This is a genomic window from Clavibacter michiganensis (assembly GCF_021216655.1).
Taxonomy (GTDB): Bacteria; Actinomycetota; Actinomycetes; order Actinomycetales; family Microbacteriaceae; genus Clavibacter; species Clavibacter michiganensis.
In genome coordinates this window covers 903,155-1,018,239 of record NZ_CP080437.1, presented here as the reverse complement: position 1 = coordinate 1,018,239, position 115,085 = coordinate 903,155, and the positions used below count along the sequence as shown (strand labels likewise).

General features: G+C 72.2%; 102 protein-coding genes, 2 tRNA genes and 1 pseudogene (2 of these 105 running past the window's edge). 75 read left to right on the top strand and 30 right to left on the bottom strand.

The features are described 5' to 3' along the window. The 25 genes from carB to pyk all read left to right on the top strand — a co-directional run. Positions 1-3,115 carry the 3' portion of a carbamoyl-phosphate synthase large subunit gene (carB, locus tag K0V08_RS04695; RefSeq protein WP_079533332.1) on the top strand. It extends 176 nt beyond the left edge of the window, so only the last 3,115 of its 3,291 coding nucleotides appear in the window; the start codon falls outside the window, past its left edge; its stop codon occupies positions 3,113-3,115. Then, on the top strand, positions 3,112-4,005 hold the full coding sequence (gene pyrF, locus K0V08_RS04690) for an orotidine-5'-phosphate decarboxylase (RefSeq protein ID WP_172403979.1): 894 nt from the start codon (positions 3,112-3,114) through the stop codon (positions 4,003-4,005). Before carB ends, pyrF begins: the two co-directional genes overlap by 4 nt. After that, entirely contained in the window at positions 4,002-4,910 is a 909-nt protein-coding gene (gene gmk, locus K0V08_RS04685) for a guanylate kinase (RefSeq protein ID WP_079533330.1), read from the top strand. Before pyrF ends, gmk begins: the two co-directional genes overlap by 4 nt. Positions 4,911-4,958: 48 nt before the next feature. After that, entirely contained in the window at positions 4,959-5,228 is a 270-nt protein-coding gene (gene rpoZ, locus K0V08_RS04680) for a DNA-directed RNA polymerase subunit omega (RefSeq protein WP_012038467.1), read from the top strand. An 81-nt stretch (positions 5,229-5,309) separates the two neighbouring features. Further along, positions 5,310-6,524, top strand: a complete 1,215-nt coding sequence (gene coaBC, locus K0V08_RS04675; RefSeq protein ID WP_128516985.1) for a bifunctional phosphopantothenoylcysteine decarboxylase/phosphopantothenate--cysteine ligase CoaBC — start codon at positions 5,310-5,312, stop codon at positions 6,522-6,524. A 39-nt stretch (positions 6,525-6,563) separates the two neighbouring features. Beyond that, positions 6,564-7,775 (top strand): methionine adenosyltransferase, encoded by a 1,212-nt coding sequence (gene metK, locus K0V08_RS04670; protein WP_012038465.1) that lies wholly within the window; start codon positions 6,564-6,566, stop codon positions 7,773-7,775. A gap of 96 nt (positions 7,776-7,871) precedes the next feature. After that, complete coding sequence (locus tag K0V08_RS04665) at positions 7,872-9,920, top strand: primosomal protein N' (RefSeq protein WP_174240232.1); 2,049 nt, start codon at positions 7,872-7,874, stop codon at positions 9,918-9,920. 91 nt (positions 9,921-10,011) lie between these two features. After that, complete coding sequence (gene fmt / locus K0V08_RS04660) at positions 10,012-10,929, top strand: methionyl-tRNA formyltransferase (RefSeq protein ID WP_079533324.1); 918 nt, start codon at positions 10,012-10,014, stop codon at positions 10,927-10,929. Further along, positions 10,926-12,425, top strand: coding sequence for an RsmB/NOP family class I SAM-dependent RNA methyltransferase (locus K0V08_RS04655; RefSeq protein ID WP_079533321.1), 1,500 nt, complete (start codon positions 10,926-10,928; stop codon positions 12,423-12,425). The genes fmt and K0V08_RS04655 overlap by 4 nt, the downstream gene beginning before the upstream one ends. 10 nt (positions 12,426-12,435) lie before the next feature. After that, complete coding sequence (rpe, locus tag K0V08_RS04650) at positions 12,436-13,104, top strand: ribulose-phosphate 3-epimerase (RefSeq protein WP_012038461.1); 669 nt, start codon at positions 12,436-12,438, stop codon at positions 13,102-13,104. Between the two features lie 34 nt (positions 13,105-13,138). Further along, positions 13,139-13,507, top strand: coding sequence for an FKBP-type peptidyl-prolyl cis-trans isomerase (locus tag K0V08_RS04645; protein WP_012038460.1), 369 nt, complete (start codon positions 13,139-13,141; stop codon positions 13,505-13,507). Between the two features lie 99 nt (positions 13,508-13,606). After that, positions 13,607-13,870 (top strand): phosphoribosyl-ATP diphosphatase, encoded by a 264-nt coding sequence (locus K0V08_RS04640; RefSeq protein WP_012038459.1) that lies wholly within the window; start codon positions 13,607-13,609, stop codon positions 13,868-13,870. A 48-nt stretch (positions 13,871-13,918) separates the two neighbouring features. Further along, complete coding sequence (gene hisG, locus K0V08_RS04635) at positions 13,919-14,758, top strand: ATP phosphoribosyltransferase (RefSeq protein ID WP_079533769.1); 840 nt, start codon at positions 13,919-13,921, stop codon at positions 14,756-14,758. Between the two features lie 2 nt (positions 14,759-14,760). Then, on the top strand, positions 14,761-15,552 hold the full coding sequence (hisF, locus tag K0V08_RS04630; RefSeq protein ID WP_079533318.1) for an imidazole glycerol phosphate synthase subunit HisF: 792 nt from the start codon (positions 14,761-14,763) through the stop codon (positions 15,550-15,552). Further along, positions 15,549-15,947 (top strand): phosphoribosyl-AMP cyclohydrolase, encoded by a 399-nt coding sequence (gene hisI, locus K0V08_RS04625; protein ID WP_012038456.1) that lies wholly within the window; start codon positions 15,549-15,551, stop codon positions 15,945-15,947. Before hisF ends, hisI begins: the two co-directional genes overlap by 4 nt. Beyond that, entirely contained in the window at positions 15,944-17,503 is a 1,560-nt protein-coding gene (locus K0V08_RS04620) for an anthranilate synthase component I (RefSeq protein ID WP_079533316.1), read from the top strand. The genes hisI and K0V08_RS04620 overlap by 4 nt, the downstream gene beginning before the upstream one ends. After that, the gene (locus K0V08_RS04615) at positions 17,503-18,141 is read left to right on the top strand and encodes a Trp biosynthesis-associated membrane protein (RefSeq protein WP_079533313.1); all 639 of its coding nucleotides are present in this window, start codon (positions 17,503-17,505) and stop codon (positions 18,139-18,141) included. Before K0V08_RS04620 ends, K0V08_RS04615 begins: the two co-directional genes overlap by 1 nt. 104 nt (positions 18,142-18,245) lie before the next feature. Beyond that, positions 18,246-18,488, top strand: coding sequence for a DUF6704 family protein (locus tag K0V08_RS04610; RefSeq protein WP_079533310.1), 243 nt, complete (start codon positions 18,246-18,248; stop codon positions 18,486-18,488). Then, entirely contained in the window at positions 18,488-19,264 is a 777-nt protein-coding gene (trpC, locus tag K0V08_RS04605; RefSeq protein ID WP_079533308.1) for an indole-3-glycerol phosphate synthase TrpC, read from the top strand. The genes K0V08_RS04610 and trpC overlap by 1 nt, the downstream gene beginning before the upstream one ends. Further along, positions 19,261-20,475, top strand: a complete 1,215-nt coding sequence (gene trpB, locus K0V08_RS04600) for a tryptophan synthase subunit beta (RefSeq protein WP_012038451.1) — start codon at positions 19,261-19,263, stop codon at positions 20,473-20,475. The genes trpC and trpB overlap by 4 nt, the downstream gene beginning before the upstream one ends. Further along, complete coding sequence (trpA, locus tag K0V08_RS04595) at positions 20,472-21,284, top strand: tryptophan synthase subunit alpha (protein WP_079533305.1); 813 nt, start codon at positions 20,472-20,474, stop codon at positions 21,282-21,284. The genes trpB and trpA overlap by 4 nt, the downstream gene beginning before the upstream one ends. A gap of 71 nt (positions 21,285-21,355) precedes the next feature. Next, a complete protein-coding gene (gene lgt / locus K0V08_RS04590) occupies positions 21,356-22,378 on the top strand; it encodes a prolipoprotein diacylglyceryl transferase (protein ID WP_012038449.1) in 1,023 nt (340 codons plus the stop codon). Between the two features lie 107 nt (positions 22,379-22,485). Next, a complete protein-coding gene (gene gltB, locus K0V08_RS04585; RefSeq protein WP_079533302.1) occupies positions 22,486-27,057 on the top strand; it encodes a glutamate synthase large subunit in 4,572 nt (1,523 codons plus the stop codon). After that, positions 27,050-28,507 (top strand): glutamate synthase subunit beta, encoded by a 1,458-nt coding sequence (locus tag K0V08_RS04580; RefSeq protein ID WP_012038447.1) that lies wholly within the window; start codon positions 27,050-27,052, stop codon positions 28,505-28,507. Before gltB ends, K0V08_RS04580 begins: the two co-directional genes overlap by 8 nt. A gap of 86 nt (positions 28,508-28,593) precedes the next feature. Continuing rightward, complete coding sequence (pyk, locus tag K0V08_RS04575) at positions 28,594-30,039, top strand: pyruvate kinase (protein ID WP_012038446.1); 1,446 nt, start codon at positions 28,594-28,596, stop codon at positions 30,037-30,039. Between the two features lie 96 nt (positions 30,040-30,135). On the opposite strand, the gene K0V08_RS04570 is transcribed toward pyk, so the two are convergent. Next, positions 30,136-30,218, bottom strand: a tRNA-Leu gene (locus tag K0V08_RS04570). Between the two features lie 84 nt (positions 30,219-30,302). On the opposite strand from K0V08_RS04570, the gene K0V08_RS04565 reads away from it, so the two are divergent. Next, positions 30,303-30,911, top strand: coding sequence for an ANTAR domain-containing response regulator (locus tag K0V08_RS04565; RefSeq protein WP_012299329.1), 609 nt, complete (start codon positions 30,303-30,305; stop codon positions 30,909-30,911). 39 nt (positions 30,912-30,950) lie between these two features. On the opposite strand, the gene K0V08_RS04560 is transcribed toward K0V08_RS04565, so the two are convergent. Then, positions 30,951-31,385, bottom strand: a complete 435-nt coding sequence (locus K0V08_RS04560) for a PaaI family thioesterase (RefSeq protein ID WP_079533300.1) — start codon at positions 31,383-31,385, stop codon at positions 30,951-30,953. 53 nt (positions 31,386-31,438) lie between these two features. Here K0V08_RS04560 and polA point away from each other — a divergent pair, with 53 nt between their 5' ends. From polA to K0V08_RS04480, 16 genes are all read left to right on the top strand, one after another. Then, a complete protein-coding gene (gene polA, locus K0V08_RS04555; protein ID WP_012038443.1) occupies positions 31,439-34,123 on the top strand; it encodes a DNA polymerase I in 2,685 nt (894 codons plus the stop codon). A 42-nt stretch (positions 34,124-34,165) separates the two neighbouring features. Next, on the top strand, positions 34,166-34,624 hold the full coding sequence (locus K0V08_RS04550) for a PTS mannitol transporter subunit IIA (RefSeq protein ID WP_012038442.1): 459 nt from the start codon (positions 34,166-34,168) through the stop codon (positions 34,622-34,624). Continuing rightward, positions 34,621-36,300, top strand: a complete 1,680-nt coding sequence (locus K0V08_RS04545) for a DUF885 domain-containing protein (RefSeq protein WP_079533297.1) — start codon at positions 34,621-34,623, stop codon at positions 36,298-36,300. Before K0V08_RS04550 ends, K0V08_RS04545 begins: the two co-directional genes overlap by 4 nt. A gap of 186 nt (positions 36,301-36,486) precedes the next feature. Further along, a complete protein-coding gene (gene rpsA / locus K0V08_RS04540; protein ID WP_012038440.1) occupies positions 36,487-37,941 on the top strand; it encodes a 30S ribosomal protein S1 in 1,455 nt (484 codons plus the stop codon). Between the two features lie 86 nt (positions 37,942-38,027). Then, complete coding sequence (coaE, locus tag K0V08_RS04535; RefSeq protein WP_079533294.1) at positions 38,028-38,642, top strand: dephospho-CoA kinase; 615 nt, start codon at positions 38,028-38,030, stop codon at positions 38,640-38,642. 9 nt (positions 38,643-38,651) lie between these two features. Continuing rightward, positions 38,652-40,718: an excinuclease ABC subunit UvrB gene (gene uvrB / locus K0V08_RS04530; protein WP_079533292.1), complete on the top strand. Its 2,067-nt coding sequence runs from the start codon at positions 38,652-38,654 to the stop codon at positions 40,716-40,718. An 82-nt stretch (positions 40,719-40,800) separates the two neighbouring features. Continuing rightward, on the top strand, positions 40,801-43,722 hold the full coding sequence (gene uvrA / locus K0V08_RS04525; protein WP_012038437.1) for an excinuclease ABC subunit UvrA: 2,922 nt from the start codon (positions 40,801-40,803) through the stop codon (positions 43,720-43,722). Further along, positions 43,722-45,650, top strand: a complete 1,929-nt coding sequence (gene uvrC / locus K0V08_RS04520) for an excinuclease ABC subunit UvrC (protein ID WP_079533291.1) — start codon at positions 43,722-43,724, stop codon at positions 45,648-45,650. The genes uvrA and uvrC overlap by 1 nt, the downstream gene beginning before the upstream one ends. A gap of 75 nt (positions 45,651-45,725) precedes the next feature. Then, entirely contained in the window at positions 45,726-46,601 is an 876-nt protein-coding gene (gene rapZ, locus K0V08_RS04515; protein ID WP_012038435.1) for an RNase adapter RapZ, read from the top strand. A gap of 29 nt (positions 46,602-46,630) precedes the next feature. Then, complete coding sequence (gene whiA / locus K0V08_RS04510) at positions 46,631-47,611, top strand: DNA-binding protein WhiA (RefSeq protein WP_012038434.1); 981 nt, start codon at positions 46,631-46,633, stop codon at positions 47,609-47,611. A gap of 168 nt (positions 47,612-47,779) precedes the next feature. Continuing rightward, positions 47,780-48,406, top strand: a complete 627-nt coding sequence (locus tag K0V08_RS04505; protein WP_012038433.1) for a superoxide dismutase — start codon at positions 47,780-47,782, stop codon at positions 48,404-48,406. A gap of 127 nt (positions 48,407-48,533) precedes the next feature. After that, positions 48,534-49,541 carry a type I glyceraldehyde-3-phosphate dehydrogenase gene (gap, locus tag K0V08_RS04500; RefSeq protein ID WP_012038432.1) on the top strand — a complete coding sequence of 336 codons (1,008 nt, stop codon included), beginning with the start codon at positions 48,534-48,536 and terminating at the stop codon, positions 49,539-49,541. A gap of 6 nt (positions 49,542-49,547) precedes the next feature. Next, positions 49,548-50,762 (top strand): phosphoglycerate kinase, encoded by a 1,215-nt coding sequence (locus K0V08_RS04495; RefSeq protein ID WP_079533288.1) that lies wholly within the window; start codon positions 49,548-49,550, stop codon positions 50,760-50,762. After that, positions 50,753-51,556: a triose-phosphate isomerase gene (gene tpiA, locus K0V08_RS04490; RefSeq protein ID WP_079533286.1), complete on the top strand. Its 804-nt coding sequence runs from the start codon at positions 50,753-50,755 to the stop codon at positions 51,554-51,556. The genes K0V08_RS04495 and tpiA overlap by 10 nt, the downstream gene beginning before the upstream one ends. A 142-nt stretch (positions 51,557-51,698) precedes the next feature. Next, positions 51,699-51,950, top strand: coding sequence for a preprotein translocase subunit SecG (secG, locus tag K0V08_RS04485; RefSeq protein ID WP_012038429.1), 252 nt, complete (start codon positions 51,699-51,701; stop codon positions 51,948-51,950). 11 nt (positions 51,951-51,961) lie between these two features. Next, the gene (locus tag K0V08_RS04480) at positions 51,962-52,330 is read left to right on the top strand and encodes an RNA polymerase-binding protein RbpA (protein ID WP_012038428.1); all 369 of its coding nucleotides are present in this window, start codon (positions 51,962-51,964) and stop codon (positions 52,328-52,330) included. A gap of 193 nt (positions 52,331-52,523) precedes the next feature. Here the strand turns inward: K0V08_RS04480 and pgl are convergent, their stop codons facing one another. The 6 genes from pgl to tkt form a co-directional block, all read right to left on the bottom strand. Continuing rightward, positions 52,524-53,294, bottom strand: a complete 771-nt coding sequence (gene pgl / locus K0V08_RS04475) for a 6-phosphogluconolactonase (RefSeq protein WP_079533283.1) — start codon at positions 53,292-53,294, stop codon at positions 52,524-52,526. After that, complete coding sequence (locus K0V08_RS04470; RefSeq protein ID WP_012038426.1) at positions 53,291-54,289, bottom strand: glucose-6-phosphate dehydrogenase assembly protein OpcA; 999 nt, start codon at positions 54,287-54,289, stop codon at positions 53,291-53,293. The genes pgl and K0V08_RS04470 overlap by 4 nt, the downstream gene beginning before the upstream one ends. Further along, positions 54,286-55,827 carry a glucose-6-phosphate dehydrogenase gene (zwf, locus tag K0V08_RS04465; protein ID WP_012038425.1) on the bottom strand — a complete coding sequence of 514 codons (1,542 nt, stop codon included), beginning with the start codon at positions 55,825-55,827 and terminating at the stop codon, positions 54,286-54,288. Before zwf ends, K0V08_RS04470 begins: the two co-directional genes overlap by 4 nt. Before the next feature lie 38 nt (positions 55,828-55,865). After that, positions 55,866-57,461, bottom strand: coding sequence for a glucose-6-phosphate isomerase (locus K0V08_RS04460; protein WP_079533281.1), 1,596 nt, complete (start codon positions 57,459-57,461; stop codon positions 55,866-55,868). Continuing rightward, on the bottom strand, positions 57,458-58,573 hold the full coding sequence (gene tal / locus K0V08_RS04455) for a transaldolase (RefSeq protein WP_012038423.1): 1,116 nt from the start codon (positions 58,571-58,573) through the stop codon (positions 57,458-57,460). The genes K0V08_RS04460 and tal overlap by 4 nt, the downstream gene beginning before the upstream one ends. A 154-nt stretch (positions 58,574-58,727) precedes the next feature. Further along, positions 58,728-60,818, bottom strand: coding sequence for a transketolase (gene tkt / locus K0V08_RS04450; protein WP_079533278.1), 2,091 nt, complete (start codon positions 60,816-60,818; stop codon positions 58,728-58,730). 173 nt (positions 60,819-60,991) lie between these two features. Between tkt and K0V08_RS04445 the strand changes: the two genes are divergently transcribed. After that, entirely contained in the window at positions 60,992-61,912 is a 921-nt protein-coding gene (locus K0V08_RS04445; protein WP_012038421.1) for a heme o synthase, read from the top strand. 219 nt (positions 61,913-62,131) lie between these two features. On the opposite strand, the gene K0V08_RS04440 is transcribed toward K0V08_RS04445, so the two are convergent. Further along, complete coding sequence (locus K0V08_RS04440) at positions 62,132-63,142, bottom strand: COX15/CtaA family protein (protein ID WP_012038420.1); 1,011 nt, start codon at positions 63,140-63,142, stop codon at positions 62,132-62,134. A gap of 266 nt (positions 63,143-63,408) precedes the next feature. Here K0V08_RS04440 and sufB point away from each other — a divergent pair, with 266 nt between their 5' ends. The 6 genes from sufB (at position 63,409) to K0V08_RS04410 (ending at position 69,319) form a co-directional block, all read left to right on the top strand. Continuing rightward, complete coding sequence (gene sufB / locus K0V08_RS04435; protein ID WP_012038419.1) at positions 63,409-64,827, top strand: Fe-S cluster assembly protein SufB; 1,419 nt, start codon at positions 63,409-63,411, stop codon at positions 64,825-64,827. Continuing rightward, the gene (gene sufD, locus K0V08_RS04430) at positions 64,828-66,063 is read left to right on the top strand and encodes a Fe-S cluster assembly protein SufD (protein WP_079533275.1); all 1,236 of its coding nucleotides are present in this window, start codon (positions 64,828-64,830) and stop codon (positions 66,061-66,063) included. Beyond that, positions 66,060-66,380: a non-heme iron oxygenase ferredoxin subunit gene (locus tag K0V08_RS04425; protein WP_012038417.1), complete on the top strand. Its 321-nt coding sequence runs from the start codon at positions 66,060-66,062 to the stop codon at positions 66,378-66,380. Before sufD ends, K0V08_RS04425 begins: the two co-directional genes overlap by 4 nt. A gap of 13 nt (positions 66,381-66,393) precedes the next feature. Beyond that, positions 66,394-67,164, top strand: coding sequence for a Fe-S cluster assembly ATPase SufC (sufC, locus tag K0V08_RS04420; protein WP_012038416.1), 771 nt, complete (start codon positions 66,394-66,396; stop codon positions 67,162-67,164). Positions 67,165-67,226: 62 nt separating this feature from the next. Further along, entirely contained in the window at positions 67,227-67,496 is a 270-nt protein-coding gene (locus K0V08_RS04415) for a metal-sulfur cluster assembly factor (protein ID WP_050976368.1), read from the top strand. A gap of 224 nt (positions 67,497-67,720) precedes the next feature. Next, entirely contained in the window at positions 67,721-69,319 is a 1,599-nt protein-coding gene (locus K0V08_RS04410; protein WP_079533273.1) for an ABC-F family ATP-binding cassette domain-containing protein, read from the top strand. Between the two features lie 5 nt (positions 69,320-69,324). On the opposite strand, the gene K0V08_RS04405 is transcribed toward K0V08_RS04410, so the two are convergent. From K0V08_RS04405 to K0V08_RS04395, 3 genes are read right to left on the bottom strand one after another with little or no spacing between them, the layout of a single operon-like run. Next, a complete protein-coding gene (locus tag K0V08_RS04405; protein ID WP_012038413.1) occupies positions 69,325-70,170 on the bottom strand; it encodes an SURF1 family cytochrome oxidase biogenesis protein in 846 nt (281 codons plus the stop codon). Then, complete coding sequence (locus K0V08_RS04400; protein ID WP_012038412.1) at positions 70,167-70,424, bottom strand: hypothetical protein; 258 nt, start codon at positions 70,422-70,424, stop codon at positions 70,167-70,169. Before K0V08_RS04400 ends, K0V08_RS04405 begins: the two co-directional genes overlap by 4 nt. Next, complete coding sequence (locus tag K0V08_RS04395; protein WP_079533270.1) at positions 70,421-70,876, bottom strand: DUF3099 domain-containing protein; 456 nt, start codon at positions 70,874-70,876, stop codon at positions 70,421-70,423. The genes K0V08_RS04400 and K0V08_RS04395 overlap by 4 nt, the downstream gene beginning before the upstream one ends. 119 nt (positions 70,877-70,995) lie before the next feature. On the opposite strand from K0V08_RS04395, the gene fabG reads away from it, so the two are divergent. Together fabG and K0V08_RS04385 are read left to right on the top strand one after the other, a co-directional pair. Then, positions 70,996-71,706: a 3-oxoacyl-ACP reductase FabG gene (gene fabG, locus K0V08_RS04390; RefSeq protein ID WP_079533267.1), complete on the top strand. Its 711-nt coding sequence runs from the start codon at positions 70,996-70,998 to the stop codon at positions 71,704-71,706. Between the two features lie 23 nt (positions 71,707-71,729). Further along, a complete protein-coding gene (locus tag K0V08_RS04385) occupies positions 71,730-72,686 on the top strand; it encodes a phosphotransferase enzyme family protein (RefSeq protein ID WP_079533264.1) in 957 nt (318 codons plus the stop codon). A 20-nt stretch (positions 72,687-72,706) separates the two neighbouring features. On the opposite strand, the gene serB is transcribed toward K0V08_RS04385, so the two are convergent. Both serB and K0V08_RS04375 read right to left on the bottom strand, forming a co-directional pair. Further along, positions 72,707-73,405 (bottom strand): phosphoserine phosphatase SerB, encoded by a 699-nt coding sequence (serB, locus tag K0V08_RS04380; protein WP_172401730.1) that lies wholly within the window; start codon positions 73,403-73,405, stop codon positions 72,707-72,709. Next, positions 73,402-74,643 (bottom strand): glucose-1-phosphate adenylyltransferase, encoded by a 1,242-nt coding sequence (locus K0V08_RS04375; protein ID WP_012038407.1) that lies wholly within the window; start codon positions 74,641-74,643, stop codon positions 73,402-73,404. Before K0V08_RS04375 ends, serB begins: the two co-directional genes overlap by 4 nt. A 46-nt stretch (positions 74,644-74,689) precedes the next feature. On the opposite strand from K0V08_RS04375, the gene glgA reads away from it, so the two are divergent. From glgA to K0V08_RS04360, 3 genes are all read left to right on the top strand, one after another. Then, positions 74,690-75,874 carry a glycogen synthase gene (glgA, locus tag K0V08_RS04370; RefSeq protein WP_012038406.1) on the top strand — a complete coding sequence of 395 codons (1,185 nt, stop codon included), beginning with the start codon at positions 74,690-74,692 and terminating at the stop codon, positions 75,872-75,874. Positions 75,875-75,961: 87 nt separating this feature from the next. Then, positions 75,962-76,750 (top strand): ABC transporter ATP-binding protein, encoded by a 789-nt coding sequence (locus K0V08_RS04365; RefSeq protein ID WP_079533767.1) that lies wholly within the window; start codon positions 75,962-75,964, stop codon positions 76,748-76,750. A gap of 131 nt (positions 76,751-76,881) precedes the next feature. After that, entirely contained in the window at positions 76,882-77,139 is a 258-nt protein-coding gene (locus K0V08_RS04360; RefSeq protein ID WP_012038404.1) for a type B 50S ribosomal protein L31, read from the top strand. A gap of 76 nt (positions 77,140-77,215) precedes the next feature. Here the strand turns inward: K0V08_RS04360 and K0V08_RS04355 are convergent, their stop codons facing one another. Both K0V08_RS04355 and treS read right to left on the bottom strand, forming a co-directional pair. Beyond that, entirely contained in the window at positions 77,216-77,917 is a 702-nt protein-coding gene (locus tag K0V08_RS04355) for a 3'-5' exonuclease (RefSeq protein WP_079533260.1), read from the bottom strand. 10 nt (positions 77,918-77,927) lie between these two features. Next, positions 77,928-79,661 carry a maltose alpha-D-glucosyltransferase gene (treS, locus tag K0V08_RS04350; RefSeq protein ID WP_174239530.1) on the bottom strand — a complete coding sequence of 578 codons (1,734 nt, stop codon included), beginning with the start codon at positions 79,659-79,661 and terminating at the stop codon, positions 77,928-77,930. Positions 79,662-79,786: 125 nt separating this feature from the next. Here treS and K0V08_RS04345 point away from each other — a divergent pair, with 125 nt between their 5' ends. Continuing rightward, on the top strand, positions 79,787-80,683 hold the full coding sequence (locus K0V08_RS04345; RefSeq protein ID WP_012038401.1) for an alpha/beta fold hydrolase: 897 nt from the start codon (positions 79,787-79,789) through the stop codon (positions 80,681-80,683). Further along, a complete protein-coding gene (locus K0V08_RS04340) occupies positions 80,680-81,774 on the top strand; it encodes a glycosyltransferase family 4 protein (RefSeq protein WP_079533258.1) in 1,095 nt (364 codons plus the stop codon). Before K0V08_RS04345 ends, K0V08_RS04340 begins: the two co-directional genes overlap by 4 nt. A gap of 53 nt (positions 81,775-81,827) precedes the next feature. Here the strand turns inward: K0V08_RS04340 and K0V08_RS04335 are convergent, their stop codons facing one another. Continuing rightward, on the bottom strand, positions 81,828-82,463 hold the full coding sequence (locus K0V08_RS04335) for a histidine phosphatase family protein (protein ID WP_079533255.1): 636 nt from the start codon (positions 82,461-82,463) through the stop codon (positions 81,828-81,830). Continuing rightward, a complete protein-coding gene (locus K0V08_RS04330; RefSeq protein WP_012038398.1) occupies positions 82,460-83,314 on the bottom strand; it encodes a Sir2 family NAD-dependent protein deacetylase in 855 nt (284 codons plus the stop codon). The genes K0V08_RS04335 and K0V08_RS04330 overlap by 4 nt, the downstream gene beginning before the upstream one ends. 156 nt (positions 83,315-83,470) lie before the next feature. Here K0V08_RS04330 and K0V08_RS04325 point away from each other — a divergent pair, with 156 nt between their 5' ends. Then, entirely contained in the window at positions 83,471-84,280 is an 810-nt protein-coding gene (locus K0V08_RS04325) for a TrmH family RNA methyltransferase (RefSeq protein ID WP_079533252.1), read from the top strand. Then, on the top strand, positions 84,277-85,491 hold the full coding sequence (locus tag K0V08_RS04320) for a D-alanyl-D-alanine carboxypeptidase family protein (protein WP_079533250.1): 1,215 nt from the start codon (positions 84,277-84,279) through the stop codon (positions 85,489-85,491). The genes K0V08_RS04325 and K0V08_RS04320 overlap by 4 nt, the downstream gene beginning before the upstream one ends. A gap of 15 nt (positions 85,492-85,506) precedes the next feature. On the opposite strand, the gene K0V08_RS04315 is transcribed toward K0V08_RS04320, so the two are convergent. After that, positions 85,507-86,298, bottom strand: coding sequence for an SGNH/GDSL hydrolase family protein (locus K0V08_RS04315; RefSeq protein ID WP_079533247.1), 792 nt, complete (start codon positions 86,296-86,298; stop codon positions 85,507-85,509). Positions 86,299-86,423: 125 nt separating this feature from the next. Here K0V08_RS04315 and K0V08_RS04310 point away from each other — a divergent pair, with 125 nt between their 5' ends. The 3 genes from K0V08_RS04310 (at position 86,424) to K0V08_RS04300 (ending at position 90,526) form a co-directional block, all read left to right on the top strand. Next, on the top strand, positions 86,424-87,275 hold the full coding sequence (locus tag K0V08_RS04310) for a VOC family protein (protein ID WP_012038394.1): 852 nt from the start codon (positions 86,424-86,426) through the stop codon (positions 87,273-87,275). Between the two features lie 51 nt (positions 87,276-87,326). Continuing rightward, positions 87,327-88,517, top strand: coding sequence for an acyl-CoA dehydrogenase family protein (locus K0V08_RS04305; RefSeq protein ID WP_079533245.1), 1,191 nt, complete (start codon positions 87,327-87,329; stop codon positions 88,515-88,517). Between the two features lie 200 nt (positions 88,518-88,717). Then, the gene (locus tag K0V08_RS04300) at positions 88,718-90,526 is read left to right on the top strand and encodes a DEAD/DEAH box helicase (RefSeq protein WP_079533240.1); all 1,809 of its coding nucleotides are present in this window, start codon (positions 88,718-88,720) and stop codon (positions 90,524-90,526) included. A 148-nt stretch (positions 90,527-90,674) separates the two neighbouring features. On the opposite strand, the gene K0V08_RS04295 is transcribed toward K0V08_RS04300, so the two are convergent. From K0V08_RS04295 to K0V08_RS04280, 4 genes are read right to left on the bottom strand one after another with little or no spacing between them, the layout of a single operon-like run. Then, the gene (locus tag K0V08_RS04295; RefSeq protein WP_079533237.1) at positions 90,675-91,682 is read right to left on the bottom strand and encodes a glycine betaine ABC transporter substrate-binding protein; all 1,008 of its coding nucleotides are present in this window, start codon (positions 91,680-91,682) and stop codon (positions 90,675-90,677) included. Positions 91,683-91,684: 2 nt separating this feature from the next. After that, positions 91,685-92,452 carry an ABC transporter permease gene (locus tag K0V08_RS04290; protein ID WP_079533234.1) on the bottom strand — a complete coding sequence of 256 codons (768 nt, stop codon included), beginning with the start codon at positions 92,450-92,452 and terminating at the stop codon, positions 91,685-91,687. Then, positions 92,449-93,738, bottom strand: coding sequence for an ABC transporter ATP-binding protein (locus tag K0V08_RS04285; RefSeq protein WP_079533232.1), 1,290 nt, complete (start codon positions 93,736-93,738; stop codon positions 92,449-92,451). The genes K0V08_RS04290 and K0V08_RS04285 overlap by 4 nt, the downstream gene beginning before the upstream one ends. Next, on the bottom strand, positions 93,731-94,372 hold the full coding sequence (locus tag K0V08_RS04280; protein ID WP_079533231.1) for an ABC transporter permease: 642 nt from the start codon (positions 94,370-94,372) through the stop codon (positions 93,731-93,733). The genes K0V08_RS04285 and K0V08_RS04280 overlap by 8 nt, the downstream gene beginning before the upstream one ends. 250 nt (positions 94,373-94,622) lie before the next feature. On the opposite strand from K0V08_RS04280, the gene K0V08_RS04275 reads away from it, so the two are divergent. Beyond that, positions 94,623-95,963 carry a J domain-containing protein gene (locus tag K0V08_RS04275; RefSeq protein ID WP_012038387.1) on the top strand — a complete coding sequence of 447 codons (1,341 nt, stop codon included), beginning with the start codon at positions 94,623-94,625 and terminating at the stop codon, positions 95,961-95,963. A gap of 8 nt (positions 95,964-95,971) precedes the next feature. Here K0V08_RS04275 and K0V08_RS04270 read toward each other — a convergent pair whose 3' ends face one another. From K0V08_RS04270 to K0V08_RS04260, 3 genes are all read right to left on the bottom strand, one after another. Beyond that, positions 95,972-96,937 carry an NAD-dependent epimerase/dehydratase family protein gene (locus tag K0V08_RS04270; RefSeq protein ID WP_012038386.1) on the bottom strand — a complete coding sequence of 322 codons (966 nt, stop codon included), beginning with the start codon at positions 96,935-96,937 and terminating at the stop codon, positions 95,972-95,974. A gap of 44 nt (positions 96,938-96,981) precedes the next feature. Then, positions 96,982-97,998, bottom strand: coding sequence for a magnesium and cobalt transport protein CorA (locus K0V08_RS04265; protein ID WP_012038385.1), 1,017 nt, complete (start codon positions 97,996-97,998; stop codon positions 96,982-96,984). A 136-nt stretch (positions 97,999-98,134) separates the two neighbouring features. After that, positions 98,135-98,220: transfer RNA gene (locus K0V08_RS04260), tRNA-Leu, on the bottom strand. A gap of 114 nt (positions 98,221-98,334) precedes the next feature. Here K0V08_RS04260 and K0V08_RS04255 point away from each other — a divergent pair. Genes K0V08_RS04255 through mshC form a run of 3 tightly spaced genes read left to right on the top strand, consistent with a single transcriptional unit; the run spans position 98,335 to position 101,791 of the window. Then, the gene (locus tag K0V08_RS04255; RefSeq protein WP_079533230.1) at positions 98,335-99,645 is read left to right on the top strand and encodes a M20/M25/M40 family metallo-hydrolase; all 1,311 of its coding nucleotides are present in this window, start codon (positions 98,335-98,337) and stop codon (positions 99,643-99,645) included. Between the two features lie 42 nt (positions 99,646-99,687). Then, positions 99,688-100,506, top strand: a complete 819-nt coding sequence (locus K0V08_RS04250; protein ID WP_012038383.1) for an undecaprenyl-diphosphate phosphatase — start codon at positions 99,688-99,690, stop codon at positions 100,504-100,506. Positions 100,507-100,510: 4 nt separating this feature from the next. Further along, positions 100,511-101,791 carry a cysteine--1-D-myo-inosityl 2-amino-2-deoxy-alpha-D-glucopyranoside ligase gene (gene mshC, locus K0V08_RS04245; protein WP_079533229.1) on the top strand — a complete coding sequence of 427 codons (1,281 nt, stop codon included), beginning with the start codon at positions 100,511-100,513 and terminating at the stop codon, positions 101,789-101,791. 15 nt (positions 101,792-101,806) lie between these two features. Here the strand turns inward: mshC and K0V08_RS04240 are convergent, their stop codons facing one another. Then, the gene (locus K0V08_RS04240; RefSeq protein ID WP_012038381.1) at positions 101,807-102,766 is read right to left on the bottom strand and encodes a PAC2 family protein; all 960 of its coding nucleotides are present in this window, start codon (positions 102,764-102,766) and stop codon (positions 101,807-101,809) included. Positions 102,767-102,858: 92 nt separating this feature from the next. On the opposite strand from K0V08_RS04240, the gene K0V08_RS04235 reads away from it, so the two are divergent. From K0V08_RS04235 to lnt, 9 genes are all read left to right on the top strand, one after another. Beyond that, positions 102,859-103,554, top strand: coding sequence for an HAD family hydrolase (locus K0V08_RS04235; RefSeq protein WP_079533228.1), 696 nt, complete (start codon positions 102,859-102,861; stop codon positions 103,552-103,554). After that, positions 103,551-104,615, top strand: coding sequence for a tRNA (adenine-N1)-methyltransferase (locus K0V08_RS04230; RefSeq protein WP_079533227.1), 1,065 nt, complete (start codon positions 103,551-103,553; stop codon positions 104,613-104,615). Before K0V08_RS04235 ends, K0V08_RS04230 begins: the two co-directional genes overlap by 4 nt. Before the next feature lie 61 nt (positions 104,616-104,676). Next, positions 104,677-105,720, top strand: a complete 1,044-nt coding sequence (locus K0V08_RS04225) for an FKBP-type peptidyl-prolyl cis-trans isomerase (protein WP_012038378.1) — start codon at positions 104,677-104,679, stop codon at positions 105,718-105,720. A 48-nt stretch (positions 105,721-105,768) separates the two neighbouring features. Beyond that, positions 105,769-106,776 (top strand): helix-turn-helix transcriptional regulator, encoded by a 1,008-nt coding sequence (locus tag K0V08_RS04220; RefSeq protein ID WP_012038377.1) that lies wholly within the window; start codon positions 105,769-105,771, stop codon positions 106,774-106,776. Further along, entirely contained in the window at positions 106,773-107,762 is a 990-nt protein-coding gene (locus K0V08_RS04215) for a helix-turn-helix transcriptional regulator (protein WP_012038376.1), read from the top strand. Before K0V08_RS04220 ends, K0V08_RS04215 begins: the two co-directional genes overlap by 4 nt. Positions 107,763-107,960: 198 nt before the next feature. Next, the gene (tatA, locus tag K0V08_RS04210; protein ID WP_012038375.1) at positions 107,961-108,305 is read left to right on the top strand and encodes a Sec-independent protein translocase subunit TatA; all 345 of its coding nucleotides are present in this window, start codon (positions 107,961-107,963) and stop codon (positions 108,303-108,305) included. A 54-nt stretch (positions 108,306-108,359) separates the two neighbouring features. Further along, on the top strand, positions 108,360-109,112 hold the full coding sequence (tatC, locus tag K0V08_RS04205; RefSeq protein ID WP_012038374.1) for a twin-arginine translocase subunit TatC: 753 nt from the start codon (positions 108,360-108,362) through the stop codon (positions 109,110-109,112). A gap of 94 nt (positions 109,113-109,206) precedes the next feature. Further along, positions 109,207-111,678 (top strand): DEAD/DEAH box helicase, encoded by a 2,472-nt coding sequence (locus tag K0V08_RS04200; RefSeq protein ID WP_079533226.1) that lies wholly within the window; start codon positions 109,207-109,209, stop codon positions 111,676-111,678. A gap of 41 nt (positions 111,679-111,719) precedes the next feature. Further along, the gene (gene lnt, locus K0V08_RS04195; RefSeq protein ID WP_079533765.1) at positions 111,720-113,261 is read left to right on the top strand and encodes an apolipoprotein N-acyltransferase; all 1,542 of its coding nucleotides are present in this window, start codon (positions 111,720-111,722) and stop codon (positions 113,259-113,261) included. Between the two features lie 87 nt (positions 113,262-113,348). On the opposite strand, the gene K0V08_RS04190 is transcribed toward lnt, so the two are convergent. From K0V08_RS04190 to K0V08_RS04180, 3 genes and pseudogenes are all read right to left on the bottom strand, one after another. Beyond that, positions 113,349-113,714 (bottom strand): RNA polymerase-binding protein RbpA, encoded by a 366-nt coding sequence (locus K0V08_RS04190; protein WP_012038371.1) that lies wholly within the window; start codon positions 113,712-113,714, stop codon positions 113,349-113,351. Between the two features lie 235 nt (positions 113,715-113,949). After that, positions 113,950-114,489, bottom strand: a pseudogene (locus tag K0V08_RS04185) (glycerophosphodiester phosphodiesterase family protein); the annotation flags it as partial. Between the two features lie 71 nt (positions 114,490-114,560). After that, entirely contained in the window at positions 114,561-114,878 is a 318-nt protein-coding gene (locus tag K0V08_RS04180; RefSeq protein WP_012038369.1) for a hypothetical protein, read from the bottom strand. A gap of 178 nt (positions 114,879-115,056) precedes the next feature. On the opposite strand from K0V08_RS04180, the gene K0V08_RS04175 reads away from it, so the two are divergent. Then, on the top strand, positions 115,057-115,085 hold the beginning of the coding sequence (locus tag K0V08_RS04175; protein WP_079533223.1) for an SDR family oxidoreductase. 751 nt of this gene lie beyond the right edge of the window; 29 of the gene's 780 nt are visible here — the first part of the coding sequence; it begins with the start codon at positions 115,057-115,059; its stop codon lies beyond the right edge, outside the window.

The window sequence follows — 115,085 nt, the reverse complement described above, 5'->3', positions numbered from 1 at the left end:
CTTCGCCGACGCGACCTACATCGAGCCGATCACGAGCGAGGTGCTGGAGAAGATCATCATCAAGGAGCGTCCCGACGCGGTGCTCCCGACCCTCGGCGGCCAGACCGCGCTCAACGCGGCGATCCGCCTCGACGAGCTCGGCATCCTCGCCAAGCACGGGGTGGAGCTCATCGGCGCGAAGGTCGAGGCCATCCAGAAGGGCGAGGACCGCCAGCTCTTCAAGGACCTCGTCATCGAGTCCGGCGCCGACGTCGCCCGCTCGCACGTCGCGAAGACGCTCGAGCAGGCCGTCGAGTTCGCCGAGGACCTCGGCTACCCGCTCGTGATCCGCCCCTCCTTCACCATGGGCGGCCTCGGCTCCGGCTTCGCGCACACGCGCCAGGAGCTCGAGCGCATGGTCGCCGACGGCCTGCAGTCGAGCCCCACCACCGAGGTGCTCCTCGAGGAGTCGATCCTCGGCTGGAAGGAGTACGAGCTGGAGCTCATGCGCGACACGGCCGACAACACGGTCGTCGTCTGCTCCATCGAGAACGTCGACCCGGTCGGCGTGCACACGGGCGACTCGATCACGGTCGCGCCGGCGCTCACGCTGACCGACCGCGAGTACCAGCACATGCGCGACATCGGCATCGACATCATCCGCCGCGTGGGCGTCGACACGGGCGGCTGCAACATCCAGTTCGCGGTGGACCCCGCCGACGGCCGCCTCATCGTCATCGAGATGAACCCGCGCGTCTCCCGCTCGAGCGCCCTCGCGTCGAAGGCGACGGGCTTCCCGATCGCGAAGATCGCCGCGAAGCTCGCCATCGGCTACCGCCTCGACGAGATCCCCAACGACATCACGAAGGTCACGCCCGCGAGCTTCGAGCCCACGCTCGACTACGTGGTCGTGAAGGTGCCGCGCTTCGCGTTCGAGAAGTTCCCGGCCGCGGACGCCGAGCTCACCACGACCATGAAGTCGGTCGGCGAGGCAATGGCCATCGGCCGCAACTACTCCACCGCGCTGCAGAAGGCGCTGCGCTCGCTCGAGAAGCGCGGATCCTCCTTCCACTGGGGTCCCGAGAGCCGCTCGGTCGACGAGCTGCTCGAGACGAGCCGCACGCCCACCGACGGCCGCATCGTCACGGTGCAGCAGGCGCTCCGCGCGGGCGCGACGGCGGAGCAGGTCTTCGACGCCACCAAGATCGACCCGTGGTTCATCGACCAGATCGTGCTCATCAACGAGGTCGCCGACGCCGTGCGCGACGCCGACGAGCTCGACGCGGAGACGCTGCGCGAGGCGAAGGACCACGGCTTCTCGGACGCGCAGATCGCCGAGATCCGCGGCCTCGTCGAGCAGGAGGTGCGCGACGCGCGCCACGCGGCCGACATCCGCCCCGTCTACAAGACGGTCGACACGTGCGCGGGGGAGTTCCCGGCGCTCACGCCGTACCACTACTCCAGCTACGACTCCGAGACGGAGATCGTGCCGTCCGACCGTCGCAAGGTGATCATCCTGGGCTCGGGCCCGAACCGCATCGGCCAGGGCATCGAGTTCGACTACTCGTGCGTGCACGCGTCCTTCGCGTTGGCCGACGCCGGGTACGAGACCATCATGATCAACTGCAACCCGGAGACGGTCTCGACCGACTACGACACGAGCGACCGGCTCTACTTCGAGCCGCTCACGCTCGAGGACGTGCTCGAGATCGTGCACGTCGAGCAGCAGGCGGGCGAGCTCGTCGGCGTCGTCGTGCAGCTCGGCGGCCAGACCGCGCTCGGGCTCGCCAGGGGCCTCGAGGCCGCGGGCGTCCCGATCCTCGGCACGAGCCCGTCGGCCATCGACCTCGCGGAGGAACGGGGCCTGTTCTCCGGGATCCTCGACACCGCGGGCCTCGTGGCGCCGCGCAACGGCACGGCCGTCGCGATCGACGAGGCCGTGGTCGTCGCGGAGGGCATCGGCTACCCCGTGCTCGTCCGCCCGAGCTACGTGCTCGGCGGCCGGGGCATGGAGATCGTGTTCGACACCGCGACGCTGCACGACTACTTCCTGCGCATGGCCGACCACGGCATCATCGGCGAGGGGAAGCCCCTCCTCATCGACCGGTTCCTCGACGACGCGATCGAGATCGACATCGACGCGATCTACGACGGCACCGAGCTGTACGTGGGCGGCGTGATGGAGCACATCGAGGAGGCCGGGATCCACTCGGGCGACTCGAGCTGCACGCTCCCGCCCGTGACCCTCGGCCGCGGCCAGATCCAGCAGGTGGTCGACGCCACGCGCGCCATCGCCGAGGGCGTGGGCGTGCGCGGCCTCCTCAACGTGCAGTTCGCGATCGGTGCGGGCGTGCTCTACGTCCTCGAGGCGAACCCGCGCGCGAGCCGCACGGTGCCCTTCGTCTCGAAGGCGCTCGGCATCCCGCTCGCGAAGGCCGCGTCGCTCGTCATGGTGGGCACGTCGATCGCGGAGCTGAAGTCGTCCGGGCTCCTGCCCGAGCGCGACGGTTCCGACGTGCCGATGGACTCGCCCGTCGCCGTGAAGGAGGCCGTGCTGCCCTTCAAGCGGTTCCGCACGAAGGACGGCCTCATCGTCGACTCCGTGCTCGGCCCGGAGATGCGCTCCACGGGCGAGGTCATGGGCATCGACCGCGACTTCCCGCGCGCGTTCGCGAAGAGCCAGGAGGCGGCGTTCGGCGGCCTCCCGCTCTCGGGCACGGTGTTCGTCTCGGTCGCCGACCGCGACAAGCGCTCGATCGTGCTGCCGGTGCTCCGCCTCCAGCAGCTCGGCTTCGAGGTGCTCGCGACCGCGGGCACGGCGGAGATCCTCAGCCGCAACGGGATCCAGGCGCGCGTCGTGCGCAAGTACAGCGAGGAGCCCGCCGCGGGCGACTCGCCGTCGATCGTCGACCTGATCAACCGCGACGAGGTGGACGTCGTCATCAACACCCCGTCGGGCCGCACGGCGCGCGCGGACGGCTACGAGATCCGCGCGGCGGCCGTCGCGGCCGACAAGGCGCTGTTCACGACCATCGCGCAGCTCACGGCCGCGGTCGCGTCCTTCGACGCCATCCGCGCGGGCTTCGACGTGACGAGCCTGCAGGACTACGCGATCGCCCGCGAGGCCCGCAGGTGACGTCGGCGGACGGCGGGGCGGTTCCCGACGCCCCGTCGTTCGGCGCGCGGCTGGCCCGCACGTTCCGCGCGCACGGGCACCTCTGCGTGGGCATCGACCCGCACCGCTCGCTGCTCGACGCCTGGGGCCTCGCCGACGACGCGCGCGGCCTCGAGGAGTTCGGCCTCCGCGTCGTCGAGGCGACCGCGGGGCGAGCCGGCATCGTCAAGCCGCAGGTCGCGTTCTTCGAGCGCCACGGATCCGCGGGGTACGCCGCCCTCGAGCGCGTGCTCGCCGCGGCGCGCGACGCCGGCCTCCTCGTGATCGCGGACGCCAAGCGCGGCGACATCGGCTCCACGGTCGACGCGTACGGCGCCGCCTGGCTCGCACCCGACAGCCCGCTGCGCGCCGACGCCGTCACGCTCACGGCGTACACGGGCGTCGGATCCCTCGACGGCGTCCGCGCCGCGGCCGACGCGTGGGGAGCGGGCGTGTTCGTGCTCGCCGCGACCTCCAACCCGGAGGCGCGCGACCTCCAGCGCGCCGTGCTGCCGACCGCCGCCGGGTCCGCCGCCCGCACGGTCGCGCGCGGGATCCAGGACGCGGCCGTCGCCGCGAACGGCCCGCTCGACGACCCGACGGCCGATCCCGGGTCCTTCGGGCTCGTGGTCGGCGCGACCGTCGACGCCGCCGACGCCGGCCTCGACCTCGCGCGGCTCGTCCGCACCCCGATCCTCGCGCCCGGCTTCGGCCACCAGGGCGCGCTGCTCGGCGATGTCCGGAAGCTGTTCGGCCCGGCCGCCGGCGTTGTCATCGCGGCCGCGTCGCGGAGTATCCTCACGGCAGGGCCACGGCGTGTCGCGGAGGCCGTCACCGACCACGCCGGACGACTCGAAGAGGTGCTGCCATGAGGCCCGAACCACCCGAGGTCGACCGGGTCGCCGCATCCCAGGCCGCCGTCGCCGCGCGCCGCGCCCGGGCGCAGGTGAAGCACGACATCGTCACGGGGGAGCGCACGCCGCTCGGCGTCCTCGACGCGTCGGCGGACCCCGCCCACCGCGCCGAGGCCACGCTCCGGGTCACCGAGTTCCTCACGAGCATCCCGAACATCGGCCCCACCAAGCTCGAGCGGATCCTCGGCGACCTCGGCATCTCCACCGCCAAGCGCCTCGGCGGCCTCGGCGTGCACCAGCGCGTGCGCCTCACCCGGTTCCTCGAGGAGTGGCAGGCCGCGAAGCAGATCGTCGAGCCCAGCCGGCTCGTCGTCCTCGCGGGTCCCACCGCGGTGGGCAAGGGCACGGTCTCCACCTTCATCCGCGAGAACGAGCCCGACGTGCTGCTCTCCGTCTCCGCCACCACGCGCGCCCCGCGTCCCGGCGAGGTCGAGGGCGTCAACTACTACTTCGTCTCCGACGCCGAGTTCGACCGCATGGTCGACGAGCGCGAGCTCCTCGAGTGGGCCACGGTGCACAACGCGCACCGCTACGGCACGCCGCGCGCGCCCATCGACGCCGCGCTGGCCGAGGGCCGGAGCGTGCTGCTGGAGATCGACATCCAGGGCGCGCGCCAGGTGAAGGCCGCGATGCCCGAGGCGCGGCTCGTGTTCCTGCTGCCGCCCACCTGGGAGGAGCTCGTGCGCCGCCTGGTCGGTCGCGGCACCGAAGGGCCCGAGGAGCAGCAGCGCCGGCTCGACACCGCGAAGGTCGAGCTGGCCGCCCAGGACGAGTTCGACCATCTCGTCGTCAACCGCGATGTCGCGGAGGCGGCGCGCGAGGTCGTAGACTTGATGAGATCCAGGAAGGCCGTCGGTCCATGACGCGGACCAGTGCGGCCTTCTTCCATGCAATGAGGGAGCGGCACATCCATGGTTGACAAGACCCAGGGCATCATCGACCCGCCCATCGACGAGCTCCTCTCGAAGGTCGACTCGAAGTACGCGCTCGTGATCTTCGCCTCCAAGCGGGCCCGCCAGATCAACGACTACTACGCCGACCTGCACGAGGGCAGCCTGTTCGACAACGTCGGACCGCTCGTCGACAGCACCATCGACGACAAGCCCCTCTCGGTCGCCATGCACGAGATCAACGAGGACAAGCTCGTCGCCACGCCCATCGTGGAGCCCGCGGCCTCCTAGCCGCCCGCCGTCCCGGATGCCCCGCGCCGATCGCACGCCGCACGCCCTCCCCGCCCTCGGGCACCGGAGCGCCGCCTGGTGATGGTCGTCGTGGGGATCACGGGGGGCATCGCGGCCTACAAGGCCGTCGGCGTGGTCCGGGGGCTCGTGCTCCTCGGCCACGACGTGCACGTCGTGCCCACCGAGGCCGCGCTCCGCTTCGTCGGGAAGCCCACGCTCGAGGCCGTCAGCCGCAACCCGGTGACGAGCGATCTCTACGACGGGGTGTCCGAGGTCCGCCACGTGGCTCTCGGCCAGAAGGCCGACCTCATCGTCGTCGCCCCCGCCACGGCGCACACGCTCGCCACGATGGCCCTCGGCCTGTCGGACGACCTGCTCGGCACCACGATCCTCGCCAGCCGCGCGCCCCTCGTCGTCGCCCCCGCGATGCACACCGAGATGTGGCAGCACCCGGCGACCCAGGCCAACGCGGCCCTCCTGCGCTCCCGCGGCGCCACCCTCGTCGGCCCCACGTCGGGCCGGCTCACCGGCACGGACTCCGGGCCCGGCCGCATGGCCGAGGTGGAGGACGTGATCGCCGCCGCCCTCGCCGCCGTCCGCCCCGGCGGGCGCGACCTCGCGGGCCGGCGCGTCGTCGTCTCCGCGGGCGGGACGCGCGAGCCGCTGGATCCCGTGCGCTTCCTCGGCAACCGCTCCTCCGGCCGGCAGGGCGTGGCCCTCGCCGTCGCCGCGCGCGACCGCGGCGCCGACGTCGTGCTCGTCGCCGCGCACCTCGAGGTGCCCTCGCCCGCCGGCGTCCGCGTGGTCCCGGTCTCGACCGCGCTCGAGATGTCCGACGCGATGGCCAGCGAGGCGGACGACGCCGACGTGGTGATCATGGCGGCGGCCGTCGCCGACTACCGGCCCGTCGCCGTGTCCGCGGGCAAGATCAAGAAGGAGGAGGCGGGCGACGCGCTCTCCGTCGAGCTCGTGCGCAACCCCGACATCCTGCAGCGGCTCGCGTCCGACGCGGCCGTTCCGCGCGCGGACGGCACCCGCCGCCTGGTCGTGGGCTTCGCGGCGGAGACCGAGGAGGACCCGGCCGAGCTGCTGCGGATCGGCCGGGCGAAGCTCGCGCGGAAGGGCTGCGACCTGCTCGTCCTCAACAGGGTGGGGTGGGCCGAGGGCTTCGCCACGGAGGGCAACACGATCACGGTGCTCGGGAGGTCCGGCGATACACTTGCCGAGGCCTCCGGCTCCAAGGAGCAGGTCGCCCATCGAATTCTCGACGTAGTGGGCGCGCCGACGCCGCAGTAGCGAACGGCGCGCGACCACGCGATCCCCCTGGAGCGACCCGTGACCGACCTGCGCCTGTTCACCTCCGAGTCCGTCACCGAGGGCCACCCCGACAAGATCTGCGACCAGATCTCGGACAGCATCCTCGACGCGCTCCTCACGCAGGACCCGACGAGCCGCGCGGCCGTCGAGACGCTCGTGACCACGGGCCTCGTGCACGTCGCCGGCGAGGTCACCACGAGCGGCTACGTCGACATCCCGCAGATCGTGCGCGACCGCATCCGGGACATCGGCTACGACTCCTCCGAGGTCGGCTTCGACGGCAGCAACTGCGGCGTCACGGTGTCCATCGGCGCGCAGTCGCCCGACATCGCGCAGGGCGTCGACCGCTCGTACGAGTCGCGCTCGGGATCCGCGTCCACCGACGCGCACGACCTCCAGGGTGCCGGCGACCAGGGCCTCATGTTCGGCTACGCGTCGCGCGACACCCCCGTCTTCATGCCCCTGCCCATCTACCTCGCGCACCGCCTCGCCGAGCGCCTCGCGGCCGTCCGCCACTCGGGCGAGCTCGCGTACCTGCGGCCCGACGGCAAGACGCAGGTCACCATCGGCTACGAGGGGCTCGTGCCGCGCACGGTCGACACGGTCGTGCTCTCGACGCAGCACGGCCCGCAGGTCTCCCAGGAGGACCTCCGCCGCGAGGTCGAGGAGCACGTGATCCGCCCGGTGCTCGCCGCCGCGGCCGAGATCGGCATCGAGCTCGACTCGCGCGACGCGACGCTCCTCATCAACCCCACCGGCAAGTTCGAGATCGGCGGGCCGAAGGGCGACGCGGGGCTCACCGGACGCAAGATCATCGTCGACACGTACGGCGGGTTCAGCCGGCACGGCGGCGGCGCGTTCAGCGGCAAGGACCCGTCGAAGGTCGACCGCAGCGCCGCGTACGCCATGCGCTGGGTCGCCAAGAACGCGGTCGCCGCGGGCCTCGCCGACCGCCTCGAGGTGCAGGTCGCCTACGCCATCGGCAAGGCCGCGCCCGTGGGCCTCTACGTCGAGACCTTCGGCACGGCGCACGTGCCCGAGGAGCGCATCGTGCGCGCCATCCGCGAGACCTTCGACCTGCGTCCCGCCGCCATCGTCGAGCGGCTCGACCTGCTCCGTCCCATCTACGCGCAGACCGCCGCCTACGGCCACTTCGGTCGCGAGCTGCCGGACTTCACCTGGGAGGCGCTCGACCGTGTCGCCGACCTGCAGAGCGCCGCGGGCCTCTGACGCGCGCCGCCGCCCGGGTACCTGCATGACCGGGAGGGTCGGGTGACCGCGGGGGAGGCCGAGCGCGGATCCACGACGCCCGAAGCCGACGCGGGCATGCGCCCGCCCGTCGTGCGGGTGATGGTCGACTCGCCGCTGCCGCAGCTCGACCGGCTCTTCGACTACGCCGTGCCCGAGGCGCTCCGCGCGACGTGCGTGCCCGGCGTGCGCGTGCGCGTCCCGCTGCGCTCGGCGGGACGGGTCGCCGACGGCTACGTCGTCGAGATGGGTGACGGCCAGGGCTACGACGGCGCCCTCAGCGAGGTGGAGCAGGTCGTGTCGCCGCTGCCCGTGCTGCGCCCGGAGATCTGGGCGCTCGCGCGCGAGGTCGCCGACCGGCAGGCCGGGACCGCGTCCGACGTGATCCGCCTGGCCGTGCCGCCGCGCCAGGTGCGCGTGGAGAAGGCGCATCTCGCGGCCCTCGCGGACGCGGCGGCGGAGCCGGCATCGGAGGACGCGGATGGGGCGGCGCCGGTCGCGGACGCTGCCGCTGCCGTCGTCGTCGATCCCGCGGCTCCCGTCGTCGATGCCGCCGCGCTCCCGCCCATCGACGGCTACGCGCCCGACGGCCTCGCCGCGGCGGTCGACGGCGCAGGTCGGGTGGCCGTCGACGCGATCCCCGAGGTCGTCGAGCTGCCGGGCGGCGTCTGGGCCGGTCGCTGGGCCGTGACGCTCGCGCAGGCCGCCGCCCGCGTCCTCGCATCCGGCCGCAGCAGCGTCCTCGTCGTCCCCGACTACCGCGACCAGGACCAGCTGGAGGCCGCCCTCGCCGCCCACGCGCCCGCCGGTTCCGTGCTGCGCACCGACGCGCGCCAGTCCGGCCCCGACCGCTACCGCTCGTTCCTCGCGGGCCTCGGCGACGTGCCCCGCATCGTCGTCGGCAACCGCTCGGCCGTGTACGCGCCCGCGCCCCGCCTCGGCCTCGTCGCCATGTGGGACGAGGGGGACCCGCTGCACGCCGAGCCGCTCAGCCCCTATGCCCACGCGCGCGACGTCGCCCTCCTCCGCAGCCGTCAGCAGGGGACGGCGCTCGTGCTGCTCGCGCACTCGCGGAGCACCGAGGTCGAGCGGCTCGTCGCGATCGGCTACCTGGCGAGCGTCTCGCCCGCCGCCACCCGCACCCCGCGGGTCATCCCGACCACGTCGCAGACGGGCGACGAGGGCTTCGCCCGGCAGGCGCGGATCCCGTCGGGCGCCTGGCGCGCCGCCAAGGACGCCGTCGAGCACGGGCCGGTCCTCATCCAGGTCGCGCGCCCCGGATACGCGCCGCTCGTCGCGTGCCGCGCCTGCCGCCAGGCCGCCCGCTGCACCGTCTGCACGGGCCCGCTCGGCATGTCGACCGCCACGAGCACGCCCACGTGCGGTTGGTGCGGGCACCTCGCGGGCGACTGGCGCTGCGCCAACTGCGGATCCGACGAGCTGCGCCTCGTCACCATCGGCGCGGGCCGCACCGCGGCGGAGCTCGGCCGCGCGTTCCCCGGCGTGCAGGTGGTGCTGGCCGACGGCGAGCGCCACGTGCAGGAGGTCGACGCGGAGTCGCGGCTCGTCGTCGCCACGCGCGGGGCCGAGCCCGTCGCGGCCGGCGGCTACCGCGCGATCCTGCTGCTCGACGGCGAGCGGATGCTCGCCCGCGAGAGCCTCCGCGTGGGGGAGGACGTGCTCCGCCAGTGGTCGAACGCCGCCGCCCTCGCGGCTCCGCGCGCGCCCGTGATGCTCGTGGGCGTCGGCGGCCAGGTCGCGCGCGCGCTCGCCACCTGGCAGCAGCCGCGGTACGCCCGCGAGGAGCTGCTCGAGCGCCGCGCCCTGCGCTTCCCGCCCGCCGTGCGCGCCGCGAGCGTCGAGGGGCTGCCGGACGCGGTCGGCCAGGCGGTCGAGCGGCTCGACGGGATCGAGGGGGTCGACGTGCTCGGCCCGGTGCCCACCGAGCAGGGCCGGGTGCGCGCCATCGTCCGGCTCGACTACGCGAGCGGCCCGGACGCGGCGCGCGAGCTCCGTGCCGCCGTCGTGCGCAACGCCTCGAGCCGCCGCAAGCCCGTCGCGGGCCGCACCGGGTTCCGGCCCACCGTCCCGCTCCGTGTACGGTTCGACGACACGGGGCTGTTCTGATGCGCGTCCGTCGAGCCGGCCGCGCATCCGGCCCGACAGCTCGTCCCGCATCCACCGTTCGCCCCGCACGCCGTCCCCGGGAGGGAACCGCATGAGACTCGTCTTCGCCGGCACGCCCCGAGCGGCCGTGCCGTCGCTCGTCCGCCTCCACGCCTCGGGCCACGAGGTGGCGCTCGTCGTCACGCGGGCCGACGCGCCCACCGGCCGCAAGCGACAGCTGACGCCGTCGCCCGTCGCCCGGGAGGCCGAGGGGCTCGGCATCCCCACGCTCCGCACCAACCGGCTGGACGAGGAGGCGACCGCCCGCATCGCCGCGGTCGGGGCCGACCTCGGGGTGATCGTCGCCTACGGCGGCCTCGTGCGGGAGCCGCTGCTGTCCACGCCCGCGCGTGGCTGGATCAACCTGCACTTCTCGCTCCTGCCCCGGTGGCGGGGAGCGGCGCCCGTGCAGCGCTCGATCATGGCGGGCGAGACCGTCACGGGCGCCAGCGTCTTCCGACTGGAGCGGGGCATGGACACCGGTCCGGTGTTCGCCGTGGAGGAGCGGCCCACGGGCGCGCACGAGACCGCGGGGGACGTGCTCCACGCGCTCGCGATGCAGGGCGCCGACCTCCTCGTCCGCACGGTCGACGGGATCGCCGCGGGCAGCGCCGTCGCGCGTCCCCAGGAGGGCGAGCCCACGCTCGCGCCCAAGACGTCCATCGCCGACGGTCGCATCGACTGGGCGCGCCCGGCGGATGCCGTGCTCGCGCAGATCCGGGGCGTGACGCCGGAGCCCGGCGCGTTCACCTCCGTGGACGACGTGCGCGTCAAGGTCCACCGCGCCGCCGAGCTGCGCGACGCCGCCCCGCTCGACCCCGGGCGCATCGAGTCCGTCGGCGGTGCCGTGATGGTCGGCACCACCAGCCATCCCGTCGAGCTCATCCAGGTGCAGCCCGCGGGGAAGAAGCCCATGCCCGCCGCCGACTGGTGGCGCGGCGTCACGACGAGGGACATCACCGCACGATGAGCGACAGCACCGGATCCCCCGCCCGTCGACCGGAAGGCCGCCGCACGGGTGGCGCGCGCCGCCCCGCCGACCGCGGGTCCCGCCCCGCCGACGACCGGTCGGCGGTCGGCGGCCCGTCGTCCGTCAGCCCGGCCCGCCGCGTCGCCTACGAGGTCGTGAGCGCGGTCCGCGAGTCGGACGCGTACGCGAACCTGCTGCTGCCGGTCAGGATCCGCCGCGCCGCCCTCAGCGCGCAGGACGCCGCCCTCGCCACCGAGCTCGCGTACGGCACCCTGCGCATGTCCGGCTACTACGACCGCGTGATCGAGCTGGCGGCCGGCCGTCCCGTCACGGCGATCGACGCGCCGATCCTCGACGTCCTGCGCCTCTCGGTGCACCAGCTCCTCAGCATGCGCGTCGCGACGCACGCGGCCGTCAACGAGGGCGTCGACATGGCGCGCGCGGTCGGATCCCGCTCGGCCACGGGCTTCGTCAACGGAGTCCTCCGCACCATCACCCGCTCGGAGCCCGCCGAGTGGCGGCAGCGCGTGCTCGACAGCGCCGCGAGCGACGACGAGCGGCTCGCGCTCGAGCACTCCCACCCGCTGTGGGTGCTGCGCGCGCTCCGCCAGGCGCTCGCGCGCGAGGGCCGCGCCGACGAGCTCGAGGACCTCCTCCGGGCCGACAACGCGGCCCCCGCCGTCAGCCTCGTCGCGCTCCCGGGCCTCGCGACCGTCGAGGAGACGCAGGAGCAGCCGGCCGCCTTCTCGCCCGTCGGCGCCTACCTCGAGGGCGGTGACCCGATGGACGCGCCCGGCGTCGCCGAGGGCCGCGTCCGCGTGCAGGACGAGGGCTCCCAGCTCGCCGCGCTCGCGCTCAGCCGCGCCCGCGCCGTCACCCCGGGCGAGCGCTGGCTCGACCTCTGCGCGGGTCCCGGCGGCAAGGCCGCGCTGCTCGCCGCCGAGGCGGGCCGCTCCGGCGCCCTGCTCACCGCCAACGAGCTCGTCCCCGCGCGCGCCGGGCTCGTGCGCGACGCCCTCCGCGCCGTAGCCGGCGACACCGAGGTGTGGGAGCTCGACGGCACGACCGTGGGGGAGAGCCACCCGGGCGCGTTCGACCGGATCCTGCTCGACGCGCCCTGCAGCGGCCTCGGCGCCCTCCGCCGCCGGCCCGAGGCGCGCTGGCGGAAGACGCCGCGCGACGTCGCGGGCCTCGGCGCCCTGCAGACGGGGCTCATCGACTCGGCGATCGGCGCGCTCGCGCCCGGCGGGATCCTCGCCTACGTCACGTGCTCGCCGCACCTCGCCGAGACGCGCGCCATCGTGCAGGCCGCGCTCCAGCGCCACCCGGACGTGACCGCGCTCGACACGCGCGCGGTGCTGCAGGAGGTGGCCGACGGCGACCTCGAGCTGCCGGACGCCGACCCCGACGCTGGAGCACGCGGATCCAGCGTGCAGCTCTGGCCGCACCGGCACGGCACCGACGCCATGTTCATCGCCCTGCTGACCCGCCGGTAGGGTCGGGAGCATGCCCGTCCGCATCGAACCGAGCATCCTGTCCGCCGACTTCGCGAACCTGGAGCGCGAGATCCAGCGCCTCGCCACCGCCGACCTCGTGCACGTCGACATCATGGACAACCACTTCGTGCCGAACCTCACGTTCGGCCTCCCGATGGTGGAGCGCCTCCAGCAGGTGACCCCGGTCCCGCTCGACATCCACCTGATGATCGACGACGTCGACCGCTGGGCGCCGGGCTACGCGGAGGCGGGCGCCGCGAGCGTCACCTTCCATGCCGAGGCCACGCGCGAGCCCGTCGCGCTCGCCCGCCGGCTCCGGGAGATCGGCGCGCGCGCCGGCATCGCGCTGAAGCCCGGCACGCCCGTCGACGACTACCTCGAGCTCCTCCACGAGTTCGACCAGGTGCTCGTGATGACGGTCGAGCCCGGCTTCGGCGGCCAGTCCTTCATGCCCGAGACGATGCCCAAGCTCCGGGCCCTCCGCTCCCGCCTCCGCGAGTCCGGCCACGACGTGTGGCTCCAGGTCGACGGCGGCATCGACGTCGAGACCATCGGCCGCGCGGCCGAGGCCGGCGCGGACACGTTCGTCTCCGGATCCGGCGTCTTCCGTGGCGGCGACCCCGAGTCGGCCATCTCCGAGCTGCGCCGGGCCGCCGAGGCGCACATGCACGCGCACTGACGGAAGGCGCACGCGGATCTGCTTGACTGGATCCATGACCGACACCACCAAGCCCGAGGTCGAGCCCGTCGACGGCCCGGCCCCCGCAGAGCTGACCATCTCCGACATCACCGTGGGCGACGGCCCCGAGGCCCAGCCCGGCGACACGGTCGACGTGCACTACCTCGGCGTCGACTTCGAGTCCGGCGAGGAGTTCGACTCCTCCTGGAGCCGCGGCCAGTCCGTGCGCTTCCCCCTCCGCAGCCTCATCGCCGGCTGGCAGCAGGGCATCCCCGGCATGAAGGTCGGCGGACGCCGCCAGCTCGTCGTGCCGCCGGAGCTCGCCTACGGACCCGCGGGCGGCGGCCACCGCCTCTCCGGCCGCACGCTGATCTTCGTGATCGACCTGCAGGGCGTCGGCTAGCAGCACGACCAGCACCACCACCGGGAGGCCGGGAGCGCGTCGCTCCCGGCCTCCCGTCGTCGTGCCGGGGCCCCTCCGTGCGGCTGTACCCTGGAGCACGTGAAGACCTTCGATGACCTGTTCGGCGAGCTGACCCGCATCGCCGCCGAGCGGCCCGAGGGGTCCGGCACCGTCCGCGAGCTCGACGGCGGCGTGCACGCGATCGGCAAGAAGGTCGTCGAGGAGGCCGCCGAGGTCTGGATGGCGGCCGAGCACGAGTCCGACGACCGCGCCGCCGAGGAGATCTCGCAGCTGCTGTACCACGTGCAGGTCATGATGATCGCGCGCGGCCTCACCCTGGAGGACGTCGGCCGACATCTGTGACGTGTCCCGTCACCCGTGTCGTCCCCTCCATCGGAAGAAGTGATCCCCATGCTCCGTGTCGCCGTGCCCAACAAGGGCTCGCTCTCAGAGACCGCCGCCCAGATGCTCGCCGAGGCCGGGTACGCCGGCCGTCGTGACCCCAAGGAGCTCTACGTCCTCGACGCGCGCAACGACGTCGAGTTCTTCTACCTCCGCCCGCGCGACATCGCGACCTACGTCGGGTCCGGCGCGCTCGACGTCGGCATCACCGGCCGCGACCTCCTCATCGACTCCGCCTCGGACGCCTCCGAGACCGCGGAGCTGGGCTTCGCGGGATCCACGTTCCGCTTCGCCGGCCCCGTCGGCCGCTTCGCCGACCTGGCCGACCTCGCCGGGGTCCGCATCGCCACCAGCTACCCCGTGCTCGTCGGCGGCTTCCTCCGCGAGCACGGCGTCGAGGCGCAGCTCATCCGCCTCGACGGCGCCGTCGAGTCCGCCATCCAGCTGGGCGTCGCCGACGCCATCGCCGACGTGGTCGAGACCGGCACCACGCTGCGGAAGGCGGGGCTCGAGATCTTCGGCCCCGTGATCCTCCGCTCGACGGCCGTGCTCATCTCGGGCGCCGAGGAGAAGCCGGGCGCCGCCACGCTGCTCCGCCGCCTCGAGGGCGTGCTCGTCGCGCGCCGCTACGTGCTCATGGACTACGACGTGCCGCTGTCGCTCCTGGACGCCGCCACGGCCATCACGCCGGGCATCGAGTCGCCCACCATCTCGCCGCTGCAGGATCCCGCGTGGGTCGCCGTGCGCTCGATGGTGCCGCGCGACGACACGAACCAGATCATGGACCGCCTGCACGAGGTCGGCGCCCGCGCCATCCTGGTCAGCCCGATCCACGCAGCACGGATCTGACCGTGGCCGCATCCGCCGCGTCCGGCCCGTCCGCGCAGCTCGCCGTCCGCGTCATCCCCTGCCTCGACGTGGCCGCGGGTCGCGTCGTCAAGGGCGTCAACTTCCTCGACCTGCAGGACGCGGGCGATCCCGTCGAGCTCGCGCGCCTCTACTACGAGCAGGGCGCCGACGAGCTCACGTTCCTCGACGTCACCGCCACGGTCGAGGACCGGTCGACGATGTACGACGTCGTGAGCGCCACCGCCGAGCAGGTCTTCATCCCGCTGACGGTCGGCGGGGGAGTGCGCAGCGCCGACGACGTGGCGCGCCTCCTCGCGAGCGGCGCCGACAAGATCGGCGTCAACAGCGCGGCCATCGCACGCCCCGACCTCGTGGGCGAGATCGCCGACCGCTTCGGCGCGCAGGTGTGCGTGCTCTCGCTCGACATCACGCGCGGCGACACGGAGTCCGGCTTCGTCGTCACGACGCACGGCGGCCGCACGCGCACGACGATCGACGCCGTCGCCTGGGCCCGCGAGGCCGTCGAGCGCGGCGCGGGCGAGCTGCTCGTGAACTCCATCAACGCCGACGGCACGCGCGACGGCTTCGACCTCGAGCTCGTGGCCGCCATGCGCGCCGCGAGCCGCGTGCCCGTCATCGCCTCCGGCGGCGCGGGCGAGCTCGACCACTTCGCGCCCGCGATCGAGGCCGGCGCCGACGCCGTGCTCGCCGCGAGCGTCTTCCACTCCCGCCGGTTCACGATCGGCGACGTCAAGGGCGCCCTCGCGGACGCCGGTCAGGTGGTCCGACGATGAGCGCACCCGCGCCTGTCCCCGACGTGGACGGCGTCCTCGCGCGCGCGTCCTTCGCCGACGACGGGCTGCTGCCCGCGGTGATCCAGCAGCACGACACGCGCGAGGTGCTCATGCTCGGCTACATGGACCGCGAGGCCCTCCGCCGCACGCTCACCACCGGCCGCGTCACCTTCTGGTCCCGGTCCCGCCGCGAGTACTGGCGGAAGGGCGACACCTCCGGGCACGGCCAGTACGTGCGCGACGCGGCCCTCGACTGCGACGGCGACACGGTCCTCATCCAGGTCGACCAGGTAGGAGTGGCCTGCCACACCGGCACGCGCACCTGCTTCGACGCCGACCACCTCCACCCCGTCACGGGCGCGCGCCCCGCCGCCGACGAAGGGCCCACCCCATGAGCGAGTCCCCGCGCCCCGCCGCGCCGTCCGTCCCCGCACCCGGCACCACCACGAGGGAGGCATTCCGCGCCCTCGCGGCCGACCACCGCGTGATCCCCGTGCTCCGCGAGGTCTTCGCCGACGGCGAGACGCCCGTGGGCGTGCACCGCAAGCTCACGGCGGGTCGCCCGGGCAGCTTCCTGCTCGAGTCGGCCGGCCAGGGCGGCATCTGGACCCGCTTCTCGTTCGTCGGCGTCTCGTCCTTCGGCGTGCTGACCCAGCAGGGCGACGAGGCCCGCTGGCTCGACTACGGCATGGACGCGCGCCGCGCCCTCGGCGACGACGCGCCCGACGGCCCGCTCGCCGCCCTCGCCGCGCTCTACGCCCGCTGGGAGACGCCGCGGATCCCGGGCCTGCCGCCCCTCACCGGCGGCCTCGTCGGCTTCATCGGCTGGGAGGCCGTGCGCCAGATCGAGCGACTGCCCGACCGCCCGCCGGCCGAGGTGCCCGTGCCGGGCCAGGCGCTCAGCTTCGTCTCGGAGCTCGCGGTGCTCGACCATCGCCGCGGCACCGTCACGCTCGTCGCGACCGCGCTCAACGACGGCGTCGACGACGAGGACGCCATGTGGACCGACGCGCAGGCGCGCCTCGACCGCTTGCAGGCCGACCTCGCGCGCCCGTCGGAGACGTTCCTCGCCGAGGTCGACCTCCAGGCCCGGCCGTCGGCGACGCTCCGGACCGAGCCCGCCGACTTCCACGCGGCGATCGCGCGCAGCAAGCACCACATCCACGAGGGCGACGTCTTCCAGGTCGTCATCTCGCAGCGCTTCGACCAGCCGACCACGGCCGACCCGATCGACGTCTACCGCATCCTGCGCGTGCTCAACCCGAGCCCGTACATGTACCTCCTCACGCTCGAGGACGCGGACGGGAAGCCGTACTCGATCGTCGGGTCCTCGCCCGAGGCGCTCGTCACGGTCACCGACGACCACGTCTACATGCACCCCATCGCGGGATCCCGCCCGCGCGGCGCGACCGTGGAGGAGGACGTCGCCCACGAGGAGTCGCTGCTCGCCGACCCGAAGGAGCGCGCCGAGCACCTCATGCTGGTGGACCTCGCGCGCAACGACATGCTGAAGGCGTGCGCCCCGGGATCCGTCGAGGTCACCGAGTTCATGCGCGTCGAGCGGTTCAGCCACATCATGCACCTGGTCAGCTCGGTCGAGGGCACGCTCCGGCCCGGCGTCTCGAGCATCGACGTCTTCCGCGCCACGTTCCCGGCCGGCACGCTCTCGGGCGCGCCCAAGCCGCGCGCGCTGCAGATCATCGACGAGCTGGAGCCCGCCCAGCGCGGCGTGTACGGGGGAGTGGTGGGCTACTTCGACTTCGCGGGCGACGCCGACCTCGCCATCGCGATCCGCACCGCCACCATCGTCGACGGCATCGCGCACGTCCAGGCCGGCGGCGGCATGGTCGCCGACTCCGACCCGGACGCGGAGTACCTCGAGTCGCAGAACAAGGCCGCGGCTCCGCTGCGCGCCGTGGCCGTCGCCGAAGCCATGCGGCGCGTGCGCTGATGCGCGTCACCCGCCGCACGAAGTCCCTCGCCCTCCTGCTCGTCCTCGCCACGAGCGCCGCCACGTTCCTCGGCTGGTCGCAGGACTGGTCGACGCTCCGCATCGGCGGCCAGGCGCCGACGCTCGTGCCCGTCGCGGGCAGCGTCGCCGCCCCCGCGCTCAGCGCCCTCGCGCTGTCCAGCCTCGCCCTCGCCGGCGCGCTCGCCATCGCGGGCCGCGTGCTCCGCGTGGTGCTCGGGATCCTGCAGGCGCTCATCGGCGCGACGGTGGCGCTCACGGCGTTCGCCGCGACCGCGGGGCCCGTCCAGGCGGGCGAGGCCGCGGTGACGACCGTCACCGGCGTCGCGGGCTCATCGGCCGTGGCGGAGCTCGTCGACGGGTGGACCACGACCCCCTGGGGTCCGGTCACGCTGGTCGCGGGCATCGCGTCGGCGCTGACGGGCCTCTTCGTCGCGGTCACCGGACCGCGCTGGCCCACCCGCCGGTCCCGGTACGACGCGCCCGACCAGTCGCCCGCCCGGCGGATCGTCCCGCGCGAGGATCCCGTGGCCGCGTGGGACAGCCTGAGCGGCGGCGCGGATCCCACCCGCCGCGAGTCCGGCGACCCCGACGACGCCCCGACCGACGGAACCTCGTGAGGGTCGGCTGACGGCCCCGTCCGACCCTCCCCAAGCCGACGGCCGCCCGGACGCCGCCGGGTAGACTCGATCCGTCCCCATCGCACGATCCCCGAGGAGCACGCATGTCCACAGAGTCCGCAGAACCCGGCCACGGCAACTCGCCGGCGGCCTGGACGGCCGTCGTCATCATGCTCGTCGCGTTCACCGTCGGCACCATCGCCTTCTGGTTCGCCATCGAGCCCGTCGTGTGGGCCTCGGCCGTCCTCGCGATCCTCGGCTGGATCACCGGCGGCGTCATGAAGAAGCTGGGCTTCGGCGTCGACGGGCACCGCACGGTCTCCACCCACTCGAAGGCGCACTCGTAGTGCTGGGCGACCTCCTCGCCGGTGCCCTCGAGGACGCGGCCGCCCGCCGCGAGACCCGTCCGCTCGCCCAGGTCGAGGCCGAGGCGCTCGCGCGTCCCGCCGCCCTCGACGCGGTCGGCGCCCTCGCGCCCGCCGACCGCGTGAAGATCATCGCCGAGGTCAAGCGCTCGAGCCCCTCGCGCGGCGCCCTCGCCGAGATCCCGGATCCCGCGCTCCTCGCGTCCCGTTACGAGACCGGCGGCGCCAGCGCCATCAGCGTCCTCACCGAGGGCCGCAAGTTCCGCGGATCCCTCCAGGACCTCGAGCAGGTGCGCGACACCGTCTCCATCCCGGTGCTCCGCAAGGACTTCATCGGCGAGCCGTACCAGGTGCTCGAGGCCCGCGCGTCCGGCGCCGACCTCGTCCTCCTCATCGTCGCCGCGCTCGACCAGAAGACGCTCGTCGAGCTGCACGCGCTGGTGGGCGAGCTCGGCATGACCGCGCTCGTCGAGACCCACTCCGCGGAGGAGGTGTCCCGCGCGCTCGACCTCGGCGCGCAGGTCGTCGGCGTCAACGCGCGCAACCTGACCACGTTCGAGCTCGACCGCGACCTGTTCGGCCGCCTGGCCGACTCCATCCCCGCGGGCGTCGTCCGCATCGCCGAGTCCGCGGTGAAGACCACGGACGACGTGGCGCACTACCGCCGCTCGGGCGCCGACGTCGTGCTGGTGGGCGAGGCGCTCGTCACGGGCGATCCCGTCCGCACGCTCTCCGAGTTCCTGGACATCCGGGCATGACGGACCTGCGCAGCGCGACCGGCCCGTACTTCGGCGACTTCGGCGGGCGCTACGTCCCCGAGTCCCTCGTCGCCGCCCTCGACGAGCTGGCGGAGGCGTGGGAGGAGCTCAAGGTCGATCCCGCGTTCATCGAGGAGCTGAAGGAGCTGCACCGCAGCTACACCGGACGCCCGTCGCTCATCACGGAGGTGCCGCGGTTCGCCGAGCACGCCGGCGGGGCCCGCATCATCCTCAAGCGCGAGGACCTGAACCACACCGGCTCGCACAAGATCAACAACGTGCTGGGCCAGGCGCTGCTCACGAAGAAGATCGGCAAGAAGCGCATCATCGCGGAGACGGGAGCGGGCCAGCACGGCGTCGCGACCGCCACCGCGGCCGCGCTCTTCGGCCTCGACTGCGTCATCTACATGGGCGAGGTCGACACCGAGCGCCAGGCGCTGAACGTGGCGCGGATGCGCCTGCTCGGCGCCGAGGTCATCCCGGTCCGCTCGGGCTCGCGCACCCTCAAGGACGCCATCAACGACGCCATGCGCGACTGGGTGACCAACGTCGAGACCACGAACTACGTCTTCGGCACGGTCGCGGGCCCGCACCCGTTCCCGGCGATGGTCCGCGACCTGCAGAAGGTCATCGGCGAGGAGGCCCGCGAGCAGGTCCTCGCGCTCACCGGCCGGCTGCCCGACGCGGTCGCCGCGTGCGTGGGCGGCGGATCCAACGCCATCGGCATCTTCCACGCCTTCCTCGACGACGCCGACGTGGCGCTCTACGGCTTCGAGGCCGGCGGCGACGGGGCGGACACCCCGCGCACGGCCGCCACCATCACCAAGGGCCGCCCCGGCATGCTGCACGGCGCGCGCAGCTACCTCCTGCAGGACGAGGACGGCCAGACCATCGACTCGCACTCGATCTCCGCGGGCCTCGACTACCCGGGCGTCGGCCCGGAGCACTCCTGGCTGTCGGACCTCGGCCGCGCGTCCTACCGACCCGTCACGGACGACCAGGCCATGAGCGCGCTGCGCCTGCTCAGCCGCACCGAGGGCATCATCCCCGCCATCGAGTCCGCGCACGCCCTCGCAGGCGCGCTCGAGCTCGGCAAGGAGCTCGGCCCGGACTCGATCATCCTGATCAACCTCAGCGGCCGCGGCGACAAGGACATGGAGACCGCGGGCAAGTACTTCGACCTCATCGACGCAGGGGCGGAGCAGTCGTGACCGCTCACGCCGCACCGCCCGCCGTCAGTCCCGTCGAGCGGGCCATCGCGGTCCGCCGCGAGCAGGGATCGGGCGCCCTCGTCGGGTACCTCCCCGTCGGCTTCCCCGACCTCGCCACGAGCATCGAGGCCGCCGTCGCGCTCGTCGAGAACGGCGTCGACGTCATCGAGCTCGGCCTGCCGTACAGCGACCCCGTGATGGACGGCCCGGTCATCCAGCGCGCGACCCAGACGGCGCTCGCGCAGGGCTTCCGCCTCCGCGACGGCTTCGACGCGCTGCACGCGATCACCCAGCGCGTCGACGCGCCCGTGCTCCTCATGACCTACTGGAACCCCGTCGTGCAGTACGGCGTCGAGCGCTTCGCGGACGACATCGTCGCCGCGGGCGGCGCCGGCCTCATCACGCCCGACCTCATCCCGGACGAGGGCGCCGACTGGCTGGCCGCGTCCGAGCGCACGGGCCTCGACCGCGTGTTCCTCGCGGCCCCGTCGTCCAGCGAGGCGCGCCTGCGCCAGGCGGTCGAGCGCAGCCGCGGGTTCGTCTACGCGGTCTCGACCATGGGCATAACGGGCGCGCGCCAGGACGTCGACCAGGCCGCCCGCGGACTCGTCTCGCGCCTGCGCGACGCCGGCTCCACGAGCGCGTGCGTCGGCATCGGCATCTCCACCGGCGACCAGGTGCGCGAGGTGCTCGACTACGCCGACGGCGCCATCGTCGGATCCGCCCTCGTCGCGGCCCTCGCCGACGGCGGCGTGCCCGGCGTCGCCCGCGCCGCGGCCGATCTCGCGCGGGGAACCGCGCTACAGTAGCCCCCGGCCCGCGGTCCCGCCGCGCCCGCCGACCCCCCTGCGAAAGTGAGCGCCATCCGTTGTTCGACCCGATGAGCATCCCCAGCCCGGATCCGTCCGACACCCGGTTCGACGTCACGGCGTGGCTCCAGGGCTTCGGCATCGACCTGCCGCTCACCTTCGTCATCCACGCGTACGCCGTGTGCATCCTCGTCGGCATCCTCATCGCCGCGTTCCTCACCAACCGCCGCCTCGTGGCGCGGGGCGTGGAGTCGGGCACGGTCATCGACTTCACCCTGTGCGCGCTCGTCCTCGGCATCGTCGGCGCCCGCGCGTTCCACGTGCTCACCCACCCCGGCGACTACTTCTACGACGGTGCGGACCTGTGGCGCGTGCTCTACGTGTGGGAGGGCGGCATCGCCATCTTCGGCGCCCTCATCGGCGGTGCCGTGGGCGTGTGGCTCGGCTCCAAGTGGACGGGCGTCCGCTTCTGGACCTTCGCCGACGCGCTCGCCCCCGGCCTCCTCCTCGCGCAGGCGGCGGGCCGCATGGGCAACTACTTCAACCAGGAGCTGTTCGGCACGCCGACCACGCTGCCGTGGGGCCTCCAGGTCGACCCGACCAACGCCGCGTTCCCGGCCGGGCTGCCCGCGGGCACGCTCTTCCACCCCACGTTCCTCTACGAGATCGTGTGGAACGTCGCCGGCGCCCTCGTCATCATGGCGCTGGGTCGCGCCGTCCGCCTGCAGTGGGGTCGCGGGCTCGCCGTCTACCTCATGTGGTACGGCCTCGGGCGCATGGTCTTCGAGTCGATCCGCATCGACCCCAGCGAGATCTTCTTCGGCATCCGCACCAACGTCTGGGCTGCCTTCTTCGCGGTGGCCCTCGGCCTCGTGCTCTTCATCGTGCAGACCCGTCGTCACGTCGGCAGCGAGCCGAGCCCGTACCTGCCGGGCCGCACCCCGGAGGACGTAAGCGCCCGCGCGAAGGCGGGGCGCGACGGCGAGGTAGCATCGGTGTACACGGATTCGGATTTCGCCGACGTCGACGACGATCGGGCATCCACCGGTTCGGACTCCCACGCTCTCCCCGCCACAAGCGGACGCGGCGCCTAGTCCCCAGCGCGGGCACCCCCGCGGTCACCGCCTCCTCTCCCTCCCGCGAGGCGGTCCCCACCACAGGGCCAGCGACGTCCCTCCGCAGTGCATCTAGGACGGTTCCCATGGCGTTCTCCTCCACCTCCCCTCCCGGCGGCTCCTTCCCCGCGAAGCAGGGCCTCTACGACCCGGCGTTCGAGAAGGACGCGTGCGGCCTGGCCATGGTGGCCACCCTGCGCGGCACCCCCGGTCACGACATCATCGTCAACGCGTTGGACGCGCTCCGGAACCTGGAGCACCGCGGCGCGATCGGATCCGACGCGGGCACCGGCGACGGCGCCGGGATCATGACGCAGATCCCGGACGCGTTCCTCCGCGGCGTCGTCGGCTTCGACCTCCCGCCCATGGGGGAGTACGCGGTCGGCATGGCCTTCCTGCCCACCGACGACGCCGAGCGCGAGGAGCTGCAGTCCGGCATCGAGCGCATCGCCGGCGACGAGCGACTGCGCGTCCTCGGCTGGCGCGAGGTCCCGGTCGACGCGACGCACCTCGGCAACCTGGCGCGCAAGGCCATGCCCGCGTTCCGCCACCTGTTCCTGACCTCCGACGCCGCGCGGCCGGAGGACCGACCGTCGGGGCTCGCCCTCGACCGCCTCGCCTTCCGCCTGCGCAAGCGCGCGGAGCGGGAGTTCGGCGCCTACTTCATCTCGCTGTCCTCGCGCACCCTCGTCTACAAGGGCATGGTCACCACGCTCCAGCTGGAGCCGTTCTACCCCGACCTCTCCGACGAGCGCTTCGCATCCAAGCTCGCCATCGTGCACTCGCGCTACTCCACCAACACGTTCCCGTCGTGGCCCCTCGCGCAGCCGCTGCGCATGATGGCGCACAACGGCGAGATCAACACGGTCGCCGGCAACCGCAACTGGATGCGCGCCCGCCAGTCCCAGCTCGAGTCGGAGCTGCTCGGCGACCTGTCGCCGCTCATGCCGATCGTCACGCCCGGCGCGAGCGACTCCGCGTCGTTCGACGAGGTGCTCGAGCTCCTGAGCCTCAGCGGCCGCAGCCTGCCGCACGCGATGATGATGATGGTCCCGGAGGCGTGGGAGAAGCAGACCGACATCGATCCCGTCCGCCGCGACTTCTACGAGTACCACTCCATGGTCATGGAACCGTGGGACGGCCCGGCCGCGCTCACCTTCACCGACGGCACGCTCGTCGGCGCGACGCTCGACCGCAACGGCCTGCGCCCCGGCCGCTACCTCGTCACGCACGACGGTCTCGTGGTGCTGGGCAGCGAGATCGGCGTGCTCGAGATCGACCCCGCGCGCATCATGCGGAAGGGCCGCCTGCGCCCCGGCAAGATGTTCCTCGTCGACACCGAGGCCGGCCGCATCATCGAGGACGACGAGATCAAGTCCGAGCTGGCGGCCAGCGCGCCGTGGGGCGAGTGGCTCCGGAACCGGATCCACCTCGCCGACCTGCCGGAGCGCGAGCACGTCGTGCACACGCCCGCGTCCGTCGTCCGGCGCCAGCGCACCTTCGGCTACACGGAGGAGGAGGTGCGGATGCTCCTCATGCCCATGGCGAAGGTCGGCGCGGAGCCCCTCGGCGCCATGGGCTCGGACACGCCCATCGCCGTCCTCTCGCAGCGCCCGCGCCTGCTGTTCGACTACTTCACGCAACAGTTCGCGCAGGTCACCAACCCGCCGCTCGACTCCATCCGCGAGGAGGTCGTCACCAGCCTCCGCCTCGGCCTCGGGCCGCAGCGCAACCTCCTCGACGCCGGCCCCGAGCACACGAAGCAGGTCGTGCTCGACTTCCCGGTCATCGACAACGACGAGCTCGCCAAGGTCATCCACATCGACCACCGCCCGGGCAGCCGCACGACGACCATCGTGAGCGGCCTCTACCGCGTCGACGACGGGCCGCTCGCCATGCAGAGGCGCATCGACGCCATGTGCGACGAGGTCGACCGCGCTATCGCGCACGGCGCGCAGTTCATCGTGCTGTCGGACCGCGACTCCAACCGCGACCTCGCGCCCATCCCGTCGCTCCTCATGATCGCGGCCGTGCACCACCACCTCATCCGCAAGCAGACCCGCATGAAGGTCGGCATCGTCGTCGAGGCCGGCGACGTGCGCGAGGTGCACCACATCGCGCTGCTCATCGGCTACGGCGCCTCGGCGGTCAACCCGTACCTGGCGATGGAGTCCTGCGAGGACCTCGTCCGCAGCGGCATGCTCACGGGCGTGACGCCGGAGAAGGCCACGCGGAACCTCATCAAGGGCCTCGGCAAGGGCGTGCTGAAGATCATGTCCAAGATGGGCATCTCCACGGTGTCCTCGTACGCGGGCGCGCAGTGCTTCGAGGCCGTCGGCCTCTCGCAGGGGCTGGTGGACCAGTACTTCTCGGGCACCACCACGCGCCTCGGTGGCGTCGGGATCGACGTCATAGCGGCCGAGAACGCCGCGCGCCACCGCAGCGCCTACCCGACGGACGGCGCCGTGCTCTCGCACGAGCGCCTGCAGACGGGCGGCGAGTACCAGTGGCGCCGCGACGGGTCCCCGCACCTGTTCAACCCGGACACGATCTTCCGGCTGCAGCACGCGACGCGCACGCGGCGGTACGACATCTTCCGCGAGTACACGTCCATGGTCGACGCGCAGTCGAAGGACCTGATGACGCTGCGCGGCATGTTCCAGCTGCGCACGGGCACGCGACCGCCGGTGCCGCTCGACGAGGTCGAGCCCATCAGCGACATCGTGAAGCGCTTCTCCACGGGCGCGATGAGCTACGGATCGATCTCCGAGGAGGCGCACGAGACGCTCGCCATCGCGATGAACCGCCTCGGAGCCAAGTCGAACACCGGCGAGGGCGGCGAGAACGTCGAGCGCCTGCTCGACCCCGAGCGCCGCAGCTCCATCAAGCAGGTCGCGTCCGGGCGCTTCGGCGTCACGAGCATGTACCTCACGCACGCCGACGACATCCAGATCAAGCTCGCGCAGGGTGCCAAGCCCGGCGAGGGCGGGCAGCTGCCGCCCGGCAAGGTCTACCCGTGGGTGGCGCGCACGCGGCACGCGACCGCGGGCGTCGGCCTGATCTCCCCGCCGCCGCACCACGACATCTACTCGATCGAGGACCTCAAGCAGCTGATCTTCGACCTCAAGCGCGCGAACCCGAGCGCCCGGATCCACACGAAGCTCGTCAGCCAGTCGGGCATCGGCGCAGTGGCAGCCGGCGTCGCGAAGGCGCTGAGCGACGTGATCCTCGTCTCGGGCCACGACGGCGGCACGGGAGCGAGCCCGGTCAACTCCCTCAAGCACGCCGGCACGCCGTGGGAGCTCGGCCTCGCCGAGACGCAGCAGACCCTCCGCCTCAACGGCATGCGCGACCGCGTGGTCGTGCAGGTCGACGGGCAGATGAAGTCCGGCCGCGACGTCATCGTCGGCGCGCTGCTCGGGGCCGAGGAGTTCGGCTTCGCCACCGCGCCGCTCGTCGTCTCCGGCTGCATCATGATGCGCGTCTGCCACCTCGACACCTGCCCCGTGGGCGTCGCCACGCAGAACCCGGAGCTGCGCAAGCGCTTCCCGGGCAAGGCGGAGCACGTCGTCAACTTCTTCGAGTTCATCGCGCAGGAGGTGCGCGAGCACCTGGCCGCCCTCGGCTACCGCTCGCTCGACGAGATCGTGGGTCGCAACGACCTGCTCGGCGTCGAGGACGCGGTCGACCACTGGAAGGCGTCCGGCCTCGACCTCACGCCGATCCTGGTCGGCCCGACCTTCGCCGAGGACGAGCCGATGAAGCACGGCCGGTCGCAGGACCACGAGCTCGAGGCCCACTTCGACAACGAGCTCATCCGCCTCAGCCGGGACGTGCTCGACCACGGCGGCCGGGTCGAGATCGACCTGCCCGTGCGGAACACGGCGCGCGCGGTGGGCACGATGCTCGGCCACCTCGTCACGAAGGCGCACGGCGAGGACGGGCTGCCGACGGGGTCCATCGACGTCACCCTCCGCGGGTCCGCCGGACAGTCGTTCGGGGCGTTCATGCCGTCGGGCATCACGCTGCGCCTCGTCGGCGACAGCAACGACTACCTCGGCAAGGGCCTCTCGGGCGGCGACATCGTCGTGCGGCCCGACGCGCGTGCCGGCTTCCCCGCGGAGGAGAACGTCATCGCGGGCAACGTCATCGGCTACGGCGCGACGCAGGGCACCATGTTCATCCGCGGCATGGTGGGGGAGCGGTTCCTCGTCCGCAACTCCGGCGCCAGCGCGGTCGTCGAGGCGGTGGGCGACCACGCGCTCGAGTACATGACCGGCGGGCTCGCGCTCGTCCTCGGCGGCACCGGCCGGAACATCGGCGCCGGCATGTCGGGCGGCACCGCGTACGTGATCGACCTCGACCGCGACCGCATCAACACCGACGCCCTCGCGTCGGGCGAGCTCGAGCTGCACCCGCTCGGGAGCGCCGACGTCGAGATCGTGCTCGACCTCCTCCGCCGGCACCTCGCCGAGACCGGATCCACCGTGGCCGAGCGCCTGCTCGCCGAGCCGGAGACCTCCATGGAACGCTTCACCAAGATCCTGCCGCGGGACTACGCGGCCGTCCTCGCCACCCGCCAGACCGCGGTGGACGAGGGTCTCGACCCCGACGGCGACGTCGCCTGGAAGCGCATCCTGGAGGTGACCGGTGGCTGACCCCAAGGGCTTCCTCAAGGTGACGGAGCGTGAGCTCCCCAAGCGCCGACCCGTCTCGGTGCGGCTCATGGACTGGAAGGAGGTCTACGAGCAGCAGGAGCGCGGCGAGCTCGTGCGCCAGGCCGGCCGGTGCATGGACTGCGGCATCCCGTTCTGCCACCAGGGCTGCCCGCTCGGCAACCTCATCCCGGAGTGGAACGACCTCACGTGGCGGGGCGAGGGCCGCCAGGCCATCGAGCGCCTGCACGCGACGAACAACTTCCCCGAGTTCACGGGCCGGCTGTGCCCGGCGCCCTGCGAGAGCTCGTGCGTGCTCGGCATCAACCAGCCGCCCGTGACCATCAAGCAGGTCGAGGTGTCGATCATCGACGACGCCTTCCAGAACGGCTGGGTCGAGCCGCATCCGCCCGAGCGCCTCACGGGCAAGACCGTGGCGGTCGTGGGATCCGGTCCCGCCGGCCTCGCCGCCGCGCAGCAGCTCACGCGCGCCGGCCACACGGTCGCGGTGTTCGAGCGCGACGACCGCATCGGCGGCCTGCTGCGCTACGGGATCCCCGACTTCAAGATGGAGAAGCGCCACCTCGAGGCGCGCCTCGCGCAGATGACCGCCGAGGGCACCCGCTTCCGCGCGGGCGTCGACATCGGGAAGGACATCACCTGGTCCGACCTGCGCCTGCGCTACGACGCGGTCGTGGTCTGCACGGGCGCGCTCGTGCCCCGCGACCTCGACATCCCCGGTCGCGACGTCGACGGCGTGCACTTCGCCATGGACTACCTGCGCCAGTCGAACCACGCGACGGCCGGCGACCAGGTGCCCGAGCAGATCCACGCGGAGGGCAAGCACGTCGTCGTCCTCGGCGGCGGGGACACGGGCGCGGACTGCATCGGCACGGCGCACCGCCAGAAGGCCGCGTCGGTGACCAACCTCGCCATCGGCCAGCAGCCCCCGTCGGAGCGCCGCCCCGACCAGCCGTGGCCGACGTACCCGACCCTCTTCGAGGTGTCGAGCGCCCACGAGGAGGGCGGCGAGCGCCAGTACCTCGCCACCACGGTCGAGTTCCTGGAGGACGACGACGGTCACGTCCGCGCCGTCCGCGTCGCGGAGACCGAGTTCCGCGACGGCCGCCGCGTGCCGAAGTCGGGCACCGAGCGCGAGATCCCCGCCGACCTGGTGCTCCTCGCGCTCGGCTTCACCGGCCCCGAGAAGGCCGCCCTCGAGAGCCAGCTGGAGGTCCCCTTCGACGAGCGCGGCAACGTCGCGCGCGGCGAGGACTACCAGACGGACCAGGCCGGCGTCTTCGTCGCGGGCGACGCGGGCCGCGGCCAGTCGCTCATCGTGTGGGCCATCGCGGAGGGACGTTCAGCGGCCTCCGCCGTCGACCGGTACCTTGAGGGGGACACGGAGCTCCCGTTCCCGGTCCGTCCCACGGACCGCGCTCTCTCCATCTGACCCGGTCGTCGCGCCATGTGCGCGGGCCGCGACCACTCACCCGAACCGCGTCCGTGTGCGACGCAGAAACGCGAGACAGACAGAGCATGACCAGACGAGCGAAGATCGTCGCGACCCTCGGGCCCGCGACCAGCTCCTATGAGAGCATCCGCGCCATCATCGACGCCGGCGTGGACGTGGCCCGCATGAACCTGAGCCACGGCACCTACGACGTCCACGAGGGCATCTACTCCACGATCCGGAAGGCCGCCGACGACGCGGGCCGCGCGGTCGCGGTCCTCGTCGACCTGCAGGGCCCGAAGATCCGGCTCGGCAAGTTCTCGGACGGCCCGCACGACCTGGCCTTCGGCGACACCTTCGTCATCACGGTCGAGGACATCCTCGGCACGAAGGACATCTGCTCCACCACGTACAAGGGCCTCCCCGGCGACGTGAAGCCGGGCGACCCGTTGCTCATCGACGACGGCAAGGTCACGCTCCGCGTGGTCTCCACCGACGGCACGCGCGTCACGACCACGGTCGAGGTGGGCGGCGCCGTCAGCAACAACAAGGGCATCAACCTCCCGGGCGTCGCGGTCAACGTCCCCGCGCTCTCCGGCAAGGACGAGGCGGACCTCCGCTGGGGCCTCCGCCTGGGCGCCGATCTCATCGCGCTGAGCTTCGTCCGAGACGCCTCGGACATCGTCCGCGTGCACGAGATCATGGACGAGGAGGGACGTCGCGTCCCCGTCGTCGCCAAGGTCGAGAAGCCGCAGGCCGTCGACGCGCTCGAGGAGATCGTCGACGCGTTCGACGCGATCATGGTCGCCCGCGGCGACCTGGGCGTCGAGCTCCCGCTGGAGGCCGTGCCCATCGTGCAGAAGCGCGCGGTCGAGCTCGCCCGCCGCAAGGCCAAGCCCGTCATCGTGGCCACGCAGATGCTCGAGTCCATGATCACGAGTCCCCGGCCCACTCGCGCCGAGGCCTCCGACTGCGCCAACGCGGTGCTCGACGGCGCGGACGCGCTCATGCTGAGCGGCGAGACGAGCGTGGGCGAGTTCCCCGTCGTCACGGTCAAGACCATGGCCCGCATCATCGAGTCGACCGAGGAGCACGGGCTGGAGCGCATCCCCAAGCTCGGCACGCGCCCCTTCACGCAGGGCGGCGCCATCACGCTCGCGGCCGCCGAGGTCGCCGAGTTCGTCGAGGCGAAGTTCCTCTGCGTCTTCACCGAGTCGGGCGACTCCGTGCGTCGCATGACGCGCCTGCGCAACGGGATCCCGATCCTGGCCTTCACGCCGAACGAGGGCATCCGCCGTCGCCTCGCGCTGTCGTGGGGCGTGCAGACCTACCTCGTGGATCCGGTCACGCACACCGACCAGATGTTCCACCAGGTCGACGAGGTGCTGCTCGCGGAGGGCCTGGCGGAGGTCGGCCAGAAGGTCGTCGTCATCGCCGGATCCCCTCCCGGGATCGCGGGCTCGACCAACGAGCTGCGCGTCCACGTGGTCGGCGACGCCGTGAACGAGGCCGCTCCCGCGTACGAGAAGTAGCGCGCGGACGCGGGGGCCCCTGCCCCCGCGGAGACGCGAGAGGGCGGGCGACCTGCGTGGTCGCCCGCCCTCTCGCGTCTCCCTCGCGGGCTGCGGTGCCGGATGTGGGACTCGAACCCACACGCCCTCACGGACAGAGCATTTTGAGTGCTCCGCGTCTGCCATTCCGCCAATCCGGCGCACCCCGGCGGACCCGGGATCTGGCGGGCACCCGCCGTCCCGGCGCGCACCGGCCCGCCCGACGATACCGTAGGCTCCTATCCGTGAGTGACCAGGAAGCAACCCCCGCAGCCCCCCGCCGTGTCGTCGTCGCCGAGGACGAGTCGCTCATCCGCCTCGACATCGTGGAGACCCTCCGCGACAACGGCTTCGAGGTCGTGGGCGAGGCTGGTGACGGCGAGACCGCCGTCGCGCTCGCCACGGAGCTGCGTCCCGACCTCGTCATCATGGACGTCAAGATGCCCCAGCTCGACGGCATCTCCGCGGCCGAGCGGCTGAACCGCAACCACATCGCGCCCGTCGTCCTCCTGACGGCCTTCAGCCAGAAGGAGCTCGTGGAGCGCGCGGGCGAGGCCGGCGCGCTGGCCTACGTCGTCAAGCCGTTCACGCCGAACGACCTGCTCCCCGCGATCGAGATCGCGCTGGCGCGCTACGCGCAGATCATCACGCTCGAGGCCGAGGTCTCCGACCTCGTCGAGCGCTTCGAGACCCGCAAGCTCGTCGACCGGGCCAAGGGCCTGCTGAACGAGAAGATGGGCCTCACGGAGCCCGAGGCGTTCCGCTGGATCCAGAAGGCGTCCATGGACCGCCGCCTCACCATGCACGACGTGGCGCAGGCCATCATCGAGCAGCTGAGCGCCAAGAAGGCGTAGCCGCCGCCGCGCATGTCGCGCGGATCGGCGCCGCCGCGATCAGCGCCCCGAGCGCTCGCGGATGATGTTCGTGATGCGCACGGTCGAGAGCCGTCGTCCCTCGTCGTCCGTCATGACGATCTCGTGCGTCGTGAGCGTGCCGCCGAGGTGGATCGCCGTGCACGTGCCGGTGATGGTGCCCGACGACGCGGAGCGGGTGTGGCTCGCGTTGAGCTCGATGCCGAAGGCGACGCGGTCGGGGCCGGCGTGCACGTTCGCGGACATGGATCCGAGCGACTCGGCGAGCACGACGTACGCGCCGCCGTGCACCACGCCGTATGGCTGGGTGTTCCCCTCCGCGGGCATGGTGGCGACGGATCTCTGGGGGCTCAGCTCCTGGAAGACGATGCCCATCTTCTCGGCGAGCGCGCCCACGTCCTGGGGCTGGCGGAGGAGCCGCGCGGTGGCGGACGGCTCGGGTGCGGGCTGGGTCATGGGGGATCCTCCAGGGCCGGTCGGACGTCGGGAGCCCTCTATAGGCTGGACCCGTGCCGAACACGGAAAAGCCTACCCTCCTCGTCATCGACGGCCATTCCCTGGCGTTCCGGGCCTTCTACGCCCTGCCTGCGGAGAGCTTCCAGAACCGCGAGGGGCAGCACACGAACGCCGTGCACGGCTTCATCGCGATGCTCATCAACCTCCTGCAGAAGGAGAAGCCCACGCACGTGGGCGTCGCGTTCGACATCTCGCGCTTCTCGTTCCGCACGCGCGAGTACCCGGAGTACAAGGGCACGCGCGGCGAGACGCCCGTGGAGTTCACCGGGCAGGTGCCGCTGCTCGAGCGGGCGCTGAAGACCATGAACATCCCCACCCTCACCAAGGAGGACCACGAGGCGGACGACATCCTCGCGACCCTCGCCACGCAGGGTCGCGAGCAGGGCTTCCGCGTGCTCGTCGTCTCGGGCGACCGCGACGCCATCCAGCTCGTCAACGACGACGTCACGCTGCTCTACCCGTCCACCCAGGGCGTCTCCCAGCTCACGCGCTACGACGCGGAGAAGGTGTTCGAGAAGTACGGCGTGCAGCCCGAGATGTACCCGGACATCGCGGCGCTCGTGGGGGAGACGAGCGACAACCTCATCGGCGTCGACAAGGTCGGCCCGAAGACCGCGGTCAAGTGGCTCAACCAGTACGGCTCCCTCGACGCGGTCCTCGAGCACCGGGACGAGATCTCGGGCAAGGTCGGCGACAACCTCCGCGCCCAGTACGAGAACGTCATCCGCAACCGCCGCCTCAACCGGCTGCTCACCGACGTCGAGCTGCCGCTCGGGCCCAAGGACCTCGAGCGGAAGCCCATCGACGAGCCCGCGCTCCGCGAGGTGTTCCAGGTGCTGGAGTTCAAGCAGCTGCTGGATCGGGTGCTGAAGCTCGAGGGATCCGGCGCCTCCGCGTCGAGCGAGGGCACGCCCGTCGGCGCGGTCGAGCAGGAGCCCTCCACGGCTCCCGCCGCCCCGCGGCCGCAGCAGCTGCTCGACGAGGAGCTCGCGAAGTGGATCGAGAGGCAGGGCGCCGCGTCGCCCCATGGCCTCGGTCTCACCGTCGAGACGCAGGACGGGAGGCCCGTGGGCTTCGGCCTCGCGAGCGCGACCGAGGCCGTGACCCTGCCGTGGCAGGAGGGCCGCGCCGACTACGCGCCGTTCGAGCGGTGGCTGGCGAGCGACGCGCCGAAGATCATGTCGGACGCCAAGCTGCAGGTGAAGGCCATGCGCCGCGCCGGCCTCGAGGTCCAGGGGCTCGCGTTCGACGTGCTCGTCGCGGGCTGGCTGCTTCGTCCCGGGTTCACCGACAAGACGCTCGCCGCGCTCGTGAGCCGCTACCTCATGGAGGACCTGCCCGAGCCCGACGCCAACCAGCTCGTGCCCGAGACCGAGGCGCTCACGGCGCCGGTCGAGGCCTGGTACACGCTCCGGGTCGAGCACGCGCTGCGCGAGGTGCTCGACGAGCGCACGCTCGGCGTCATGGTCGACATCGAGATGCCGACGCTCCTCGTGCTGGTCGAGATGGAGCTCCGCGGCGTCGCGACCGACCGCGCCGGCCTCGCCGAGCTGTCGGCGCAGCTGCAGGAGCGCATCACCGACCTCGCGCAGCGCGCGTTCGCGGAGATCGGCAAGGAGATCAACCTCGGCTCGCCGAAGCAGCTGCAGGAGGTCCTCTTCGACCAGCTCGGCATGCCGAAGACGCGCGCCAACAAGACCGGCTTCTCGACCGACGCCGGCGCGCTGGCCGACCTGCAGGCGTCGAACCCGCACCCGTTCCTCGACCTGCTCCTCGAGCACCGCGACGCGAGCAAGCTGCGGCAGATCATCCAGACGCTCGAGCGCGGCATCGGCGACGACGAGCGGATCCACACCACCTACGTGCAGACCGGCACCACGACCGGCCGCATCTCCTCGAACGACCCGAACCTGCAGAACATCCCGGTGCGCACGGAGGAGGGCCGCCGCATCCGCAGCGCCATCCGCGTCGGCGAGGGCTACGAGACCCTGCTCACCGCCGACTACTCGCAGATCGAGATGCGGATCATGGCGCACCTCTCCGGCGACGCGGGCCTCATCGAGGCCTTCGCGGCGGGGGAGGACCTGCACCGCTTCGTCGGATCCCGCATCTTCGGGGTGGAGCCGGCTGACGTCAGCGCCGAGATGCGCACCAAGGTCAAGGCCATGAGCTACGGCCTCGCCTACGGGTTGAGCGCGTTCGGGCTGTCCAAGCAGCTGCGCATCCCGTCGTCCGAGGCGAAGCAGCTCATGACCGACTACTTCGCGCGGTTCGGGGCCGTGCGCGACTACCTCCGCCAGGTCGTGGAGGAGGCGCGCGCCGCCGGGTACACGGAGACGATCTTCGGCCGACGCCGCCCGTTCCCCGACCTCAACAGCCCGAACCGCGTACTCCGGGACAACGCCGAGCGGGCTGCCCTCAACGCGCCCATCCAGGGGTCGGCGGCCGACATCATGAAGATCGCGATGATCCGCATCGAGGCCGACATGCGCGAGCGCGACATGGCGTCGCGCATGCTGCTGCAGGTGCACGACGAGCTCATCCTCGAGGTCGCAGCGGGGGAGTGGGACGCGCTCGAGGCCATCGTCACCGACCGCATGGCGCACGCGGCGGACCTCCGGGTGCCGCTCGAGGTGCAGGTGGGCCGCGGCGACTCGTGGGCCGCTGCCGCGCACTGACCGCGGATCCCCTCCATCCACCCAGCACGAGGAGCACAGCGCATGACGACAGCACGACTCTCCGACCTCCTCGCGGACGGCGCGATCCGCCTCGACGCGCACGCCGACGACCGCGAGTCCGCCATCCGCCAGGCGGGCGACGCGCTCGTCGCGGCAGGTGCTGTCGAGCCCGGCTACGTCGAGGCCATGGTCGAGCGCGAGCGCTCCGTGTCCACCTTCGTGGGCGAGGGCGTCGCGGTGCCGCACGGCACGCTCGCCGCGGGCCGCGACCTCGTGCGGGCCGACGCGATCAGCCTCCTCCGCCTGCCCGACGGCGTCGACTGGGACGGCCACGACGTCCGCATCGTCATCGGCATCGCGGCGACCGGAGGCGGGCACATCGCCCTGCTGTCGCGCCTCGCGGAGATCCTGCTCGACCCCGTGCGCGCGGAGCAGCTGCGCGGCGCGACGGATCCGGCGACCGTCCGGTCCCTGCTGGGAGCCGCTACGGTCGAGGGATGACGACGACGCCGAAGGCCCCCCGACCGCAGACGGACATCGACCGGATCGCCGAGGGGTGGATCGACGCCTCGCTCGACCTGCACCCCGAGGAGCGCGTCTACCTCGGCCGCCCCGGACGCGAGGGCGAGTACGGCGACACGTCGCCCGCGGGCCACGCGGCTCACGCCGACGCGGCTCGCGCGGTCGTCCGGCAGCTCGCGCAGGCCACGCCCGTCGACGCGATCGACGAGGTCACCCGCATGGACCTCACCCGGGAGCTGGAGCTCGACGTCGAGATGCACGACGCCGGCGTGCACCTCTCCGACCTCAACGTGATCGCGTCGCCCGCGCAGGGCATCCGCGAGGTGTTCGACATCTCGCCCACCGCCACCGCGGACGACTGGGAGCGCATCGCGACGCGGCTCGGCAACGTCGCCGGCGCGGTCGACGGCTACGTCGAGACCCTGCGGGAGGGCGTCCGCCGCGGGCAGGTGCCGGCGAAGCGACAGATCCGCGAGGTGCTCGGCCAGGTCGAGCGCCAGGCAGCGCCCGACGGGTTCTTCCGATCCTTCGCCGAGGACGCGCGACCGGACTCCGGCGAGCTGCCCGCGTCCCTCCGCCAGGACCTCGGGGCGCGCGCCGAGGAGGCCCGGTCCGCGTACGAGCGCCTGGCGTCGTTCCTCGGCTCCGAGCTCGAGCCCGCGGGCCGCGACGCCGACGCCGTGGGCCGCGAGCAGTACGCGCTGCGGTCGCGCTCGTTCCTCGGCGCCGAGGTCGACCTCGACGAGACCTACGAGTGGGGCGTGGGCGAGCTCGCCCGCATGGTGGAGGAGCAGGAGGCCATCGCCCGCGAGATCCTCCCCGGCGCGAGCGTGCTCGAGGCCATCGCGCACCTCGACGGCGACGCGTCGCGCAAGCTCCACGGCACGGACGCCCTCCGCGCGTGGATGCAGGAGACGAGCGACCGCGCGGTGGAGGAGCTCGGCCGCACGCACTTCGACATCCCCCAGGAGATCCGCGCGCTCGAGTGCATGATCGCCCCCACGCAGGAGGGCGGCATCTACTACTCCGGCCCCGCCGACGACTTCAGCCGCCCCGGCCGCATGTGGTGGTCGGTGCCCGAGGGCGTCACGGAGTTCGACACCTGGCGCGAGCTGACGACCGTCTACCACGAGGGCGTCCCCGGCCACCACCTGCAGATCGCGCAGGCCACCTACAACAAGACGGAGCTCAACACCTGGCGGCGCTTCGCCGGCACGTCGGGCCACGCGGAGGGCTGGGCCCTCTACGCCGAGCGCCTGATGCAGGAGCTGGGCTACCTCGACGACCCGGCCGACCGGCTCGGGATGCTCGACGGCCAGCGGATGCGCGCCGCCCGCGTGGTGCTCGACATCGGCGTCCACCTCGGCAAGACGCGCCCCGACGGCGAGGGCGTCTGGGACGCCGACTTCGCGTTCGACTTCATGGGCCGGAACGTCAACATGGATCCGTCCTTCGTGCGCTTCGAGGTCAACCGCTACCTCGGCTGGCCCGGCCAGGCCCCCTCCTACAAGGTCGGCCAGCGCATCTGGGAGGACCTCCGCGACGAGACCCGCAGGCGCGAGGGCGACGCGTTCGACATCCGCGCGTTCCACCGCCGCGCGCTCGACGTGGGCGGCGTCGGCCTCGACACGCTGCGGGCTGCCGTCCTCCGCTGACCGCGCGCGGGGCGGTCGACCGGCGCAGGGCCGCCGTCCCGCGCGGCGCGGTTGTCCCGCCTCCGCGGCCGGGTCTAAGATCGACTGTCGCACTTCTGCGACGACCCATCCGTCCGCCGCTCGACCGGTACCCGCGCGGGTCCGCGCCAGCGGCCTTATTCATGCCCATCCTGGAGCACTAACTACATGACAATCGCAACGACCGACAAGGCGCCCAAGCAGGTCGCGATCAACGACATCGGATCTGCTGAGGACTTCCTCGCCGCGGTCGAGAAGACACTGAAGTTCTTCAACGACGGAGACCTCATCGAGGGCACCGTCGTGAAGATCGATCGGGACGAGGTCCTGATCGACGTCGGCTACAAGACCGAGGGCGTCATCCCCTCGCGTGAGCTGTCGATCAAGCACGACGTCGACCCCACGGAGGTCGTCAAGGTCGGCGACACCGTCGAGGCCCTCGTCCTCCAGAAGGAGGACAAGGAGGGCCGTCTGATCCTGTCCAAGAAGCGCGCGCAGTACGAGCGTGCGTGGGGCGACGTGGAGAAGATCAAGGAGTCCGACGGCGTCGTCACCGGCACCGTCATCGAGGTCGTCAAGGGCGGCCTCATCGTGGACATCGGCCTCCGCGGCTTCCTCCCGGCCTCGCTCATCGAGCTGCGCCGCGTCCGCGACCTCACGCCGTACCTCGGCCAGGAGATCGAGGCGAAGATCCTCGAGCTCGACAAGAACCGCAACAACGTGGTCCTGTCGCGCCGTGCGCTCCTCGAGCAGACGCAGTCCGAGAGCCGCAGCACGTTCCTCAACAACCTCCAGAAGGGCCAGGTCCGCAAGGGCGTGGTCTCCTCGATCGTCAACTTCGGTGCGTTCGTGGACCTGGGCGGCGTCGACGGCCTCGTGCACGTCTCCGAGCTCAGCTGGAAGCACATCGAGCACGCCAGCGAGGTCGTCGAGGTGGGCCAGGAGGTGACCGTCGAGATCCTCGAGGTCGACCTGGACCGCGAGCGCGTCTCGCTGTCGCTCAAGGCGACGCAGGAGGACCCGTGGCAGGTCTTCGCCCGCACGCACGCCATCGGCCAGGTCGCGCCCGGCAAGGTCACCAAGCTGGTGCCGTTCGGTGCGTTCGTCCGCGTGGCCGAGGGCATCGAGGGCCTCGTGCACATCTCGGAGCTCTCCGGCAAGCACGTCGAGCTCGCCGAGCAGGTCGTGTCCGTCGGCGACGAGGTGTTCGTCAAGGTCATCGACATCGACCTCGAGCGTCGCCGCATCTCGCTGAGCCTCAAGCAGGCCAACGACGGCGTCGACCCCGAGGGCACCGAGTTCGACCCCGCCCTTTACGGCATGCTCACCGAGTACGACGACCAGGGGAACTACAAGTACCCCGAGGGCTTCGACCCGGAGACCAACGAGTGGAAGGAAGGCTTCGAGTCGCAGCGCGAGACCTGGGAGCAGCAGTACGCCGCAGCCCAGGCCCGCTGGGAGGCCCACAAGAAGCAGGTCGCGGCAGCAGCCGAGGCCGAGGCGGCCGACACGGGCATCACGTCCGCCGGCCCCGGCTTCACGAGCGACTCGACGGGCGCCGGCACGCTGGCGGACGACGAGAGCCTCGCCGCCCTGCGCGAGAAGCTGTCCAGCTCGAAGTAGCACCACCGCACGATCACGAGGCCGCTCTCCCTCCGGGGAGGGCGGCCTCCGTCGTCCGCGGCGGACCGCGCGCCTAGGCTGGATCCATGCAGGTGATCGGACTGACGGGCGGCATCGCCGCGGGCAAGACGGTGGTGGCCGACCGACTGGCGGAGCTCGGGGCCGTGCGCATCGACGCCGACCGGCTCGCCCGCGAGGTCGTGGAACCCGGCACGCCGGCCCTCGCGGAGATCGCCCGGCGCTTCGGCCCCGGCGTGATCTCCGCTGACGGCTCCCTCGACCGGCCCGCGCTCGGCGCGGTCGTGTTCCAGGACCCGGACGCGCGACGCGACCTCGAGGCCATCACGCACCCCGCGGTGCGCGCGCTGTCCGCCGCGCGCATGGCCGCGGCGGCGGAGGCGGACGCCGACGCGGTCGTCGTCTACGACATCCCGCTCCTCGTGGAGTCCGGCCGCGTCGACGAGTTCGACCGGATCGTCGTGGTCCACGCGCCGCGCGAGGAGCGGATCCGCCGCCTCGTCGAGCTCCGCGGGATGTCGGTCGAGGAGGCCGAGCGACGCATCGCGTCGCAGGCCACCGACGAGGAGCGCCTCGCCGTCGCCGACGAGGTCATCGACTCCGGCATCTCGCTGGCGTCGACGCTCGCGAAGACGGATCGGCTCTGGGCGAACCTGTCCGACGGTGTCGGTGGCCGCTCGTAGGCTGATCACATGCAGCCCACCCGTTCCGTGCGCCCGTTCAAGGTCGTCAGCGACTACTCCCCGAGCGGCGACCAGCCCACGGCCATCGCGGAGCTGGCGGGCCGGGTCAACGCCGGCGAGCCCGACGTCGTGCTCCTCGGCGCCACCGGCACGGGCAAGTCGGCCACGGCCGCCTGGCTCATCGAGAAGGTCCAGCGGCCCACGCTGATCCTCGCCCACAACAAGACGCTGGCTGCCCAGCTCGCCACCGAGTTCCGCGAGCTCATGCCGGACAACGCGGTCGAGTACTTCGTCTCGTACTACGACTACTACCAGCCCGAGGCCTACGTCCCGCAGACGGACACATTCATCGAGAAGGACTCGTCGGTCAACGCCGAGGTCGAGCGCCTCCGCCACTCCACGACGAACTCGCTGCTCAGCCGCCGCGACGTCGTCGTGGTGAGCACGGTGTCGTGCATCTACGGCCTCGGCCAGCCCGAGCAGTACATGAACGCGATGGTGGCGCTCCAGGTCGGGATGCAGATCAACCGCGACACGCTCATCCGCAAGTTCGTCTCCATGCAGTACCAGCGCAACGACGTCGACTTCTCGCGCGGCAACTTCCGCGTGCGCGGCGACACCATCGAGATCATCCCGATGTACGAGGAGCTGGCCATCCGCATCGAGATGTTCGGCGACGAGATCGAGGCGCTGTACCAGCTGCACCCGCTCACGGGTGACGTGGTCCGCAAGATGGACTCCGTGTCCGTGTTCCCGGGCTCGCACTACGTGGCGGAGACCGAGGTCATGCAGCGGGCCATCGGCACCATCCAGCAGGAGCTCGAGGAGCGCCTGACGGTCTTGGAGCGCGAGGGGAAGCTGCTCGAGGCCCAGCGGCTGCGCATGCGCACCAACTTCGACATCGAGATGATGCAGCAGATCGGCTTCTGCTCCGGCATCGAGAACTACTCCCGCCACATCGACGGGCGCGACGCGGGGGAGGCCCCGCACTGCCTGCTCGACTACTTCCCGGACGACTTCCTGGTCGTCATCGACGAGTCGCACGTCACCGTGCCGCAGATCGGCGCCATGTTCGAGGGCGACTCGTCGCGCAAGCGCACGCTCGTCGAGCACGGCTTCCGGCTGCCCAGCGCGCTCGACAACCGGCCGCTGAAGTGGAACGAGTTCACGGAGCGCGTGCCGCAGACCGTGTACATGTCGGCGACGCCCGGCAAGTACGAGCTCGGCATGGGCGACGGCGTGGTGGAGCAGATCATCCGACCCACCGGCCTCATCGACCCGGCCATCGTCGTCAAGCCCACGAAGGGCCAGATCGACGACCTGCTGGAGCAGATCCGCATCCGCGTGGAGAAGGACGAGCGCATCCTCGTCACCACGCTCACGAAGAAGATGGCGGAGGAGCTCACCGACTACTTCGCCGAGGCCGGGGTGCGCGTGCGCTACCTGCACTCGGACGTCGACACGCTGCGGCGCGTGGAGCTGCTGAGCGAGCTGCGGGCCGGCGTCTACGACGTGCTCGTCGGCATCAACCTCCTGCGCGAGGGGCTCGACCTGCCCGAGGTGTCGCTCGTCGCGATCCTCGACGCCGACAAGGAGGGCTTCCTCCGGTCGTCCACCTCGCTCATCCAGACCATCGGCCGCGCAGCGCGCAACGTGTCCGGCGAGGTGCACATGTACGCCGACGTGCTGACGGACAGCATGAAGCGCGCCATCGAGGAGACCGACCGCCGCCGCGAGAAGCAGGTCGCCTACAACACCGAGCACGGCATCGACCCCACGCCGCTGCGGAAGCGCATCGCCGACATCACCGAGATCCTGGCGCGCGAGGGCGAGGACACGAAGAAGATGCTCGAGGGGCGCGGCGGCGGCAAGCGCTCGCCCACCCCGAACCTCCGACGCGAGGGCAAGGCGGCCGCGGGGGCCAACGAGCTGGAGACGATCATCTCCGACCTCAACGACCAGATGCTCCAGGCGGCGGGCGAGCTCAAGTTCGAGCTGGCCGCACGGCTGCGCGATGAGCTGGGCGACCTGAAGCGCGAGCTCCGGCAGATGGAGAAGGCCGGCCACCTGTCCTGATGACGAGGGGCGCGCGGCGGACGCCCGTCGGTCGCGCGCCCGGGCCGCGGTCGCTGTCGGTGGCGACGCATACGATGGACAGGTGTCAATCTCCCCCGTCGAGTCCTCCTCCCTCCTCAGCGTGCGCGGCGCCCGCGTCCACAACCTCCGCGACGTCGACCTCGACATCCCGCGCGACTCGCTCGTCGTCTTCACGGGCCTGTCGGGGTCCGGCAAGTCGTCGCTCGCGTTCGACACGATCTTCGCCGAGGGCCAGCGCCGCTACGTCGAGTCGCTGTCCGCGTACGCGCGCCAGTTCCTCGGCCAGGTCGACCGGCCGGACGTCGACTTCATCGAGGGCCTGAGCCCCGCGGTCTCCATCGACCAGAAGTCGACGAACCGCAACCCGCGCTCCACGGTGGGCACCATCACCGAGATCTTCGACTACATGCGCCTGCTCTGGGCGCGCATCGGCGTCGCGCACTGCCCCGTGTGCGGCGAGCGCATCTCCCGACAGACCGTGCAGCAGATCGCCGACCAGCTCATGGAGCTCGAGACCGGCACCAGGTACCAGGTCGTCAGCCCCATCGTGTCGCAGAAGAAGGGCGAGTTCGTCGACCTGTTCGCGGAGCTCGCCTCCGGCGGCTACTCCCGCGCCATCGTCGACGGCGAGCTCATCCAGCTCAGCTCGCCGCCCAAGCTCAAGAAGCAGTACAAGCACGACATCTCGGTCGTGGTCGACCGCCTGGTCGCGAGCGACGACATCCTCGGGCGCCTGACGGACTCGCTCGAGACCGCGCTCCGGCTCACCGACGGCATCGTGATGATCGACTTCGTCGACGTCGACGGCCCCGGAGGCCTGCGGACGTACTCCGAGAAGCTGTCCTGCCCGAACAACCACCCCATCCAGCTCACCGAGATCGAGCCGCGCACCTTCTCGTTCAACGCGCCCTTCGGCGCATGCCCCGAGTGCTCGGGTCTCGGCACGCGCATGTCGGTGGACCAGGAGCTGCTCATCGGCGACGAGTCCCTGAGCATCGCCGACGGCGTCATCCTCCCGTGGACCACGCAGGGCAAGGGCCTCTTCCAGTACTACGAGAAGCTGCTGGCGGGCCTCGCGCGCGACCTCAAGTTCTCGCTCACCACGCCATGGCGGAAGCTGTCCGAGGAGGTCCGCGAGGCGGTCCTCCGGGGCAACGACTTCGAGGTCCAGGTCAAGTGGAAGAACCGCTACGGCCGCGAGATGACCTACTCGTCCGGCTTCGAGGGCGTCATGCCCTACATCGAGCGCCAGTTCGCGCAGGCGGAGACCGACAACCAGCGTGCGCGCTGGGGCGAGTACCTCCGCGAGATCCCCTGCCCGGTCTGCGACGGCAAGCGGCTGAAGCCCGAGGTCCTCGCGGTGCTCGTGCACGGCGCGAACATCGCCGACGTCGCCGAGATGAGCCTCTCGGACGCGCAGGAGTTCATGGCGCAGCTCGAGCTGACCGACCGCGAGGCGCACATCGCCGCGCAGGTGCTGCGGGAGATCCGCGTGCGGCTCGAGTTCCTCATCGAGGTCGGCCTGAACTACCTCAACCTCGCGCGGGCGGCGGCCTCGCTCTCCGGCGGCGAGGCGCAGCGCATCCGCCTGGCGACGCAGATCGGCTCGGGGCTCACGGGGGTGCTCTACGTGCTGGACGAGCCGTCCATCGGCCTGCATCAGCGCGACAACCGGCGCCTCATCGAGACGCTGGTCAAGCTGCGCGACCTCGGCAACACGCTCATCGTCGTCGAGCACGACGAGGACACCATCCGCACCGCCGACTGGATCGTCGACATCGGTCCCGGCGCGGGCGTCAACGGCGGCAAGGTCGTGCACTCGGGCTCCTATGAGGGCCTCATCGAGAACCGCGAGTCGCTCACGGGCGACTACCTCGCCGGCCGCCGCGCCATCGCGACGCCCGTGAAGCGCCGGAAGATCGACAAGAAGCGGCAGATCCAGGTCGTCGGCGCGCGCGCCAACAACCTGCAGAACGTGACCGCGACGTTCCCGCTCGGCACGCTCACGGCCGTCACGGGCGTCAGCGGGTCCGGCAAGTCCTCGCTCGTCAACGACATCCTCTACCGCGTGCTCGCCAACGAGCTCAACGGCGCCCGCAAGGTCCCGGGCAAGCACTCCCGCGTCACGGGGCTCGAGAACCTCGACAAGGTCGTGCACGTCGACCAGAACCCCATCGGCCGCACCCCGCGCTCGAACCCGGCCACCTACACGGGCGTGTTCGACCGGATCCGCAACCTGTTCGCCGAGACGACCGAGGCCAAGGCCCGCGGGTACCTCCCCGGCCGCTTCAGCTTCAACGTCAAGGGCGGGCGCTGCGAGGCGTGCTCGGGCGACGGCACGATCAAGATCGAGATGAACTTCCTGCCCGACGTGTACGTGGCGTGCGAGGTATGCGGGGGAGCGCGGTACAACCGCGACACCCTCAGCGTCCACTACAAGGGCAAGAGCATCGCCGAGGTGCTCGACATGTCCATCAGCGAGGCCGCGGAGTTCTTCGAGCCGATCCAGGCCATCCACCGCTTCATGAAGACGCTGGTCGACGTGGGCCTCGGCTACGTGCGGCTCGGCCAGAGCGCCACGACGCTCTCCGGCGGCGAGGCGCAGCGCGTCAAGCTGTCCACCGAGCTGCAGCGCCGGTCGAACGGCCGGAGCATCTACGTGCTCGACGAACCGACCACCGGGCTCCACTTCGAGGACGTGCGGAAGCTGCTCCTGGTGCTGAACGGGCTGGTCGACAAGGGCAACACCGTCATCGTCATCGAGCACAACCTCGACGTCATCAAGTCCGCCGACTGGCTCATCGACATGGGCCCGGAGGGCGGCGCGGGCGGCGGCACGGTGCTCGCCACCGGCACGCCCGAGCACCTGGCCACCGTGCCGGAGAGCTACACGGGCGGCTTCCTCAAGGAGGTCCTCGACGCCGAGGCCGAGGCCTCCGCGGTCGCGTCCCAGCGCGCGCGCGAGGAGCGCGCGGCCGGCTGATGGCCCGCACCGACACCGTCGGCTACCGCCCGGCTGCGGGGGAGATCCCCACGTCGCCGGGCGTGTACCGCTTCCGCGACGCCGCGGACCGCGTGCTCTACGTGGGAAAGGCGAACAACCTCCGCGCCCGGCTCGCCAACTACTTCGCACCCCTGGAGAGCCTGCACGAGCGCACGCGTCGGATGGTCACGTCGGCGGCCGGCGTCGAGTGGACCGTCGTCGGCAGCGAGTTCGAGGCGCTGCAGCTCGAGTTCACGTGGATCAAGGAGTTCGACCCGCCGTTCAACGTCAAGTTCCGGGACGACAAGTCGTACCCCTACCTGGCCGTGACGCTCGGCGAGGACTATCCACGGGTCATGGTCACGCGCAACCGCAAGATCCGCGGCGCCAAGTACTTCGGTCCCTACACCAAGGTCTGGGCCATCCGCGAGACGGTAGACCACCTGCTGAAGGTGTTCCCGATGCGGTCCTGCTCCGAGAGCACGTTCAAGCGCGCCCGCCAGACGAACCGCCCGTGCCTGCTCGGCGACATCGGCCGCTGCGCCGCCCCGTGCGTCGGCCGCGTCTCCGACGAGGAGCACCGCGAGATCGCGGACGACTTCGTGAGCTTCATGGCGGGCAACGACTCGAAGTACGTGGGCCAGCTCACGCAGCGCATGAAGGACGCCGCGGCGGAGATGGACTACGAGGCGGCCGCACGGCACCGCGATGACATCGGCGCGCTCGAGGCCGCCCTCTCCAAGACCGCCGTCGTGTTCGACGACCGGGTCGACGCCGACGTCTTCGGCATCGCGGCGGACGAGCTCGCCGCGGCCGTGCAGCAGTTCATGGTCCGCGGCGGACGCATCCGGGGGACGCGCACCTGGGTCGTCGACAAGGAGCTCGACATCGGCATCGGCGAGCTCGTCGAGACCGTGCTCCACAACGCCTACGAGGACGAGGCGCACCCACCGCGCGAGGTCCTCGTCCCCGAGCTGCCGGCCGACGCCGCCGAGCTCGAGCTCTGGCTCAGCCAGCGGCGCGCCGCGGGGGAGGACGACGGCACCGTGCGCCGCGGCCGGCCGAGCTCCTGGCAGGTCGACCTCCGCGTCGCCCAGCGCGGCGACAAGGCCGCGCTCGCGCACACCGCCGCCACGAACGCGCAGAACGCGCTCATGCTCTACAAGACGCGCCGCAGCTCCGACTTCACCACGCGCTCGAAGGCCCTCGCCGACATACAAGAGGCGCTGGGCATGCCCGACGCCCCGTTGCGGATGGAGTGCTACGACGTCTCGCACCTCAGCGGCACCAACATCGTCGCGTCCATGGTCGTGTTCGAGGACGGCCTGCCGCGCAAGGACCAGTACCGCCGCTTCAACATCGCCGACTCCACGGACGACACCGAGTCGATCCACCAGGTCATCACGCGTCGGCTCGCGTACCTCGGCAAGGAGGCGGAGGTGCCGGCGGATGCGGCGCCGCCCGAGCTCGGCGAGGCGCCGCCGGTCAACAAGTTCTCGTACAGCCCCAACCTGCTCATCGTCGACGGCGGCCAGCCGCAGGTGGCCGCGGCGCAGCGGGCGCTCGAGGAGTCGGGGGTGACGGGGATCCAGCTCGCCGGCATCGCCAAGCGCCTCGAGGAGATCTGGCTGCCGGACTCCGACTACCCGATCATCCTGCCGCGCAACAGCGACGCGCTCTTCCTCATCCAGCGCATCCGCGACGAGGCCCATCGGTTCGCCATCACGCACCAGCGGGCCCGCCGGAAGCGCGACATCACGTCGGTGCTCAACGAGATCCCGGGGCTCGGGCCGTCGCGCGTGCAGCGGCTGCTGCAGCAGTTCGGGTCCGTGGCGAAGCTCAAGCAGGCGGAGGTCGAGGAGATCGCGGCCGTCCGCACCATCGGGCCGACGCTCGCGCGGGCCGTCTACGAGCGGCTCCGTTCGTGACCACCGCCAGGTGGCGTGTCGCGGGTCGCGCCTAGACTGGATCCACCGACAGCGCGACGAGAGGTGCATGCCCGCATGAGCGTGGAGATCCCCCAGCAGGACGTCATGATCGTGACGGGGATGTCCGGCGCGGGCCGCTCCACCGTCGGCAACGCGCTGGAGGACCTCGGCTGGTACGTGGTCGACAACCTCCCGCCGCAGATGCTCAAGCCGCTCGTGGAGCTGGCCGGCCGCGCAGGCACGTCGCTGCCGAAGATCGCGGCCGTGGTCGACGTCCGCGGCGGCGACTTCTTCTCCGAGCTGCGCGACATCCTGCAGACCTTCGGCACCGGGCCGCGCCTGCGGGTCCTGTTCCTCGAGGCCACCGACGCGGCGCTCGTCCGTCGGTTCGAGCAGGTGCGCCGCCCGCATCCGCTCCAGGGCAACGGCACGCTGCTCGACGGCATCGCGGCCGAGCGCGCCCGCATGATCGAGATCCGGGAGGCGAGCGACCTCGTCATCGACACCTCCGAGCTCAACATCCACCAGCTCGCCACCACCATCACCGAGCAGTTCAGCGGCGCGGACGACGCCGGCGTGCGCGTCACGGTGATGAGCTTCGGGTTCAAGTACGGCACCCCGGCGGACGCCGACATGGTGGCCGACATGCGGTTCCTCCCGAACCCGTTCTGGACCCCGGAGCTCCGCCCGCTCACGGGTCGCGACAAGGCCGTCAGCGACTATGTGCTGGGCCAGGAGGGGGCGGAGGAGTTCGTCCACGCGTACGCCCGGGCCCTCGCCCCGGTGCTCGCGGGGTACCAGCGGGAGAACAAGAGACACGCTACGATCGCTATCGGCTGTACCGGCGGCAAGCACCGCTCGGTCGCCGTCTCCGAGGAGCTCTCCAGCCTCCTCCGCGCCCTTCCCGGCGTCGCTGTCAGCACCAAGCACCGCGACCTCGGCCGGGAGTAGGGCACCCATCTCATCAAGGGAGTAAGCATTTGCCTCTGACCTCGGACGTCAAGGAAGAACTGTCACGCGTCGAGGTCAGCAAGACCACGGTGAGGGCCGCCGAGCTGGCCACCATCCTGCGCTTCTCGGGTGGGCTGCACCTCATCTCGAACCGCATCGCGGTCGAGTCCGAGCTCGACACCCCGCTCCTCGCCCGTCGCGTCCGCAAGGACCTGGCCGAGCTCTACGGGGTGCGCAGCGACATCTCGGTCATCCCCGCATCCGGCATGCGCCGCGCCACCCACTACCTGGTCCGCGTGATGGAGGGCGGCGAGACCCTCGCCCGCCAGACCGGCCTGCTCGACGCGCGGCGCCGCCCCATCCGCGGCCTGCCGAACCGGCTCACCACGGGCTCGCGCGAGGAGATCGCCGCCGTCTGGCGGGGAGCTTTCCTGGCCGCGGGCACTCTCACGGATCCCGGCCGCTCGGCCGCGCTCGAGGTCACCTGCCCCGGCAACGAGGCGGCGATGGCGCTCGTCGGCGCCGCCGGCCGCCTCGACGTCAGCGCCAAGGCGCGCGAGGTGCGCGGCGTCCACCGCGTCGTCATCCGCGACGGCGACGCCATCGGGCAGATGCTCCGCGTCATGGGCGCGCAGGGCACGGTCGTCAACTGGGAGGAGATGCGCCAGCGCCGCGAGGTGCGCGCCACCGCGAACCGCCTCGTGAACTTCGACGACGCGAACCTCCGCCGATCCGCCCAGGCCGCCGTCGCCGCGTGCGCGCGCGTCGAGCGGGCCATGGAGATCCTCGGCCCGGACATCCCCGAGCACCTCAAGTACGCGGGCGACCTCCGCCTGCGCTTCCGGGACTCCAGCCTCGACGAGCTGGGCCACCACGCGGATCCGCCCATGACGAAGGACGCCGTCGCCGGCCGCATCCGCCGCCTCCTGGCCATGGCCGACAAGAAGGCCGTCGACGAGGGCCTCCCCGGCACCGACGCCAACCTCCCCGCCGACCTCGACGACGTCTGATCCACGACGCGTACGTCGCCCGCGCGAACGCCGCGACGCGCGGTGATCCGCCCGACGCCGGGCGTCATCCGGCCAGGTGGCGCGGAGGGCCGCCGGACTAGACTCGATCCGTCACCCACCCCCGGCCTCTGGCCGGGAGCCCCCGGGCAATGAAGAGGAGATACACCTATGGCTGACTACACTCTCGTCGACCTCCCGTACGACTACTCGGCCCTCGAGCCGAGCATCAGCGGCCGCATCATGGAGCTGCACCACGACAAGCACCACAAGACCTACGTCGACGGCGCGAACACCGCCCTCGTGAAGCTGCAGGAGGCGCGCGACGCCGGCGACCTGACCTTCGTCAACAAGCTGCAGAAGGACCTCGCGTTCAACCTCGCGGGCCACGTCAACCACACGGTCTTCTGGAACAACCTCAGCCCCGACGGCGGCGACAAGCCCACCGGCGAGCTCGCCGCGGCCATCGACGAGTTCTTCGGCTCGTACGACAAGTTCCAGGCCCACTTCACCGCATCGGCCCTCGGCATCCAGGGCTCCGGCTGGAGCATCCTCGCGTGGGACTCGCTCGGCCAGAAGCTCATCATCGAGCAGCTGTACGACCACCAGGGCAACCTCGCCGCGGCGACCGTCCCGATCCTGCTGCTCGACATGTGGGAGCACGCGTTCTACCTCGACTACGTCAACGTGAAGGCCGACTACGTGAAGGCGTTCTGGAACATCGTCAACTGGGCCGACGTGCAGGCGCGCTTCGACGCGGCCCGCACCAAGACGCAGGGCCTCTTCCTCCTCTCGTAGCCGCATCCGCGGGCGGCCGGCGGGGAGACCCCGGCCGCCCGCGGATCCCGCACGGCTGGACTCCCGCGCACCCCGAACCTCCATCACCCACCGCCGCCCCCGAGCGCGCAGAACATCAGGAGAACACGTGACCGTCAAGATCGGCATCAACGGCTTCGGCCGCATCGGCCGCAACTACTTCCGCGCCGCGCTCGCCAAGGGCAGCGACATCGAGATCGTCGCGGTGAACGACCTCACCGACAACAAGGCGCTCGCGCACCTGCTCAAGTACGACTCCATCACGGGCCGCCTCGACGCTACCGTCGAGCTCGACGGCGACAACATCGTCGTCAACGGCAAGGCCATCCGCGTCCTCGAGGAGCGCGACCCCGCGAACCTCCCCTGGGGCGAGCTGGGCGTCGAGATCGTCATCGAGTCCACCGGCCGCTTCACGAAGGCGGAGGACGCGCGCAAGCACATCACCGCCGGCGCCAAGAAGGTCCTCGTCTCCGCGCCCGCCACGGGCGACAACGTCGCGACCCTGGTCCTCGGCGTCAACGAGGGCACCTACGACCCCGCCACGCACGACGTCATCTCGAACGCGTCCTGCACCACGAACTGCCTCGCGCCCCTCGCCAAGGTCTTCCTCGACGAGTTCGGCATCGAGCGCGGCCTCATGACGACGGTCCACGCCTACACGGCCGACCAGAACCTGCAGGATGGCCCGCACAGCGACCTGCGCCGCGCGCGCGCCGCCGCGGTCAACATCATCCCCACGTCGACGGGTGCCGCGAAGGCGCTCGGCCTCGTGATCCCCGAGCTCGTCGGCAAGCTCGACGGCTACGCCCTCCGCGTGCCCGTGCCCACCGGCTCGATCACCGACCTCACCATCGAGACCTCGGCGAACGTCACGGTCGAGCAGGTCAACGCGGCGTACAAGGCGGCGGCCGACGGCCCCCTCAAGGGCATCCTCAAGTACACCGAGGACCCGATCGTCTCGAGCGACATCGTCAACGACCCGCACTCCTCGATCTTCGACGCCGGCCTCACCAAGGTCATCGGCAACCAGGTCAAGGTCGCGTCGTGGTACGACAACGAGTGGGGCTACTCCAACCGCCTCGTCGACCTCACCGAGTACGTCGCCGATCGCCTGTAACCGGCCGTGGCACTCCGCACCATCGACTCCCTCGGGGATCTCCGGGGCCGCCGCGTCATCGTGCGCTGCGACCTCAACGTCCCCCTGAAGGACGGCGTCATCGGCGACGACGGGCGCATCCGCGCCTCGCTGGGGACCCTCACGGGTCTCCGCGAGGCCGGCGCCCGCGTCGTCGTGATCTCGCACCTCGGCCGTCCCGACGGCACGCCGGATGACAAGTACAGCCTGCGTCCCGTCGCGGCCCGCCTCGGCGAGCTGCTCGGGACGGACGTGGCCTTCGCGAGCGACACCGTGGGCGACTCCGCCCGCGCGGCCGTCGAGGCGCTCGGCGACGGCGACGTCGTCGTGCTCGAGAACCTCCGCTTCCACGCGGAGGAGACGAGCAAGGACGAGGCCGTCCGCCGCGGATTCGCGGAGTCGCTCGCCGAGCTCGGGGACGTGTTCGTGTCCGACGGCTTCGGCGTCGTGCACCGCAAGCAGGCCAGCGTGTTCGAGCTCGCGTCGGCGCTCCCCAGCGCCGCCGGTTCGCTCATCGCCAGCGAGCTCGAGGTCCTCGACAGCCTGACGGAGAACCCGGAGCGGCCGTACACGGTCGTCCTCGGCGGATCCAAGGTGTCGGACAAGCTCGGCGTCATCGGGCACCTGCTGCCGCGCGTCGACTCGCTGCTCATCGGCGGCGGGATGCTCTTCACGTTCCTCAAGGCCCAGGGCCACGAGGTGGGCGCGAGCCTCCTCGAGGAGGACCAGGTCGAGACCGTCAAGGGCTACCTGGCCGAGGCCGAGGAGCGCGGCGTGAAGATCGTGCTCCCCACCGACGTGGTCGTCGCCGACGGGTTCTCCGCCGACGCCGCCCACGAGGTGACGCGGGCCGACGCCATCGAGGGCACGCCGGCGGGCGCGAAGGGGCTCGGGCTCGACATCGGCCCCGAGACCGCCGACGCGTTCGCGACGATCATCCGCGGCTCGACCACGGTGTTCTGGAACGGGCCCATGGGCGTCTTCGAGCTGGAGCCGTTCGCGGCCGGCACGAAGACGGTCGCGGATGCGCTCACGCGCGTCGAGGGGCTCTCCGTGGTCGGCGGCGGCGACAGCGCCGCGGCCGTCCGCGCGCTCGGATTCGATGATGACCGCTTCGGTCACATCTCGACCGGAGGCGGCGCGAGCCTCGAGTTCCTGGAGGGGAAGCGCCTGCCGGGACTGGAGGTCCTCGGATGGCAGTGACCGATCGCCCGCAGGGGCGCACGCCCCTCATCGCGGGCAACTGGAAGATGAACCTGGACCACCTCCAGGCCATCGCGTTCGTCCAGAAGCTCGCGTGGAGCCTCAAGGACGCCAAGCACGACTACGCGGAGGCGGAGGTCGCGGTCTTCCCGCCGGCCACCGACATCCGCAGCGTGCAGACGCTCGTCTCGGCCGACAAGCTCGAGCTGGCCTACGGCGCCCAGGACGTCTCCGAGCACGAGTCGGGCGCGTACACGGGGGAGATCTCCGCGGCGTTCCTGGCGCAGCTCGCCTGCCGGTACGTCATCGTCGGCCACTCCGAGCGGCGCACGCTGCACGGCGAGACCGACGAGCAGGTGGCCGCCAAGTCAGCTGCCGCGGTGAAGCATGGCATCGTCCCGGTGATCTGCGTGGGCGAGACGGCCGCTGACCTCGAGGAGCACGGCGCCAGCGCCGTCCCCGTGGCCCAGCTGCGCGTCGCGCTCCAGGGCCTGCCGAAGGGCGCCGACGTGGTCGTCGCCTACGAGCCCGTGTGGGCCATCGGGTCCGGCCAGGCCGCGACGCCGGAGCAGGCCCAGCAGGTCGCCTCCCCGCTCCGCGCGGTCGTCGCCGAGCTCCTGGGCGACGAGGCCGCGAAGGCCACGCGCATCCTCTACGGCGGCTCGGTCAAGTCCGGCAACATCGCGGGCTTCCTCCGAGAGCCGGACGTCGACGGAGCCCTCGTCGGCGGTGCGAGCCTCGACGTGCAGGAGTTCTCCGCGATCGCGCGGTTCCGCTCGCACGTCGGCGTCTGATCCGCGCATACCCCCGAGCCGCTCGCGTCCATCCGGGCGCGGGCGGCTCGTCGTACTCAGCCGCCCGCTATAATCGACAACGGCCCATCGGCCGTTCACCGGTCGGTCTCGGCCACAGCACCGCGCACCCGAAAGGCCGCACGTGGAAATCCTCCAGGTAGTCCTGCAGGTGGTTCTGGGAATCACCAGCCTCCTGCTGACCATGCTCATCCTCCTGCACAAGGGGCGGGGCGGCGGTCTGTCCGACATGTTCGGGGGCGGCACCACGTCGAGCCTCGGCTCCTCGGGCGTGGCCGAGCGGAACCTGAACCGCATCACCGTCATCCTCGGCCTCGTCTGGGTCACGTGCATCGTGGTCCTGGGGCTCATCACCAAGTTCGACACCGGATTGTAGGGAGCAGCCACATGGCATCAGGAGGAAGCGCCATCCGCGGTTCGCGCGTCGGCGCGGGCCCCATGGGCGAGCAGGACCGCGGCTTCCACGCGGAGCGCATCTCGATCTCGTACTGGGACGCCCTCGGCAACGAGACCGTGCGCCACTTCGCGGCGAACCTGCCGGAGGAGGAGATCCCCGTCACCATCGACTCGCCCCAGTCGGGTCTCCCGGCCGGGCGCGACAAGGCGAACCCGCCGTCGGTCGCGAAGCTCGAGCCGTACAAGACGCACCTCGCGTACGTGAAGGAGCGTCGCAGCGAGGAGGAGGCGAGCCAGCTCCTCGAGGAGGCGCTCGAGCAGCTCCGCGCCCGCCGCGGCACGGTCAAGGCCACCAAGTAGCCCCGGACCGCATCCGAACGTCGAACGCCCCCGTCCCGAGGACGGGGGCGTTCCGCGTCTCCGGGGGCCCGCTGGGTGCGACCGCCCACGGTTGCGCGTCCCCGGCCGTGTCGCGTCTCCGCGGGGACGACGACGGGCGGGCCCCGGACGACCCGCCCGTCGTGTCGATCGCCGGTCCGCGCCGGCTCCCGTGTCAGTACGACGACAGCCGGAGGTTCTCCGGGACGTCGGCGGCAGCCTCGCGGTCGATGAAGAACACCGTGCGCTTGCGGCCCTTGATGCCCGCTACGGGAACCTCGGTGCGGTCGGCGCCCGCGAGCGCCAGGCCGAGCGCGAACGCCTTGTCGGGGCCCGCGAGCACCATCCAGATGCGCAGCGACGAGTTCAGCACCGGCAGCGTGAGCGAGATGCGCTCGGCCGGCGGCTTCGGCGAGTTGCGCACCGGGATCACGGCGGCGTCCATGGTGCGGATGCCCTCGCTGTCGGGGAAGAGCGACGCCACGTGCCCGTCCGGCCCCACGCCGAGGAACGTGATGTCGAACCGGGGGAGTCCGGTCTCGCCGTTCGCGTGCGCGGCGAGCTCCGCCGTGTACGCGGCCACGGCCTCGTCGAGGCTCAGGCCGGCGTCGCTCGCGCCCATGGCGTGGACGTTCTCCGCGGGCAGCTCGATGTGATCGAGCAGGGCCGCACGCACCGTGGTGTCGTTGCGCTCGGGGTCGCCCTGGGGCAGCCACCGCTCGTCGCCGAACCAGAAGTGCACGCGGGTCCAGTCGACGCTGTCGCGCGCCGCGGACTCGTTGACGGCCGCGAGGATGCTCGGGCCGACCGTCCCCCCGGTGAGGACGACGTTCGCGGTCTCCTCCTCATCCAGGATGTCGACGAGCTTCGTGAGGAAGCGCGCGGCGACGGAGCCGGTCATGGCCTTCTTGTCGGGGTGCACGAGCACCCTGCGGTCGTTCGTCATCGGTCTCCCGAGTCCTTCCGTGCGGTGGCGGACGCGGGGATGTACCCGTGGCCGGCGTTCGAGCGCTCGAGACCGTGACGGATCACGTCCCCGTAGAGCGAGTCCGGGTCGAGGCGCCGCAGCTCCTCGGCCAGGCAGTCGCGGAGGCTGCGCCGGGGGAGGCTCACGTCATGCGTCGGCTGGTTCGGCTGCTTGAGCGTCGCCACGTTGGCGATCGGCCGGTCGAGGTCGATGACGCCCGACGCGCGGTGGAGCCGCACGCCGTGGATCCCGCTCGAGCCGGTGGCGCGCGTGGTGACCTCGTGCAGCACGGGCACCTGCAGCTGCAGCCCGAGCCACGCGGCGAGCAGCACGGTGCTGGGGGAGTCGGCGGCGCCGGACACCTCCACCTGCGTGACGGGCTCGTACGGCGGCTGGTCGAGCACCGCGGCGAGCAGCGCGCGCCAGAGCGTGAGGCGCGTCCAGGCGAAGTCCGTGTCGCCCGGGGCGTACGTCGCCGCCAGGTGCTGCAGAGCCAGGCGCGGGTTGCTGCTGGTGGACGAGTCCGTGATGCGGCGCTGCGCGATGCGGCCGAGCGGCGACTGGCTGACGACCGCGGGAGCATCGTGCGGCCACCAGGCCACGACGGGAGCGTCGGGGAGGAGGAGGCCCGTGACCAGGCTCTCCTCGTCCTCGGCGGCCGCGCCGTAGACGCGCAGCACGACGACCTCGCTCGCGCCGGCGTCTCCGCCCACGCGGATCTCGGCGTCGACGCGCGCCTTCTCCGTCGTCGTCTCCGCGGCGGCACCGCGCTCGGTGGAGATCACGATGACGCGCATGGGGTGCTCGCGCGAGGCGTCGTTCGCCGCCTCGATGGCCTCCTCCTCGCTGCCGAGCGAGGTGGAGATCACGAGCGTCAGGACGCGGCCGAGGGCGACGGCGCCGCCCTCCTCGCGGATCTTGACGAGCGCCTTCGAGATCTTGGCGGTGGTGGTGTTCGGCAGATCGACTCTCATGGCCGCCTCCAGGTCCGTCCGTCGCGGGCGAGGAGCTCGTCGGCCGAGGCCGGCCCCCAGGTGCCCGGACGGTACTGCTCGGGCTGGCCCTGCGTGCGCCAGAATTCTTCGATGGGGTCCAGGATCTTCCAGCTCAGCTCGACCTCCTGGTGGCGGGGGAAGAGCGGCGGGTCGCCGAGCAGCACATCGAGGATGAGCCGCTCGTACGCCTCCGGGCTCGCCTCGGTGAAGGCGTGGCCGTAGCCGAAGTCCATGGTGACGTCGCGCACCTGCATCCCCGCGCCCGGCACCTTGGAGCCGAAGCGGATGGTGACGCCCTCGTCGGGTTGCACCCGGATGACGAGCGCGTTCTGCCCGAGGGCCGACGTCTGGTCCTCCGCGAACAGGTTCTGCGGCGCGCGCTTGAACACGACCGCGATCTCCGTCACGCGACGCCCGAGGCGCTTGCCCGCCCGCAGGTAGAACGGCACGCCCGACCAGCGGCGCGTGTTGATGTCGAGCCGCATGGCCGCGTACGTCTCGGTCAGGGATTCGGGGTCCATGCCGTCCTCGTCGAGGAAGCCCACGACCTCCTCGCCGCCCTGCCAGCCGCCGGCGTACTGCCCGCGTGCCGTGGCGGTGGAGAGGTCCTTCGGCAGGCGCACCGCGGACAGCACCTTCTCCTTCTCGTCCCGGAGGCTCGACGCGTCGAACGCGACGGGCTCCTCCATGGCCGTGAGGGCGAGGAGCTGCAGGAGGTGGTTCTGGATCACGTCGCGCGCCGCGCCGATGCCGTCGTAGTAGCCGGCACGGCCGCCCACGCCGATGTCCTCGGCCATGGTGATCTGCACGTGGTCCACGTAGTTGGCGTTCCACAGGGGCTCGTAGAGCTGGTTCGCGAAGCGCAGCGCCAGGATGTTCTGGACCGTCTCCTTGCCCAGGTAGTGGTCGATGCGGAACACCGAGTCCGGCGGGAAGACCGACTCGACGACGGCGTTGAGCTCGCGTGCCGTCTTGAGGTCGCTCCCGAAGGGCTTCTCGATGACGACGCGGCGCCAGTGGCCCTCCTTCTGGTCCGCGAGGCCCGAGCGGCGGAGCTGCTCGGTGACCAGCGGGAAGGACTTCGGCGGGATCGACAGGTAGAACGCGTGGTTCCCCATCGTGCCCCGCTCGCGGTCGAGCTCCTCCGTGATGTCCTTCAGCGTCTGGAACGCCTCGTCGTCGTCGAAGGTGCCCTGCACGAAGCGGATGCCCTGCGCCAGCTGGCGCCAGACGTCCTCGTCGAACTTGGTGCGCGAGTACTGCTTGACGGCCTCGTACACGACCTGCTCGAAGTCCTGGTCCTCCCAGTCCCTCCGGGCGAAGCCGATGAGCGCGAAGCCGGGGGGCAGGAGCCCCCGGTTGGCGAGGTCGTAGACCGCCGGCATCAGCTTCTTGCGCGACAGGTCACCCGTCACGCCGAAGATGATGAGGCTGCTCGGCCCCGCGATGCGGTTCAGCCGTCGGTCTGACGGGATCCGCAGTGGATTGAATTCCGGGGTGATATCCACCGGCGACATGTAACTCCTCGATCTGCCGGACGGATCCGGCGATGCGGTCATTCGAGCGTCGAGAGCAGGGCCCGGGCGTCCGTGGTGGGGTCGGTCAGGTTCAGTCGCAGGACGGGACGGCCGTGCTCGGCGAGCACGGTGGCGTCGCCGGCGGCCTGCGCCTGGATGAGCTGCCCGAAGGTGAAGGGGCGGTCGGGGATCTCGAGATCCTCGGCCGCGTCCGCGGTGATCTGCAGGAACACGCCGACGGGGGTGCCGCCCTTGTGGAACTGCCCCGTGGAGTGCAGGAAGCGGGGGCCCCAGCCGAACGTGACGGGACGGCCTACCTTGCGGGCCACCGCGTCGCGCAGGCGCTCGAGCTCGGGGAGCGAGAGGCGGTCCACGAAGGCCTGGACGGCGACGTAGCCCGTGGGGCCGACCTGTGCGAGCAGGGCGTCGATGGCGGAGGACACGTCGGACGCACCCTCGGTGACCTCGCTCGTGCCGCGCACCTCGATGCCGTCCGTCGTCACGACGGGGGCCTCGGGAGCGGGACGGTCGTCGAGCAGGCCGCGCGCGGCGACCTTGGCGGCCTCCACGTCGGGCTGGTCGAACGGGTTGATCTCGAGCAGGCGGCCCGCGACGGCGACGGCGTACTCCCACGTGAGGATCTGCGCGCCGAGCGTGCCGCTGATGACGATCTCGCCCTCGGCCGCGTCGTGCGCGTCGACGTCGGCGACGAGCCGCGCGATCTGCAGGTCGGCCAGGTCGAGCGACAGCTCGGGGGCGTCGGTCGGCAGCACGACGGGCAGGAGGCCCGTGCCGAGCTTGCCGGTGGACTCCGCGATGAGCTGCTCGACCCACTCGCCGAAGCCCACGATGTGCGTGCCGTCGGAGACGATGCCGAGCTTGTCCTTGAGCGGCGAGGTGCCGGCGATCGCGGCGCCGAGCACGAGGCCCGGGTTCGACACGTCGTCGACGGCGAGCTGCGCGGACGCGGCCTCCGCCTCGTCGAGCAGGCCGCCGATGTCGGCGCCGGCGAGGCCGGACGGCACCAGGCCGAACGCGGTCAGCGCGCTGTAGCGGCCGCCCACGTCGGGGTCCGCGTTGAAGACGCGGTAGCCGTCGGCGCGGGCCGACTCGTCGAGCGGGGAGCCCGGGTCGGTCACGATGACGATGCGCGTGGTCGGGTCGATGCCCGCCTCGCGGAACGACTTCTCGTAGACGCGCTTCTGGCTGTCCGTCTCGAGCGTGGATCCGGACTTCGAGGAGATGACGACCGCCGTGGTGGCGAGGCGGTCGCCGAGCGCGGCGAGCACCTGGCCCGGGTCGGTCGAGTCGAGGACCGTGAGCTCGACGCCCGCGGTGCGGGTGATGACCTCGGGCGCGAGCGAGGAACCGCCCATGCCGCCGAGGACGATGTGGTCGACGCCCTGGCCGCGGAGCTCCTCGCGGAGCGCCGTGATCTCGGCCACCAGCGGACGGGAGACGGAGACCGCCTGCGTCCAGCCGAGGCGCTTGGTGGCCTCGGACTCGGCGTCCGGTCCCCAGAGCGTGCCGTCCAGCCCGGTGATGCCGGAGGCGACGTGCGCCTCGACGAGGGCGGGGACGTGGGTCTCGACGGCCGTGGCCGCCGCGCCGCTCAGCGCGATGCGCACGCTCACTTGGCGCCGTCCAGGGCGGTCGTGACGGTCTCGATGAGCTCGCTCCACGACACCTTGAACTTCTCGACGCCCTCCTTCTCGAGGAGCTCCGTGACCTCCTTGTAGGAGATGCCGAGCGCGTCGACCCGGTTGAGGACCTCGTTGGCGGCGTCGTAGGAGCCGGTGATGGTGTCGCCCTCGATCACGCCGTGGTCGAAGGTCGCGTCGAGCGTCTTCTCCGGCATCGTGTTGACGACGTCCGCGGCGACGAGCTGCGTCACGTAGAGGGTGTCGGGCAGGTCGGGGCTCTTGACGCCGGTCGACGCCCAGAGCGGGCGCTGCTTGTTGGCGCCGGCGCCGAGGAGGCCCTGGGCGCGCTCGGACGCGAAGGACTGCTCGAAGGCCTGGTAGGCGAGCTGCGCGTTGGCGACGCCGGCCTTGCTCTTGAGCGCGGTGGCCTCGTCGGTGCCGAGCGCGTCGAGGCGCTTGTCGATCTCGGTGTCGACGCGCGACACGAAGAAGGAGGCGACCGAGTGGATGGTCGACAGGTCGATGCCCGCCGCCTTCGCCTTCTCGAGGCCGGTGAGGTATGCGTTGATGACCTCGCGGTAGCGCTCGAGGCTGAAGATCAGGGTCACGTTGACGCTGATGCCGGCGCCGATGACCTCGGTGATGGCCTCGAGGCCCTCGCGGGTCGCGGGGATCTTGATCATGACGTTGGGCTCGGCGATCTTGTCCCACAGCTTGTGGGCCTCGTCGATGGTCGCCTGGGTGTCGTTGGCGAAGTCGGGGGAGACCTCGATGGAGACGCGGCCGTCGAAGCCGGCGGTGCGGTCGTAGACCGGGCGGAAGATGCGCGCGGCCTCTCCGACGTCGCGGGTGGTGATCTCGAAGACCGCGCGGTCGACGTCGGCGCCGTCGGCCGCGAGCTCGCGGACCTGGGCGTCGTACGCCTCGCCCTTGGCGAGGGCCGACGCGAAGATGGTGGGGTTCGTCGTGATGCCGACGACGTCGCGCTCGGCGATCACCTTCTCGATGCCCTTGGCATCGATGCGCTCGCGGGACAGGTCGTCGAGCCAGATGCTGACGCCCGCGGCGGAGAGCTGCGCGGTGGGGGAAGTGGTGTCGGTCATGTTGCCTTCTTCTCGCTGGTTGTGAGGTTCGGGGGGAGGGGCGCACGCGGGCGCCCCTCCCGTGATCCCGATCGACGGGCCGAGGTGCGGCAGGTCGATCGGGGCGGGCCGGCGGGGAGCGGAGCAGCTCGGCCGCCCCGCTCCTCGTCAGCTTCTAGAGGGAGGCGATGGACTCCTTGGCCGCCTTCACGACGGCCTCCGTGGTGATGCCGAACTCGCGGTACAGGACCTCGTACTCGGCGCTGGCGCCGAAGTGCTCGATCGAGATGCTGCGGCCGTGGTGCCCGACGTACTGCTTCCAGGAGAGCGAGATGCCCGCCTCGACGGAGACGCGCGCGGCGACCGCCTCGGGGAGCACGTGCTCCTTGTACTCGGCGTCCTGCTCCTCGAACCACTCGAGGCTCGGGGCGCTGACCACTCGGGCCTGGACGCCGTCCGCGGCGAGGGCCTCGCGGGCCTCGACGGCGAACTGGACCTCGGAGCCCGTGGCGATGAGGATCACGTCGGGCGTGCCCTCGGTGTCGGCCAGGATGTAGGCGCCCTTGGCCACGCCGGCCGCCGAGGCGAACTCGGTGGCCGTGGCGTCGCCCGCGCCGCGCTCCAGGACCGGGAGGTTCTGGCGCGAGAGCGCGAGGCCCGCGGGGCCCATGCGACGCGTGAGGATCGTCTTCCACGCCTGCGCGGTCTCGTTGGCGTCCGCGGGGCGGATGACGTCGAGGCCCGGGATGGCGCGGAGGCTGGCGAGCTGCTCCACCGGCTGGTGCGTCGGGCCGTCGCCACCGAGGGCGACGGAGTCGTGCGTCCAGACGAAGATCGACGGCGCCTTCATGAGCGCGGCGAGACGGACGGCCGGGCGCATGTAGTCGCTGAAGATGAGGAACGTGCCGCCGAAGGGACGCGTGTTGCCGTGCAGGACGATGCCGTTGAGGATCGCGCCCATGGCGTGCTCGCGGATGCCGAAGTGGAGGACGCGGCCGTAGGGGTCGCCCTTCCACATGTCGGTCGAGCGCTCGGCGGGGACGAACGACGGAGCCGACTCGATGGTCGTGTTGTTCGACTCGGCGAGGTCGGCGGAGCCGCCCCACAGCTCGGGCATGACCTCGGCGATGGCGTTGATGACCTTGCCGGACGCGGCGCGCGTCGAGACTTCCTTGCCCGCGGGGAACACGGGGAGCGCCTCGTCGAGGCCCTCGGGGGCGTCGCCGGCGAGGACGCGGTCGAGCAGCGTCTTGCGCTCGGGGTTCGCCTCGGCCCACGCGGCGAGCTTCTCGTCCCACTCGCGGTGCTGCTGCTGGCCGCGCTCGACGGCCTGGCGGGTGTGCTCGAGGACGCCGTCCGGCACCTCGAAGCTCTTCTCGGGGTCGAAGCCGACGATCTGCTTGACGGCCGCGAGCTCCTCGGCGCCGAGGGCGGAGCCATGGATCTTGCCCGAGTTCTGCTTCTTCGGGGAGGGCCAGCCGATGATCGTCTTGAGGATGATCAGCGAGGGCTTCCGCGTCTCGGCCTTGGCGGCCTCGACGGCGTCGAACAGCTCCTGCACGTCCTCGACGTACTCGCCCGTCTTCTTCCAGTCGACGTGCTGCACGTGCCAGCCGTAGGCCTCGTAGCGCGCGGCCACGTCCTCGGTGAAGGCGATGTCGGTGTCGTCCTCGATGGAGATCTGGTTGCTGTCGTAGATCGCGATGAGGTTGCCGAGTTCCTGGTGCCCCGCGAGGGAGGAGGCCTCGGAGGTGATGCCCTCCTGCATGTCGCCGTCGCCGGCGATCACGTACACGAAGTGATCGAAGGGGCTCTCGCCCGCGGGGGTCTCGGGGTCGAACAGGCCGCGCTCGTAGCGGGCGGCGTAGGCGAAGCCCACGGAGGAGGCGAGGCCCTGGCCGAGGGGGCCGGTGGTGATCTCGACGCCGTCGGTGTGGCCGTACTCCGGGTGGCCCGGGGTCTTGGAGTCCCACGTGCGGAGGGCCTGGAGGTCCTCGATCTCGAGGCCATAGCCGCCGAGGAAGAACTGCGTGTACTGCGTGAGCGAGCTGTGGCCCACCGAGAGGATGAACCGGTCGCGACCGATCCAGGTGCTGTCGGACGGGTCGCGGCGCATGACCTTCTGGAACAGGAGGTAGGCCGCCGGGGCCAGGCTCATGGCGGTGCCGGGGTGACCGTTTCCGACCTTCTCCACCGCGTCCGCGGCGAGGATACGTGCGGTGTCGACCGCCTTGCTGTCGATGGGGTCCCATTGCAATGCTGCCACTTGGTTCTAGCCCTTCTGAAGATGGGGGGAGGCCCAGCCGGACCGCCTATCAGTATAGGGAACACCCACCTCGCCCCAGGTGTTCCGAGCCCGTGCTGGCGGGGCCCCGCGGCTCGGCTCGCAGGGGCCGTGGCCTACCATGGGGAGGGAATGTCCGGCGAGTTAGAGGTGCGATGAACGTTGCGGTGCAGAGTCGGGTCGATCGGGAGACGATCGGCGTGGCGAGGAAGACCAAGGCGTACGTCGCACTGACGAAGCCGCGCGTCATCGAGCTCCTGCTCGTGACCACCGCGCCCGTCATGATCCTCGCCCAGGGGGGATGGCCGAACCCCTGGCTGATCCTCGGCGTCCTCGTCGGCGGCACGCTCAGCGCGGGCAGCGCGAACGCGTTCAACTGCTACATCGACCGCGACATCGACCGCGTCATGAAGCGCACGCAGCGTCGTCCCCTGGTGACGGGGGAGCTGACGGACCGCGAGGCCCTCGTCTTCGCCTGGATCATCGGCGTCGCCAGCATCGTCTGGCTCGGCGTCATCTCCAACTGGCTGGCCGCCGCGCTCTCGCTCGCGGCGATCCTCTTCTACGTCTTCGTCTACACGCTGTGGCTCAAGCGTCGCACGCCGCAGAACATCGTCTGGGGCGGGGCCGCGGGCTGCATGCCGGTCCTCATCGGCTGGGCCGCCGTCACGGGGGACATCTCGTGGGCGCCCGTGATCCTGTTCATGATCGTGTTCCTCTGGACCCCGCCGCACTACTGGCCGCTGTCCATGAAGTACCGCGACGACTACGCCTCGGTCAACGTGCCCATGCTCGCCGTCGTGCGCGGCCGCGCGGCCGTCGGCCTGCAGACCATCCTGTACGCGTGGGCCACGCTCGCCTGCTCGCTCCTGCTCATCCCGGTCGCGGGCATGGGGCTCGTGTACACGCTCGCCGCGCTCGCGGGCGGCGGCTGGTTCGTCTACGAGACGCACCGCCTGTACGACCTCGCCGTGCGCCACGAGCCCATCAAGCCGATGCGCGTCTTCCACGCGTCCATCTCGTACCTCTCGCTGCTGTTCCTCGCGGTCGGCATCGACCCGCTCCTGCCCTTCTGATCCGCGAGGTCCCGCGTCGCCGGGCGAGCGTCGCGCGTCGAGCGTTCGCGCCGGTCCGGCTGTCTCCACTCCCATGCCACGCACGCGCCGTGCAAGCCGCCGCGCCGTGGAGATCGGGCCCACGGACGGGTCTCGGTGGGCTCGCTCCGCCGAGGCGCCGCACGTGACGACGCCCGCCGCGAGCGGTGCTCGGGCGGGCGTCGGCGGGACGGGCGGGGATCAGCCCACGTGGGCGGAGCGCCGCACCTCGGCGGGGGTCAGCCGGAGCGTGTCCGCCCGTCGGGTGGTGCTCAGCAGCGTGGCCGTCATCGCGGACGCGAGCAGGCACGCGAGGACCATGTGCAGCCCCACGAGGAACTCGGGCAGGCCCGTCCGCGCCTGGATGAGGCCGACGGCGATCTGCACCAGCTCGACCGCGAGCAGCACCCGGGTCCAGCGCGAGACGGCCGTCCACCGGTTGCGGGCCGCGATGACGACGAGCGCGACCGTGAGGCCGAAGGTCGTGTAGGCCGGCCAGCTGTGCACGTGCTGCAGCAGCTCCGGGTCGAGCCCGTTGCGCGCCGCGCCCTGGTCGCCCGCGTGGGGGCCGGATCCGGTGACGACGATGCCGACGAGGATCGTGATGCCGACGACGACGGACGTGATGCGCGCGAGCGTCAGGAAGGACGACGGGACCGACCGCTCGGCCTCGTCGAGCGGGTGGTAGGCGCGCCACACCAGGACGGTCGACAGCACGACGAGGACGACGGAGACGACGAAGTGTAGCCCGACGATGTAGGGGTTCAGGCCGGTCAGCACCGTGATGCCGCCGATGACCCCCTGCGCGGGGATGCCGAGGCCGATCGCGAGGGCGATGGAGAAGAGACCGCGGCCGCGGGTCCGCAGCCGCAGCACGGCGAGGAACGTGGCGATGGCGACGATCACCAGGACGAAGGTGAGCAGGCGGTTGCCGAACTCGATGATCCCGTGCACGCCCATCTCGGGCGTCGACACGAAGGAGTCGGCGGTGCACCGCGGCCAGGTGGGGCAGCCGAGGCCGGAGCCGGTGAGCCGTACGAGCCCGCCCGTCCCGACGACGAGCGTCTGCACGACGAGCGTGGTCCACACGAGGAACCTCGTCGTGCGCGTGATCCCGTCCGGCAGCCGCTCCCGCAGCCGCCTCGTGACCATGAGGGTCTGACCTAGCACGCTCCCACTGGGAGACTGCCCCGCATCGGTGCCGTGAGTCACTGCCTGCCTTCCGTGCCCGCTGGATTGCCCGTAGAATCGGGTGGTTCATGGAACACGTCGGGCCTTGCGGCATCCGGCACGTCAGCGAGGACGGCGGGAACAAGTCCACCCGCGTTCGTGTTCATCCTAAGAGGGGTGCGAGGCGTGAAGCCGCCGCATCCCGGACACCCACAGTCTTCCTCTCGTCACCGAAGCGGCGTCGCCGTGCGGGGGGTGAATGCCGATACGGCGCTGATACGCCCAGATCGTCAGGAAAGCAGGTAGCCATGTCAGATGTGCTCATCGACCGACCCGAGCTCGAGAGCCTGGGGCAGTACGAGTTCGGCTGGTCCGACTCCGACGTCGCCGGCGCCTCGGCCAAGCGCGGCATCTCCCCGCAGGTCGTCGCCGACATCTCGCGGCGCAAGAGCGAGCCCGAGTGGATGCTCGCCAACCGCATGAAGGGCTACGAGCTCTTCGGCAAGAAGCCAATGCCGACGTGGGGCGCCGACCTCTCCGGCATCGACTTCGACAACATCAAGTACTTCGTGCGCTCCACGGAGAAGCAGGCCCAGACGTGGGAGGACCTGCCCGACGACATCAAGAACACGTACGAGCGGCTCGGCATCCCCGAGGCGGAGCGCCAGCGCCTCGTCTCCGGCGTCGCGGCCCAGTACGAGTCCGAGGTGGTCTTCCACTCCATCCAGAAGGAGCTCGAGGACCAGGGCGTCATCTTCATGGACACCGACACGGCGCTGCGCGAGCACCCGGAGCTGTTCAAGGAGTACTTCGGCACCGTCATCCCCGCGGGCGACAACAAGTTCGCCGCGCTGAACACGGCCGTCTGGTCCGGCGGCTCGTTCGTGTACGTGCCCAAGGGCGTGCACGTCGAGATCCCGCTGCAGGCGTACTTCCGGATCAACACCGAGAACATGGGCCAGTTCGAGCGGACGCTGATCATCGCGGACGAGGGCAGCTACGTCCACTACATCGAGGGCTGCACCGCCCCCATCTACAAGTCCGACTCGCTGCACTCCGCGGTCGTCGAGATCATCGTGAAGAAGGACGCCCGCGTCCGCTACACGACGATCCAGAACTGGTCGAACAACGTCTACAACCTCGTCACCAAGCGCGCGACGGCGGCCGAGGGCGCGACCATGGAGTGGATCGACGGCAACATCGGCTCCAAGGTCACGATGAAGTACCCCTCCATCTACCTCATGGGCGAGCGCGCCAAGGGCGAGACCCTCTCCGTCGCCTTCGCCGGCCCCGGCCAGCACCAGGACGCCGGCGCGAAGATGGTGCACATGGCGCCGTACACGCAGTCGTCGATCGTCTCGAAGTCCATCGCGCGCGGCGGCGGCCGGGCCGGATACCGCGGCGAGATCCGCGTGGACGCGGCCGCGCACCACTCCGCCAACACCGTCCGCTGCGACGCGCTGCTGGTCGACACCATCTCCCGCTCCGACACGTACCCCGCCATCGACATCCGCGTGGACGACGTCCAGCTCGGCCACGAGGCGACGGTCTCGCGCGTCAGCGAGGAGCAGCTGTTCTACCTGATGAGCCGGGGCATGCCCGAGGACGAGGCCATGGCCATGATCGTCCGCGGCTTCATCGAGCCCATCGCCCGCGAGCTCCCCATGGAGTACGCGCTCGAACTCAACAAGCTCATCGAGATGGGCATGGAAGGATCCGTCGGCTAGATGACGACCCCACTCGCCACCACAGAAGCCCCCGTCCCCGCCGACCAGCACGGCAATCGGGCGCACACCGACGGAGGGTGGGCGACAGTCCCCATCCAGACCCGTTCCGAGCGCTTCACGTCCACGGACGTCGAGGCGTTCGAGGCCGTGACCGGCCGTGAGGCCGTCTGGAAGCTGACGCCCGTCCGCCGGCTCGACGACCTCATCGCAGGTCCGCTCGACGGCTCGCGGTACCCGTTCGCCAGCTCCGACGCGGCCGGCACGTCCGTCTCCTGGATCCCCCGGGACGACGCGCGCATCGGCACCGCGGGAGCCCCCGAGGACCGCGCCCAGGCCAACGCCTGGTCGTCCTTCGGCGAGGCGCTCGCCATCGACGTCACGGGGGAGGAGCGCGTCACCGTCACGGTCGGCCGCTCCGAGCTCGGGTCCGCCCCGCGCGCCGCGCACACCGTCATCACCGCGGCGCCGTTCAGCCGCGGCGTCGTCATCCTCGACAACGCCGGATCCGCGTCGCTCGCGGAGAACGTCGAGATCGTCGTCGGCGACCAGGCCGAGCTCACGGTCGTCACCGTGCAGCAGTGGGACGACGAGGCGCGTCACCTGGCCGCGCACCAGGCCGTCGTCGGCCGCGACGCCAAGCTCAAGCACGTGGTGGTGACGCTCGGCGGATCCATCGTCCGGGTGAACCCCTCCGCCCACCTCTCGAACGAGGGCGCGGACGGCGAGCTCCTCGGCGTGTACTTCGCCGACGCGGGCCAGCACCTCGAGCAGCAGGTGTACGTCGACCACGACGCCCCCAACACCCGCAGCCGCGTCACCTACAAGGGCGCGCTGCAGGGGAAGGGCGCGCGCACGGTCTGGATCGGTGACGTCCTCATCCGCCGCTCCGCGCCGGGCACGGACAGCTACGAGCAGAACCGCAACCTCGTCCTCACGGACGGCACGCGCGCGGACTCGGTCCCGAACCTCGAGATCGAGACCGGCGACATCGCCGGCGCCGGCCACGCGAGCGCCACGGGCCGCTTCGACGACGAGCAGCTGTTCTACCTGCAGGCTCGCGGGATCACGGAGGAGGAGGCCCGTCGCCTCGTCGTCCGTGGCTTCCTCAGCGAGATCGTGCAGCAGATCGGCGTCCCCGACCTCGAGGAGCGGCTCCAGGCCGCCATCGAGGCCGAGCTCTCTGCCAGCCCGTCGGCCAGCCCGTCAGCCAGCGCATCCGCGGCGGTCGCCCGATGACCGCCGTCCGGATCTGCGGCGTCGACGACCTCGACGTGAACGAGGCGCTCCGCGTCGAGGTCGACGGCCTCGCCATCGCGATCGTGAAGGACTCCTCCGGCACGGTGCACGCCATCGGCGACACCTGCACGCACGGCGACATCTCGCTGGCCGAGGGGTTCGTCGAGGGCGACACCCTGGAGTGCTGGGCCCACGGGTCGAAGTTCTCCCTCGAGACGGGCAAGCCGCGCACGCTGCCGGCCTACGAGCCCGTCCCCGTCTACCCCGTGTCGATCGTGGACGGCGACATCCACATCGACACCACCCCGAAGAGCTAGAGGAACCGCACGCATGTCAACTCTCACCATCACCGACCTGCACGTCAGCGTCGACACCGAGCAGGGTCGCAAGCAGATCCTCAAGGGCGTCGACCTCACGATCAACGAGGGCGAGATCCACGCGATCATGGGCCCCAACGGCTCGGGCAAGTCCACGCTGGCGTACACGATCTCGGGTCACCCGAAGTACCACGTCGACTCCGGCTCGATCACGCTCGACGGCGTCGAGGTCCTCGACATGACGGTGGACGAGCGCGCCCGCGCGGGCCTGTTCCTCGCCATGCAGTACCCCGTCGAGATCCCCGGCGTCACCACCACCAACTTCCTGCGGACGGCGAAGACCGCGATCGACGGCGAGGCCCCGGCCATCCGCGGCTGGATCAAGGACGTCCGCTCCTCCATGGCGGCGCTCAAGATGGATCCCGCGTTCGCCGAGCGCAACGTCAACGAGGGCTTCTCCGGCGGCGAGAAGAAGCGCAACGAGGTCCTGCAGCTCGAGCTGCTGAAGCCCAAGTTCGCCGTGCTCGACGAGACGGACTCCGGCCTCGACGTCGACGCGCTCAAGATCGTCTCCGAGGGCGTCAACCGGGCCAAGGCGAACACGGGCCTGGGTCTCCTCCTCATCACGCACTACACGCGCATCCTCCGCTACATCCAGCCCGACTTCGTGCACGTGTTCGTCGCGGGCCGCGTCGCCGAGCAGGGTGGCCGCGAGCTGGCCGACCGCCTCGAGGAGGAGGGCTACGACCGCTTCCTCACGCCCTCGACGACGGTGGACGCGTGAGCACCCAGAGCACGCTGACCCCGCAGAAGTTCGACGAGGTCGAGGAGGCGCTCAAGGACGTCATGGATCCCGAGCTCGGGATCAACGTGGTCGACCTGGGGCTCATCTACGACCTCGCGTGGGACGACGAGAACGACGCCCTCATCATCCACATGACGCTGACGTCCGCGGGCTGCCCGCTGACGGACGTGCTCGAGGAGCAGACGGCAGAGGCGCTCGACGGCGTGGTGGACGCGTTCCGCATCAACTGGGTGTGGATGCCGCCGTGGGGCCCCGACCGGATCACGGACGACGGCCGCGACATGATGCGGGCGCTCGGCTTCTCCATGTGATCATCCGCCCGACCGCTCGTCGACGACGGCCCCACCCGCTCCGGGTGGGGCCGTCGTCGCGTCGCCCGGCCGTCGTCGGGAGGGGCTGACGGCCCTGCGTCTCGTACACTGGACCGGTCGGGTCCGATGGACGCCCTCGACCGACCGGGCTCGACCCCCTCTGCTGCGGGTCGCCCCTCTCCCACGGACCGTGGGACATCCGCTGATCAGAAGGACCTCTCACCGTGCTCGCTGTACACGAACTGGAGCTGCGCGTCGGCGCCCGCGTCCTCATGGAGGACGTCTCGTTCCGGGTGAGCCCGGGGGACAAGATCGGCCTCGTCGGCCGCAACGGCGCCGGCAAGACCACGCTCACCAAGATCCTCGCGGGAGAGGGCCAGCCCACGGGCGGCCGCATCGACCGCTCCGGCGAGATCGGCTACCTCCCGCAGGACCCGCGCTCCGGCAACCCCGAGGACCTGGCGCGCACGCGCATCCTCGACGCCCGCGGCCTCGGCACGCTGTCGCTCGACATGCAGCGCGCGATGCTCGACATGGCGTCCACGGACGACAAGGTCTCCGCGAAGGCGATGAAGGACTACGGCCGGCTCGAGGAGCGCTTCGTCGCGCTCGGCGGGTACGCGGCCGAGGCGGAGGCCGCGTCCATCGCGAGCAACCTGAGCCTGCCCGACCGGATCCTCGACCAGCCGCTCAGCACCCTCTCCGGCGGCCAGCGCCGCCGCATCGAGCTCGCGCGCATCCTGTTCTCCGGCGCCGACACGATGCTCCTCGACGAGCCCACCAACCACCTCGACGCCGACTCGGTCACGTGGCTGCGCGAGTTCCTCAAGGGCTACCAGGGCGGCCTGATCGTGATCAGCCATGATGTCGAGCTCGTCGGCGACACCGTCAACCGCGTCTTCTACCTCGACGCGAACCGCATGGTCATCGACATCTACAACATGGGCTGGAAGCACTACCAGCGCCAGCGCGCCGCCGACGAGGAGCGCCGCAAGAAGGAGCGCGCCAACGTCGAGAAGAAGGCGGGCGTCCTCCAGCTGCAAGCCGCCAAGTTCGGCGCGAAGGCGTCCAAGGCCGCCGCCGCCCACCAGATGGTGCGACGCGCGGAGAAGATGCTGTCGGGTCTCGAGGAGGTGCGCGCCGTCGACCGCGTGGCCAAGCTGCGCTTCCCCGAGCCCGTGGCCTGCGGCCGCACGCCGCTCATGGCGAGCGATCTCAGCAAGAACTACGGCTCGCTCGAGATCTTCACGGCGGTCGACCTCGCGATCGACCGCGGCAGCAAGGTCGTGATCCTCGGCCTCAACGGCGCGGGCAAGACCACGCTGCTGCGGATCCTCGCGGGCGTCGACCAGCCTGACACCGGCCGGCTCGAGCCCGGCCACGGCCTGCGCATCGGCTACTACGCGCAGGAGCACGAGACCATCGACGTGAAGCGCAGCGTGCTCGAGAACATGGTCTCCTCCTCGCCCGACATCTCCGAGATGGAAGCGCGCCGCGTGCTCGGCTCGTTCCTCTTCACGGGCGACGACTCGGCGAAGCCCGCCGGTGTCCTGTCGGGCGGCGAGAAGACCCGCCTGGCGCTCGCGATGATCGTCGTGTCGGGTGCCAACGTGCTGTTGCTCGACGAGCCCACCAACAACCTCGACCCCGCGAGCCGCGAGGAGATCCTCGGCGCGCTCAACACGTACTCCGGTGCCGTGGTGCTCGTCAGCCACGACTCGGGTGCGGTCGAGGCCCTCCACCCGGAGCGGGTCCTCATCATGCCGGAGGGCACCGAGGACCACTGGAGCCCCGACTACATGGACCTCATCGAGCTGGCCTGATCGGGTCAGCGGGCGTCGTCGAGGATCCTGTCCTCGACGTCCGCATCCGACGGCTGCTTCCGCGCGCGCTTGGCCTGTCGGGCGCGCTCGCGGTCCTGCTCATCGGGATCGTCGGCGTTGATGATCCGGTACTCGTTGCGGATGGCGACGCCGAGGCCGACGAACGCGATGATGGCGAAGACCAGCCACTGGAACGCGTAGGAGAGGTGCGGGCCCTCGTCCTCCTCGGGTCGCGGCGTCGCGAAGGGCGCGGCGTCCGCGGGCGCGGGATCCTCCGAGATCAGCAGGCCGTACGCACCCGTGAATGTGGGTGACCCGACGCGCTGGGCGATGTCCGGGAGGTTGACGGTGGCGATCTGCCCCTCGGGAGCCGAGCGTCCCGGCAGCTCCGGCTCGCCCGCCTTCAGGCGCGCGGTGACCGTGACCTCGCCGGCGGGCGGGGCGGGGACGGAGTCGGGGGAGTCCTGCGAGTTGCCGATGGGCACCCAGCCGCGGTCGACGACGAACACCCGCCCGTCGTCGAGGCGCAGGGGCGTGAGGACCTCGAAGCCGGGCTGGCCGTTGAACGGCCGGTTGCGCGCGAGCAGCTGCTCATCCACCAGGTAGGTCCCGGTCATGGTGACCGGGGTCCACTTCTGCGTGTCGACGTACGCCGACGCGTCGGCGAGCACCTGGTCGACGGGCTGCGGCGCGCGGTCCCAGTTGTCCTCGACCTTGGCGATCTCGGCGAGGGCCTCGTCGCGGCGCGCGAACTGCCAATGGCTGAGCAGCACGCACGCGATGGCGAAGACGACGGCGACGGCGAGGTAGCCGGCCCACCTGCGGTTGAGGACGAAGCGCCAGCGGCTCACGCGATCGCTCCCGCGACGGGCGCGTCGATCGCGGCGACGCGCACGGGGAAGTCCCGACCGGCGAGGAAGTCGCGCAGGAAGCCGACGTGCTCGTCGCACGCGGTCCACGTCTTCACCCGCTCGGGTCCGTGGATCCGCGGGTTGCGCCACTCGACGCGCCAGGCGGCGTCGACGCGACAGCCCGCGCGCGAGCACTCGACGACGTCGGAGGACTGCCCGGCGGATCCGAGGCCCCAGGAGGCGAGCCCGCTCACGCGTCGGTCGGCGTGTCGGGCGCGGCCGTGCCGCCCGCGGTCGTCGGATGGACGTCGGAGGCGCGCGTGGGCTCGGGCGCGCGACCGGTCTCGTACGTCGTGAAGGGCTCGGGCGTGGTGAACGCCTCCGACGCACGGAAGGGCTCCGAGGGCACGTACGGCTCGGCAGGCGGCGGGAAGCCGGAGTGGCGGGCGGACACGACGACCACGCCGCCGGGGCGCTCGACGGCCGTGCCCTGGTTGCCGCCGACGTTCGCGATGATCACGGCGAAGTACGGGAGCACGATGGCGCCGATGGCCGCGACGGCCAGCCACCAGCCCTGGAGGAAGAGGCAGGACAGGATGCAGACCATGCGGATGCTCATGGCGATGGTGTACTTGACCATGCGGGCATGGCGGTCCTCCTGCGGGGACCGGGGGAGGCTGGTGACCGACTGCTGGGGAGCTGGCATGCGTGGATGGCGTCCTTCGAGGGAGCGTCGCGCTCCCCATCGACACCAGGGTACGCCGCGCCACCGATAGGCTCGTCCGCGTCCGCGATCCCCCGCCGAGCCGTAATGGAAGGTCCCCCATGAGCACCTCACGCACCGTCGTCGTCACCGGAGGCAACAGGGGGATCGGATACGCGATCGCCGAGGAGATGCTGCGTCAGGGCCACCGCGTCGCCGTCACCGCGCGCTCCGGCCAGGGCCCCGAGGGCAGCCTGACGGTGCGCGCCGACGTGACCGACGTCGCGTCCGTCGACGCCGCGTTCACCGAGGTCGAGGCCGCGTACGGACCCGTCGAGGTCGTGGTCGCCAACGCGGGCATCACGCGCGACACCCTCATGATGCGCATGAGCGACGACGACTTCACCGAGGTCGTCGACACGAACCTGGGCGGCGCGTTCCGCGTCGTCAAGCGCGCGTCGAAGGGCATGCTCAAGGCGCGCTTCGGCCGCATCGTCCTGATCTCCAGCGTCGTCGGGCTCTACGGCTCCGGCGGGCAGGTCAACTACGCGGCGTCCAAGAGCGGGCTGGTGGGCCTCGCCCGCTCGGTCACGCGCGAGCTCGGCGGCCGCGGCATCACCGCGAACGTCGTCGCGCCGGGCTTCATCGAGACGGACATGACCGCGGAGCTGCCCGAGGCGACCGCCGCCGAGTACAAGAAGTCCATCCCCGCAGGTCGCTACGGCACCGCCGCCGAGGTCGCGGGCGTCGTGGCGTGGGTCTCCTCCGACGAGGCCGCGTACGTCTCGGGCGCCGTGATCCCGGTCGACGGCGGCCTCGGCATGGGCCACTGACGCCGTCCGTCGGGGAGAGCGCCGTGTCCGACCTCCTGGCGGCCTGGGACCTCGGTCCCGCCGCGCTCACCGAGCTGGGGGCCACGCACAACCACGCCTACCAGGTCGACGTGGACGCCGGGTCCCGCTACCTGCTGCGCCTCCACGTCGCGCGCCGGAGGCAGCACGAGATCGACCTGGAGCTCGACTGGCTCGACGTGCTCGCCGCGCGCGGCGGGCCCTCCGTGCCGGTGCCGCAGCGCACGCGCGACGGCTCCTGGACGGCGACCGTCGAGGTCGCCGTGCCGGACGACGACGAGATCGGCCTCCGCCGTGCGGTGGTGGACGCGTCGGGCGGACGCGTGGAGCGGCGCCTCGCGAGCCTGCTCACCTGGCACGACGGCGAGATGCTGAGCAGCCTCCCCGCATCGGCCGATGCCGGCCCGTTCGCCGAGACGCTGGCCGCCCTGCACGCGGTCGGCGCGGATCCGGCGGCGGTCGGGCTCGCGGGCCAGCGTCGCCGCTACGACGCGGACTACGCGACCACGCGACTGGAGCGCCTGGTCGAGGGCTACCCGGGCATCATGTCCGACGGCTCCACCGCCGACGCGCTCGCCGGTGCGATCGAGGAGCTCCGCGCCACCCTGGCGGAGGCCGGGCCGCCGATCATGGTGCACGGCGACTACCACCCGGGGAACCTGATCCAGGGGCCGACCGGCGTCTCCGTCATCGACTTCGACCGGTGCGGCCTGGGGCCCGCGGGCCTCGACGTCGCCGCAGCGATCATGTACCTCGCGCCCCGGCAGCGCGCCCAGTTCCACCGCGCCTACACGGCGGCGGGCGGCAGCACGGGCGTCCCGGACGAGCGCTTCGGCGCGTTCATCTTCCTGGCGTACCTCGACAACGTCACGCACCTCGCGAGCCTGCCCTCGGAGCGGGAGCGGATGCCCGCGAACATCGCGCAGCTCGCGGCGATCGCCCGGGCGGTCGTCACGGGCTGAGACGCGGACCCAGCGACGCGTCAGCTCGGGAGACCGAGGAGCGCGAGCACCTGCGCGAGGTCGCGGCGGTCGACGCACACGTCGGCGCGCCGACGGACGGCGGGCTTCGCGTCGAACGCGACCGAGAGCCCGGCCACGGCCATCATCTCCAGGTCGTTGGCACCGTCGCCGACCGCGACGACGCGGGCGAGCGGGATCCCGAGCTCGCGGCTCCACTCCTCCACGGCGTCGCGCTTCGCCGCGGCGTCGACGACCGGCCCCGCGACGCACCCGGTGAGACGCCCCTCGGCGGTCTCCAGCCTGTTGGCGCGCCAGAGGTCGAGGCCGAGTCGCTCGGCGAGCGGATCCAGCAGCTCGTGGAACCCGCCCGACACGACGGCGACGACGTGGCCGGCCTCGTGCAGACCCTGGATCATGCGCTCGGCACCCGGCGTGACGCGGATCCGCGCCCCCACCGTCGCGTGCACGGAGGACGGCAGCCCGGCCAGCGTCGCGACCCGCGAGCGGAGGCTCTCCGCGAAGTCGAGCTCGCCGCGCATCGCCCGGTCGGTGACGGCGGCGACCTCGTCGAGCGAGCCCGCCTCGGCCGCGAGCAGCTCGATGGCCTCGTCCTCGATGAGGGTCGAGTCGACGTCCAGGACCACGAGCATGCGCGGCAGGGCAGGGGGGACGGGCGACGCCGACGGGGCGTCCGGCGTCAGCGGGAGGACAGCGCTCACGGGGTGACGCGCACGCCCTTGCCCACGACGGTGATGCCGCCGTCGGTGACCGTGAAGCCGCGTTCGCGGTCACGATCGTGGTCGACGCCGACCGTGGCGCCGGGCTCGACCTCGACATCCTTGTCGAGGATGGCGCGCGTGATGACCGCGCCGGCCCCGATGTGCACCTTGTCGAACACGATGCTGTCGACGATGCGCGCGCCCGACTCCGCTATGACCCACGGGCCGAGCACGCTGCGCTCGACGTGGGCGCCGCTGATGACGCCGCCGAGCGAGGTGATCGAGTCGATCATGGTGCCCGTGTTGCCCTGCGCGTCGCGGACGAACTTGGCCGGCGGGCTGTTGAGCTGCTGGCTGAAGATCGGCCAGTCCTTGTTGTAGAGGTTGAACACCGGCAGCGCCGAGATGAGGTCCTGGTGCGCGTCGAAGAACGACTCGATCGTGCCGACGTCGCGCCAGTAGTACCTGTCGCGGTCGTTGGCCCCGGGGACCTCGTTGCGGTTCAGGTCGTACACGCCCGCGTTCCCCTGCTCGACGAACCACGGCACGATGTCGCCGCCCATGTCGTGCGCGGACTCCGCGTTCTCGCCGTCGCGGCGCACCGCGTCGATGAGCTGGTCGGTGTCGAAGACGTAGTTGCCCATGGACGCGAGCACCTCGCCGGGGGAGTCGTCGAGCCCCTGCGGGTCCTTCGGCTTCTCGAGGAACGCGCGGATCTGGTACGGGTTCGCGGGGTCCACGTCGATGACGCCGAACTGGTCGGCGAGCTCGATGGGCTGGCGGATCGCCGCGACCGTGGCTCCGTGTCCGGACGCGATGTGCGCCTCGATCATCTGGCTGAAGTCCATGCGGTAGACGTGGTCCGCGCCGACCACGACGACGATGTCGGGCTTCTCGTCGTTGATGAGGTTGAGGCTCTGCAGGATCGCGTCCGCCGAGCCGCTGAACCAGCGCTTGCCGAGCCGCTGCTGCGCGGGCACCGACGCGATGTAGGAGTTGAGCATCTGGTTGAGGCGCCAGGTCTGCGACACGTGGCGGTCGAGCGAGTGCGACTTGTACTGCGTCAGCACGACGATCTGCGTGAGCCCCGAGTTGATGAGGTTGGAGAGCGCGAAGTCGATGAGCCGGTACTGCCCGCCGAACGGGACGGCGGGCTTCGCCCGGTCCGCGGTGAGCGGCATGAGGCGCTTGCCCTCGCCGCCGGCGAGCACGATTCCAAAGATCTTCTTCGATGCCATTGCTCCAGCGTAGATGCACGTCGGGGCATGTACTAGCGTTCGACCAATGCGAGCAGACGTGATCACCAAGGAGTATCCGCCCGAGGTCTACGGGGGTGCCGGGGTCCATGTCACGGAGCTCGTGAAGGCCATGCGGCAGCAGACGGAGGTCGTCGTCCGGGCCTTCGGGGCGCCCCGTGATGAGCCCGGCGTGTTCTCCTATCCCGTCCCGTCGGAGCTCGCGGGCGCCAACGCGACGCTGCAGACGATGGCCGTCGACCTGGCGATCGCGAGCGACGTCGCGGGCGCCGACGTCGTCCACTCGCACACCTGGTACGCGAACCACGCGGGCCACGTCGCGTCGATGCTGCACGGGATCCCGCACGTCGTCACCGCGCACAGCCTCGAGCCGCTGCGCCCGTGGAAGGCCGAGCAGCTGGGCGGCGGCTACCGCGTCTCCAGCTGGATCGAGCGCACCGCGTACGAGGCTGCTGACGCGGTGATCGCGGTCAGCGACGGCATGAAGCGCGACATCCTCCGCTCGTACCCCGCGCTCGACGAGGCCCGGGTGCACACGGTCTACAACGGCATCGACCTCGCGTCGTGGGCGCCTGTGCACGACGACGAGCTCGTGCGCTCGCTCGGCGTCGACCCGTCGCGTCCCTCGGTCGTGTTCGTCGGCCGGATCACGCGTCAGAAGGGCCTGCCCTACCTCCTCCGCGCCGCCGCGCTGCTGCCCGCCGACGTGCAGATGGTCCTGTGCGCGGGCGCGCCCGACACCCCGCAGATCATGGAGGAGGTCACGGCCCTCGTCCGCGGCCTGCAGGAGGAGCGCTCGGGCGTCGTGTGGATCGACCGCCTGCTGCCGCGCCGCGAGCTCTCGGCCGTCCTCACGGCCGGAACCGTCTTCGTCTGCCCGTCCGTCTACGAGCCGCTCGGCATCGTGAACCTCGAGGCCATGGCCTGCGGCGCGCCCGTCGTCGGCACGGCCACGGGCGGGATCCCCGAGGTCGTCGACGACGGCGTCACCGGCCGCCTCGTCCCCATCGACCAGGCCACGGACGGCACGGGCACGCCCACCGATCCCGAGCGCTTCGTCCGGGACCTGGCCGCCGCGTTGACGGAGGTCGTCGCGGATCCCGACGCCGCGCGCCGCATGGGGGAGGCCGGCCGCGTCCGCGCCGAGCGCGAGTTCGGCTGGGACCGCATCGCGCGCCAGACCGAGGCGATCTACGCGTCGATCCTGCGCTGATCGACCGGGCACCGGCCCCCACGAGGTCGGCCCGGCGCTCCCCACGACCGGGCGGGTCGCGCGGCCCGGGCCGGTAGACTCGTGCGCATGAGCCACGTCCTCTCCCTGTCCGGAGTGTCCTTCGTCCGGAACGGGACGACCATCCTCGACCAGGTGGAGTGGACGGTGGACGGCGACGAGCGCTGGGTCGTCCTCGGCCCGAACGGCGCCGGGAAGACGAGCCTCCTGCAGATCGCCTCCGCCATGGCCCACCCGTCCTCCGGCACCGCGACGGTCCTCGACCACGAGCTCGGCCGGGTCGACGTGTTCGAGCTGCGCTCGCGCATCGGCTTCGCGTCCACCGCGATGGCCCGGCGGATCCCCGCGGACGAGACCGTGCTCGACGTCGTGCTCACCGCCGCGTACTCGGTCACGGGCCGCTGGAACGAGGACTACGAGGACATCGACGTGCGCCGCGCCCAGCGCGTGCTCGCCGAGTGGCGCCTCGGCCACCTCGAGCAGCGGCGGTTCGGCACGCTGAGCGACGGCGAGCAGAAGCGCGTGCAGATCGCGCGCTCGATCATGACCGATCCCGAGCTGCTCCTCCTCGACGAGCCGGCCGCGAGCCTCGACCTCGGCGCGCGCGAGGAGCTGCTGCAGCTCCTCGGCGGCTACGCGTCGGCGCCCGAGGCGCCCGGCATCGTCATGGTCACGCACCACGTCGAGGAGATCCCGCGCGGTTTCACGCACGCGCTGCTGCTGCGCGAGGGAGCGGTCGTCGCCGCGGGTCCGCTCGCGGACGTCATCACGGCCGACAACCTCGGCCGGGCCTTCGGCCTCGCGCTCGAGGTCACGCACGACGACGGCCGCTTCACGGCCCGCGCCGTCCGCTCCTGACCCCGTCGGACGGCCCCCGGCGCGCCTGCCCGTTCGCGGCACCCGTCTGGTAGGCTCGTCCACTGGTCCGGTGATCATCCCGGGCACCCACGCTTCCCAATCAGACTCCAGAAACGACGAAGGACACCCCGATGAAGACCGACATCCACCCCAAGTACGCCCCCGTCGTCTTCCGCGACCTCGCCTCCGGCGCGACCTTCCTCACGCGCTCCACCGTGAGCAGCTCCAAGACCATCGAGTGGGAGGACGGCAACACGTACGCCGTCATCGACGTCGAGATCTCGAGCGAGTCGCACCCGTTCTACACGGGCAAGCAGCGCATCATGGACTCCGCCGGACGCGTCGAGAAGTTCAACTCGCGCTACGCGGGTTTCGGCACCAAGAAGTAGCAGCCTCCCGCTGCAGCACGAAGGGCGCCCGGCCTCGGCCGGGCGCCCTTTGTCGTCCAGGGCCGAGGGAGGGGGATCAGGATCCGGCGTGCCGCTCGGGCCAGGCGCCGGACGTCGTGAACGCCGGATCGCGCGTGCGGCGCATGTAGTCCTGGAAGCTCTCCGCCTGCACGCGTGACCAGTCGACCTGGCGGTCGTGGAGGTCGAGCACGGGGATGTCGAGCTGGTCCGCGTAGCGTCCGGCGATGGCCTGGGCCACCCGACCGGCGGCGATGGCGTCCGCGCCGGCGTCGTGCGCGTCGTCGAGGCGGACGCCGTAGTGCTCCGCGGCGACGGACAGCGTGCGCTTGCCGCGGCGGTAGGTGTCGACGGCCTTGTCGATGACGAGCGGGTCGATGACGGGGCCGGTGTCGCGCAGGGGCTCGACCCCGTGCCGCACGGCCTCCCGGTTGAGGAGCGTGAGGTCGTAGGGCGCGTTGTAGACCACCAGCGCGAGGCCGCGGGCGAACATCGCACGGATGGTGGTGACGATCTCGAGGACGACCACCGCGGCGTCGCGCCCCTCGGCGCGGGCTCGCTCCGTGGTGACGCCGTGGATGGCGGCCGCGCCCGCGGGGATCTCGACCCCGGGATCCGCGAGCCAGTCGTGCCGCTCGAGGACCTCGCCCTGCGCGTCCAGGACGACGATGCACGCCGTGACGATGCGCGCGGTCTCGACGTCCACCCCCGTCGTCTCGAGGTCGAACGAGGCCAGGGTGTCGTGCCAGCGGGAGGTCATCCTGTAGATGCTACGGGCGACCGCCGATGGCAGGCGCACCCATGTGCAGCCAGTAGAAGCTCTGCGTCGCGAGCGTCAGCGTGAGCCGGCCGTCGTCGCCGACCGTCGGGAAGACGCCGCCGCCGAAGAGGTCGTAGAGCTGGGATCCCGCGAAGTCGGACGCGTCGATCGTGACCGAGACGGGGTTGTGGGCGAACGAGAAGACGCAGAGCACGTCCTCCGCGCGGTCGCCGAAGTGCGTGCCGCTGCCCTCGTAGGAGCGGACGAAGGCGAGGACGCTCTCGTGATCGGTCGGGAGCACGCGGATGGTGCCCTGGCCGAAGACGGGGTGGGCCTTGCGCACGTGGATCACGTTGCGCACCCAGTGCAGCAGCGACCGCGACTGCGCCAGCTGCGACTCGACGTTGATCTGCGCGTAGTTGTAGACGAGCGACTGCACGACGGGCAGGTAGAGCTTCCCCGGGTCGGCGGTGGAGAAGCCGGCGTTGCGGTCGGGCGTCCACTGCATGGGCGTGCGCGAGGCGTCGCGGTCCGGCAGCCAGATGTTGTCGCCCATGCCGATCTCGTCGCCGTAGTAGAGGAACGGGCTGCCGGGGAGGGAGAACAGCAGCGCGTGCACGAGCTCGAGCTCGGCGCGCGAGTTGTCGAGGAGCGGCGCCAGGCGGCGGCGGATGCCGATGTTGACGCGCATGCGCGGGTCGTAGGCGTACCAGCCGTACATGGCCTGGCGGTACTCCTCGCTCACCATCTCGAGCGTGAGCTCGTCGTGGTTGCGGAGGAAGACGCCCCACGCGGCCGCCTCGGGGATCTCGAACGTCTCGCTCATGATCCGCTTCAGCTCGTCCGCGGTCTGCGAGCGGAGGGAGTAGAAGATGCGCGGCATGATCGGGAAGTCGAACGCCATGTGGCACTCGGGCTCCTCCTCGGTGCCGAGGAACGCGGAGACCTCGCGGGGCCACTGGTTCGCCTCGGCGATGAGGATCCGGCCCGGGTACTCCTCGTCGACCATGGCGCGGAGGCGCTTGAGGAACTCGTGCGTGGCGGGCTCGCCCTCGCCGTTGCCCTCCTCGGTCTCGTAGAGGTAGGGGATCGCGTCCAGGCGGAGGCCGTCGACGCCCATGTCGAGCCAGTGGCGGATGACGCCGTAGATGGCCTCGTGCACCTTCGGGTTGTCGAAGTTGAGGTCGGGCTGGTGCGAGAAGAACCGGTGGAAGAAGAATTGGCGGCGCACCGGGTCGAAGGTCCAGTTGGACTCCTCGGTGTCGACGAAGATGACGCGGATGTCCTCGTACTTCTCGTCCGTGTCGCTCCAGACGTAGAAGTCGCCGTACGGGCCGTCGGGGTCGGACCGCGACTGCTGGAACCACTCGTGCTGGTCGGAGGTGTGGTTCATCACGAGGTCGATCACGATGCGCATGTTGCGCTCGTGCGACTTGGTGACGAGCTCCTTGAAGTCGTCGAGCGTGCCGAACTCGGGGAGCACCGACATGTAGTCGCTGATGTCGTAGCCGCCGTCGCGGAGCGGGGACTGGAAGAACGGGGGGATCCACAGGCCGTCGATGCCGAGCCACTGCAGGTAGTCGAGCTTGGAGATGAGGCCCTGGATGTCGCCGGTGCCGTCGCCGTTCGAGTCGACGAACGAGCGGATCATCACCTCGTAGAAGACCGAGCGCTTGTACCACTGCTTGTCGAGGGTGAGTCCGGGCAGGGTGATGGGGGCGGTGAAGCTCACGGTTCTCCTCATGGGCGCGACGGGGGCGTCGACTCGGGGCGGGAAGGCTCGTCGCAACTCTAGGCGCGGAAGGCCGGGCGGACGGAGCCCGGCGCGCCCGGGGTCCGGGGCGGCGCCCGCTCGTAGACTCGTCCCCGATGACCGTCCCCTCGCCCTACGCCGCCCAGCTCGACCGCATCCCCGTGGTCCGCCGCACCGTCGACCTCCTCGGGAGCCGAACCGCCTGGTGGGAGTACGGGCCCGCCGACGCCCCGCAGACGCTCGTCGTCGTGCACGGGTTCCGCGGGGACCACCACGGGCTGGAGCCGGTCGTCGCGCAGCTGCCGGGCGTGCGGATCCTCTCGCCCGACCTGCCGGGGTTCGGCGACTCCACGCCGCTCGTCGACGCGCGGCACGACATCCCCGGGTACGCCGCGTGGCTGCGCGCGTTCGTCGACGCCACCGGCTCGCGCGACGCCACCGTGCTCGGGCACTCGTTCGGATCCATCGTCGTCTCGGCCGCGCTGGCTGACGGCCTGCCGAGCCCGCGCGCGATCCTGGTCAACCCGATCGCCGCGCCCGCGCTCGAGGGGCCCCGGGGCATCCTCACCCGGCTCGCCGTGCTCTACTACCGCGCCGCCGCCGTGCTGCCCGAGCGGGCGGGCTTCGGCCTGCTGCGCAACCGGGCCATCGTGCGCGTGATGAGCGAGGCCATGGCGAAGACGCGCGACCGCTCGCTCCGCCGGTGGATCAACGACCAGCACGACCGCTTCTTCAGCGCGTTCAGCGACCGCCGCGTCGTGCTGGAGGCGTTCCGCGCGTCGGTGTCGTCGGACGCGAGCACCTACGCGCCCCGCGTCGACGTCCCCGTGCTGCTCGTCGCCGCCGAGCGCGACGACATCACGCCCGTCGCCGCGCAGCACCGGCTGCGGCGCCTGTTCGCCGACGCCCGGCTCGAGGTGATCCCGCGGGTCGGGCACCTCATCCACTACGAGACGCCCCGGGAGGCGGCCGGCTCCATCCGCGCGTTCCTGGACGAGGGGAGCGCGTCATGAGGCTCGTGTTCGACTGCAGGTACACGCGCATCGGCCGGCACGACGGGATCAGCCGCTACGGCGCGGAGCTCGTCGCGCGGCTGGGCGCACGCTTCGACGTGACCATGCTCATCAGCGACCACCGCCAGCTCGCGCTCCTGCCCGACCTGCCGTGGCAGCTGGTCAGCTCGCCGACCGGCGCCCGGGAGCCGTGGGTCGCCCGACGCGTGTCGCGCATGCGTCCCGACGTCGTCTACAGCCCCATGCAGACGATGGGATCCCGCGGCCGCACCTACCCGCTCGTGCTCACGCTGCACGACCTCATCTACTACCGGCACCGGCGTCCGCCCCGTGACCTGCCCGCGCCCGTGCGCACGCTCTGGCGGGCCTTCCACCTCGCGTGGTGGCCGCAGCGGCTGCTGCTCGACCGGGCCGACGCGATCGTGACCGTGAGCGAGACGACGCGCGGGCTCATCCGCGCGCACCGGCTCACCACGCGGCCCGTGGTCGTCGTGCCGAACGCGGCCGAGCTCGCACCCGCGCCCGACGGCCACCCGGACGGGCCGCGCGAGGCGCCCGCGGAGCGCACGCTCGTCTACATGGGCTCGTACATGCCCTACAAGAACGTCGAGACGCTCGTGCGCGCGGCCGACGACCTGCCCGACCACGAGCTGCACCTCATGAGCCGCGTCGGGTCCGCCGAGCGCGCGCGGCTGGAGGGGCTCGCCGACGGCGCGCGCCTGGTCTTCCGCGACGGCGCGAGCGACGACGAGTACGCGCTGACGCTCCGGCACGCGACCGCGCTGCTCACGGCGTCGCGCGACGAGGGCTTCGGGATCCCCGTCATCGAGGCGATGAGCGTCGGCCTGCCCGTCGTGGTCAGCGACATCCCGATCTTCCGCGAGATCGGCGGTGACGCGGCCGTGTACGTGGATCCGGACGACGCCGAGGGGTTCGCTGCGGCCGTGCGCGCGCTGGAGGACCCGGATGAGTGGCGGCGGCGGTCCGCCGCGTGCATCGCCCGCGCCGCCGAGTACGACTGGGACCGGTCGGCGGAGGCGCTCGGCGACCTCCTCGAGCAGGTCGCGCGCACGGGGCGCCGCGGGGCCTGAAGCCGAGGCGGTCGCCGACCGGTCGTCGTCCGCTCAGGCGGGGCGGACCCGGATCAGGCCCGGCGCGCGGGATCGAGGTCCGCGATCGCTCCCAGGTCGGCCACCCCGCCGAAGCGGAGCAGCGACAGCTCGCCGTCGACCACGCCGAACGTGTGCGCCGAGCCGTTCTCGATCATGGGCCCCGGGCGCGTGCCGAGCGACGCGTCGAGGCTGCGGGCCAGCGCCGCGATGACGCCGCCGTGCGACACCGCGATGATCGACCCGCCGGGGTGCCGCTCCGCGAGCCGGAGGAGCGCCGCTCCCGCCCGCTCGGTGACGGACTCCACGGTCTCGCGGCCGGGCACGTCGCCGTCCGGGAAGCGCGCCTCGATCTCCGCGTGCGTGAGTCCCTCGGCGAGGCCGTAGCGGCGTTCGGCGAGCGCAGGCTCCGGCAGCGGGCCCATCGTGGGCGCGCCGCCGAGCGCGAGGTGCTCCGCGATGATCGACGCGGTCTCGAAAGCGCGGCTGAGCGGGCTCGCGTGCACCGCGTCCCAGCCCGCGCCACCCGCGACGGCCGCGGCGAGCAGCGCACCCGCGGTGGCCGCCTGCGCGCGGCCTGTGTCGTCGAGCGGGATGTCGCTGGATCCCTGCACGCGCCGCTCCACGTTCCACGCGGTGCGGCCGTGGCGCACGAGCACGATCCGGGTCACGACGCGAGCTCCGTCGCGATGGCGCGGAGGATCTCGCTGGTGCCGCCCTCGAGGCGCACCGTGGCGCGGGTGTCGCCCTTCGTGGTGCCGCGGTTGAGGATCACGATCGGCATGCGGCTCCTCCGGGCGATCTCGAGCAGGCGGATCCCGGAGTTGACCGCGAGGGACGACCCGGCGATGAGGAGCACGTCCGCGTCGGACACGATGGCGCCCGCCTCGCGGAAGCGCTCCGTGGGCACGAGCTCCCCGAAGAAGACCACGTCGGGCTTGAGCATGCCGCCGCAGACGCTGCAGACGGGGATCCGGAACCGGTCGACGTCGTGCACCTGGGCGTCGCCGTCGGGGTTGAGCTCCACCGCGTCGGGCAGGTCGAGCCAGGGGTTCTCGGCGCTGATGCGGTCGGCGATCGCGGAGCGCGCGTACGCCTGCCCGCAGTCGAGGCAGAGGACGCGGTCGAGCGAGCCGTGCAGGTCCACGACGCGGCGGGATCCCGCCCGCTCGTGCAGGCCGTCGACGTTCTGCGTGACGAGCCCGCCCACGACGCCGGCCGCCTCGAGGTCGGCGAGCGCCGCGTGCCCGTCGTTCGGACGAGCGGAGCTGAAGGCCTTCCAGCCGAGGTGCCCGCCCGCCCAGTAGCGGCGGCGGAAGTCGTCGCCCTCGCTGCGGAACTGCTGGAACGTCATGGGGTTCCGCTTCGGGGCGCCCTCGCCGCGGTAGTCGGGGATGCCGGAGTCGGTGCTGAGGCCGGCGCCCGTGAGGACGGCGGTGCGACGGCCGCGCATCAGCTCGACCGCCTCGGCGATCGTGGACCCCGCCGGGGGTCGGGGATCGTCACGGAGAGCGGTGCTCATGGGGCCTCCCGGTGCCGAGCTGGCGCCCCGCCGTGTCGGCGGGCGGCGACGGGGCAGGGCATCATTGTCCTGTCGAGTCTAGACAGCGCATCCCCGCGACGGCTCCGCGTGACGAGGCCCCGCATCCGCGACGGGGCGGACGGAGGAAGGACCGGCGTGCACATCCACCGCATCGAGGACCTCTCCTCGCCGGGCCTGGAGGACTACTCGCGTCTCACGGACGTGGCCCTCCGCCGGGTGAGCGAGCCCGCGGGCGGCCTCTACATCGCCGAGTCCACCAAGGTCATGGGCCGCGCGCTCGCCGCGGGTCACGTGCCGCGGTCGGTGCTGGTGCAGGAGCAGTGGCTCGACGACGCCGCCCCGCTCCTCGAGGGCTTCCCGGACGTCCCCGTGTTCGTGGGCGCGGCCGCCGTGCTCGAGCGGCTCACCGGGTACAACCTGCACCGCGGGGCGCTCGCCGCGATGCACCGTCCGCCCCTGCCCGCCGTCGCCGACGTGCTGCGCGACGCGCGCCGGGTCGTCGTCCTGGAGGACATCGTCGACCACACGAACGTCGGGGCGATCTTCCGCGCGGTGGCCGGGATCGGCGCCGACGCCGTGCTCATCACCCCGCGCTGCGCCGACCCGCTCTACCGGCGGAGCGTGCGCGTCAGCATGGGCACCGTGCTGCAGGTGCCGTGGACCCGGCTGCCCGAGTGGTCGGAGGCCGCGCCGCTGCTGCACGAGGCCGGCTTCCACCTCGCGGCGCTCGCCCTGGAGGACGACGCCGTCACGCTCGACGCCTTCGCGGCGGATCCGCCCGAGCGGATCGCGCTCGTGCTCGGCACCGAGGGCGACGGCCTCAGCCGCCACGCGCTCCGCCACGCGGACACGACGGTCGTGATCCCGATGCTGCACGGCGTGGACTCGCTGAACGTGGCCGCGGCGAGCGCCGTCGCCCTGTACGCGCTGCGGGTCCCCGCGTGAGCCGGGCCCGCCGGCTCACCGTCACGTCCGTCGTCGCGGCGCTCCTCGTCTCGGCGGGCGTGTACGTCCCGGTGACCCTCACGGCGGATCCGCCGGCCGCGGTCGCTCAGGTCGACGCGCCGTCGCCCGTGGTCGCCGTCCCGACGCCGGAGTCCTGGCCGGGCGACGGCGTCTCGGCGGTCGGCGCCATCGGCTTCGACGGCGTCCTCGCGACGAACGAGGCCACGCCCGTGTCCCGGCCGATGGCGAGCATCACCAAGACCGTGACCGCGCTCGTCGTGCTGAAGGCGAAGCCCCTCGCTCCCGGGGAGGACGGGCCGCAGGTCACCTTCACGGCCGAGGACGAGGCGCTCCGCGGGGAGATCCTCAAGCAGGACGGCATCGTCGAGCCCGCGGTCGCCGGCACGAGCCTCTCGCAGCGGGACCTGCTCGAGGGCGCGCTGCTCGCGAGCGCCAACAACTACGCGGCGGCGCTCGGGGTCTGGGCGTACGGCTCGAACGACGCCTTCGTCGCGGCCGCGAACGCCTGGCTCGCCGAGCAGGGGCTCACGGGCACGCACGTCGCCGACGCGATGGGGCTCTCGCCGGAGACCGTGAGCACGACGGCCGACCTCGTCCGCATCGGCGAGATGGTGCTGGCCGATCCGGTGCTCTCGGGCATCGTCGACCAGCGCAGCGCCGACGTGGCGGGGGTGGGGACCGTCGAGAACCGCAACCTGCTGGCGGGCGTCCCCGGATTCCGCGGGATCAAGACCGGCACGCTCGAGCAGGCGGGCAAGTGCCTGCTCTGGGCGGTGGACACGAAGGTCGGCGACCGCGACGTGACCCTGGTCGGCGTGACGCTCGGCGCGAAGGACCACGCCGAGCTCGCCCGGCAGGTGACCGCGCTGCTGCCGACGGTCACGGCGAACATGCACGTGGTGCAGGTGGCCTCCTCGGGGGAGCCGTTCGCCGACTACACGACGGCGTGGGGTGCGACCGCGCGGGCCGTCGCCACCGAGGACCGGTCGCTCCTGGTGTGGGGCGACACGCCCGTCACCACGACCGTCGAGGCGTCCGGATCCGGGGAGGCTGCCGCGGGCACCCAGGTCGGCACGGCGACGGTCACGGCCGGGCAGGAGACGGTGCGGGTGCCGCTCGCGCTCGACCGGGCGATCCCGGGCCCCGACGGCTGGTGGCGCCTCGGCAACCCGGGCGAGCTGCTCGGCTGAGGCCCCGCCGGCCCGTCAGCTACCGGCGTCGACGCGCGTCCACGGCGACGCGTCCGGCCGCTTGGCCGTGCGCCCGTCGCCCGAGGACTGGTGGCGCAGGCGCCGCAGCACCCACGGCACGAAGTACGCGCGCGCCCAGTCGATGTCGCCCGCGCGCGCCTGGCTCCAGGTGCGCGGCGGGAGCGGCTCGGGCTTCAGCGGTTCGAGGTCGTTCTCGACGGCGAGCGCCTGCAGCACCATGCGCGCCACGGTGTGGTGGCCGAGCGGCGCGAGGTGGAGCCGGTCGATGTCCCACATGCGCGGGTCCTGTATCTCGGTGAGCGACCACTGGTCGGCCACGATGCAGTCGTGCCGGGCCGCGACCGCGCGGATGTCCTCGTTGTAGATCGCGACCTTGCCGCGCAGCCGCCCGAAGACGGGGGAGAACTTGACGTCGGTGCCCGTGAAGAGCACCACGGTCGCGCCCTCGGAGGAGAGCCGGGCGACCATCTGGTCGAGGCGGTCGGCGAGGCGGTCGGGGTCGGCGCCGGGCCGGAGGATGTCGTTGCCGCCCGCGGAGAGCGACACGAGGTCGGGGTGCAGCGCGAGCGCGGGCTCGACCTGCTCGTCGGCGATCTGGCCTAGCAGCCGGCCGCGGATGGCGAGGTTGGCGTAGGAGAAGCCCTCGACCTGGTCGGCCAGCACCTCGGCGACGCGGTCGGCCCAGCCGCGGTGCCCGCCGGGGCTGCCCGGCTCGGGGTCGCCGATGCCCTCCGTGAAGGAGTCGCCGAGGGCGACGTAGCGGCGCCAGGGGTGGGGCTCGGTCATGCGGGTCCTTCCGGGTGGGTCGCTCCCATCATAGGAACGCCCTCGGGCGGCCCCGGGAATGCGGGCTCGCATCCGTTTGTTGAGCATTCAAGCAATAGGACGCACCACCCGAGGAACGAGGACCCATGCCCGATCTGCTCTCCGCCGCCACGACCATGGGACCCGTGACCCTCCTGGTCGGCGACCTCGACCGGATGACCGCCTACTACCGCGACGCCGTCGGCCTCGAGCAGCTGCACGAGGGCACGGAGTCCACGACGCTCGGGCGCGGGGGAGTGCCCGCGGTCGTCCTCGAACCCGCGAGCGGCCTCGACCTCCCGAGCCCCGGGAACGCCGGCCTCTTCCACACGGCCGTGCTCTTCGACGAGCCCGCAGCGCTCGCCCGCTCCGTCGCCTCGCTCGCGCAGCGCGCCCCCGGCACCTTCACCGGCAGCGCCGACCACCTCGTGAGCCGCGCGTTCTACTTCACCGACCCGGAGGGCAACGGCGTCGAGCTCTACACCGACCGTCCGCGCGACGAGTGGACGTGGCAGGACGGCCGGATCGTCATGGACTCGCTCCGGCTCGACCCGAACGCATTCCTCCGGGACGAGCTCGCTCCCGTCTCCGACGCCGCCTCCGACGCGGCCGGAATCGGCCACGTGCACCTGCAGGTGGGCGACACGGAGCAGGCGTCCGCCTTCTACGTCGACACGCTGGGCTTCGAGCTCGTCGCCGGCTGGCACGGATCCGCGATCTTCGTGTCCGCCGGCGGGTACCACCACCACATGGCCATGAACACCTGGAACAGCCGGGGCGCCGGCCGGCGTCCCGCGACGCTCGGGCTCGGCACCGTGCGGATCGATGTCCCCACGCGCGACGAGGTCGAGGCGGTGGACGCGCGCCTCCGCGCCGCCGGCGTCGCCACGCGCGACGACGGACGGGAGCTCGCCTTCGAGGACCCGTGGGGCAACGCCCTGGTGCTGTCCGCCGCCTGAGCGCCGGCACCCGGCGGGTCGCACGACGGGCGCGCGGGGGAGACTGGGCGCATGACGCCCGCCGCCCCGGCCGACCTGCCCGATCCGCTCGCGCACCTCGACGAGGCGCTCCTCGACCGGATCCGCTCCCGCGCCCCCGGGTACGACGCCGGCAACGCGTTCTTCGCGGAGGACCTCGACGAGCTGCGGGACGCCGGCCACCTCCGCCTCCTCGTGCCACGCGAGCTCGGGGGGTCCGGCGCCTCCCTCGCCGACGCCGTGCGCGCGCAGCACCTCCTCGCGCAGGCGGCGCCCGCGACCGCGCTCGGCGTGGGGATGCACCTCGTCTGGACGGCCGTCGCCCGGATCCTCGCGGACCGCGGCGACGACTCCCTCCGGGGCGTCCTCGAGGACGCGGGCCGCGACGAGCTGCTGGCCTTCGCGATCAGCGAGCCCGGCAACGACCAGGCGCTCGCCGACGCGCTCACGCGGGCCGAGCCCGACCCCGACGGCGGCTACCGGTTCACGGGCACCAAGTCGACGTCGAGCATGGCGCCCGCCTGGACGCGGCTCGGCCTCTTCGGGCGGGACGACACGGATCCGGAGCACCCGCTCCTCGCGCACGCCTTCGTGCCGCGCGACGCGCCCGGCCTCGAGATCGTCCCCGACTGGGACACGCTCGGCATGCGGGCGACGCAGAGCCACACGGTGATCCTCCGCGACGTGCGCGCGGAACCCGCCGACGTGGTCCGTCGGCGCGAGCACGGCCGCCGCGACGACCCGTTCGTCCTCGCCGTGCTGCAGGCGTTCGAGCTGCTCATCGCCGCCGTGTACGCCGGGATCGGGCAGCGCGCGCTCGACATCGCCGTCGAGTCGGCGCTCCGTCGCACCTCCCGCGCGGCCGGCGGTGCCGCGCTCGCGGCCGACCCCGGGATCCGGCACATCGTCGCGGAGGCCGCGCTCGCGCAGGACGCGCTCCTCCCGCAGCTCACGGCGCTCGCGGACGACGTCGACCGCGGAGTGGACCACGGCGACCGCTGGGCGTCGCTCCTCGTCGGCGCCAAGGTCCGGGCGACGCGCACGGCGGCCGAGGTCGTGCAGCGCGCGATCGCGGTCGCGGGCGGCGGATCCTTCCGCGCGGGCGACGAGCTCGGCCGCCTGTACCGCGACGTGCTGGCCGGCGGCTTCCACCCGTCGAGCGACCGGCAGGCCGCCGAGACCATCGCGACGACGCTGCTCGGCCCGGTCCCGCGCGCGTCCTGAGGGGCCGCCCGACGGGCGGTGGCAGCCGATCCGCGCACCTCGCGCCGCGACGCGCCCGGAGCGTCTCGGACGCGCGGATCCGCCCGCCGCGCGCCGCGCCGACGGGAGGCCGCGGACGACGCGGATCCGCTCGCCGCGACGTGCCGGGACGGCTCCGCGATCGACGGGAGCGTCGCCGGGTGCGGGTATCGTGAGGTCGAGTGAGCACCATTCCGACCCCTCCACCGCACGTCGGATCCGCCGCGGCCGAGCACCTCTCGCCGGCCTTCCCGGAGCGCGCCGCCTGGGGCACCGTCAGCAAGCTGCGGGCCTGGCAGGAGGAGGCCCTCACCGCGTACTTCGACAATGAGCCGCGCGACTTCCTCGCCAACGCGACGCCCGGCGCCGGCAAGACCACGTTCGCCCTCCGCCTCGCGTCCGAGCTCCTCCACCGGAAGACCATCGACCGGATCACCGTCGTCGCGCCCACCGAGCACCTCAAGAAGCAGTGGGCCGACGCCGGCGCGCGCGCGGGCGTCCGCCTCGACCCCATGTACAGCAACAGCTCGGGCGCCCTGGGCCGGCACTACCACGGGGCCGCCGTGACGTACGCGCAGGTCGCCGCGAACCCCTACCTGCACAAGACGATGACCGAGTCGAGCCGCACCCTCGTGATCCTCGACGAGGTCCACCACGGCGGCGACGCGCTCAGCTGGGGCGACGCCATCCGCGAGGCCTTCGAGCGCGCCACCCGTCGGCTGTCGCTCACGGGGACGCCGTTCCGCTCCGACACCGCGCCCATCCCGTTCGTCAGCTACCTCCGCGACCACCGCGGCGTCCGCCTCTCGCAGACCGACTACGACTACGGCTACTCGCGCGCGCTCGCCGACGGCGTCGTGCGGCCCGTCATCTTCCTCGCGTACGCCGGCAGCATGCGCTGGCGCAACAAGATGGGCGACGAGATGGAGGCCCAGCTCGCCGAGGGCAACACGAAGGACATCACGTCGCAGGCGTGGCGCACGGCGCTCGCCCCGGACGGCGAGTGGATCCCGCAGGTGCTCGCCGCCGCCGACCGCCGCCTCAGCGAGGTGCGGCAGTCCATCCCCGACGCCGGCGGGCTCGTCATCGCGACCGACCACACGACCGCGCGCGCCTACGCGGCGATCCTGCAGCGGATCAGCGGGCAGCCCGTCACCCTCGTGCTCTCCGACGACGTCGAGGCGAGCGCCAACATCGACCGCTTCTCCGCGAGCACGTCGCGCTGGATGGTCGCGGTGCGCATGGTGTCCGAGGGCGTCGACGTGCCGCGGCTCGCCGTCGGCGTCTACGCCACCAGCGCGTCCACCCCGCTGTTCTTCGCGCAGGCCATCGGCCGCTTCGTGCGGGCCCGCCGCCGCGGCGAGACGGCGTCGATCTTCCTGCCGAGCGTCCCCAACCTCCTCGTGCTCGCCAACGAGCTCGAGCGCCAGCGCGACCACGCCCTCGACCGCGACTCCTCGAAGGAGGGCGACCTCTACAACCCCGAGGACGCCATGATGGGCGAGGCGAACCGCAGCGAGAAGGGATCCGACTCCCTGCTCAGCGAGTTCTCCTTCGAGGCGATGGGCTCCGAGGCCACGTTCGACAAGGTGCTCTTCGACGGCACCGAGTTCGGGCAGATGGCCGACGTCGGCAGCCTCGAGGAGGAGGAGTTCATCGGTCTCCCCGGGATCCTCGAGCCCGAGCAGGTGCGCGAGCTCCTCGCCCAGCGCCAGCACAGGCAGTCGAGGCACGCGAGCGAGCGGGAGCGCAAGCAGGCGGAGAGCGGCGCGCCGAAGGATCCCGACGACATCCCGCTGTACCGCACGCTCAAGGAGCAGCGGCAGCTCCTCAACAGCCTCGTCGGCATGCGCGCCAAGCTGCACGGCGAGCCCCACGGCCTCGTGCACGCCGAGCTCCGCCGCGTGTGCGGCGGGCCCGCGGTCGGCCAGTGCAGCGTCACGCAGCTGCAGCAGCGCATCGACCAGCTCCGCAGGTGGATGCGCAGCTAGCGCGCTCGGGTGGACCGGGGCAGCTCCGCAGGTGGATGCGCAGCTAGCGCACCAGGACGGGTGCGGGGCAGCTCCGCAGGTGGACGCGCAGCTAGCGCGCGACGACGGACCGGGGCAGCTGACCCCGGGTCCGTCTCGCGGAGGGTTCCTAGGGCGCCGTGACGAACCCGTGGTCGACCATGAACTCGTAGGCGACGTCCGCGGGCTCCTCGCCCTGGTCGTCGACGCGGAGGTTCATCTCGCGGAGGGCGTCGTCGGTGATGACGGGGGAGATCCGGTCGAAGACGTCCTGGAGCCCCGGGTACTCGGCGAGGGTCGCCGAGTCGAGGACCGGCGCGACGTTGTAGGCCGGGAAGAAGCCGAGGTCGTCCTCGAGGATCGTGAGGCCGAGCTTGTCGATCCGGCCGTCGGTCGTGAACACCTCGCCGAACTCGCACGTGCCGCGGTCCGTCGCCGTGTACACCGCGCCCGTGTCGAAGATCGACACGTTGCCGTCGGGCACGCCGTCCGCGGAGCCGCTCGGGATGCCGTATGTCTCGAGCAGCGGCGACAGGCCGTCGGAGCGCGAGTTGAACTCCGCCTCCACGCAGAACGTGCGCTGGTCCACGGGCAGGTCCTTGATCTGCGACAGCTTCGTGATGCCGAGCTCGTCCGCCTCCTCGCTGCGGATGGCGAGCGCGTACGTGTTGTTGAGCGGCGCCGGCGTCAGCCAGGTGAGCCCGTTGGCCGCGTCGGCGTCGCGCACGGCCTCGTACTGCGCGCGCTGGTCGGGGATGCCCTTCGCCTCGCCCAGGTAGCTGAGCCACGCCGTGCCGGTGTACTCCCAGGTCATGTCGGCGCCGTGGCTCGTCATGAGCTCGCGGGCCGGGACGCTGCCGGGCACGTTCGTCTGGTCGGTGACGTCGAACCCCGCCGCCTTCGCCGCGATCACGGCGATCTTGCCGAGGATCAGCTGCTCGGTGAAGTTCTTCGACGTGACGGTGAGGTGCGCGCCGGCCGGCAGGTCGAGGGGCTGGATGGAGCCGGGCGCGGTGTCCGGGACGTACGCCGTCGCGGGCTGCAGGCCGCAGCCGGTGAGCGTGGCGAGGGCCGCGGTCACGAGCGCGGGCACGCCGAGGGCGCGGCGCAGGCGGGCGGAGCGGGGGAGGGTCGTCACGGTCAGAGTCCCTTCGGGCGGGCGACGTGCTCGACGACGCGGCCGAGCCAGTCGATCGCGAGCGCGAGCAGCGAGATGAGCAGGGCACCCGAGACGAGCACGGGGTAGAGGTAGAGGCTGACGCCGGTGGTGATGAGCACGCCGAGCCCACCCCCGTTGACGAACGCGGCGAGCGCCGCCGTGCCGACGAGCAGCACCAGGGCGGTGCGGATCCCGGCGAGCATGACGGGCACGGCGAGCGGGAGCTCGATGCGGAAGAGCACGGACGCACGGCTCATGCCCATGCCACGGCCGGCCTCGACGAGGCGCTCGTCGACGCCGCGGATCCCGATCATGGTGTTGCGCAGCACGGGGAGCGCGGCGTAGAGCACGAGGGCGACCAGGCTCGCGGTGAATCCGCTGCCCGTCATCACCATGCTCAGCAGCACGACGAGCCCGATCGCGGGTGCCGCCTGGCCGAAGTTCGCGACCGCGAGCACGGGCGCGGAGTAGCCGCGGAAGCGTCCGCGGGTGAGCAGCACGCCGAGCGGGACCGCGATGACCAGCACGATCGCCGCAGCCGAGAAGGTGAGCACCAGGTGCTCGAGCGTCGACCTTCCCAGCGCCGCGGGTTCGAGAGTGGTGCGCTCGACCGCGGTGAGCGGCGCGACGGCGAGCCAGACGAGGTACGCGCCGAGCACCGCGGCGATCGCGACGGGCTGCGCGATGAGCCCGCGCCAGCTCTGCGCGCCGCCGACGGCGTCGGTGCGGGCCTCGGTCACGGCGCTCATCCGGCCTGCCCGTCGTGCGCGGCGGGGGAGTCGGGGGCGGGGGATCCGGCGGCCTGCTCGGCCCGCGCGGCGTCGGCCCCCACGGTGCCGATCGTGCCGGTGTTCGTGCCGACGGGAGCGCCCTCGACGCCGCCTGCCGCCGAGGCGCGGGCGCTCGTGATGGCGTCCATGACCGTCTCGACGTCGATCACGCCGAGGAAGGCCCCGCCGCGCCCGGTGACGAGCGCGGCGCCCGCGCTCGAGACGAGCATGGTGTCGAGGGCGTCGTTGAGGGTCGCCCGGTTGCCGATGACCGGCAGCCGCGGCTCGGGGACTCCGCCGACGACGTCGATCCGGCCGAGCTGGCGGCGCGAGGGCCACTGGACCGGGCGCTTCCGGGCATCGACGACCACCGCGTGCTGGTGGCCGACCTCGTCCATCCGGGCGAGCACGTCGCGCGCGGCGTCCCCCGGGTGCGCGATGACGGCGTCGGCGAGCGGCACCTCGTCCACGCGGCGCAGCGTCAGCTGCTTGAGGCCGGCGCCCGAGCCGATGAACTCCTCGACGAACGCGTCGGCGGGCTCGGCGAGGATCCGCTCGGGGGTGTCGTACTGCACGATGCGCGCGCCCTCCGCGAAGACGACGATCCAGTCGCCGAGCTTCACGGCCTCGTCGAAGTCGTGCGTGACGATGACGATGGTCTTCTGCAGCTCGGCCTGGATGCGGATCAGCTCGTCCTGCAGGCGCTGGCGGGTGATCGGGTCCACCGCGCCGAACGGCTCGTCCATGAGCAGCACGGGCGGGTCGGCCGCGAGCGCGCGGGCCACGCCGACGCGCTGCTGCTGGCCGCCGGAGAGCTCCTTCGGGTAGCGGTCGCGGTACTGCTCGGGATCGAGCGAGACCAGCTCGAGCAGCTCGTCGACGCGGGCGCGGATGCGGGCGGCGTCCCAGCCGAGCATCTTCGGCACCACCGCGATGTTCGCCGCGACGGTCATGTGCGGGAAGAGCCCGCCGGCCTGGATCACGTAGCCGATGCGGCGCCGCAGCTCGTCGCCGTCGATGGCCGTCACGTCCTCGTCGCCGAGGACGACGCGGCCCTCCGTGGGCTCGATGAGGCGGTTGATCATCTTGAGCGTCGTCGTCTTGCCGCAGCCGGACGGGCCGACGAGCATGACGATCTTGCCGGCGGGGATCTCCAGCGTGATCCCGTCGACGGCGGGCTTCGCCTGTCCCGGGTACCGCTTGGTGACGCCGTCGAGCAGGATCGAGCGGCCGCTGATCTCGGGGGTGGTGGTGGTCTCAGACACGGATGCCTCTCGGAGTGGTGAGCCGGCCGATGCCGACGAGGACGAGGTCGAGCAGGAGGGCGAGCAGGACGACGCCGATGACGCCCGTGAGGACGGACTCGGTCGCGTTCGCGCCGCCGAGGCGGGAGAGCCCGGAGAAGATGAAGCCGCCGAGCCCGGGGCCGAGCACATATGCGGCGACGGCGGCGATCCCCATCACCATCTGCGCGGAGACGCGGATGCCGCCGAGGATGACGGGCCAGGCCAGGGGCAGCTCGACGCGCAGCAGCGTGCGGACGCGGCCCACGCCGATGCCGCGCGCGGACTCCACGATCGCGGGGTCGATCCCGGTGAGGCCGACCACCGCGTTCCGCAGGATGGGCAGCACGGCGAAGAACGTGACGACCGCGACGGCCGGCGCGACGCCGAAGCCGAGCGGCGCGATGAGCAGCCCCACCAGCGCGAACGCGGGGAGCGTCAGCCCGATCGCCGAGACGCTGTTGGCCAGCGAGCTCAGCGGGCGGCTGCGGTAGACCAGCGCCGCGATCCCCACGGCGATCAGGGTCGCGAGCACGAGGCACTGCACCACGAGGCTGAGGTGCTGCCACGCGGAGAACGCGATCTGGTCGGCGCGGGAGGACAGGAAGTCCCACATGTCGGTCTCCTCAGGATGTGTCGGTCACCGGGAGGGGCATCGGCGGTGGCTCACCCTACGCAGTCGACCCGGATGCGCGAAGTTCGCCAGCGGTCGCCCTCCGGTGCTATCACGCGCGCGGCGCGGGCGGGCGCGCGCGCTGTCGTGCTGTACCGCCAGGCGTGGACGCGCGCTCGGGCGTCGTCCAGGCGCGCTCGCCTACGCTCGTGATCCTGGGAGCCGCCCGACCGGTTCCCGCGAGGAGCCACCGATGCCCGTCCCGTCGCGCGATGCCGACGCGTACGCCGTGCTCGGCGTCGAGCCGTCCGCGTCCCAGGACGAGATCCGCCGCGCCTACCGCCGCCGCGTGCGCGACGCGCACCCGGACATGGGCGGCAGCGCCGACGCGTTCCAGGCCGTGCGCGACGCGTTCGAGGCCGTGGGCGATCCCGAGAGCCGCGCCCGCTACGAGCGCACGCTCCGCGAGGCCCCGGCCCCCGAGGATCCCGTCGGCCGCGCGCACCCCGCATCCCCGGGCTCCACCTCGGCGGGCGAGGCGTGGGACCCGGCGTCCCGCCGCGGACGACCCGGCGCGCCGCGCGCCCGTCCCGCCGCGCGCACCCGAAGCTTCGGGCACCCGGGCGGCTTCGCCCGCCTCCGCTACCTGGCCCTCGTGCGCGAGTGGCTGGCGGATCCCGCGGAGCCGTCCGTTCCCGCAGCCCCGGTTCCGCCGCGAGGCGGCACCGCGCTGTCCGACCGGCCGGAGCCCTACGTCCGGCGTGCGCGCGCGATCGCACCGCCCGTGCTCGGCGTCCTGCTCGCCCTCGTCCTGCTCGTCTCCGGCCTGGGCGCGCTGGCCGCCGCCGTGGGCCTCGTCGTGGGCGCGGCCGCCGGCCTCGCCGCCGCGGGTCCGATCGGACGAGCCTGGCACCGCTCCGAGGAGCCGCGACGCCGCGCGGCGGAGCGGCTGCAGGAGGAGGCCATCGCGCACGAGCGGGCCCTCCGCGCCTACCCCGACCTCATGGCCGCCTACAGCGCGCGGCTCGCGCGCCTCGAGGGGCTGCGCCGGCGCTTCGAGGCGGACGCCTACGCGCCCGACCTCGTCGCCGAGGTGCCCGCGGCCGCCTCCGAGGCGCTGCGGGCCGCCGTGGCCCAGGAGGAGACCGCGCGCGAGCTGATGGAGCTCGGGCCGTCGTACGCGTTCTGGAACGGCGTGGCCGTGCCGCGCTCGGGCGATGCGATCGACCACCTCGTGCTCGGGCCGCAGGGGCTCGTCGCGGTCGAGTCGGTGCCCGCGGGATCCGCCGCCGCCACGGATCCATCGGCGCGCGCCGCCGCGCTCCGCGGCCTCGACGCCCGCGCCCGTGCGCTCGCCCGCGAGATGGACGTGCCCGTGGTCGGCCTCGTGCTCTCGCTGCCGTCCGGGGTCCTCGGTGCCGCGCCCGTCGTCCTCCACGCGGCCGACGACCCGCACGCGCTGCCCGCATACGCGGTCGCCCGCACGCTCCTCGCCGACCACGTCGCCGCCGGCCTTCCCGGCCTGCACGCCATGGATGCGGAGCGCCTGCTGGCGGTCCGCACGCGCCTGGTGCTCGACGCGCGCTTCGTCTAGCGTGCGGGTCAGCGGGGGAGCGGGACGTCCAGCTCGCCCGCGCGGACCATCCACTCGACCGCCTCGCGTGCGGCCTCCTCGCTCGTGAACCGGGGCGAGTAGCCGAGGACGTCGCGGGCCTTGTCGATGCTCGCGACGTGGCTGCGGCTGAGGTGCTCCCAGCTGGCGTCGGCGTGATCCGGCTCGGTCCGGGCGCGGAAGCCGTCCCAGTCGAGGTGCTCCAGCTCGGGCTCGCGGCCGAACCAGGCGGCTGCCGCCCGGGCGAAGCCGCGCACCGAGAGCGCGCGGTCCGAGACGGCGTGGAAGCTCTCGCCGACGCTCGTCTCGCGGTTCGCGATCGCGAGCTGAACGACCTGCGCGACGTCGTCGGCGTGCACGTGGTGCATGGTCTCGCTGCCCGAACCCGGCACGGCGAGCGGGCCGCCGGTCGCGAGCGCGGTCCACACCGCGGGGTCGAGGTTGCCCACGGGCGTGATCACGGGCCAGCCGCCGCCGCTGATGTGACCCGGGTGCACCACCGTGCACGGCACGCCGCCCGACCGCGACTCGGCGATCAGGTAGCGCTCGATCTCCGCCTTCTGCACGCCGTACTCGCCGAACGGCTCCTTGGGGTCGTCCTCGCGCAGCGGCAGGGAGGTGCTGAGGCCGTGGGTCCAGATGCTGCCGATGTGCACGAGGTGCCGCACGCGTCCGCGGAGCCCCTCGACGAGGTGACGCGCGGACTCCGGCGTGAAGCAGACCAGGTCGACGACGACCTCGGGGGAGAGCGCGGCGATCCGATCGGCGAAGGTGCCGGCGGCGTCCTCGGCGTCGCGGTCGACGCGCACGCGCTCGACCCGATCCCACAGGGGCGACTCGCGGTAGGGCTCGCGCGTGCCGCGGCTCACCGCGACGACGTCGTGCCCGGATTCGACGAGTCGGGGGACGAGGAAGGTCCCTATGTGGCCGGTGGCTCCGATGACGACGACGCGCATCCCGTCACCCTAGCGCCGCGCCGGACGGCCGACTCGCCCGGGGATCAGATCCAGCCGCGCTTCCGGAACGCCGCGTAGAGGATCACGCCCATCACGACCATGAGGCCGAGCGCGAGCGGGTAGCCGTAGGTCCACTTCAGCTCCGGCATGTTCACGAAGTTCATGCCGTAGATGGTGCCGACGAGCGTCGGCGCGAACAGGATCGCGGCCCAGGAGGAGATCCGCTTCACCTGGTCGTTCTGGGCGAGGCTCGTCTCGGTGAGCTTCTTCATCTCGTCGTTCTGGCGCTGGCCGACGAGCGTCGTGTGCACGGTGAGCGCGTTCTGCAGCAGCGTGCGGAAGGCGTCGGCGCGCTCGGCGACCCGGATGACGTGGTCGTGCACGTCGCGGAATCCGCGGCGGAGCTCGAGGTCCACGTCGTGCTCCTCGGCGCGCTGGCGGAGGTCGTCGAGGATGGAGCCGAGCGGCGCCGTCGCCCGCTGGAACGCGGTGACCTCGCGCATCAGCGCGTAGATGCGGCGGGAGACGTCTGGGTCGGCGCCGAAGATCTGGTCCTCGATCTCGTCGACGTCGTCCTCGAGGCCCGCCGCGACGGGGCCGTACTCGTCGACGACCTGGTCGAGGATCGCGTACATGACGGCGCGCGGCCCGAGCGCGAGGAGCTCGCGGTCCTCCTCGAGGCGGTGCCGGACGGCGGCGAGGTCGGGTGACTCCGCGTGGCGGATGGTGACGACGAAGTCGGGCCCGACGAAGACGTGCAGCTCCCCGAACTCGACGCGCTCGTCGGCGTCGACGTAGCGCGCGGGGCGGAGCACCACGAACCAGGTGTCGCCGTAGCGCTCCATCTTCGAGCGCTGGTGCCCGCTGAGCGCGTCCTCGACGGCGAGCGGGTGCAGGCCGAACTCGTCGGCGACGCGGTGCAGCTCCTCCGGGTCCGGCCGGTACAGGCCGATCCACGCGAGGCCCTGGCGCTCCCGCATCACCTCGAACGTCTCGTCGAGGCTCTCGGGATCCGCGGTGCGGACCCCCTGGACGTACACGGCGCTGTCGACGACGGTCATCGGATCTCGCTCTCGGGTCGTGACCCTCGTGCGGGCCGAGTGCGACTGTAGCCGGGCGCGCCGCGAGAAGAGCGGAGCGCGGCCGGAACGAGGAAGAGCCGGCCGGATCCTCGTGGATCCGACCGGCTCTCGTGTGTGTCCGAAGGGGGACTTGAACCCCCACGCCCTAATACGGGCACTAGCACCTCAAGCTAGCGCGTCTACCAATTCCGCCATCCGGACAGGATGTGCGGCCCGCCGTCTCCGGCTGCCGAGAGACGACATTAGCACGGCCCGGGAGGCTCTCCGACCACCCGGCGGCAGGACGCCCGCGTCCGGCCTCGATAGCGTGGACCCATGACCGACACGCTCCCCGACGACCTCGACGCCACCGCCCGGATCGCCCGCGACCTCATCCGGTTCGACACCACCAACCACGGCGAGGGCCGGTCGGAGGGGGAGACGGAGGCCGCGGAGTACGTCGAGCAGCATCTCAAGGACCTGGGGCTCGCGCCCGAGCTCATCGACGCCGCGCCCGGCCGCACGAGCGTCCTCGCGCGCATCCCGGGACGCAACAGGGACAAGCCCGCGCTCGTCGTCCACGGCCACCTCGACGTGGTCCCGGCCGACCCCGCGAACTGGTCGGTCGACCCGTTCGGCGGCGTCATCAAGGACGGCATGCTCTGGGGCCGCGGCGCCGTGGACATGAAGAACATGGACGCGATGATGATCACGGCGCTGCAGGAGATCATCACGTCCGGCCGCGCCCCCGAGCGCGACCTGATCATGGGCTTCTTCTCCGACGAGGAGGCGGGCGGCGTGCTCGGCTCCGCCTACGTCGTCGAGAACCGGCCCGAGTGGTTCGCGGGCGCCACCGAGGCGATCAGCGAGGTCGGCGGCTACTCCATCGACCTCGCCGGGAAGCGCGCCTACCTGCTGCAGACGGGCGAGAAGGCCCTGGTCTGGATCCGCCTCGTCGCCACCGGCACCGCCGGTCACGGCTCGCAGGTCAACCGCGACAACGCCGTCACGCGCCTCGCCGGTGCGGTCGCCCGGATCGGCATGGAGGAGTGGCCCGTCCACCTCACCGACACGACGCGCCAGCTGCTCGACGAGATCGCCCGCATCGTCGGGGCCGACCCGACGCAGGTGACCCCCGACGACCTCGCGATCGCCACGGGCACGGCGTCGAAGTTCATCGCCGCGACGCTGCGCACGACCACGAACCCGACGCTGCTCCACGCGGGCTACAAGCACAACGTGATCCCCGACACGGCGGAGGCGCTCATCGACATCCGCGTCCTGCCGGGCGAGGAGGAGGAGGTGCTCGCCCGAGTCCGGGAGCTCGCCGGCGAGGGCGTCGAGGTGCGCATCGTGCACCAGGACGTCGGCCTCGAGAACCCCTTCGAGGGGCCGCTCGTCGACGCCATGGTCGCGACCCTCGGGGCGCACGACCCCGAGGCCGAGGTCCTGCCCTACATGCTCTCGGGCGGCACCGACAACAAGGCGCTCAGCCTCCTCGGGATCACCGGATACGGGTTCGCGCCGCTCAAGCTCCCGGCCTCCATGGACTTCCCGTCGATGTTCCACGGCGTCGACGAGAGGGTCCCGCTCGACGCACTAGTCTTCGGGAGGCAGGTCCTCCGCGACCTCCTCCTGAACTACTAGATCCGAGCCCCAGGTGGGCCACCCGACACGTGGAGCGCACGCTTGAGCTATCTCGAGGCGATCATCCTGGGCCTCGTCCAGGGTCTGACCGAATTCCTGCCCATCTCCTCGAGCGCGCACCTCCGCATCGCCGGGCTCTTCATGGGCGGCGACCCGGGCGCCACGTTCACCGCCATCACGCAGCTCGGCACCGAGCTCGCGGTCGTGGTGTTCTTCCGGAAGCGCATCGGCAAGGTCCTCTCGGCCTGGTCCCGCTCGCTCCGCGGCGGCATGCCGAAGGGCGACCCGGACGTGCGCATGGGCTGGCTCGTCATCATCGGCACCATCCCCATCGGCATCGCGGGCTACCTCTTCCAGGACACCATCCGCTCCACGTTCCGCTCGCTCTGGATCGTCGCGATCGTGCTCATCGTCTTCGGCATCCTGCTCGGCCTCGCCGACCGCTACAGCCGCAGCGACCGCCTCGAGAAGGACATGACGTACGGGCACGGCGTGAGCATCGGCATCGCGCAGGCGCTCGCCCTCGTCCCCGGTGTCTCCCGCTCGGGCGCGACCACCACGGCCGCGCGCGCGTTCGGCTACTCCCGGCCGGTCGCCGCGGAGTACTCGTTCCTCCTCGCCGTGCCCGCCGTCTTCGGCAGCGGCCTGTACGAGCTCGTGAAGAGCTTCGACGAGACCGGCCAGGCCGGTGCCGGGCAGACCGCGGTCGCGACCCTCATCGCGTTCATCGTGGGCCTCGCGGTCATCGCGGGCCTGATGCGGTACATCTCCACCCGCACGTTCATGCCCTTCGTGGTCTACCGCGTCGCCCTCGGCGTCGTGCTCCTGGTGCTCCTCGGCACCGGCGCGATCGCGGCCTGATCCCGTGCGCGCCTGGCCTCGCCCCGTCGTCCCCGCCGTCGCGGGGGAGCCCCCCGTCCCGACCCTGTTCGACACGAGCGCCGGATCCGTCCGCCCCGCCGAGTGCACGGGCGACGGCCGCGTGGGCCTCTACGTCTGCGGCATCACGCCCTACGACGCGACGCACATCGGCCACGCGTCCACCTACCTCGCGTTCGACACGCTCCAGCGCGTCTGGCTCGACCGCGGCTACGACGTCGCGTACGTGCAGAACGTCACCGACGTCGACGACCCGCTGCTCGAGCGCGCGACCGCCACGGGCGTCGACTGGCGCGACCTCGCCGCCGAGCAGGTGGAGCTGTTCCGCACCGACATGGAGGCGCTGCGGATCCTGCCGCCCGACTCGTACGTGGGCGTCACCGAGGTCGTCGACGAGGTCGCGGCCGCGGTCGCGGAGCTCGTCCGGCGCGGCACGGCCTACCCGGTCGCCACGCCCGACGCCGCTCAGCCGGGTGCCCGTGACCTCTACTTCGACGTCGCCCGCGCCGGCGCGGACGGCCCGTGGGCCCTCGGCGACGAGAGCGGCTACGACCGCGACACCATGGCCGCCCTCTCCGCCGAGCGCGGCGGCGACCCCGAGCGGCCCGGCAAGCACGACCCGCTGGATCCGCTGCTGTGGCGCGCCGAGCGCGCCGACGAGCCCGCGTGGGACAGCGCGGTCGGACGCGGTCGGCCCGGATGGCACATCGAGTGCGCCGTCATCGCGCTGCGGAAGCTCGACCGTCCGGTCACCGTGCAGGGCGGCGGATCCGACCTGATCTTCCCGCACCACGAGATGTCGGCCGGCCACGCCGCAGCCCTCACGGGCGAGGACTTCGCGTGCGTCTACGCGCACAGCGGCATGGTCGCGTACCAGGGCGAGAAGATGAGCAAGTCGCTCGGCAACCTCGTGCTCGTGTCGCGCCTGCGGGCCGCGGGCGTGGATCCGCGCGCAATCCGCCTCGCTCTCCTCGCGCAGCACTACCGCGCGGACTGGGAGTGGACGGACGCGCTCCTCGCGGAATCCGTCGCCCGTCTCGCCGCGTGGGACGCGTGGGCCGCCGACGCGGCGTCGACGGACGCCGACGCGGGGGAGCCGGGTGAGCTCGTCCAGCTCGTCCGCGAGCGCCTCGCCGACGACCTCGACACGCCGGGCGCGATCCTGCTGCTCGACCTCCGCGTCGCCACGGGCATCCCGGCGACCTCCGTCGAGGTGGCCGCGGTCGACGCGCTCCTCGGGGTGGCGCTCGGGAGCCCGGCGGCCTGACCCGGAGCCGGGGCGCTACTGGTCCTTGGGGTCCTTGGGATCCTTCGGCCGCCACGGCTCCTCGGGCCGGTCGTCGCCGCGTCCGCGCGGCCCGTCGCCCCGTCGGAGGTACTTCTCGAACTCCTGCGCGATGGCCTCGCCGCTCGCCTCGGGGGAGTCCACCGTGTCGCGGGCCTGCTCGAGCTGCTGGATGTAGGACGCCATGTCCTCGTCCTCGCCCGCGAGCTGGTCGATGCCCGCCTCCCAGGTCGCGGCCTCCTGGATGAGCTCGCCGCGCGGGATCACGACGTCGACCATCTCCTCGAGCTTGTCGATGAGCGCGAGCGTGGCCTTGGGCGAGGGCGCGCTGTGCACGTAGTGCGGCACGGAGGCCCAGAGGGAGACGGTGGGCATGCCCATCTCCTCGGCGCGCTGGGCGATGATGCTGAGGATCCCGACGGGCCCCTCGTACGTGCTGCGCTCGATGCCGAGCTCCGCCCGCACGCTCGCGTTCTCGCTCGTGGAGTAGACGGAGATGGGACGCGTGTGCGGCACGTCGGCCAGCAGCGCCCCGAGCAGCACGACGCCCTCGACGCCCGCCGCGCGCGCCGCGTCGAGCACCTCGGCGGTGAACGCCGTCCAGTGCCTGGACGGCTCGACGCCGAGCAGGAGGTGGATGCTGCCGCCGTTGTCGCCGCTCACGCCCAGCTGCGCGTCGGCGGCCAGGTCCTGCGCGGGTCGCCGCGGGTCCTTCGGGCCGTAGAGCGTGGCGCCCGGCCACTCGAGCTCGCGGGTGCCGTCCTCCGCGAAGCCGATGGTGGGGCGGTTGAACTGGAAGTCGAAGTAGTCCTCGGGATCCACCGACGACACCGCCTCGAGGTCGAGCAGGTCCTTCAGCGCCCGGACCGCTCCGCTGGCGGCCTCGCCCGCGTCGTTCCAGCCCTCGAAGGCGACGACCAGCAGCCGTCCGCTCACGAACCTCTCGGCATCCGCCACGTGACTCCCGTTCCGTCTCGCCCTCTGGCCGCCCGGCCGGCGGTCATCGTACGATCCTAGGACGCGGCGCCTCGCCGGTAGACTCGCTCCCCGTGATCAGCAACAGACCCGCGGCCGTCCTCTGGGACATGGACGGCACCATCGTGGACACGGAGCCCTACTGGATGGTGGCGGAGGAGGCCCTGGTCGGCTCCTTCGGCGGCACGTGGACCCACGAGGACGGGCTCCGGCTCGTCGGCAACGGGCTGGACGACTCGGCGCGGATCCTGCAGGGGGCGGGCGTCGACCTGCCCGTCGCGGAGATCATCGACCGGCTGAGCGACCGCGTCATGGAGCAGATCCTCGTCGAGGTGCCGTGGCGCCCCGGCGCGCGCGAGCTCCTCCGCGAGATCCGCGAGGCCGGCATCCCCACCGCGCTCGTCACCATGAGCATCGGCCGCATGGCGCGCCAGGTCGCCGACGCCGTGCCGTTCGACGCGTTCGACCACGTCGTCGCCGGCGACGACGTGGCCCGCAGCAAGCCCCATCCCGAGGCCTACCTCGCCGCCGCCGACCTCCTCGGCGTGGACATCCGCGACTGCGTCGCCATCGAGGACTCCGCTCCGGGCGTCGCCTCCGCCACCGCATCGGGCGCGACCGTCGTCGCCGTGCCGCACCACGTCCCGCTGCCCGCCGATGACGCCTACGTGCTCTGGGACACCCTCGCCGGCCGCACGCTCGCCGACCTCGAGGCGGCCCACGCCGACCGCCTCGCCGCGGCCCCGATCCGCGACGAGGTGGACGCGTGACCGTCGACACCGCCGCCGCCCGCTTCAGCGGACCGTTCCGCGCGGGCGACCGCGTGCAGCTCACGGGCCCCAAGGGCCGGCTCAACACGATCCTGCTCGAGCACGGCAAGGTGTTCCACACCCACCGCGGCATGATCGACCACGACGACCTCATCGGCCTGCCCGACGGCAGCGTCGTGAAGAACAGCGCGGGGATCGAGTGCCTCGCGCTCCGCCCGCTGCTCTCGGACGTCGTCATGTCGATGCCCCGCGGCGCCGCGATCATCTACCCGAAGGACGCCGCGCAGATCCTCGGGCTCGCCGACGTGTTCCCGGGCGCCACCGTCGTGGAGGCGGGCGTCGGATCCGGCGCCCTCTCCATGTGGCTGCTGCGGGCCCTCGGGCCGACCGGCACGCTCCTCTCCTTCGAGCGCCGCGAGGAGTTCGCGGACGTCGCCCGCGGCAACGTCTCGAGCTACTTCGGCCACAGCCCGGAGAACTGGTCCATCACCCTCGGCGACCTGGCGGAGGCACTGCCGACCGTCACCGAGCCGCACTCGGTCGACCGCGTGATCCTCGACATGCTCGCGCCGTGGGAGTGCGTCGACGCTGTCGCCGAGGCGCTCACCCCCGGCGGCGTCCTGCTCTGCTATGTGGCCACGGTCACGCAGCTGTCGCGCGTGGCGGAGGCGCTCCGCGACTCCGGGCTGTTCACGAACCCCGACGCGAGCGAGACCATGATCCGCGGCTGGCACGTGGAGGGCCTCGCCGTCCGTCCCGAGCACCGCATGATCGGGCACACCGGCTTCCTCATCACGGCGCGCCGCCTGGCACCCGGATCCGTCCTGCCGCAGCTCAAGCGCCGCGCGTCGAAGTCCGACTTCAGCGACGAGGACATGGAGGCCTGGACCCCCGGATCGCTCGGCGAGCGCAAGGTGAGCGACAAGGTCCTGCGCAAGCGCGTCCGCATCGCGGAGCACGGCGCCCAGCTCGCGCGCGCCCGGGACCAGGCGGAGGCGGACGGCGGGGTCGTCCCCGCCGACGCGGCCGATGCGCCGGAGCCCGGCGACCCCACCGCCTAGGATGACAGGGCCGATCACGCGGGTGCGTGCCGGCCGCCCCCACCATCGAAAGAGGAGTCACGTGCGCCGTTCCGCCGCGCTCACCGTCTGCGCAGGGCTCGTCCTGACGCTCGCCGCCTGCAGCCCCTCCGGCTCCTCATCGGGTGCGGCGGCGGGCTGCACGCCCCTCGCCCAGGCCGGCACGTCGTCGAGCACGGTCACCGCCACGGGCGACGTCGGCAGCGCGCCCGCCTCGGTCGCGTTCCCCACGCCGCTCAAGCCCGCGGGCGTCGAGGTCTCCACCCTCGTCGAGGGCGACGGCGCGCCCGTGCAGCCGAACCAGGGCATCACGGCCGCGGCATCCATCGTCGACGGCAAGACCGGCAAGGACCTCGCGGACTACGCGCGCATCGCGCCCAACGCCCGCACCACCGGTTCGCCGCTCTTCACGCCTGCCTCCCTGCACGAGTCGCTGCCGTACCTCGAGGACGCGATGACGTGCATGCCCGTCGGCTCGCGCCTCGCGGTGACGGTCCCCGTCTCCACGGTCTTCCCCGGCCAGGACCTCTCGTCCCAGGGACTCGACGCCACCGACGGCCTCGTCCTCATCGTCGACATCACCTCGTCCTTCCCGGCGAAGGCCACCGGCGAGCCGCGGCCCGCCCAGGCCGGCTTCCCGTCCGTCGTCACGACGGACGACGGCGTCCCCGGGATCACCATCCCGCCGAGCACGCCGCCCACCGAGTACCGCGACGCCCTCCTCCGCGCCGGCGATGGCGCCGAGGTCGGCGACGGCGACACCGTCACGCTGCAGTACACCGGCGTCGTCTGGGGCACGAGCACGTCGGCCGAGAAGCAGGCCGTCTTCGGATCCAGCTGGACCGGCGGCGGCCCCCTGCAGGTGCCCGCGACCGCCACCACGGCGGCGCCCTCCACCGGTGCGGCCTCCTCGCTCGTCGTCACGCCCGGCCTCGCGAAGGCCCTGGTCGGCAAGCACGTCGGCGACCAGGTCATAGCGGTCGTCCCGCCGGCCGAGGGATTCGGCGACCAGGGCTCCGCCAAGGTGCCCGCGGGGTCCACGCTCGTCTACGTGGTGGATATCCTCGGGACAAGCACCACCAAGTAACGACGCATCGCCACCGGCCGGGGGCTGCACCGACGTGAGGACCACCGCGTGCCCGAGACATCCCGCCGACCGACCGTGCCCGTCGAGGAGCGCCTGTTCAGCCTCGTGCTGGCGCTGCTCGCGACAGAGCAGGGCCTGACGAAGAACGAGGTCCTCTCGAGCGTCCAGGGGTACAGGCAGCGCTACCGCTCCGGCGGCGACAACGCCAACCTGGAGCGCCAGTTCGAGCGCGACAAGGACGACATCCGCGACCTCGGCGTGCCGCTGGAGACCGTGGAGGCGCCGGGCCAGGAGGGCAACAACCAGCTCCTGCGCTACCGGATCCCTCGCGGTGCGTACGAGCTCCCCGCCGACCTGTCCTTCACGCCGGAGGAGACGACGCTCCTCAACCTCGCGGCCATGGTGTGGCGCGAGGGGTCGCTCTCGGGGGAGTCGCGCCGCGCGCTCATCAAGCTGCGCTCGCTCGGCGTGGAGTCCGACGACCCCCTCATCGGCTACGCACCCCGGCTGCGCACGCGCGAGGCGGCCTTCGCGCCCCTGAGCGTCGCGCTCGAGCGGCACGTCCTCGTCTCCTTCGGCTACCTCAAGCCGGGGGAGCGGACCGCTCGGATCCGCACGGTCGCGCCCCTCGCGCTCGTCCAGCACCAGGGCCGCTGGCACCTGCACGGCATCGACCAGGACGCCGACGGTCCGCGCACGTTCCTGCTCTCGCGCATCGTCGACCGCGTGCGCGTGACGAGCCGCGGCTTCGTCCCCGAGGGGGAGGACCACGCCGAGCGCGCCCTCGCCGACCTCGACCGCGTGTGGGCGAACGGGGTGGGGGAGGTGGCGGTGGCCCCTGGATCCGACGCGGAGATCCGCCTGCGCCGTCGTCGCGGCACGGAGGACCTCGGCGACGGGCGCCTCCGCGTGCACTACTCCGACACGAACCTCTTCGCCGACGAGGTCGCGGGCTTCGGCCCGGAGGCCCGCGTGATCGCGCCGCCGAAGCTGCGGGACGCCGTGCGCGCCCGGCTCGCCGAGACCGTCGCCGCCCATCGGGAGGACGCATCATGACCGACCGCGCCGCGCCGCTCCAGGCGCAGGACAAGCTGGCGTTCCTGCTGGCGCTCGTGCCGTACCTCACCGACCACGGACGCGTCAGCGTCAGCCAGGCGGCCGCGCACTTCCGGGTGCCGCCCGAGCAGATCCGCCAGGCCGTGCGCCTCATCGCGGTGTCCGGCGTCCCCGGATCCACGGCCTCGTACCAGCACGGCGACCTGTTCGACATCGCGTGGGACGACTTCGAGGACAACGACCAGATCGTCATCACGCACATGGTCGCCATCGACGACTCGCCGCGCTTCTCTGCCCGGGAGGCGGCCGCGCTCATCGCCGGCCTCCAGTACGTCTCCTCCCAGGCGGACGCCAGCGACCTCGACCTCGTCGGCCAGCTCATGGCGAAGCTCGCGCGCGGATCCTCGGCGAGCCCCAGCCAGGTCGCGGTCGCGGCCGGGGCGGGAGACGGCACCCGCGACGACCTCCGCCGTGCAATCGCGGAGGAGCGCCGGGTCGAGTTCGACTACCGGAGCCCCCGCGGCGGCACGGAGCGCCGCGTCGTGGATCCGCTGCGCCTGGAGTCGATGGACGAGGACTGGTACCTGCGCGGCTGGGACCTGGCCCGCGGCGCCGTCCGCACGTTCCGCCTCGACCGCCTCGACGAGCTCGTGGTCACCGACCTCCCGCCCGAGCACCGGCCGCAGGACGTGGTGCTCGGCGACACCCTCTTCGAGCCGAGCCCCGACGACCTCCGCGTCACGCTCGAGGTCCAGGATTCGGCGCTCCCGCTCCTCGGCGACTTCGTGGGCGACGAGCGGCCCCTCCCGGTCGCCGGCCGCCCCGGCCGCGTCGCGGTCACCGTGCGCGTCGCGCACTACCAGGGCCTCGTGCGCCTGGTCGCGGGCATGGCGGGCGTGGTCGTCGTGACGTCGCCGCCGGAGGCGCGGGCGGCGGTGGCCGAGTGGGCCGAGCGGGCCGCGGCCGCCTACGACGACGCCGACTGAGCCGCGGCACCCAGCGGCAGGGGGCCGGGCTCCGAACACCCTGCATCGGAGGACGCCGCCCGGACCAGTGGTCCGGGCAGGGGAAATCCGGGTGAACCGCAATGCCGCACAGGGTGTCCTGACGGGTCGCGACGGTAGACTCGCCGTGGATCCCGACAACGACTGTCCGGCCCCCCGACCTGAAGGAACGTGAACCACATGCTCGGAAACCTGACCGGATGGCACCTCGTCATCATCCTCGTCGTCATCGTGCTGCTCTTCGGTTCCACGAAGCTGCCCGCCCTCGCCAAGAGCGTCGGCCAGTCCATGCGCATCTTCAAGGGCGAGGTGAAGACCATGAAGGAGGAGAGCGGCTCCGACCGCCGCGATGACACCCGCGACGAGAACCGCCGCCGCGACGAGGAGCGCTACCGCGCCGACGACCGCGACGCCACGCCGCGCGACTACGTGCGCCCCGGCGAGTCCCGCGTCGACGAGCCCCGCTACGACGCCCCGCGCTACGACTCCCCGCGCGACGGCGGGGACTCCCGCCCCAGCGCCTGATCCGTGAGCACCACCGAGCGTCCCCGCCAGAAGAAGCGCGACGCGGAGAGACGCATGTCCCTCGTCCAGCACCTGCTGGAGCTCAAGAAGCGCCTGTTCATCGCGGGCGTGGCGATCATCCTGGCGATGGTGGCCGGCTGGTTCCTCTCGTCGTTCGTGCTGGAGGCGCTGCGCCAGCCGATCGAGACCATCAACGCGGAGCAGGGGCGGAACGCCAGCCTCAACTTCCCGACGATCACGTCGGCGTTCGACCTGCGCCTGCAGATCGCGCTCTACGTGGGACTCATCATCTCGAGCCCCGTGTGGCTCTACCAGGTGTTCGCCTTCCTGGTGCCCGGCCTCACGAAGACGGAGCGCCGCTACACGTTCGGCTTCTTCTTCTCCGCCGTGCCGCTGTTCCTCGCGGGCTGCGCCGCCGGCTGGTTCGTCCTGCCGCACATCGTCGCGCTCCTCACGCAGTTCGCGGGCGCGGGCGACTCGTCGTTCATCACCGCGCGCGAGTACTTCGACTTCGTGCTGAAGCTGGTCTTCGCGGTGGGCATCGCGTTCGTGCTGCCCGTGTTCCTCGTGCTGTTCAACTTCATGGGGATCCTCAGCGGCGCGACGATCATCAAGTCGTGGCGCATCGCGATCCTGCTGATCATCCTGTTCTGCGCCATCGCTACCCCGGCCGCCGACGTCATGTCGATGTTCCTGCTGGCCGTCCCGATGACGCTGCTCTACCTCGTCGCCGCGGGCATCGCGCTGCTCAACGACCGGCGCCGCGCGCGCAAGGCCGCCGCGATGACGGACGACCTGCTGTCCTGATCCGCTCGGCTCCGACGCCCGTCCCGCGAGGGGCGGGCGTCGTCGCGTGCGCCCCCGGCCGGCGCGCGGATCCGGAGCCTAGGATGGCGACATCGTGACAGACCAGCTCTCGCCCGCCGAACGCTACGCGGCCTCCCGAACGCGTCGCAGCCTCCCGCTCCTCGAGTCGTTCGCGAGCGGCCTGCGCTTCGACCTCGATCCCTTCCAGCGCGCCGCCGCGGAGTCGCTGGAGAACGGGCGCAGCGTCCTCGTCGCGGCGCCGACGGGCGCGGGGAAGACGATCGTGGCCGAGTTCGCGGTGTACCTCGCGATGCAGCGGCCGAGCGCCAAGATCTTCTACACGGCGCCGATGAAGGCGCTCAGCAACCAGAAGTACGCCGAGCTCGTGGCCGAGTACGGGCCGGACGAGGTGGGCCTGCTCACGGGCGACACCAACGTCAACAGCCGCGCGCGCATCGTCGTGATGACGACCGAGGTGCTGCGCAACATGCTCTACGCGGACTCCGACCTGCTCCGCGACCTCGCCTTCGTGATCATGGACGAGGTGCACTACCTGGCCGACCGCTTCCGCGGCGCCGTGTGGGAGGAGGTCATCATCCACCTCCCGCAGAGCGTCCGGATGATCTCGCTGAGCGCGACCGTGTCCAACGCCGAGGAGTTCGGCGACTGGCTGCAGGCGGTGCGCGGCGAGACGGACGTCATCGTCTCCGAGGAGCGGCCCGTGCCCCTCGAGCAGCACGTCATCGTGCGGCACCGCATGGTCGACCTCTTCGACTCGTCCGGTCTCGCCGCGACGCACCGCGTGAACCCCGAGCTCGTCCGCATGACGCACGGCGGGGGTCGCGAGGCCGTCCGCGTGCGCGGCGGCCAGGGGCACTCGCGGGGCCGGACGGGGGCCGTCGGCGGATCCGGCAAGCGGGCACCAGGCCCCTGGGACCGCGGCCGCATGGACCGCCCCGAGGTCGTCGCCCTCCTCGAGGAGCGCAACCTGCTGCCCGCGATCTTCTTCATCTTCAGCCGCGCGGGCTGCGACGCGGCCGTCAAGCAGGTGCTGCGCGCCGGCGTCCGTCTCACCCACGCGCACGAGCGCGACGAGATCCGCGCCGTCGTGGAGGAGCGCTGCCGCACGCTCCGCGACGAGGACCTCGCCGTCCTCGGCTACTGGGAGTGGCTCGAGGGCCTGGAGCGCGGGGTCGCGGCGCACCACGCGGGCATGCTGCCCGCCTTCAAGGAGGTCGTCGAAGAGCTCTTCCAGCGGAAGCTCGTGAAGGCCGTGTTCGCCACGGAGACCCTCGCGCTCGGCATCAACATGCCCGCGCGCACGGTCGTCCTCGAGCAGCTCGAGAAGTTCAACGGCGAGGCGCGCGTGCCGCTCACGCCGGGGGAGTACACGCAGCTGACCGGCCGCGCCGGCCGCCGCGGCATCGACGTGGAGGGTCACGCCGTGATCCAGTGGAAGGACGGGCTGGATCCGCAGGCCGTCGCCTCGCTCGCCTCCCGCCGCACGTACCCCCTCAACTCGAGCTTCCGTCCCACGTACAACATGGCCGTCAACCTCATCGACCAGTTCGGCCGGGAGCGCACGCGCGAGGTGCTCGAGTCGTCGTTCGCGCAGTTCCAGGCCGACCGTGCGGTCGTCGACCTCGCGCGGAAGGTGCGCACCCAGGAGGAGTCGCTCGCCGGGTACGAGAAGGCGATGGTCTGCCACCTCGGCGACTTCCGCGAGTACTCGGGCCTCCGCCGCGAGCTCAGCGACCTCGAGCGCGCCACCGCCGCCCGAGCCGACATGCAGCAGCCCGGCCAGCACGGGGAGCGCGACAAGCGGCAGCGCCAGCTGACCGACCTCCGTCGCCGGATGAAGGCGCACCCCTGCCACGCCTGCAAGGACCGCGAGTCGCACGCGCGCTGGGCGGAGCGCTGGTGGCGCCTCAAGCGGCAGACGGATGCGCTCGGGCAGCAGATCCGCACCCGCACCAACGCCGTGGCCAAGGTCTTCGACCGCGTCACCGAGCTGCTGCTCTCGCTCGGCTACCTCAAGCGCGCCACGGACGGCCAGGTCGCGCCGACGCCCAACGGCCGGATGCTCAAGCGCATCTACGGCGACCGCGACCTCCTCATCGCGGAGTGCCTGCGCACGCAGGTGTGGGTCGACCTCGATCCTGCAGCCCTCGCCGCCATGGCCGCCTCGCTGGTCTACCAGCCGCGCCGTGATGAGGGCGACCGCAACGACCGCAACCTCCCGCGCGGCGCCTTCCGCGCGGCGCTCGAGCGCACGGAGGAGATCTGGTCGCGCCTCGACGACGTCGAGCGCGAGCGCCGGCTGCCGACGACGGATCCGCTCTCGACCGGCCTGTGCGCCCCGATGCACCGCTGGGCGCGCGGCGGCAGCCTCGATGCCGTGCTCGACGAGGCCGACCTCGCCGCCGGCGACTTCGTCCGCTGGACGAAGCAGACCATCGACCTCCTGGACCAGCTCTCCGTCGTGGCCGACGGCCCCGTCTCCCGGAACGCCCGCACGGCGCTCGACAGCATCCGGCGCGGCATCGTCGCGTACTCCTCGGTGTGACCGCGCTCGCCCGGGCTCCCCGTCGGGAGCGCTCCGTCCTCATGCCCTCGCCCGCGGAGCCCGTCCGTCCGCCGTTGCCGCTGTGGGGTGCGCTCCTCGCCGCCGCGGCGTCCGGACCGGTCATGGACGCGGCGTTCCCCGACCGCGGGCTGTGGCCGCTCGTGTTCCCCGGGATCGCCCTCGCGCTCCTCGCGCTGCGCGGCAGACGTCCCGGTCCCGCGTTCCTCATCGGGCTCGTGGCCGGGCTCGCCTTCTACCTCACGCACATCGAGTGGGCGTCGCTGTACCTCGGGCCGGTGCCGTGGATCGCGCTGTCCGCCCTGGAGTCGCTCTTCGTCGCGACCGGGGCCGTCGCCATCGCGACGGCGACGCGCTGGATCCCACGCGCGTTCCCGACGGTCGCCGGCCGCGTGGTGCTGCTGCCGGTCGCGATCGCCGGGCTGTGGACCGCGCGCGAGGCGATCTCCGCGGTCTGGCCCTACGGCGGCTTCGCCTGGGGACGCGTGTCGCTGTCGCAGTCGGAGAGCCCGTTCGCGCACCTCGTGACGTGGCTCGGTCTCTCCGGCCTGTCCTTCGTGCTCGTCCTCCTCGTCGCGCTGCTGCTCGAGCTCGCCGCGGAGGAGCGCGTGCGGCGCGCGTCCCGTTCGCTCGTCGCGGGGATCGCCGTCGCCCTCGTGCTCGTCGTGCCCGCGTTCCCCGTCACGACCACCGGGACGACCCGGGTCGCCGCTGTGCAGGGGAACGCGAAGGCCGGGTACTTCGACGGCGCGCGCTACGGCGACATCCTCCGCGCGCATCTGGCCGCCACCGCGGAGATCCCGTCGGACGCCGGAGTCGACATGGTGGTGTGGCCCGAGAACGCGGCGGATGCGGATCCGCTGCGGGACCCCGGCTCGGCCGCCGCCCTCGACCGCGTGGTCGCGCGCCTCGGCGCCCCGCTCGTCGTGGGCACGGTCACCGAGCGCGACGGCCGCTACTACAACGAGTCGCTCGTGTGGACCGGGGGAGGGGCGACCGACCACTACGACAAGAAGCACCCCGTGCCCTTCGGCGAGTACGTGCCCGATCGCGCGTTCTGGGAGCCGTTCGCGCCCGACCTCATCGGCCTCATCCAGCGCGAGTACACGCCGGGCACGACGGATCAGGTGATGGACGTCGCGGGGGTCACCGCCGGCATCGCGATCTGCTTCGACATCGTCGACGACCAGCTGACGACCGACATGGTCCACGAGGGCGCTGGCCTCATCCTCGCCCAGTCGAACAACGCCGACTTCGGGCGCACCGACGAGAGCGTGCAGCAGCTGGCGATCGCCCGGATGCGGGCGCTCGAGACGGGTCGGAGCGTCGTCAACATCTCGACCGTCGGCACCAGCGCGATCGTCGGCCCGGACGGGCGGGACATCGACCGGCTGCCCTGGTTCACCGCCGGGTCGATGGTGGTCGACGTGCCGACCGCCGACGTCGTCACGCCAGCGATCCTCGTGGGTCGCGACATCGAGTGGCTCGTCTCGGGCCTCGGCCTCGGCGCTCTGGCCGTCTCCGGGATCGCGCTCGGGCGCCGCGGGCGCCGAACCGCGCGCTGACGGTCCGCGCCGCCCGCACGCAGAGGAGCACCCCCCGGCGAGGCCGAGGGGTGCTCCTGTAGACGGTTCGCGAGCGGAGGGGTCGGGTCAGGCGCCGATGCGGTGCTGACCGCGCCGCGCGCGGAGGGTGGCGAGGCGCTCCTCGAGGAGCTCCTCGAGCTCGGCGCGCGTCCGGCGCTCGAGCAGCATGTCCCAGTGGCTCCGGGGGACCTTCGCCTCGACCTCGTCGTGGGCGACGGGCGCGCCCTCCGCGTCGAGGAGGCGTCCCTCCAAGCCGCTCTTCGGCGACTCCCAGACCTCGGGGACCTCGGCGTCGGCCGAGAACACGACCTCGAACGTGGTGCCGTCGGTCGTGCGGTACGTCTTCCTCTGCCGGGGGGAGAAGCTGACGCCCTCCTCGCTCTGCAGGCTCGTGGACCCGAGCCGCATCCCGCGCAAGCTGCGATCTGCCATGGTGGTCTCCTCTCGCGATGCACTCCCCGTTGTAAACCGTGCGGCTGTGAGGATCCTTTCTCAGGACACCCTGTTCCCAGGCGAATCCCAGTCCCTGTCGCCCATGGCGGCGAGCGCGAGGTCGGCGCGGTCGGTCACGATGCCGTGGACCCCGGCCCTGACCAGGCGGATCATCTCGCCGGGGGTCGTCCACCGTCCAGACGTGCACCTCGCGGACGGCGCGCCCGAGCCGGCCGACCATCACGGGGGAGACGGTGCGGATCCCGATCACCCGACAGGGCATCTGCACGGCGTCGACACCGCGGAGGGCGAGGCGCACGACCGGCGCGAGCGCGAGCCGCGCGCCGAGGACCGCGAGGACGAGGCGACCCGCGTCGGCGGACGTGGCAGCGCCGGGGAGGAGGGCCAGCGCGCGTCGCCGTCGGGAACCCGAGAACGACGTGACGAGCACGCGGTCGACGGCGTCGGCGTCGCGGATCGCCCGAGCGGCGGCGGCGGGCGCATCCCGGCCCTTGACGTCGATGTTCAGTCGCGCGTCGGGCAGGGCCGCGAGCAGCTCGCCGAGCGTGGCGACGCGCGCGCCGGATCCGAGGTCGATGGCGCGCAGCTCCTCGAGCGTCGCGTCGCGGACGAGACCGGGGCGGCCCGTGAGGCGTCGGAGGTCGGCGTCGTGCCAGAGCACGCACGCGCCGTCGGCCGTGACGTGCACGTCCGTCTCGAGATGGGTCGCGCCGAGCTCCCACGCCGCGCGGAAGGCATCGAGGGTGTTCTCCACGGCACCGGATCCGGTCCAGCCGCGGTGCGCGAGGACGCGGGGCACTGCGCCGTCGAACCAGGCGCTGCGCGTCACGCGGGCCGTCCGTCGTCGTCGGACGTGGCAGCCGGGTCGCCCGGTCCGAGGTCGTCGCCCTCGCGGCGGCCCTCGACGGGCAGGGCGCGGAGCAGCGCCGGTCGCGCGGATCCGAGCAGGGCGGACGCGGCCACGAGGGCGACGACCGCCTGCAGCCACCAGTGCGCGCCCACGAGGCCGGACAGCAGGCCCGCGAGCGCAGCGGCACCGCCGGAGAGCCCCATCAGGTCGAGCCGCCGCATCTCCACGACGACCGCCGTCACGACGAGGGCGAGCCAGACGATCCACGCGTGGTCGTCGAGCAGGACCGTCACCCGCTGCTCCCTCGCTCCGTGGACCGGATGACCCGAACCTAGCCCACCGCCGGGACGGCGGGCGATAGGCTCTCCTGGCCGTCAGCGTGGTGTCCCGCCCGCGCGGCCCGTCCCGATCCGTCCCTCGCCGGACGACCCGTCGCGCGCGAACGGCGCGCACACCTGGAGGAGTACCGCTGTGAGCACCGTCGACGAGATCCGCCCCTT

What these genes read in the sequence shown, in the direction of transcription:
- gmk (WP_079533330.1), top strand. Translation starts at nt 4,002, where the DNA reads ATGAGGCCCGAACCACCCGAGGTCGACCGGGTCGCCGCATCCCAGGCC.
- rpoZ (WP_012038467.1), top strand. Translation starts at nt 4,959, where the DNA reads ATGGTTGACAAGACCCAGGGCATCATCGACCCGCCCATCGACGAGCTC.
- coaBC (WP_128516985.1), top strand. Translation starts at nt 5,310, where the DNA reads ATGGTCGTCGTGGGGATCACGGGGGGCATCGCGGCCTACAAGGCCGTC.
- K0V08_RS04665 (WP_174240232.1), top strand. Translation starts at nt 7,872, where the DNA reads ATGCGCCCGCCCGTCGTGCGGGTGATGGTCGACTCGCCGCTGCCGCAG.
- fmt (WP_079533324.1), top strand. Translation starts at nt 10,012, where the DNA reads ATGAGACTCGTCTTCGCCGGCACGCCCCGAGCGGCCGTGCCGTCGCTC.
- K0V08_RS04655 (WP_079533321.1), top strand. Translation starts at nt 10,926, where the DNA reads ATGAGCGACAGCACCGGATCCCCCGCCCGTCGACCGGAAGGCCGCCGC.
- rpe (WP_012038461.1), top strand. Translation starts at nt 12,436, where the DNA reads ATGCCCGTCCGCATCGAACCGAGCATCCTGTCCGCCGACTTCGCGAAC.
- K0V08_RS04645 (WP_012038460.1), top strand. Translation starts at nt 13,139, where the DNA reads ATGACCGACACCACCAAGCCCGAGGTCGAGCCCGTCGACGGCCCGGCC.
- hisG (WP_079533769.1), top strand. Translation starts at nt 13,919, where the DNA reads ATGCTCCGTGTCGCCGTGCCCAACAAGGGCTCGCTCTCAGAGACCGCC.
- hisI (WP_012038456.1), top strand. Translation starts at nt 15,549, where the DNA reads ATGAGCGCACCCGCGCCTGTCCCCGACGTGGACGGCGTCCTCGCGCGC.
- K0V08_RS04620 (WP_079533316.1), top strand. Translation starts at nt 15,944, where the DNA reads ATGAGCGAGTCCCCGCGCCCCGCCGCGCCGTCCGTCCCCGCACCCGGC.
- K0V08_RS04615 (WP_079533313.1), top strand. Translation starts at nt 17,503, where the DNA reads ATGCGCGTCACCCGCCGCACGAAGTCCCTCGCCCTCCTGCTCGTCCTC.
- K0V08_RS04610 (WP_079533310.1), top strand. Translation starts at nt 18,246, where the DNA reads ATGTCCACAGAGTCCGCAGAACCCGGCCACGGCAACTCGCCGGCGGCC.
- trpB (WP_012038451.1), top strand. Translation starts at nt 19,261, where the DNA reads ATGACGGACCTGCGCAGCGCGACCGGCCCGTACTTCGGCGACTTCGGC.
- lgt (WP_012038449.1), top strand. Translation starts at nt 21,356, where the DNA reads ATGAGCATCCCCAGCCCGGATCCGTCCGACACCCGGTTCGACGTCACG.
- gltB (WP_079533302.1), top strand. Translation starts at nt 22,486, where the DNA reads ATGGCGTTCTCCTCCACCTCCCCTCCCGGCGGCTCCTTCCCCGCGAAG.
- pyk (WP_012038446.1), top strand. Translation starts at nt 28,594, where the DNA reads ATGACCAGACGAGCGAAGATCGTCGCGACCCTCGGGCCCGCGACCAGC.
- K0V08_RS04560 (WP_079533300.1), bottom strand. Translation starts at nt 31,385, where the DNA reads ATGACCCAGCCCGCACCCGAGCCGTCCGCCACCGCGCGGCTCCTCCGC.
- K0V08_RS04550 (WP_012038442.1), top strand. Translation starts at nt 34,166, where the DNA reads ATGACGACAGCACGACTCTCCGACCTCCTCGCGGACGGCGCGATCCGC.
- K0V08_RS04545 (WP_079533297.1), top strand. Translation starts at nt 34,621, where the DNA reads ATGACGACGACGCCGAAGGCCCCCCGACCGCAGACGGACATCGACCGG.
- rpsA (WP_012038440.1), top strand. Translation starts at nt 36,487, where the DNA reads ATGACAATCGCAACGACCGACAAGGCGCCCAAGCAGGTCGCGATCAAC.
- coaE (WP_079533294.1), top strand. Translation starts at nt 38,028, where the DNA reads ATGCAGGTGATCGGACTGACGGGCGGCATCGCCGCGGGCAAGACGGTG.
- uvrB (WP_079533292.1), top strand. Translation starts at nt 38,652, where the DNA reads ATGCAGCCCACCCGTTCCGTGCGCCCGTTCAAGGTCGTCAGCGACTAC.
- uvrC (WP_079533291.1), top strand. Translation starts at nt 43,722, where the DNA reads ATGGCCCGCACCGACACCGTCGGCTACCGCCCGGCTGCGGGGGAGATC.
- rapZ (WP_012038435.1), top strand. Translation starts at nt 45,726, where the DNA reads ATGAGCGTGGAGATCCCCCAGCAGGACGTCATGATCGTGACGGGGATG.
- K0V08_RS04505 (WP_012038433.1), top strand. Translation starts at nt 47,780, where the DNA reads ATGGCTGACTACACTCTCGTCGACCTCCCGTACGACTACTCGGCCCTC.
- tpiA (WP_079533286.1), top strand. Translation starts at nt 50,753, where the DNA reads ATGGCAGTGACCGATCGCCCGCAGGGGCGCACGCCCCTCATCGCGGGC.
- K0V08_RS04480 (WP_012038428.1), top strand. Translation starts at nt 51,962, where the DNA reads ATGGCATCAGGAGGAAGCGCCATCCGCGGTTCGCGCGTCGGCGCGGGC.
- pgl (WP_079533283.1), bottom strand. Translation starts at nt 53,294, where the DNA reads ATGACGAACGACCGCAGGGTGCTCGTGCACCCCGACAAGAAGGCCATG.
- K0V08_RS04470 (WP_012038426.1), bottom strand. Translation starts at nt 54,289, where the DNA reads ATGAGAGTCGATCTGCCGAACACCACCACCGCCAAGATCTCGAAGGCG.
- zwf (WP_012038425.1), bottom strand. Translation starts at nt 55,827, where the DNA reads ATGTCGCCGGTGGATATCACCCCGGAATTCAATCCACTGCGGATCCCG.
- tal (WP_012038423.1), bottom strand. Translation starts at nt 58,573, where the DNA reads ATGACCGACACCACTTCCCCCACCGCGCAGCTCTCCGCCGCGGGCGTC.
- K0V08_RS04445 (WP_012038421.1), top strand. Translation starts at nt 60,992, where the DNA reads ATGAACGTTGCGGTGCAGAGTCGGGTCGATCGGGAGACGATCGGCGTG.
- sufB (WP_012038419.1), top strand. Translation starts at nt 63,409, where the DNA reads ATGTCAGATGTGCTCATCGACCGACCCGAGCTCGAGAGCCTGGGGCAG.
- sufD (WP_079533275.1), top strand. Translation starts at nt 64,828, where the DNA reads ATGACGACCCCACTCGCCACCACAGAAGCCCCCGTCCCCGCCGACCAG.
- K0V08_RS04425 (WP_012038417.1), top strand. Translation starts at nt 66,060, where the DNA reads ATGACCGCCGTCCGGATCTGCGGCGTCGACGACCTCGACGTGAACGAG.
- sufC (WP_012038416.1), top strand. Translation starts at nt 66,394, where the DNA reads ATGTCAACTCTCACCATCACCGACCTGCACGTCAGCGTCGACACCGAG.
- K0V08_RS04415 (WP_050976368.1), top strand. Translation starts at nt 67,227, where the DNA reads ATGGATCCCGAGCTCGGGATCAACGTGGTCGACCTGGGGCTCATCTAC.
- K0V08_RS04395 (WP_079533270.1), bottom strand. Translation starts at nt 70,876, where the DNA reads ATGCCAGCTCCCCAGCAGTCGGTCACCAGCCTCCCCCGGTCCCCGCAG.
- fabG (WP_079533267.1), top strand. Translation starts at nt 70,996, where the DNA reads ATGAGCACCTCACGCACCGTCGTCGTCACCGGAGGCAACAGGGGGATC.
- K0V08_RS04375 (WP_012038407.1), bottom strand. Translation starts at nt 74,643, where the DNA reads ATGGCATCGAAGAAGATCTTTGGAATCGTGCTCGCCGGCGGCGAGGGC.
- glgA (WP_012038406.1), top strand. Translation starts at nt 74,690, where the DNA reads ATGCGAGCAGACGTGATCACCAAGGAGTATCCGCCCGAGGTCTACGGG.
- K0V08_RS04365 (WP_079533767.1), top strand. Translation starts at nt 75,962, where the DNA reads ATGAGCCACGTCCTCTCCCTGTCCGGAGTGTCCTTCGTCCGGAACGGG.
- K0V08_RS04360 (WP_012038404.1), top strand. Translation starts at nt 76,882, where the DNA reads ATGAAGACCGACATCCACCCCAAGTACGCCCCCGTCGTCTTCCGCGAC.
- K0V08_RS04355 (WP_079533260.1), bottom strand. Translation starts at nt 77,917, where the DNA reads ATGACCTCCCGCTGGCACGACACCCTGGCCTCGTTCGACCTCGAGACG.
- treS (WP_174239530.1), bottom strand. Translation starts at nt 79,661, where the DNA reads ATGAGGAGAACCGTGAGCTTCACCGCCCCCATCACCCTGCCCGGACTC.
- K0V08_RS04345 (WP_012038401.1), top strand. Translation starts at nt 79,787, where the DNA reads ATGACCGTCCCCTCGCCCTACGCCGCCCAGCTCGACCGCATCCCCGTG.
- K0V08_RS04340 (WP_079533258.1), top strand. Translation starts at nt 80,680, where the DNA reads ATGAGGCTCGTGTTCGACTGCAGGTACACGCGCATCGGCCGGCACGAC.
- K0V08_RS04330 (WP_012038398.1), bottom strand. Translation starts at nt 83,314, where the DNA reads ATGAGCACCGCTCTCCGTGACGATCCCCGACCCCCGGCGGGGTCCACG.
- K0V08_RS04315 (WP_079533247.1), bottom strand. Translation starts at nt 86,298, where the DNA reads ATGACCGAGCCCCACCCCTGGCGCCGCTACGTCGCCCTCGGCGACTCC.
- K0V08_RS04310 (WP_012038394.1), top strand. Translation starts at nt 86,424, where the DNA reads ATGCCCGATCTGCTCTCCGCCGCCACGACCATGGGACCCGTGACCCTC.
- K0V08_RS04305 (WP_079533245.1), top strand. Translation starts at nt 87,327, where the DNA reads ATGACGCCCGCCGCCCCGGCCGACCTGCCCGATCCGCTCGCGCACCTC.
- K0V08_RS04290 (WP_079533234.1), bottom strand. Translation starts at nt 92,452, where the DNA reads ATGAGCGCCGTGACCGAGGCCCGCACCGACGCCGTCGGCGGCGCGCAG.
- K0V08_RS04280 (WP_079533231.1), bottom strand. Translation starts at nt 94,372, where the DNA reads ATGTGGGACTTCCTGTCCTCCCGCGCCGACCAGATCGCGTTCTCCGCG.
- K0V08_RS04275 (WP_012038387.1), top strand. Translation starts at nt 94,623, where the DNA reads ATGCCCGTCCCGTCGCGCGATGCCGACGCGTACGCCGTGCTCGGCGTC.
- K0V08_RS04270 (WP_012038386.1), bottom strand. Translation starts at nt 96,937, where the DNA reads ATGCGCGTCGTCGTCATCGGAGCCACCGGCCACATAGGGACCTTCCTC.
- K0V08_RS04265 (WP_012038385.1), bottom strand. Translation starts at nt 97,998, where the DNA reads ATGACCGTCGTCGACAGCGCCGTGTACGTCCAGGGGGTCCGCACCGCG.
- K0V08_RS04255 (WP_079533230.1), top strand. Translation starts at nt 98,335, where the DNA reads ATGACCGACACGCTCCCCGACGACCTCGACGCCACCGCCCGGATCGCC.
- K0V08_RS04215 (WP_012038376.1), top strand. Translation starts at nt 106,773, where the DNA reads ATGACCGACCGCGCCGCGCCGCTCCAGGCGCAGGACAAGCTGGCGTTC.
- tatA (WP_012038375.1), top strand. Translation starts at nt 107,961, where the DNA reads ATGCTCGGAAACCTGACCGGATGGCACCTCGTCATCATCCTCGTCGTC.
- tatC (WP_012038374.1), top strand. Translation starts at nt 108,360, where the DNA reads ATGTCCCTCGTCCAGCACCTGCTGGAGCTCAAGAAGCGCCTGTTCATC.
- lnt (WP_079533765.1), top strand. Translation starts at nt 111,720, where the DNA reads ATGCCCTCGCCCGCGGAGCCCGTCCGTCCGCCGTTGCCGCTGTGGGGT.
- K0V08_RS04190 (WP_012038371.1), bottom strand. Translation starts at nt 113,714, where the DNA reads ATGGCAGATCGCAGCTTGCGCGGGATGCGGCTCGGGTCCACGAGCCTG.